This window comes from Nocardioides sp. NPDC087217 (genome assembly GCF_044744805.1).
Lineage (GTDB): Bacteria > Actinomycetota > Actinomycetes > Propionibacteriales > Nocardioidaceae > Nocardioides.
Genome location: NZ_JBIUZB010000001.1, coordinates 1,408,732 through 1,519,894, shown reverse-complemented (window position 1 = coordinate 1,519,894; position 111,163 = coordinate 1,408,732). Strand labels below are relative to the sequence as shown.

General features: G+C 70.2%; 100 protein-coding genes (1 of these 100 cut by a window edge). 36 read left to right on the top strand and 64 right to left on the bottom strand.

Features of this window, described 5'->3' with window-relative positions:
* Positions 1-120: 120 nt before the first annotated feature.
* Positions 121-1,398 carry a phosphopyruvate hydratase gene (eno, locus tag ACIO3S_RS07370; RefSeq protein WP_400461033.1) on the bottom strand — a complete coding sequence of 426 codons (1,278 nt, stop codon included), beginning with the start codon at positions 1,396-1,398 and terminating at the stop codon, positions 121-123.
* A 222-nt stretch (positions 1,399-1,620) separates the two neighbouring features.
* Here eno and ACIO3S_RS07365 point away from each other — a divergent pair, with 222 nt between their 5' ends.
* Complete coding sequence (locus tag ACIO3S_RS07365; protein WP_400461031.1) at positions 1,621-3,966, top strand: esterase-like activity of phytase family protein; 2,346 nt, start codon at positions 1,621-1,623, stop codon at positions 3,964-3,966.
* Between the two features lie 63 nt (positions 3,967-4,029).
* Here ACIO3S_RS07365 and ACIO3S_RS07360 read toward each other — a convergent pair whose 3' ends face one another.
* Positions 4,030-4,383, bottom strand: a complete 354-nt coding sequence (locus tag ACIO3S_RS07360; RefSeq protein ID WP_400461029.1) for a winged helix-turn-helix transcriptional regulator — start codon at positions 4,381-4,383, stop codon at positions 4,030-4,032.
* Positions 4,384-4,476: 93 nt separating this feature from the next.
* On the opposite strand from ACIO3S_RS07360, the gene ACIO3S_RS07355 reads away from it, so the two are divergent.
* Complete coding sequence (locus ACIO3S_RS07355; RefSeq protein WP_400461027.1) at positions 4,477-5,100, top strand: malonic semialdehyde reductase; 624 nt, start codon at positions 4,477-4,479, stop codon at positions 5,098-5,100.
* 100 nt (positions 5,101-5,200) lie between these two features.
* The gene (locus tag ACIO3S_RS07350) at positions 5,201-6,670 is read left to right on the top strand and encodes an MFS transporter (RefSeq protein WP_400461025.1); all 1,470 of its coding nucleotides are present in this window, start codon (positions 5,201-5,203) and stop codon (positions 6,668-6,670) included.
* A gap of 25 nt (positions 6,671-6,695) precedes the next feature.
* Here ACIO3S_RS07350 and ACIO3S_RS07345 read toward each other — a convergent pair whose 3' ends face one another.
* The 4 genes from ACIO3S_RS07345 to ACIO3S_RS07330 form a co-directional block, all read right to left on the bottom strand.
* On the bottom strand, positions 6,696-7,124 hold the full coding sequence (locus tag ACIO3S_RS07345; protein WP_378822105.1) for a MazG nucleotide pyrophosphohydrolase domain-containing protein: 429 nt from the start codon (positions 7,122-7,124) through the stop codon (positions 6,696-6,698).
* Complete coding sequence (locus tag ACIO3S_RS07340; RefSeq protein ID WP_400461023.1) at positions 7,121-7,702, bottom strand: NUDIX hydrolase family protein; 582 nt, start codon at positions 7,700-7,702, stop codon at positions 7,121-7,123. The genes ACIO3S_RS07345 and ACIO3S_RS07340 overlap by 4 nt, the downstream gene beginning before the upstream one ends.
* Before the next feature lie 60 nt (positions 7,703-7,762).
* Complete coding sequence (locus ACIO3S_RS07335; protein WP_160025031.1) at positions 7,763-8,158, bottom strand: nitroreductase/quinone reductase family protein; 396 nt, start codon at positions 8,156-8,158, stop codon at positions 7,763-7,765.
* An 82-nt stretch (positions 8,159-8,240) separates the two neighbouring features.
* A complete protein-coding gene (locus ACIO3S_RS07330) occupies positions 8,241-9,284 on the bottom strand; it encodes an alpha/beta fold hydrolase (protein ID WP_400461020.1) in 1,044 nt (347 codons plus the stop codon).
* A gap of 43 nt (positions 9,285-9,327) precedes the next feature.
* Between ACIO3S_RS07330 and ACIO3S_RS07325 the strand changes: the two genes are divergently transcribed.
* Entirely contained in the window at positions 9,328-9,705 is a 378-nt protein-coding gene (locus tag ACIO3S_RS07325) for a hypothetical protein (RefSeq protein WP_350842692.1), read from the top strand.
* 9 nt (positions 9,706-9,714) lie between these two features.
* Here ACIO3S_RS07325 and ACIO3S_RS07320 read toward each other — a convergent pair whose 3' ends face one another.
* From ACIO3S_RS07320 to mfd, 3 genes are all read right to left on the bottom strand, one after another.
* The gene (locus tag ACIO3S_RS07320) at positions 9,715-10,164 is read right to left on the bottom strand and encodes a hypothetical protein (RefSeq protein ID WP_400461018.1); all 450 of its coding nucleotides are present in this window, start codon (positions 10,162-10,164) and stop codon (positions 9,715-9,717) included.
* Positions 10,124-10,741 (bottom strand): MarR family transcriptional regulator, encoded by a 618-nt coding sequence (locus ACIO3S_RS07315; RefSeq protein ID WP_400461016.1) that lies wholly within the window; start codon positions 10,739-10,741, stop codon positions 10,124-10,126. Before ACIO3S_RS07315 ends, ACIO3S_RS07320 begins: the two co-directional genes overlap by 41 nt.
* A gap of 89 nt (positions 10,742-10,830) precedes the next feature.
* Positions 10,831-14,346: a transcription-repair coupling factor gene (gene mfd / locus ACIO3S_RS07310; protein ID WP_400461073.1), complete on the bottom strand. Its 3,516-nt coding sequence runs from the start codon at positions 14,344-14,346 to the stop codon at positions 10,831-10,833.
* A 187-nt stretch (positions 14,347-14,533) separates the two neighbouring features.
* Here mfd and ACIO3S_RS07305 point away from each other — a divergent pair, with 187 nt between their 5' ends.
* Positions 14,534-15,544 carry an aldo/keto reductase gene (locus ACIO3S_RS07305; protein WP_400461014.1) on the top strand — a complete coding sequence of 337 codons (1,011 nt, stop codon included), beginning with the start codon at positions 14,534-14,536 and terminating at the stop codon, positions 15,542-15,544.
* Here ACIO3S_RS07305 and ACIO3S_RS07300 read toward each other — a convergent pair.
* Positions 15,501-15,944 carry a MerR family transcriptional regulator gene (locus ACIO3S_RS07300; RefSeq protein WP_160025038.1) on the bottom strand — a complete coding sequence of 148 codons (444 nt, stop codon included), beginning with the start codon at positions 15,942-15,944 and terminating at the stop codon, positions 15,501-15,503. The two genes, ACIO3S_RS07305 and ACIO3S_RS07300, sit on opposite strands and share 44 nt — an antisense overlap.
* 43 nt (positions 15,945-15,987) lie before the next feature.
* On the bottom strand, positions 15,988-16,743 hold the full coding sequence (locus tag ACIO3S_RS07295) for an SDR family NAD(P)-dependent oxidoreductase (RefSeq protein ID WP_400461011.1): 756 nt from the start codon (positions 16,741-16,743) through the stop codon (positions 15,988-15,990).
* Between the two features lie 86 nt (positions 16,744-16,829).
* On the opposite strand from ACIO3S_RS07295, the gene ACIO3S_RS07290 reads away from it, so the two are divergent.
* Both ACIO3S_RS07290 and ACIO3S_RS07285 read left to right on the top strand, forming a co-directional pair.
* Positions 16,830-17,417: a TetR/AcrR family transcriptional regulator gene (locus tag ACIO3S_RS07290; protein ID WP_400461009.1), complete on the top strand. Its 588-nt coding sequence runs from the start codon at positions 16,830-16,832 to the stop codon at positions 17,415-17,417.
* A gap of 32 nt (positions 17,418-17,449) precedes the next feature.
* Complete coding sequence (locus ACIO3S_RS07285; protein ID WP_400461007.1) at positions 17,450-18,313, top strand: M15 family metallopeptidase; 864 nt, start codon at positions 17,450-17,452, stop codon at positions 18,311-18,313.
* 73 nt (positions 18,314-18,386) lie between these two features.
* Here ACIO3S_RS07285 and ACIO3S_RS07280 read toward each other — a convergent pair whose 3' ends face one another.
* A complete protein-coding gene (locus ACIO3S_RS07280; protein ID WP_400461005.1) occupies positions 18,387-19,169 on the bottom strand; it encodes a siderophore-interacting protein in 783 nt (260 codons plus the stop codon).
* 36 nt (positions 19,170-19,205) lie between these two features.
* The gene (locus ACIO3S_RS07275; RefSeq protein WP_160025042.1) at positions 19,206-19,916 is read right to left on the bottom strand and encodes a hypothetical protein; all 711 of its coding nucleotides are present in this window, start codon (positions 19,914-19,916) and stop codon (positions 19,206-19,208) included.
* 309 nt (positions 19,917-20,225) lie between these two features.
* On the opposite strand from ACIO3S_RS07275, the gene ACIO3S_RS07270 reads away from it, so the two are divergent.
* Genes ACIO3S_RS07270 through ACIO3S_RS07260 form a run of 3 tightly spaced genes read left to right on the top strand, consistent with a single transcriptional unit; the run spans position 20,226 to position 24,050 of the window.
* Positions 20,226-21,647, top strand: coding sequence for a polysaccharide biosynthesis tyrosine autokinase (locus ACIO3S_RS07270; protein ID WP_350842675.1), 1,422 nt, complete (start codon positions 20,226-20,228; stop codon positions 21,645-21,647).
* A gap of 2 nt (positions 21,648-21,649) precedes the next feature.
* A complete protein-coding gene (locus ACIO3S_RS07265) occupies positions 21,650-23,035 on the top strand; it encodes a hypothetical protein (protein WP_400461002.1) in 1,386 nt (461 codons plus the stop codon).
* Positions 23,028-24,050, top strand: coding sequence for an acyltransferase family protein (locus ACIO3S_RS07260; protein WP_400461000.1), 1,023 nt, complete (start codon positions 23,028-23,030; stop codon positions 24,048-24,050). The genes ACIO3S_RS07265 and ACIO3S_RS07260 overlap by 8 nt, the downstream gene beginning before the upstream one ends.
* 108 nt (positions 24,051-24,158) lie before the next feature.
* Here the strand turns inward: ACIO3S_RS07260 and ACIO3S_RS07255 are convergent, their stop codons facing one another.
* From ACIO3S_RS07255 to ACIO3S_RS07240, 4 genes are all read right to left on the bottom strand, one after another.
* A complete protein-coding gene (locus tag ACIO3S_RS07255) occupies positions 24,159-25,067 on the bottom strand; it encodes a glycosyltransferase family 2 protein (RefSeq protein WP_400460998.1) in 909 nt (302 codons plus the stop codon).
* A gap of 13 nt (positions 25,068-25,080) precedes the next feature.
* On the bottom strand, positions 25,081-26,721 hold the full coding sequence (locus ACIO3S_RS07250; RefSeq protein WP_400460996.1) for a hypothetical protein: 1,641 nt from the start codon (positions 26,719-26,721) through the stop codon (positions 25,081-25,083).
* Positions 26,722-26,732: 11 nt separating this feature from the next.
* Positions 26,733-27,353 (bottom strand): hypothetical protein, encoded by a 621-nt coding sequence (locus ACIO3S_RS07245; protein ID WP_400460991.1) that lies wholly within the window; start codon positions 27,351-27,353, stop codon positions 26,733-26,735.
* A 119-nt stretch (positions 27,354-27,472) separates the two neighbouring features.
* Positions 27,473-29,767 (bottom strand): hypothetical protein, encoded by a 2,295-nt coding sequence (locus ACIO3S_RS07240; RefSeq protein WP_400460987.1) that lies wholly within the window; start codon positions 29,765-29,767, stop codon positions 27,473-27,475.
* 179 nt (positions 29,768-29,946) lie between these two features.
* On the opposite strand from ACIO3S_RS07240, the gene ACIO3S_RS07235 reads away from it, so the two are divergent.
* Positions 29,947-31,098: a right-handed parallel beta-helix repeat-containing protein gene (locus ACIO3S_RS07235; protein ID WP_400460985.1), complete on the top strand. Its 1,152-nt coding sequence runs from the start codon at positions 29,947-29,949 to the stop codon at positions 31,096-31,098.
* Here the strand turns inward: ACIO3S_RS07235 and ACIO3S_RS07230 are convergent.
* A complete protein-coding gene (locus tag ACIO3S_RS07230; protein ID WP_400460983.1) occupies positions 31,085-32,566 on the bottom strand; it encodes a lipopolysaccharide biosynthesis protein in 1,482 nt (493 codons plus the stop codon). The genes ACIO3S_RS07235 and ACIO3S_RS07230 overlap by 14 nt on opposite strands.
* A complete protein-coding gene (locus ACIO3S_RS07225; protein ID WP_400460981.1) occupies positions 32,563-33,684 on the bottom strand; it encodes a glycosyltransferase family 4 protein in 1,122 nt (373 codons plus the stop codon). Before ACIO3S_RS07225 ends, ACIO3S_RS07230 begins: the two co-directional genes overlap by 4 nt.
* 171 nt (positions 33,685-33,855) lie before the next feature.
* Between ACIO3S_RS07225 and ACIO3S_RS07220 the strand changes: the two genes are divergently transcribed.
* Together ACIO3S_RS07220 and ACIO3S_RS07215 are read left to right on the top strand one after the other, a co-directional pair.
* A complete protein-coding gene (locus ACIO3S_RS07220) occupies positions 33,856-34,623 on the top strand; it encodes a CDP-alcohol phosphatidyltransferase family protein (protein WP_400460979.1) in 768 nt (255 codons plus the stop codon).
* Positions 34,620-36,518, top strand: coding sequence for a glycosyltransferase (locus ACIO3S_RS07215; protein WP_400460977.1), 1,899 nt, complete (start codon positions 34,620-34,622; stop codon positions 36,516-36,518). Before ACIO3S_RS07220 ends, ACIO3S_RS07215 begins: the two co-directional genes overlap by 4 nt.
* A 653-nt stretch (positions 36,519-37,171) precedes the next feature.
* Here ACIO3S_RS07215 and ACIO3S_RS07210 read toward each other — a convergent pair.
* Entirely contained in the window at positions 37,172-38,446 is a 1,275-nt protein-coding gene (locus ACIO3S_RS07210) for a DUF222 domain-containing protein (protein ID WP_400460975.1), read from the bottom strand.
* Between the two features lie 520 nt (positions 38,447-38,966).
* Between ACIO3S_RS07210 and ACIO3S_RS07205 the strand changes: the two genes are divergently transcribed.
* A complete protein-coding gene (locus tag ACIO3S_RS07205; RefSeq protein ID WP_400460973.1) occupies positions 38,967-40,157 on the top strand; it encodes an MFS transporter in 1,191 nt (396 codons plus the stop codon).
* On the opposite strand, the gene ACIO3S_RS07200 is transcribed toward ACIO3S_RS07205, so the two are convergent.
* Entirely contained in the window at positions 40,154-41,272 is a 1,119-nt protein-coding gene (locus tag ACIO3S_RS07200) for a DUF1972 domain-containing protein (protein WP_400460971.1), read from the bottom strand. The genes ACIO3S_RS07205 and ACIO3S_RS07200 overlap by 4 nt on opposite strands.
* A gap of 117 nt (positions 41,273-41,389) precedes the next feature.
* Positions 41,390-42,688: a glycosyltransferase family 4 protein gene (locus ACIO3S_RS07195; protein WP_400460969.1), complete on the bottom strand. Its 1,299-nt coding sequence runs from the start codon at positions 42,686-42,688 to the stop codon at positions 41,390-41,392.
* Between the two features lie 153 nt (positions 42,689-42,841).
* On the opposite strand from ACIO3S_RS07195, the gene ACIO3S_RS07190 reads away from it, so the two are divergent.
* On the top strand, positions 42,842-44,233 hold the full coding sequence (locus ACIO3S_RS07190) for an AMP-binding protein (RefSeq protein WP_400460966.1): 1,392 nt from the start codon (positions 42,842-42,844) through the stop codon (positions 44,231-44,233).
* A gap of 62 nt (positions 44,234-44,295) precedes the next feature.
* Here the strand turns inward: ACIO3S_RS07190 and ACIO3S_RS07185 are convergent, their stop codons facing one another.
* From ACIO3S_RS07185 to ACIO3S_RS07170, 4 genes are read right to left on the bottom strand one after another with little or no spacing between them, the layout of a single operon-like run.
* Complete coding sequence (locus ACIO3S_RS07185; protein WP_350719830.1) at positions 44,296-44,562, bottom strand: phosphopantetheine-binding protein; 267 nt, start codon at positions 44,560-44,562, stop codon at positions 44,296-44,298.
* Positions 44,563-44,595: 33 nt separating this feature from the next.
* Positions 44,596-45,798: a pyridoxal-dependent decarboxylase, exosortase A system-associated gene (locus ACIO3S_RS07180; protein WP_400460959.1), complete on the bottom strand. Its 1,203-nt coding sequence runs from the start codon at positions 45,796-45,798 to the stop codon at positions 44,596-44,598.
* A 1-nt stretch (position 45,799) separates the two neighbouring features.
* Entirely contained in the window at positions 45,800-46,651 is an 852-nt protein-coding gene (locus ACIO3S_RS07175; RefSeq protein ID WP_400460957.1) for a hypothetical protein, read from the bottom strand.
* Positions 46,648-47,586, bottom strand: coding sequence for a glycosyltransferase (locus ACIO3S_RS07170; protein WP_400460955.1), 939 nt, complete (start codon positions 47,584-47,586; stop codon positions 46,648-46,650). The genes ACIO3S_RS07175 and ACIO3S_RS07170 overlap by 4 nt, the downstream gene beginning before the upstream one ends.
* A 122-nt stretch (positions 47,587-47,708) precedes the next feature.
* Here ACIO3S_RS07170 and ACIO3S_RS07165 point away from each other — a divergent pair, with 122 nt between their 5' ends.
* From ACIO3S_RS07165 to ACIO3S_RS07155, 3 genes are all read left to right on the top strand, one after another.
* Positions 47,709-48,374, top strand: a complete 666-nt coding sequence (locus ACIO3S_RS07165) for a polysaccharide deacetylase family protein (protein ID WP_400460953.1) — start codon at positions 47,709-47,711, stop codon at positions 48,372-48,374.
* Between the two features lie 123 nt (positions 48,375-48,497).
* Positions 48,498-49,553 carry a hypothetical protein gene (locus tag ACIO3S_RS07160; protein ID WP_400460951.1) on the top strand — a complete coding sequence of 352 codons (1,056 nt, stop codon included), beginning with the start codon at positions 48,498-48,500 and terminating at the stop codon, positions 49,551-49,553.
* Positions 49,554-49,667: 114 nt separating this feature from the next.
* Positions 49,668-51,236 (top strand): DUF4082 domain-containing protein, encoded by a 1,569-nt coding sequence (locus tag ACIO3S_RS07155; protein ID WP_400460949.1) that lies wholly within the window; start codon positions 49,668-49,670, stop codon positions 51,234-51,236.
* A gap of 33 nt (positions 51,237-51,269) precedes the next feature.
* On the opposite strand, the gene ACIO3S_RS07150 is transcribed toward ACIO3S_RS07155, so the two are convergent.
* Both ACIO3S_RS07150 and ACIO3S_RS07145 read right to left on the bottom strand, forming a co-directional pair.
* Positions 51,270-52,583 carry an O-antigen ligase family protein gene (locus ACIO3S_RS07150; RefSeq protein WP_400460946.1) on the bottom strand — a complete coding sequence of 438 codons (1,314 nt, stop codon included), beginning with the start codon at positions 52,581-52,583 and terminating at the stop codon, positions 51,270-51,272.
* A 10-nt stretch (positions 52,584-52,593) separates the two neighbouring features.
* Complete coding sequence (locus tag ACIO3S_RS07145; protein ID WP_400460941.1) at positions 52,594-53,340, bottom strand: hypothetical protein; 747 nt, start codon at positions 53,338-53,340, stop codon at positions 52,594-52,596.
* 120 nt (positions 53,341-53,460) lie between these two features.
* On the opposite strand from ACIO3S_RS07145, the gene ACIO3S_RS07140 reads away from it, so the two are divergent.
* From ACIO3S_RS07140 to ACIO3S_RS07130, 3 genes are read left to right on the top strand one after another with little or no spacing between them, the layout of a single operon-like run.
* Positions 53,461-54,135 carry a hypothetical protein gene (locus ACIO3S_RS07140; RefSeq protein WP_400460937.1) on the top strand — a complete coding sequence of 225 codons (675 nt, stop codon included), beginning with the start codon at positions 53,461-53,463 and terminating at the stop codon, positions 54,133-54,135.
* Positions 54,128-55,597, top strand: coding sequence for an oligosaccharide flippase family protein (locus ACIO3S_RS07135; protein ID WP_400460935.1), 1,470 nt, complete (start codon positions 54,128-54,130; stop codon positions 55,595-55,597). The genes ACIO3S_RS07140 and ACIO3S_RS07135 overlap by 8 nt, the downstream gene beginning before the upstream one ends.
* Positions 55,590-57,152 (top strand): hypothetical protein, encoded by a 1,563-nt coding sequence (locus ACIO3S_RS07130; protein ID WP_400460933.1) that lies wholly within the window; start codon positions 55,590-55,592, stop codon positions 57,150-57,152. The genes ACIO3S_RS07135 and ACIO3S_RS07130 overlap by 8 nt, the downstream gene beginning before the upstream one ends.
* 115 nt (positions 57,153-57,267) lie before the next feature.
* On the opposite strand, the gene ACIO3S_RS07125 is transcribed toward ACIO3S_RS07130, so the two are convergent.
* The 11 genes from ACIO3S_RS07125 to ACIO3S_RS07075 form a co-directional block, all read right to left on the bottom strand.
* On the bottom strand, positions 57,268-58,329 hold the full coding sequence (locus ACIO3S_RS07125; RefSeq protein WP_400460931.1) for a hypothetical protein: 1,062 nt from the start codon (positions 58,327-58,329) through the stop codon (positions 57,268-57,270).
* 74 nt (positions 58,330-58,403) lie between these two features.
* On the bottom strand, positions 58,404-59,597 hold the full coding sequence (locus ACIO3S_RS07120) for a glycosyltransferase (protein ID WP_400460929.1): 1,194 nt from the start codon (positions 59,595-59,597) through the stop codon (positions 58,404-58,406).
* Positions 59,590-60,699 carry a DegT/DnrJ/EryC1/StrS family aminotransferase gene (locus tag ACIO3S_RS07115; RefSeq protein ID WP_400460927.1) on the bottom strand — a complete coding sequence of 370 codons (1,110 nt, stop codon included), beginning with the start codon at positions 60,697-60,699 and terminating at the stop codon, positions 59,590-59,592. Before ACIO3S_RS07115 ends, ACIO3S_RS07120 begins: the two co-directional genes overlap by 8 nt.
* Positions 60,696-61,349 (bottom strand): acetyltransferase, encoded by a 654-nt coding sequence (locus tag ACIO3S_RS07110; protein ID WP_400460925.1) that lies wholly within the window; start codon positions 61,347-61,349, stop codon positions 60,696-60,698. Before ACIO3S_RS07110 ends, ACIO3S_RS07115 begins: the two co-directional genes overlap by 4 nt.
* Positions 61,346-62,479 (bottom strand): DegT/DnrJ/EryC1/StrS family aminotransferase, encoded by a 1,134-nt coding sequence (locus tag ACIO3S_RS07105; RefSeq protein ID WP_400460923.1) that lies wholly within the window; start codon positions 62,477-62,479, stop codon positions 61,346-61,348. Before ACIO3S_RS07105 ends, ACIO3S_RS07110 begins: the two co-directional genes overlap by 4 nt.
* Positions 62,476-63,492: an NAD-dependent epimerase/dehydratase family protein gene (locus ACIO3S_RS07100; RefSeq protein ID WP_400460921.1), complete on the bottom strand. Its 1,017-nt coding sequence runs from the start codon at positions 63,490-63,492 to the stop codon at positions 62,476-62,478. Before ACIO3S_RS07100 ends, ACIO3S_RS07105 begins: the two co-directional genes overlap by 4 nt.
* Positions 63,489-64,559, bottom strand: a complete 1,071-nt coding sequence (locus ACIO3S_RS07095) for a Gfo/Idh/MocA family protein (protein ID WP_400460919.1) — start codon at positions 64,557-64,559, stop codon at positions 63,489-63,491. Before ACIO3S_RS07095 ends, ACIO3S_RS07100 begins: the two co-directional genes overlap by 4 nt.
* Positions 64,560-64,640: 81 nt before the next feature.
* Positions 64,641-69,395, bottom strand: coding sequence for a DUF4082 domain-containing protein (locus ACIO3S_RS07090; RefSeq protein ID WP_400460917.1), 4,755 nt, complete (start codon positions 69,393-69,395; stop codon positions 64,641-64,643).
* A gap of 19 nt (positions 69,396-69,414) precedes the next feature.
* Positions 69,415-70,257, bottom strand: coding sequence for a glycosyltransferase (locus ACIO3S_RS07085; protein ID WP_400460915.1), 843 nt, complete (start codon positions 70,255-70,257; stop codon positions 69,415-69,417).
* Positions 70,254-70,862, bottom strand: coding sequence for a serine O-acetyltransferase (locus tag ACIO3S_RS07080; RefSeq protein ID WP_400460913.1), 609 nt, complete (start codon positions 70,860-70,862; stop codon positions 70,254-70,256). The genes ACIO3S_RS07085 and ACIO3S_RS07080 overlap by 4 nt, the downstream gene beginning before the upstream one ends.
* 10 nt (positions 70,863-70,872) lie before the next feature.
* On the bottom strand, positions 70,873-71,148 hold the full coding sequence (locus tag ACIO3S_RS07075; protein WP_400460911.1) for an acyl carrier protein: 276 nt from the start codon (positions 71,146-71,148) through the stop codon (positions 70,873-70,875).
* Positions 71,149-71,330: 182 nt separating this feature from the next.
* Here ACIO3S_RS07075 and asnB point away from each other — a divergent pair, with 182 nt between their 5' ends.
* From asnB to ACIO3S_RS07055, 4 genes are read left to right on the top strand one after another with little or no spacing between them, the layout of a single operon-like run.
* Complete coding sequence (asnB, locus tag ACIO3S_RS07070) at positions 71,331-73,379, top strand: asparagine synthase (glutamine-hydrolyzing) (protein WP_400460909.1); 2,049 nt, start codon at positions 71,331-71,333, stop codon at positions 73,377-73,379.
* Positions 73,376-74,392 (top strand): NAD(+) synthase, encoded by a 1,017-nt coding sequence (nadE, locus tag ACIO3S_RS07065; RefSeq protein WP_400460908.1) that lies wholly within the window; start codon positions 73,376-73,378, stop codon positions 74,390-74,392. Before asnB ends, nadE begins: the two co-directional genes overlap by 4 nt.
* Positions 74,393-74,408: 16 nt before the next feature.
* A complete protein-coding gene (locus tag ACIO3S_RS07060; RefSeq protein ID WP_400460907.1) occupies positions 74,409-75,050 on the top strand; it encodes an SRPBCC family protein in 642 nt (213 codons plus the stop codon).
* A 4-nt stretch (positions 75,051-75,054) separates the two neighbouring features.
* A complete protein-coding gene (locus ACIO3S_RS07055) occupies positions 75,055-75,390 on the top strand; it encodes an ArsR/SmtB family transcription factor (RefSeq protein ID WP_400460906.1) in 336 nt (111 codons plus the stop codon).
* Between the two features lie 576 nt (positions 75,391-75,966).
* On the opposite strand, the gene ACIO3S_RS07050 is transcribed toward ACIO3S_RS07055, so the two are convergent.
* The 5 genes from ACIO3S_RS07050 to ACIO3S_RS07030 form a co-directional block, all read right to left on the bottom strand.
* Positions 75,967-77,241 (bottom strand): DUF222 domain-containing protein, encoded by a 1,275-nt coding sequence (locus tag ACIO3S_RS07050; RefSeq protein ID WP_400460904.1) that lies wholly within the window; start codon positions 77,239-77,241, stop codon positions 75,967-75,969.
* Positions 77,242-77,611: 370 nt separating this feature from the next.
* On the bottom strand, positions 77,612-78,013 hold the full coding sequence (locus tag ACIO3S_RS07045; protein WP_400460902.1) for a VOC family protein: 402 nt from the start codon (positions 78,011-78,013) through the stop codon (positions 77,612-77,614).
* A complete protein-coding gene (locus tag ACIO3S_RS07040; RefSeq protein WP_400460900.1) occupies positions 78,006-78,413 on the bottom strand; it encodes a holo-ACP synthase in 408 nt (135 codons plus the stop codon). Before ACIO3S_RS07040 ends, ACIO3S_RS07045 begins: the two co-directional genes overlap by 8 nt.
* Positions 78,414-78,441: 28 nt before the next feature.
* On the bottom strand, positions 78,442-79,206 hold the full coding sequence (locus ACIO3S_RS07035; protein WP_400460898.1) for an SGNH/GDSL hydrolase family protein: 765 nt from the start codon (positions 79,204-79,206) through the stop codon (positions 78,442-78,444).
* A 113-nt stretch (positions 79,207-79,319) separates the two neighbouring features.
* Complete coding sequence (locus ACIO3S_RS07030; RefSeq protein WP_400460896.1) at positions 79,320-80,891, bottom strand: class I adenylate-forming enzyme family protein; 1,572 nt, start codon at positions 80,889-80,891, stop codon at positions 79,320-79,322.
* Between the two features lie 164 nt (positions 80,892-81,055).
* Between ACIO3S_RS07030 and ACIO3S_RS07025 the strand changes: the two genes are divergently transcribed.
* The 4 genes from ACIO3S_RS07025 to ACIO3S_RS07010 are packed head-to-tail and all read left to right on the top strand — an operon-like array spanning position 81,056 to position 84,667.
* Complete coding sequence (locus tag ACIO3S_RS07025) at positions 81,056-81,712, top strand: hypothetical protein (RefSeq protein WP_400460894.1); 657 nt, start codon at positions 81,056-81,058, stop codon at positions 81,710-81,712.
* 4 nt (positions 81,713-81,716) lie between these two features.
* The gene (locus tag ACIO3S_RS07020) at positions 81,717-82,958 is read left to right on the top strand and encodes an MFS transporter (protein ID WP_400460892.1); all 1,242 of its coding nucleotides are present in this window, start codon (positions 81,717-81,719) and stop codon (positions 82,956-82,958) included.
* Positions 82,955-83,986 (top strand): hypothetical protein, encoded by a 1,032-nt coding sequence (locus ACIO3S_RS07015; protein ID WP_400460890.1) that lies wholly within the window; start codon positions 82,955-82,957, stop codon positions 83,984-83,986. Before ACIO3S_RS07020 ends, ACIO3S_RS07015 begins: the two co-directional genes overlap by 4 nt.
* A gap of 60 nt (positions 83,987-84,046) precedes the next feature.
* A complete protein-coding gene (locus ACIO3S_RS07010) occupies positions 84,047-84,667 on the top strand; it encodes a DapH/DapD/GlmU-related protein (RefSeq protein WP_400460888.1) in 621 nt (206 codons plus the stop codon).
* A gap of 19 nt (positions 84,668-84,686) precedes the next feature.
* Here ACIO3S_RS07010 and ACIO3S_RS07005 read toward each other — a convergent pair whose 3' ends face one another.
* Positions 84,687-85,361 (bottom strand): LuxR C-terminal-related transcriptional regulator, encoded by a 675-nt coding sequence (locus ACIO3S_RS07005; RefSeq protein WP_400460886.1) that lies wholly within the window; start codon positions 85,359-85,361, stop codon positions 84,687-84,689.
* Positions 85,348-86,118: a sensor histidine kinase gene (locus ACIO3S_RS07000; protein WP_400460884.1), complete on the bottom strand. Its 771-nt coding sequence runs from the start codon at positions 86,116-86,118 to the stop codon at positions 85,348-85,350. The genes ACIO3S_RS07005 and ACIO3S_RS07000 overlap by 14 nt, the downstream gene beginning before the upstream one ends.
* A gap of 252 nt (positions 86,119-86,370) precedes the next feature.
* Between ACIO3S_RS07000 and ACIO3S_RS06995 the strand changes: the two genes are divergently transcribed.
* Positions 86,371-87,459: an LCP family protein gene (locus tag ACIO3S_RS06995; RefSeq protein ID WP_400460882.1), complete on the top strand. Its 1,089-nt coding sequence runs from the start codon at positions 86,371-86,373 to the stop codon at positions 87,457-87,459.
* A 104-nt stretch (positions 87,460-87,563) separates the two neighbouring features.
* Here the strand turns inward: ACIO3S_RS06995 and ACIO3S_RS06990 are convergent, their stop codons facing one another.
* The 7 genes from ACIO3S_RS06990 to ACIO3S_RS06960 all read right to left on the bottom strand — a co-directional run bounded on the left by ACIO3S_RS06990 (position 87,564) and on the right by ACIO3S_RS06960 (position 95,803).
* Positions 87,564-88,913: an LLM class flavin-dependent oxidoreductase gene (locus ACIO3S_RS06990; RefSeq protein WP_400460880.1), complete on the bottom strand. Its 1,350-nt coding sequence runs from the start codon at positions 88,911-88,913 to the stop codon at positions 87,564-87,566.
* The gene (locus tag ACIO3S_RS06985; RefSeq protein WP_400460878.1) at positions 88,913-89,674 is read right to left on the bottom strand and encodes an ABC transporter ATP-binding protein; all 762 of its coding nucleotides are present in this window, start codon (positions 89,672-89,674) and stop codon (positions 88,913-88,915) included. Before ACIO3S_RS06985 ends, ACIO3S_RS06990 begins: the two co-directional genes overlap by 1 nt.
* Entirely contained in the window at positions 89,647-90,498 is an 852-nt protein-coding gene (locus ACIO3S_RS06980; protein WP_400460876.1) for an ABC transporter permease, read from the bottom strand. The genes ACIO3S_RS06985 and ACIO3S_RS06980 overlap by 28 nt, the downstream gene beginning before the upstream one ends.
* Complete coding sequence (locus ACIO3S_RS06975) at positions 90,498-91,559, bottom strand: ABC transporter substrate-binding protein (RefSeq protein ID WP_400460874.1); 1,062 nt, start codon at positions 91,557-91,559, stop codon at positions 90,498-90,500. Before ACIO3S_RS06975 ends, ACIO3S_RS06980 begins: the two co-directional genes overlap by 1 nt.
* A 204-nt stretch (positions 91,560-91,763) precedes the next feature.
* A complete protein-coding gene (locus ACIO3S_RS06970; RefSeq protein WP_400460872.1) occupies positions 91,764-92,912 on the bottom strand; it encodes a hypothetical protein in 1,149 nt (382 codons plus the stop codon).
* Positions 92,909-94,072: a phosphotransferase family protein gene (locus tag ACIO3S_RS06965; RefSeq protein ID WP_400460870.1), complete on the bottom strand. Its 1,164-nt coding sequence runs from the start codon at positions 94,070-94,072 to the stop codon at positions 92,909-92,911. The genes ACIO3S_RS06970 and ACIO3S_RS06965 overlap by 4 nt, the downstream gene beginning before the upstream one ends.
* A gap of 75 nt (positions 94,073-94,147) precedes the next feature.
* Entirely contained in the window at positions 94,148-95,803 is a 1,656-nt protein-coding gene (locus tag ACIO3S_RS06960; protein ID WP_400460868.1) for an enoyl-CoA hydratase-related protein, read from the bottom strand.
* A 236-nt stretch (positions 95,804-96,039) separates the two neighbouring features.
* Here ACIO3S_RS06960 and ACIO3S_RS06955 point away from each other — a divergent pair, with 236 nt between their 5' ends.
* A complete protein-coding gene (locus tag ACIO3S_RS06955; RefSeq protein WP_400460866.1) occupies positions 96,040-96,711 on the top strand; it encodes a GTP pyrophosphokinase family protein in 672 nt (223 codons plus the stop codon).
* A gap of 24 nt (positions 96,712-96,735) precedes the next feature.
* Here ACIO3S_RS06955 and ACIO3S_RS06950 read toward each other — a convergent pair whose 3' ends face one another.
* The 7 genes from ACIO3S_RS06950 to ACIO3S_RS06920 are packed head-to-tail and all read right to left on the bottom strand — an operon-like array spanning position 96,736 to position 104,507.
* The gene (locus tag ACIO3S_RS06950) at positions 96,736-99,051 is read right to left on the bottom strand and encodes a PQQ-dependent sugar dehydrogenase (protein WP_400460864.1); all 2,316 of its coding nucleotides are present in this window, start codon (positions 99,049-99,051) and stop codon (positions 96,736-96,738) included.
* Positions 99,052-99,076: 25 nt separating this feature from the next.
* Positions 99,077-99,766, bottom strand: a complete 690-nt coding sequence (locus tag ACIO3S_RS06945; RefSeq protein WP_400460862.1) for a hypothetical protein — start codon at positions 99,764-99,766, stop codon at positions 99,077-99,079.
* Between the two features lie 50 nt (positions 99,767-99,816).
* A complete protein-coding gene (locus ACIO3S_RS06940; RefSeq protein ID WP_400460860.1) occupies positions 99,817-100,575 on the bottom strand; it encodes an ABC transporter ATP-binding protein in 759 nt (252 codons plus the stop codon).
* Complete coding sequence (locus ACIO3S_RS06935) at positions 100,568-101,314, bottom strand: ABC transporter ATP-binding protein (RefSeq protein WP_400460858.1); 747 nt, start codon at positions 101,312-101,314, stop codon at positions 100,568-100,570. The genes ACIO3S_RS06940 and ACIO3S_RS06935 overlap by 8 nt, the downstream gene beginning before the upstream one ends.
* Entirely contained in the window at positions 101,311-102,330 is a 1,020-nt protein-coding gene (locus ACIO3S_RS06930; protein WP_160025103.1) for a branched-chain amino acid ABC transporter permease, read from the bottom strand. Before ACIO3S_RS06930 ends, ACIO3S_RS06935 begins: the two co-directional genes overlap by 4 nt.
* A gap of 40 nt (positions 102,331-102,370) precedes the next feature.
* On the bottom strand, positions 102,371-103,255 hold the full coding sequence (locus tag ACIO3S_RS06925) for a branched-chain amino acid ABC transporter permease (RefSeq protein WP_400460855.1): 885 nt from the start codon (positions 103,253-103,255) through the stop codon (positions 102,371-102,373).
* A 4-nt stretch (positions 103,256-103,259) separates the two neighbouring features.
* Positions 103,260-104,507, bottom strand: a complete 1,248-nt coding sequence (locus ACIO3S_RS06920; protein ID WP_400460853.1) for an amino acid ABC transporter substrate-binding protein — start codon at positions 104,505-104,507, stop codon at positions 103,260-103,262.
* Between the two features lie 104 nt (positions 104,508-104,611).
* Between ACIO3S_RS06920 and ACIO3S_RS06915 the strand changes: the two genes are divergently transcribed.
* Both ACIO3S_RS06915 and arfB read left to right on the top strand, forming a co-directional pair.
* Positions 104,612-105,643, top strand: coding sequence for a LacI family DNA-binding transcriptional regulator (locus tag ACIO3S_RS06915; protein ID WP_378826203.1), 1,032 nt, complete (start codon positions 104,612-104,614; stop codon positions 105,641-105,643).
* A gap of 23 nt (positions 105,644-105,666) precedes the next feature.
* The gene (arfB, locus tag ACIO3S_RS06910; RefSeq protein WP_400460851.1) at positions 105,667-106,092 is read left to right on the top strand and encodes an alternative ribosome rescue aminoacyl-tRNA hydrolase ArfB; all 426 of its coding nucleotides are present in this window, start codon (positions 105,667-105,669) and stop codon (positions 106,090-106,092) included.
* A gap of 190 nt (positions 106,093-106,282) precedes the next feature.
* Here the strand turns inward: arfB and ACIO3S_RS06905 are convergent, their stop codons facing one another.
* Both ACIO3S_RS06905 and ACIO3S_RS06900 read right to left on the bottom strand, forming a co-directional pair.
* The gene (locus ACIO3S_RS06905) at positions 106,283-106,792 is read right to left on the bottom strand and encodes a GNAT family N-acetyltransferase (RefSeq protein WP_400460849.1); all 510 of its coding nucleotides are present in this window, start codon (positions 106,790-106,792) and stop codon (positions 106,283-106,285) included.
* A complete protein-coding gene (locus tag ACIO3S_RS06900; protein ID WP_378826292.1) occupies positions 106,789-107,961 on the bottom strand; it encodes an acyl-CoA dehydrogenase family protein in 1,173 nt (390 codons plus the stop codon). The genes ACIO3S_RS06905 and ACIO3S_RS06900 overlap by 4 nt, the downstream gene beginning before the upstream one ends.
* An 85-nt stretch (positions 107,962-108,046) precedes the next feature.
* Between ACIO3S_RS06900 and ACIO3S_RS06895 the strand changes: the two genes are divergently transcribed.
* The gene (locus ACIO3S_RS06895; protein WP_160025109.1) at positions 108,047-108,499 is read left to right on the top strand and encodes a CoA-binding protein; all 453 of its coding nucleotides are present in this window, start codon (positions 108,047-108,049) and stop codon (positions 108,497-108,499) included.
* 2 nt (positions 108,500-108,501) lie between these two features.
* Here ACIO3S_RS06895 and ACIO3S_RS06890 read toward each other — a convergent pair whose 3' ends face one another.
* Positions 108,502-108,951: an Lrp/AsnC family transcriptional regulator gene (locus ACIO3S_RS06890; protein ID WP_160025110.1), complete on the bottom strand. Its 450-nt coding sequence runs from the start codon at positions 108,949-108,951 to the stop codon at positions 108,502-108,504.
* 111 nt (positions 108,952-109,062) lie between these two features.
* Between ACIO3S_RS06890 and ACIO3S_RS06885 the strand changes: the two genes are divergently transcribed.
* Positions 109,063-109,545, top strand: a complete 483-nt coding sequence (locus ACIO3S_RS06885; protein ID WP_400460846.1) for a DUF2000 domain-containing protein — start codon at positions 109,063-109,065, stop codon at positions 109,543-109,545.
* A 3-nt stretch (positions 109,546-109,548) separates the two neighbouring features.
* Here ACIO3S_RS06885 and purE read toward each other — a convergent pair whose 3' ends face one another.
* On the bottom strand, positions 109,549-110,043 hold the full coding sequence (purE, locus tag ACIO3S_RS06880) for a 5-(carboxyamino)imidazole ribonucleotide mutase (RefSeq protein ID WP_141805921.1): 495 nt from the start codon (positions 110,041-110,043) through the stop codon (positions 109,549-109,551).
* A 132-nt stretch (positions 110,044-110,175) separates the two neighbouring features.
* On the opposite strand from purE, the gene ACIO3S_RS06875 reads away from it, so the two are divergent.
* On the top strand, positions 110,176-111,163 hold the 5' end (the start) of the coding sequence (locus tag ACIO3S_RS06875) for a DEAD/DEAH box helicase (RefSeq protein WP_400460843.1). It continues 1,733 nt past the right edge of the window; the window shows 988 of its 2,721 coding nt (coding positions 1-988); the start codon lies at positions 110,176-110,178; its stop codon lies beyond the right edge, outside the window.

Sequence of the window (111,163 nt, the reverse complement as noted above, 5' to 3'; positions counted from 1 at the left end):
CCCCCCCCGCCCCCCCCCCGCCCCCCCCCCCACCCCCCCCCCCCCCCCCCCCCCGGGGGGGGGGGGGGGGGGGGGGCGGGGGCCCCCCCCCCCCCCCCCCGCCGCGGCGTACGGAACTACCTACGCCTGGTAGCGCGGGAAGGCGGATGCGCCGGCGTAGCGGGCGGCCTCGCCGAGCTCGTCCTCGATGCGGAGAAGCTGGTTGTACTTCGCGACGCGCTCGGAGCGGGCCGGGGCACCGGTCTTGATCTGGCCGGAGCCGACGGCGACGGCGAGGTCGGCGATGGTGGTGTCCTCGGTCTCGCCGGAGCGGTGGGACATCATCGTCTTGAAGCCGGCGCGGTGGGCCATGTCGACGGCGTCGAGGGTCTCGGTGAGCGTGCCGATCTGGTTGACCTTGACCAGCAGCGCGTTGCCCTGACCACCCTCGATGCCGCGGGCGAGGCGCTCGACGTTGGTGACGAACAGGTCGTCGCCGACGAGCTGGGTCTTGGAGCCGATGGCGTCGGTGATCGCCTTCCAGCCGTCCCAGTCCTCCTCGTCGAGGGGGTCCTCGATGGAGACGATCGGGTAGGCCGAGACGAGCTCCTCGTAGTAGGCGGTCATCTCCTCGGCGGTCTTCTTCGCGCCCTCGAAGAGGTACGCACCGTCCTGGTAGAACTCCGAGGCGGCCACGTCGAGCGCGAGGACGACGTCCTTGCCGAGCTCGTAGCCGGCCTTGCCGATCGCCTCGGCGATCAGGTCGAGGGCGGCACGGTTGGACTCGAGGTTGGGCGCGAAGCCACCCTCGTCACCGAGGCCCGTGGCCAGGCCCTTCTCCTTCAGCACGGACTTGAGCGCGTGGTAGACCTCGGCGCCGACGCGCAGCGCCTCGGCGAAGGTCGGCGCGCCGATCGGCGCAATCATGAACTCCTGGATGTCCACGTTGGAGTCCGCGTGGGAGCCACCGTTGAGGATGTTGAGCATCGGGACCGGGAGCACGTGGGCGTTGGGGCCACCGACGTAGCGGAACAGGGAGAGACCCGCCGAGTCGGCGGCGGCCTTGGCGACCGCGAGCGAGACGCCGAGGATCGCGTTGGCGCCGGCCTTGGCCTTGTTGGGGGTCGCGTCGGCCTCGATCATCGCCTGGTCGATGGCGCGCTGGTCGTCGGCGTCGAGGCCCTCGATCGCGGGTGCGAGGGTCTCCACGACGGCGGTCACGGCGTTCTGCACACCCTTGCCGCCGTAGCGCTCGCCACCGTCGCGCAGCTCGACGGCCTCGAAGGCTCCGGTCGAGGCACCACTGGGGACCTGGGCGCGGGCGAAGGTGCCGTCGTCGAGGACGACCTCAACTTCGACAGTCGGGTTGCCTCGCGAATCGAGGATCTCGCGGGCGCCTACGGCGTCGATCGATGCCACTGAACTACTCCTGGGTCTCAGGGACGGGGTGTCGTCCGTCAGCCTATTACTCGGCCGGATGGGCCTGGCGATTGGAACGTTAACCGGTCGGTAGGACCTCTCCGCCCCACGCCCACCTGGTGTTCACGTCGAGGTCGGCGCCTCGTCATCACGTCGATGCCTCCGGGTGCGGTGCCGCCCGGATCGTTCCTCCGGCAACAATTCCCCGAGAGGAACCCTCACATGCTTCTCCGCAAGAACCGCCTCGCACTCGCCGGGGTCGGCGTCCTGGCCATCGGGGGCCTGGGCGTCTCGCTGATGACCGTCCTCGGTGGCACCGCCACCGCCGATCCGGGCGGGCACCGCGAGTTCAGCCGGCTCGCGACCTATCCGGTCTTCCAGAACGTGCCCGCCGGCGTGGACCCGGCCGACCCGACCGTCGCCGAGATCTCGGCCGTCTCCGAGGACGGCAGGACACTGGCCTACACCGACGCGGCCGGTGGCCGGATCGGCTTCCTGGACATCACCGACCCCTCCTCGCCGAAGGGCATCGGCAGCCACGACGTCGCCGGCGCGAAGGGCGGCTCGCCGACCTCGGTCTCGATCGTGGGCGACCACGCCCTCGTCGTCGTGGACGAGTCGACCTACCCCGGCCTCGAGGACACCGAGTGGGAGGACGAGGAGCCTGCCATCGGCACCCGTGCCGGGCGGATCGACGTGATCTCGCTGTCCGCCCCGCACGAGGAGGTGGCCTCGTACGACCTGGGCGGTCAGCCCGACTCGATCGCGGTCAGCCCCGACGGGACGTACGCCGCGATCGCGATGGAGAACCAGCGCAACGAGGCCGCCACCCCTGCCGGCGGCGAGGAGGGTGACCTTCCCCAGACGCCGGCCGGATCGGTCAAGATCGTCGGCCTCGACGGCGGGCCGGCCGAGTGGCGGATCACCGACGTTGCTCTGCCCGCCTCGCTCTTGAAGGGGCTGGACACGCCGGAGGACGCCGAGCCGGAGTACGTCGACATCAACGCCGACAACCAGCTCGCGCTCACGCTGCAGGAGAACAACGGGGTCGCGATCATCGACCTTCCGTCCGCGACCGTCGAGACGGCATGGAGCGCCGGGAACGCGGTCGTCTCCGGCGTGGACGCGAGCAAGGACGGGTTGTTCAACCCGGTCGACACCATCGACGCGCCGCGCGAGCCCGACTCGATCCAGTGGGTCGGCAAGGGTCTGGTCGCCACCGCCAACGAGGGTGACTGGAAGGGTGGCACCCGCGGCTGGACCGTCTTCCGTGCCGCGACCGGCGAGGTGGTCTGGGACGCCGGATCCACCTTCGAGGACCTCGCCACGAAGTACGGCCTGCACAACAACGACCGCGCCGCCAAGAAGGGCGCGGAGCCCGAGGGGCTGGCCTTCGAGACCTTCGGTGGCGTCCCGTACGCCTTCGTCGGCTCCGAGCGCAGCAACTTCGTGGCCGTCTACGACATGCGTACACCTTCTTCTCCTCGCTTCACCCAGGTGCTGCCGGCGACGAACGGGCCCGAAGGGCTGCTGCCGATCCCGTCGCGCAACCTGCTGGCGATCTCCTCGGAGGAGGACTCGGCCGAGGATCTGGTGCGGGCATCGGTCTCGCTCTACGGCTTCGGTCGGAAGTCGTCGTCGTTCCCCACCGTCGAGTCGGCCTCCCGCAACGGCAAGCCGATCGGCTGGGGTGCGCTCGGGGCGCTCTCGAACGTGCCCGGCGAGCCCGGCAAGCTCTACGCCGCCAGCGACGCGGCCTACGCCACCGGCCGGATCTACACCCTGGACGTCCGCCGCTCACCTGCGGTGATCCGCGACGCGGTGGAGATCACCGACTCCGCTGGCGAGATCGCCGAGGGGCTCGACATCGAGGGCCTGGCCGCCCGTCGGGGCGGCGGCTTCTGGGTCGCCAACGAGGGTGCGACCGGTGCCGGGAACGCGCTGCTCCGCCTCGACCGCGACGGCCGGATCGCCGAGACGGTGCCGCTGCCCACCGAGATCGCCGAGAAGGTCGGCAAGTGGGGTCTCGAGGGCGTCACGGTGACCGGGAAGCGCCGCTCGGAGAAGGTGTACGTCGCGCTCCAGCGCCCGCTGTGGGCCGACTCGACCGCGAAGAAGCCCGGCGTGGACGGCGCGAGCACCGCCCGGATCGGTCGCTACACCCCGGCGACGGGCGAGTGGGAGTGGTTCGGCTACGGCCTGGGGTCGACGTCGGTGGCCGGTGACTGGCTCGGTCTGTCCGAGATCACCGCCGTCGACGAGGACACCCTCGCGGTCATCGAGCGTGACAAGCAGAACGGCACCACCGCCGCGATCAAGCGGGTCTACACCATCGACGTGTCCCGCCGGGGCGTCACCGGGCTCAGCCCCGTGACCCCGCTGCGCAAGCGCCTGGCGTACGACCTGCTGCCGGCGCTGCGGGCCACCAACGGATGGACCCAGGAGAAGCTCGAGGGCTTCACCATGGGCGCCGACGGTCGCGCCTACGCGGTCACCGACAACGACGGTCTCGCGGACGCCACCGGGGAAACGGTCCTCCTCGACCTCGGCCGAGGTCCCAAGCGCTGAGGATCAGCATCAGGCCGGCCCGTCACCGACTCGGTGGCGGGCCGGCCTGATTTCGCGGGCCGGTCAGTCCTCGGAGCAGCGCTCGGCCGGAAGATGCGTGCCCGCCCACTCGGTGAGCGCGCCGAGCGTCGGCGCGAGCGCGGCGCCGGATCCGGTGAGCGCGTAGCGGACCGCCACCGGCGGGCCCGGGTCGACCTCGCGGGCTATCAGGCCCAGGCCGGCCAGCTCGCTGAGCCGCTCGGAGAGCATCGAGTCGCTGATGCCCGCCACTGCTCGCTTGAGCTCCGCGAAGCCGAGCGGGCCCTGCGTCAGGCTGCCGAGGATCACGCCGTTCCAGCGCTTACCGAGGAAGTCGAAGGCCCGCACGAGCGCTGCATTGCATACCTGCGGATCGTGGGCGGGCTTCGTCGCGGGCATGCATCCAAGCGTACAGGAGTTGCCTGATTCCTGAGGAACTACTATTTTCGAAGCAACCGGAATATCCCTAGCAACCACGGAGTTCAGAGCGACATGACCGAGACCACTGCACTCGAGACCACTTCCCTCGAGAAGCTGGACAACCGCGGCCGCGAGATCGTCTTCACCGGTGCGCGCACGTCCAACACCTTCGCCGACACCCCTGTCACCGACGACGAGCTCGCCGACATCTGGGAGCTCACCCGCTGGACTCCGACGATGGCCAACACCCAGCCGCTGCGGATCGTGTTCGTGCGCACGGCCGAGGGCAAGGAGCGCCTGCTCCCGCACATCGCCGAGGGCAACGTCGAGAAGACCAAGGCCGCCCCGGCGACCGCGATCGTCGCCTACGACAACAACTGGCACGAGGAGATCCCGAACGTCTTCCCGATCCGCCCGGAGATGAAGGACTACTTCGACGCCGACGAGGCCGCCCGCCACGGCGCCGGCGGCTGGTCCGCCGGCCTGCAGGCCGGTGCCTTCATCCTCGCCGTCCGCGCCGCCGGTCTCGCCGCCGGCCCGATCGCGGGCTACGACACCGCGGGCGTCGACAAGGAGTTCTTCCCCGAGGGCGACTGGACCACCAAGATGATCGTCAACATCGGCCACCCGGGCGAGAACCCGTGGTTCGACCGGCTCCCCCGCGTGGAGACCGAGGCCGCGGTGAAGTGGGCCTGACCCGCTGAGCTGTTCGTTCGAGGCGCTCGTCTGCCGTCACGGCAGGCGAGCGCCTAATGTTTTCGCCGGAATACAGTTAGCCAAGCTAAACTTTGTCTCGATGTCCGCGACCCACACCAGCCCCCGCCTCACCTTCGCCATCGTCGCCATCGGCGTCTGCTCCTACTCCCTGCTGCAGTCGGTCTCCGTGCCGACGATGCCGCTGATCCAGACCGAGCTGGAGACCGACCAGGCCACAGCGTCCTGGATCCTGACCGCGTTCCTGCTCTCGGCCTCGGTCGCGACCCCGATCATCGGCCGGATGGGCGACTCCTTCGGCAAGCGCCGGATGTACGTGTGGAGCCTGGCCGCCCTCACCGCCGGCGCCATTCTCGCCGCCGCGGCCCCCAGCATCGAGGTCATGATCGGCGCGCGCGTACTGCAGGGGCTGGGTGGTGGCACCCTGCCGCTGGCCTTCGCGATCCTGCGTGACGAACTGCCCAAGGAGCGCGTCGCCGGCGCGATCGCGGTGACCTCGTCGCTGCTCTCGATGGGCTTCGCAGCCGGGATCGTGCTGGCAGGTCCGGTCGCCGAGACGCTCGGCTTCCGGGCGCTGTTCCTGCTGCCCGCTCTGGTCGCGGCCGGGGCCTCGATCGCCGCGCGGTGGCTGGTGCCCGAGTCCCCGGTGCTCACCCGCGAGCCGATCCCGCTGCTTCCCGCCGTACTCCTCGCCGGCTGGCTGGTCGCGCTCCTCCTCGGCGTCAGCAAAGCACCGTCGTGGGGCTGGACGTCACCCGCCACCATCGGTCTGCTCGGTGCCGCCGGGGTGCTCCTGGCCACCTGGATCCGGGTCGAGTGGACCGTACGACAGCCGTTGGTCGACCTGCGCCTGATGGGCCGCCGCGGCGTCTGGACCGCCAACCTGGTCGCGCTGCTGATCGGCATCGCGATGTACGCCTCCTTCGGCTTCATCCCACAGCTGACCCAGACCCCGCCGTCGGCCGGCTACGGGTTCGGCGCATCGGTCACCGTCGCCGGCTACCTGATGCTTCCGACGGCCATCACCTCGTTCCTGTGCGGTCTGATCAGCGCCCGGCTCGCCGAGCTCATCGGGATGCGCCGCATCCTGGTCATCGGCGGGCTGCTCACCGCGGTCTCCCTGGCCATGGTCGCCTTCGTCCACGACGAGCCGTGGCAGATGTGCGTCGCCGCGGGCCTCTCCGGCTTCGGCACCGGCCTGGTCTTCGCCAACCTCGCCAACGCCGTCGTGGCCGCGGTGCCACCGGAGCACACCGGCGTGGCCACCGGGATGAACGCCAACATCCGCACCGTCGGCGGCACCATCGGGACCGCGGTCATGACCTCCGTGGTCACCGCCCACACCCTGCCGTCGGGCTACCCGACCGAGCAGGGATACATCAACGGCTTCGGGTTCCTCACCGTCGTCGCTCTGGGCGCGGCCCTCGCGGCCACGCTCATCCCCCTGGCTCCGCGAAAGGTCACCCCCGCCGGCCGAGAAGTCACGTACGCGAACCGAGGCGTCGCTCCCGTCGGCCGAGACGGCAGCGAGGTGCCGTGTCGGCCGACGTAACTGACGTCTCGGCCGACGTAGGTGCCTATTCGGCGGGGTGGGCGCGTTCGGCGGCCTTGGCGGCCGACCAGAGCTTCTCGACCTCTTCGAGGGTGTAGCGGCGGCCAGAGGCGGCCTCGGGGCCGAAGACGTGCGGGTTGCGGCGCTTCATCTTGGCGGTGAGGCCGGCGATGACGTCGTCCATGGTGAACTCGCCGGCCTCCTCCGCGATGGCCGCGTGGAAGTAGACCTGGAGCAGGAGGTCGCCGAGCTCCTCCTTGAGGTGCTCGGGGTCGGCCTCGTCGATGGCCTCGAGGACCTCGTCGGACTCCTCGCGCAGATACTGCGCGAGCGACGCGTGGGTCTGCGACGACTTCCACACGCACCGCTCGCGCATCAGCCGCATCAGGTCGAGGAACTCGACGAGTCCCTCCCCCGATGCGTACGTCCTGCCCTCGTCGTCTGCTGGGCTCAATCCAGCGCCCCGAACGCGCTCAGGCACTGTCGCAGCAGTGCCCCGCGGCCGCCCTCCATGTCGCCGACGACGGCGTCGGAGGCGGCCTCGGTCGGGGTCATCCAGGACAGCTCCAGAGCGTCCTGGCGCGGCTCGCACTCGCCGGTCACGGGGATGACGTAGACCAGCGACACCGCGTGCTGGCGCGGGTCCTGGTAGCGCTCGCCGGGCCACGGGAAGTATTCGGCGACCGTCACCGGCACCGTGGTTAGCGGCAGGGTCGGGAACGCGACCGGGCCGAGGTCCTTCTCCAGGTTGCGCATCAGCGCGTCGCGGATCCGCTCACCGTGCAGCACCCGGCCGGAGACGAGCGACCGGGTGATCGTCCCGGTCGTGGGCGAGCCGCGCAGCAGCAGCCCGACCTCGGTGACCCGGCCGTCCGGGTCCACGCGCACCGGGACCGCCTCCACGTAGAGGATGGGCACGCGCCCGCGGGTCTCGCCCAGCTCCTCCTCGGAGAGCCACCCGGGCTCGGTGTCCCACTCGTTGCCGAAGGGCTCCTCAGGGAAGGACTGCTCGCCGAAAGCCTCCATCGTCATGCGTCGATCCTGCCAGACACAGGCGTACGTCACGGAGCAACGGCGCCGCAGTGTGGACTCTCACCGACGCAGGGCCAGGAAGCTGTCGGCCTTGAACGCCTTCTCGACCATCCACCAGGAGAAGCCGTCGTAGTAGGGACGCGCCTCGTCGCGGTCGAGGATCCTCGGCTGGGTGGCGGCGTGGTCGCGGCCCTTCCAGGTGATCGTGCACTCGCCGGCGGCCAGCACGTTGCGGACCCAGTTGGTGCCGGCACCCCACGGGAGCGTGATCACGAACTCGTCCTCGGTGTGCAACAGCGCGACCGGGAGGCTCAGGTCACGTCCGGTCTTGCGGCCCCGGTGGTGCACCACGGCCCAGAGCGGGAACAGGCGGCGCCCGGCCAGGGTCCGCATCATCGGGGCGGTCGCCTTCGCCATCCGCCAGGAGTCGTTGCTGGGAGTGATCGTCGTCGTCATGCTCCCCACTCTGCCCAGGATCCGGGGCCGCCGCTTCCCGGACAGTGGGCAGCCGGACTGACGGGTTCCCGTCAGTCCGCCCTCAGGCCGCGCCGTTGCGGATCGCCCAGGCGGTGGCCTCGGCGCGGCTGCGTACGCCGAGCTTGCGGTAGAGGTTGGCGGCATGCCGCTCGACGGTGTGCTCGGCGATGCCGAGGGCCCGGGCGATCGAGGCGTTCGTACGTCCCGTGGCGATCAGCCGCAGCACGTCCTGCTCGCGCGTGGTCAGTGCCGTGGTGGCCTGGCCCGGGGCGGGCGCGGACCCGCGGTGCACCTCACCGGTCAGGAACCAGCGGCTCACCGTGGCGAGATCGCGGGCTCCGCCCTCGACGAACAGCGTCGGGGTGCTGCCCTCGAGCTCGACCAGCGTCCCGTGGCGTACGCCGTCGGCCAGCCGCCGCGACACCTCGACCGGGATCTGGCTGGCTGCCTGCCGGTGCAGCACGAGCGTCGGCGCCACCACCTGGTCGAGGAGGTCGCTGACGTCCAACCGGGCGGCCTCCGCGAACCAGTCACGGGCGACCGCAGGCGTCGCGGCGGTGCGGAACGCCTCGGCGACCCGGCCGGCGTTCTCACCCGACCCCCATCCCAGCCAGGCGGTCGCGGCCGCGTCGGCGAAGAGGTCCCAGTCCTGCTCGACCAGCGACAGCAGCGCCTGCGTCTGCGCCGGGCTCATCGCCTCGCGCATCCGCGCCGCGCCTCCGAACAGGAGCATCCGGTCGACGCGCTGCGGGTTGGTCGCCGCGTACGCCACCGCGGCCGCGACCGCGTGGTAGTAACCGAGCAGGTTGACCCGGTCGGCACCGACAGCCTCGATGACCGCCTCCAGGTCGCGCAGGTGTGCGTCGAGGCCCAGGCCGCCGGCCCGGCGGTCCGAGGAGCCGGTGCCGCGGCCGTCATAGAGCACCAGCGTCAGGTCCTGGCTCAGCCGCTCGTAGGCCATCCGCAGCGCGGGCACCCGCCACTGCGCCCGGATGTTGCTGAGCGAGGGCATCCAGATCGTCACCGGCCCGCTCCCGACGGCCTGGTAGGCGATCGAGATGTCGTCGCTGGTCTGCGCGTAGCGCACCTCTGGCTCGCCGGTCACAGACTCATTCTTGCGCCTGGGTGGTACCAGTAGCGTCGTTGTCATGAACCGAGTCCTCCTCATCGGGCTGGCGCCCGAGGCTGTCGACCTCTCCGACGCACCGATCGACCTGGCCACGTTGAAGGAGCGGATCGCCGTCGGCAACGCCGAAGTCGCCGATGCCGGCTACGACGCGCTCTCCTGCGAGATCGGCACCAGCGTCGACGACGCCGTCGCGCAGGTCCGCGAAGCACTCCAGAAGCAGCCCTGGGACATCGTCATGATCGGCGGCGGCGTCCGGGCCGTCCCGGCCCACACCGAGCTCTTCGAGGCGATCGTCAACCTGGTCCACGAGCTCGCGCCCGGGGCCCGCTTCGCCTTCAACGCCGGCCCCGACACGACCCTGGCGGCGCTGCGCCGGGCAGCGGGCGACCGGAGCTGACGGGCCGGCTCAGGCCAGCCGCGCGACGGCGGCGTCGTACAACGTCTGCGCTGCCTCCGCGGCCGCGTCGGCGGCGGCGTGCGTGACTGGCTTGCCGAGATAGTTGTTGGCGTTGCGGTCCAGCCGCATCACGTCGTAGTGGGCGGCCGCGTCGCGCGGCGGCGGGGCGTCGAAGATGGCGGCGAGGAACCTGCCGACCTTCACATGGCCACCGGCGCCGTACGTCGTCTTGTAGCCGTAGCCGGCGAGGACCGCCTCGCCGACGTCGTGGGCGGCCTTGTAGGCGAGGTTGTAGCGGTTCTCGGTCCGGGTGACGTTGGGTACGTCGGCGAGGGCCGACTCCGCGCCGGAGAGGAAGGCGCGGGCCTTCTTCTCGTCGGGTCTCACGGCGCGCAGGGCGCCGGAGCGTACGAGCGCGTCAACCGCCTTCTGCTGCGCCGGGGTCAGCGGCAGGGGCATCCGGTCCTCCTCCATAGATCTCGATCACCGGGCTGGCCCGGACCTCCTCGAGGAACCCGGTCTGCTCCTCGGCCTCCTCCGGGCTCATGATCGTCGGGTTCACGATGCGCCCGACACTGTCGGAGACCTCCCGGCAGACCCGGTAGACCGCCCGTGCGTCGGGGCTGCCGATCACCATCAGGTCGATGTCGTTCGGCGGCGGCCCCGGCTCGCCCTTCGCCCGCGCCGCGAACGACCCGAAGAGGAAGGAACGCTCGATCCCGTCGATGTCCTCGAGGGCCTCCCGGAGCAGCACGACCGGGCCGGTGACCGTCAGCAGGATCTCTCGCGTCGGCGCCAGCAGCGGACTCTGTTCGTTTCCCCTGATGAGCCGCGTTCTTCCGACGCGGCGGTCGACGAGCAGACCCGCATCCAGCAGCCGCGCGACCTCGCGATGGACCGTCGGATAGGGCAGCCCGGCCCGCTCGGCGAGGTCGGTCATGCTCAGCTCCTCTGCCGGGAGCAGCAGCTCCGAGAGCAGCAGCGCCTGCGCCTCCGACCGGAACAGAGGCGCGAGCACCGGAGCCTGACTTCTCACGAAATGGATAATAACCTCCATTTTGTGGATATGGAACCCCACAACCGCGCCGAGTCGGCTCGTCATGACGAGCCGACTCGGCGGATGGGTCAGGTGAGCGGGTCGATGATCGCGTCGATGACGACCCGGGCCCAGTCGAGGAGATCCGGGCCGTCGAGGGGCTTGGCGGGGAAGCCGGAGGAGACCGGGCGCGGGACCATGATGGTGTCCAGCTGCGGCTTGACCAGCGACTTCGGGTACATCCGGTTCAGCCGGACGACGCGGGAGTCGGGCAGCGAGACCGGGTGGAAGCGTACGTTCTTGCCGGCCAGGGTGACCTCGGAGACGCCGGCCTGGCGGGCGCGGGCGCGGAAGCGGGCGACCTGGAGCAGCGAGGAGACCTCCGCGGGCGGCTTGCCGTAGCGGTCGAGGAGCTCGGCGGCGACCGACTCGACATCCTCGTCGGAGCGGACCTCGGCGAGGCGCTTGTAGATCTCCAGCCGCAACCGCTCGGAGGGGATGTAGTCGTGGGGCAGGTGGGCGTCGACGGGGAGCTCGATGCGTACCTCGTTGAGCTCTTCGGCAGCCCCGTCCGGACCGGCTTTGAACTCGGCGACGGCCTCGCCGACGAGGCGGACGTAGAGGTCGAAGCCGACATCGGCGATGTGGCCGGACTGCTCGCCGCCGAGCAGGTTGCCGGCGCCGCGGATCTCGAGGTCCTTCATCGCGATCGCCATGCCGCCACCGAGGTCAGAGTGCTGGGCCAGGGTCGCGAGCCGCTCGTGGGCGGTCTCGGTCAGCGGCTTCTCCCCGGGGTAGAGGAAGTAGGCGTACGCACGCTCGCGGGAGCGGCCGACGCGGCCACGGAGCTGATGGAGCTGGCTCAGGCCCAGCGTGTCGGCGCGCTCGATGATCATCGTGTTGGCGTTGGAGACGTCGAGGCCGGACTCCACCAGCGTGGTGCACACGAGCACGTCGAACTCCTTCTCCCAGAAGTCGACCATCACCTGCTCGAGCTGCTTCTCGTTCATCTGGCCGTGGGCGACCGCGACCCGCGCCTCAGGTACGAGCTCGCGAATCCGCGCAGCCGCCTTCTCGATCGAGTTGACCCGGTTGTGGATGTAGAAGACCTGTCCCTCGCGGAGCAGCTCACGCCGCACCGCGGCGACGATCTGGCGGTCCTCGTAGGCCCCGACGTACGTCAGGACCGGGTGTCGCTCCTCGGGCGGCGTGGTGATCGTGGACATCTCCCGGATGCCGGTGATCGACATCTCCAGGGTTCGCGGGATGGGCGTGGCCGACATGGACAGGAAGTCGACCGAGGTCCGCAGGCGCTTCATCGCCTCCTTGTGCTCGACGCCGAAGCGCTGCTCCTCGTCGACGACGATCATGCCGAGGTCCTTGAACCGGATGTCCTTGTTGAACAGGCGGTGGGTGCCGACCACGATGTCGATGGTGCCGTCGGCGAGGCCGGCCATGACCTCCGCGGCCTCCTTGTCGGTCTGGAACCGGGACAGGCCGCGTACGTTGACCGGGAACCCGGACATCCGCTCCATGAAGGTCGACAGGTGCTGGGAGACCAGCAGCGTCGTCGGCACCAGCACCGCGACCTGCTTGCCGTCCTGCACCGCCTTGAACGCGGCCCGCACCGCGATCTCGGTCTTGCCGTAGCCGACGTCACCGCAGACCAGCCGGTCCATCGGCACCGGCCGCATCATGTCCTGCTTGACCTCGTCGATGACGGCGAGCTGGTCGGCGGTCTCCTGGAACGGGAAGGCGTCCTCGAGCTCGCGCTGCCAGGGGTTGTCGGGGCCGAACTGGAAGCCCTTGGTCGCCTGCCGCGCGGCGTAGAGCTTGATCAGCTCGGCGGCGATCTCGCGGACCGCCTTGCGGGCGCGGGCCTTGCGCTTCTGCCAGTCGGCACCGCCGAGCCGGTCGAGGCTGGGCTGCTCGCCGCCGACGTACCTGGTGACCTGGTCGAGGGCGTCTGCCGGGACGTAGAGCCGGTCGGCCGGCCCGCCGCGCTTGGAGGCGCCGTACTCCAGGACGAGGTATTCGCGGGTCGCGCCCTGCACCTCGCGCTGCTTCATCTCGATGAACTGCCCCACGCCGTGCTGCTCGTGGACGACGTAGTCGCCGGGCTTCAGTTCGAGCGGGTCGATCTGCTTCTTGCGCCGCGCCGGCATCTTCACCATGTCGCGCGTCGACGACTTCTGCCCCGAGATGTCCTCACCGGTGAGCACGACGAGCTGGTTGGTCTCGTCGAGGAAGCCGTGGTTGAGCCGGGCGTGGATGACGGTGACGGTCTTGTGGACGGGCTTGGCGCTCTCTTCGTCGCCCTCTGCCAGACGGGCCGGGACGTCGCGCTCCCCCAGAGCCTCGACCGTACGCTGTGCCGTGCCGTGCGCGGGCTGGACCACGACCACGCGGTAGGAGTCGTCGCGCCAGCGCTCGATGTCGGTCAGCGCGGCAGCGGTGTCGCCGCGGTAGGCCTTCGCGGGCTGCCAGTCGATCTTGCGCGCGGGGACGCCGACGACGTCGGGGTCCGCAAGGTCGGCTTCCGCGTCGTCGAGGCCGAACGGGCTGACCGACCACCACGGCTTGCCCAGAGCGATGGCGTGGGCGCGTACGTCGGCGAGGTCGCGGTAGGAGGCCGCGGAGAGATCGATCGGGGCGACTCCCCCGCTGGCCGCGGCGGCCCAGGAGGCGCCGAGGAACTCATCGGCGGTGGCGACCAGGTCGTGGGCGCGGCTGCGGATCCGCTCGGGGTCGAGCAGCAGGACGTGGCTGTCCTCCGGGATCAGGTCGAGCAGCAGCTCCATGTCGTCGACGAGCGCGGGTGCCAGCGACTCCATGCCGTCGACCGCGATCCCGGCGGCGATCTTGTCGGTGAGCTCGATCAGGGTGGGGTGGGCCTCACCCAGCTTTCGCGCCCGGTCCCGGACCTCCGGGGTGAGCAGGAGCTCGCGGCACGGCGGGGCCCACAGCCGCTCGGTCTCGCCGCCGTGCTCGGCAGGGATGGCGCGCTGGTCGGCGACGGCGAAGTGGCGGATCGAGTCGACCTCGTCGCCCCAGAACTCCACGCGTACGGGGTGCTCCTCGGTCGGCGGGAAGACGTCCACGATGCCGCCTCGGACGGCGAACTCGCCGCGCTTCTCGACCAGGTCGACGCGGGAGTAGGCCGCATCGGCGAGCTTCTGGACGGCGTCGTCGAGGCTCGCCTCCTGACCCTTGATCAGCTCCACGGGCTCCAGGTCGCCGAGGCCCTTGACCTGCGGCTGGAGCACGCTGCGGACCGGCGCGACGACGACCTTCAACGGGCCGTGGGCACCGTCGGCATCGGGGTGGCGCAGCCGGCGGAGCACGGCGAGCCGACGCCCGACCGTGTCGCTGCGCGGGGAGAGCCGCTCGTGCGGCAGGGTCTCCCAGCTCGGGTAGTAGGCCACCGAGTCGGGCGGGAGCAGGTCGGTCAGATCGTTGACCAGGTCCTCGGCCTCGCGAGAGGTCGCGGTGACCGCGAGGACGGTGCGCTCCTGGCGTACGAGACCGGTGACCACGAACGGGCGCAGCGCCTCCGGCCCGGTGACGTCGAGCGCCAGCATCCGGCCGCCCTTGGCCTCCGCCATCACCTCACTCAGGGCAGCATCGCGCAGGACGAGATCGGCGAGCGGGGCGAGGATCACGGGTGACTCCAAAATGGCAGGCAAGCACGAGAGCCCCCGGCCGGGAAGACAGGGGGTGCTGGACCCAGTCTAGAAGACGTGCGTAAAGACGTTTGACTTCGAGCGCACGCGAGGCCGGAGCGTGGATCGCATGAGATACACGACCATCGGAACAGGCGCCGGGTCACGGCGCGTCAGCAAGCTCGCGCTCGGCGTGATGCGGTTCGGGACGGACACGGACGTCGAGACGTCGTACGCGATCCTCGACCGCTTCGTCGAGGCCGGCGGCACGTTCGTCGACACCTCCAACAACTACGCCTACTGGGCCAACGGCACCCAGGGCGGCGAGAGCGAGACGGTGCTCGGTCAGTGGCGCCGGGACCGCGGGGTCGGCGAGGAGCTCGTCATCTCCACCAAGGTCGGCGCACGCCCGACGGACGTCGTCGAGCGCGTCGAGAACGGCTGGGAGAACCAGCGGACCCGGGTGTGGGAGGGCCTGGCTCCGGAGAACGTACGCGAGCAGGCCGACCGCTCCCGCGAACGCCTCGGTGTCGAGCGGCTCGACCTCTACTACGCGCACGTACCGGACACGAACGGCGTGCCGCTGGAGGAGTACGCCGCGGGCTTCGCCGCCCTCGTGAAGGACGGCGTCATCGGCCAGTTCGGGCTGAGCAACCACTGGTCCTGGCAGGTCGAGCGGGCGCGGGCGGTCAACCCGGAGGAAGCCCGGCCGAGCGTGCTGCAGTATCACCACACCTATCTGCGGATGCGCACCGACATCCCCGACCCGCGGCTCTCGGTCGACGGCGAGATCGGGGTGGCCGACGCGTCACTGCTCGCGCTGCTCCGGGCAACTCCGGGGCTGACGCTGGTGGCCTACACGCCGCTGCTCGCCGGGGCCTACACGAACCCCGCGAAGCCGCTCGATCCCGCCTACGACCATCCCGGGACCACCGCGCGGCTCGCGGTGCTCGACGAGGTCGCGGCGGAGACCGGCGCGACCCGCAACCAGGTCGTGCTGGCGTGGATGCTCGGCGACGCGCTCCCGGTGATCCCGCTGGTCGGTGCCTCCTCGGTGGCCCAGCTCGAGGAGAGCCTGGCGGCGGTGGACCTGGAGCTCAGCGAGGAGCAGAGGGCTCGGCTCGACGCTGCTGGGCGATGAGCTCGGCATCGGGGTCGGTCTCACCAACCGCCGCGGCGTAGTAGGAGACCTTGAACTCGATCGCGTCGAGATGGGCCGCCGTCTCCTCCAGCTGCGCGCGCACCCGGTCGCGGTGCGCGCGCAGCAGGGCGAGGCGGGCCTCCTCGTTGCCGGAGCCGTCGCGGACCATCTCGGCGTAGCGCCGGATCTCCCGGATCGGCATCCCCGTCGAGCGCAACCTGGTGATCAGGGTGATCCAGCCGAGGTCGCCCTCGGTGTAGGCGCGGTGGCCCGACCCGTTGCGGCCGACGCCGAGCATCAGCCCGTCACGCTCGTAGTAGCGCAGCGTGTGCGCGGTCAGACCGGTCCGCGCGGCCACCTCGGCGATGCTGAGCCCGTTGCTGTCCGCCTGCGTCGTCATGGACCCCAGTGTCCTGGTTCGAGTGCCCTCGAAGTCAAGCCGCTCAGAGCGCCGATCCGCCCGTCACGTCGAGCGTCTCGCCGGTGACCCATCGCGCCTGGGGCGAGGCGAGGAAGCCGACCGCGTCGGCGACGTCCTCCGGCGTGCCTATCCGGCCGAAGACCGAGAGCGCGTCGGCCTGTGCCCGCGGCCCGGGCAGGTTGATCCAGTCGGCGTTGATGTCGGTCTCGATCACGCCGGGGAGGACCGCGTTGACCGTCACCCCACGGGCGGCGAGCGGGGCGGCCAGGGATCGGGTGAGATTGTTGATGCCGGCCTTGGCGGCGGCGTACGTCAGATGGGTCGGCGCCGCCACCCGGGTGTAGCCGGTCGACACGTTGATCACCCGGCCGCCATCGCGCAGGTGCGGAGCGACCGCCTGGGTCAGGAACATCGGCGCGATCAGGTTGACCTCGAGGACGCGGCGCGCGGTGGCCGGGTCGAGCTCGTGGAGCTCCTGGTTGCCGTTGATGCCGGCGTTGTTGACCAGGATGTCGAGCCCGCCATCCTCCTCGAGCGCGGCCGCGGTCCATGCCTCCGCGATCTCTGCCGCGGCCTTCGCACCGTCCTCGCCGAGGTCCGCCTCGATCAGGACCGCCCGGGCGCTGGCCGACTCGACGAGCCGCGCGGTCTCCTCGGCGGCCGCGCGGTTCGAGCCGTAGTGGACGCCGATCAGACCGACGCCGTCGGCGGCCAGACGTACGGCGATGGCGCGGCCGATCCCGCGGGATGCTCCGGTGACGAGGGCGTTGCGGGTCATCTCGGACTCATTTCTGTAGTAGTCGCTAAATTCTGTAGTAGTCGCTAAATAATGATCTGAGAGTTAATGTAGGGATCACTATGGAAATGCGCAAGCCCTCCCGCGGACGACCGCGCACCTTCGACGAGGACGCGGTGCTCGACGCCGTGATGCGAGCGTTCTGGGAGCACGGGTACGAAGGCACGAGCGTCGCGACGCTCGAGGCCGCGACCGGGCTGAAGGCCCCCAGCCTCTATGGGGCGTTCGGCTCCAAGGAGGTGCTCTACCGGGCCGCCCTCGAGCGCTACGCCCGTGAGCACGGCAACGTGCTCCGGCCCGACGGACCGGCTCGGGAGGCCATCTCGGAGTTCCTCTACGAGGCGGCCGACCGGTTCAGCGAGAGCGGCCTGCCGCCGGGCTGCATGGTCTCGACGGCCGCGCTGGCGCTGGGCACCGCCCAGCGCGGCGTCGCCACCCGCCCGGCGAAGATGCGCTCGGAGACGATGGCGGGGATCGAGCAGCGACTGCGGACCGCGGTCACCGAGGGTGAACTGCCGGCCGGTACCGATGCCGCCGCTCTGGCGCGGCTCTTCGGCGCGGTGATCCAGGGAATGTCGGTCCAGGCGATCGACGGCGCCACCCGGCAGGAGCTGCGCGGGCTCGCCACGGCCGCGATGGCTGCGTGGCCGCGATGACGTCTTGCGGGTCGCTGAGAGCCAGGACCTACGTGGCCGGGGCGGCTGCCCTCCTGCTCGCGATCAGCGCCTGCGGCGGAGCGCCCGAGGCCGAGCCGTCCCCGACGACCAGCGCCTCGGCTCCCTCGACCTCGGCGGAGCCGTCGCCCAGCGACGTACCTTCGTCCTCCTCTCCGGCTGTCGCGAAGCCGGGGACGGTGCCGCCGCCATGGCTCGGCACCCGGGTGCTGAAGGAGGACGCGGAGGGCTACGGGATCGCCGGGCCGACGCCGAAGGAGCTGCGCAACCGGGCATGGACGCTGCCGGACATCATGCCGATGCTGCCCGGTGACGGCTTCGCGGCCGAGGTCGACATCGCGCCGGACGACGTGATCGCGCGCTCGACCTGGGTGCCGGGGTGCCCGGTCTCGCGGCGGGAGCTGGCCTGGGTGCGGATGACGTTCTGGGGCTTCGACGGCGCCCGCCACACCGGCGAGATTCTGATCAACGCCCGGGTCGCCGAGGACGTCGTCGGGGTCTTCCGGCGGCTCTACGAGGCGAGGTTCCCGATCGAGCAGATGGACATCACCACGAAGGCGGCCCTGGACGCGCCGCCGACCGGCGACGGCAACGGCACCGGCGGCTTCGTCTGCCGTCCCTCGGTCGGCCAGACCTCGTTCTCCCAGCACGCCTACGGCCTGGCGATCGACCTGAACACCTTCCAGAACCCGTACGTCAAGGGCGACCGCGTCATCCCCGAGCTCGCCCGCTGGTATCTGGACCGGTCCAGGCGGGCGCCCGGGATGATCCACGACGGTGACGTCGTGGTCCAGGCCTTCGCCGACATCGGCTGGGAGTGGGGCGGCGACTGGAGGTCGCTGAAGGACTACCAGCACTTCAGCGAGAACGGCACCTGAAGTGCCGCCGAGTCGGCGCGTTATGACGCGCCGACTCGGCGAGGATTCTGGTCAGTTCGCGCCGACTCGGCGATCAGGCGGACTCGGCCTCGGCGAGCTCGCGCTTCCATTCGCGGAAAGTCTCCTCGGTGCGGCCACGACGCCAGTAGCCCGAGATGGAGACGTCGGCCTTCGGTACGCCGCGCTCCTTGAGGAGATAGGGGCGGATGCCGTGCATGGTGACCGCGGCCTCGCCGTGGACGAAGGCGTGGACGCGGCCGTCGAGCCACTTCAGGTCGCGAATGGCGGTGACGAGGAGCTGCTCGTGGCCCTCGGCGTCCTCGGCGGCGTGGTGGGTGTGGCCGCCGGTGACCAGCCAGGTCACCTCGACGCCGTCGGGGTGGTCCAGGGGCTGCTCGTGGCCCGGCGCCGGGATGTCGATGACGGCGTAGCCGCGAGCATCGGAGGGCAGTGCGGCCAGCGCGGCGCGGATGGCAGGCAGAGCGGTCTCGTCGCCGGCGATCAGGTGCCAGTCGGCCTCGGGGTCGGGCGAGTAGGCGCCGCCCGGGCCGCGCGCCGCGAGGGTGTCGCCGGGCTTGGCCGCGGCGGCCCAGGGACCGGCGTACCCCTCGGTGCCGTGGACGACGAAGTCGATGTCGAGGGTGCCGTCCTCGACCGAGGGGTTGAGGGCGGTGTAGGTGCGGACCACCTCGCCGTCCACCTGCGGGAAGACGAGCTTCACGTAGCGGTCGGTGAAGACGCTCGAGGAGAAGGCGCTCAGGTCGTCGGAGCGGAAGCTCACCCGGATCATCGTCGGACTGAGCCGCTGGGTGGCGGTCACGACGAGGGCGGTCTCAGGCTTCGCGGGACGGTTCATATAGGCAACCCTAACTTGGCGGCAAACCGCCGGCCGTCAACCCGCCGACCGGGTGGAGTGCGCCGAGCGCGGCTGGGTCGTCTCGACCGGAGCCGCGGGCGAGGGGATCGTGGGAGCCGCCGCGGGACGCTGGGGCTTGGCGACCAGGGAAAGGCTCGGTTCGAGCACCCGCAGCAGCGACTCGACGTGGCCGCGGGCCTCGGTCACCAGCCGCCGGGCCTCGCGCGGGGTCCGCTTCCGCAGGTCGAGCAGGTCGTCGTCGGTCGGCCGCCGGACCCGTCGCCGGGCCTTCTGCAGCGGCGCGAGCTGGACGAGCGTACGCAGCCGGGTGGCCGCGTCCGCCTCCGAGCCAGCGGGGCCACCCAGGGCCGTACGTCCCAGCAGGTCGCCGAGGGCGGCGATCTCGACGAGGGTGAACGTGCGCTTGACCGCCGAGGGCACCAGCTTGGCGACCTCGCTGCGGTGGGAGCGTTCTGCGGTGATGATCAGGTCGGCGCTCTCGATGTCGTCGACGTCGAGCGGGTAGGCCTGGTGCCTGGTCAGCCGGACTCCGGCGAGAGCGACCTCGGAGGCGATCATCGGGTCCATGTCGTAGCCCTCGAGCGCCTCGCTGCCGGCCGAGATCACCGTGATGCCGTGGCGGGCGAGCCCACCGATCTGGCCGACGCCCTCGCGGAGCATCGCCTCGATCGCCGGCGATCGTCGTACGTTCCCGCTGCAGACGACCAGGATCGTCGCGGTGTCCATACCCTGCCTACCTTCGAAACAGTTGCCTGCCGGTTCTCGAGCGCGGACCTCACATCCACGCAGCCAACCCCCCGAACGTGACGGACAGACATTACGCAGTCGGCGTACGCCTCCAGAAACCGACGGCGAATCAATCCCCCATTTGGGTGAACGGGCCGGACACTCGGCCCTGTCATCCCCCAAACAGGGTGAGGATGTGCGATGGCCCCGTGGCGCCGCCCTGACGGCGCGACCCATTGCCTCGGGCTCCGCTTCGGCGGGTGAGTCCCGGACAAGCAGCCTGGCACAGACATCGGATGGAGTGACCTGTTGGACCTGCGCGACTATGTCGCTGCTCTGCGCAAGCGGTGGTACATCGTCGCGGTACTCGCGATCATCGGCGCCGGCGCGGCCTTCGCGCAGGCACACGCGAGCCCGCCGCAGTACCGCGCACAGAGCACCGTCTTCGTCTCGATCGCGCGCGGCGCGACGACCCAGGAGCTGGTCCAGGGCTCGACGTTCACCCAGGACATCGTCCAGTCCTACGCCAAGTTGGCGACGATGCCGGTGGTGCTCGACCAGGTCATCTACGAGCTCGACCTCGACACGACCCCCAAGGCGCTGGCCGAGGAGATCACCGCCGAGAACCCGCTCGACACGGTGATCATCGAGATCGACGCGGTGGCCACCACCAGCACCGGCGCTTCCGACCTCGCCAACTCGGTCGCCGACGAGCTCACCACCACGATCACCAACCTCTCCCCCAGCTCCAACAAGAAGTCCGCGGTCGAGGTGACGGTGGTCGCCCGCGCCGACCCACCGCAGGAGGCGTTCGCGCCGCGTACGCGGCTGGCCGCTCTGGTCGGATTCGCCGGCGGCTTCGGCCTCGGCGTCGCGATCGCCGTGGTCCGTGCCCTCCTGGATACCCGGGTCAGGACCGCCGCCGAGATCGAGCAGCTCACCGACGTGGGGCTCCTGGGCGCGATCCCCCGGCGCCGCGGCCAACGGCGCTCGCGCGGCGCGGTGACCGCCATCGACCCGCACAACGTCGCCGCCGAGGCCTATCGGAGGCTGCAGACCAACCTGCAGTTCCTCGACGCCTCCTCGCCGGTCCGCTCGATGGTGGTGACCTCCTCGATCGGCGGCGAGGGCAAGTCGACAACCTCGATCAACCTGGCCCTGGCGATCGCGGAGCAGGGCCAGCGCGTGCTGCTGGTCGACGCCGACATGCGCCGCCCCGCGGTGGCCGACTACTGCGGCCTGGAGGGCGCGGCCGGGCTGACGACCGTGCTGATCGGGAAGGCCGACCTCGACGACGTCGTCCAGGTCTGGGGCGACGCCAATCTGCACGTCCTCACCATGGGTGAGATCCCGCCCAACCCCGCGCAGCTGATCGGCTCGCCGCGGATGGCCGACCTGCTGGAGGAGGCGCGCGCCGGCTACGACGTGGTCATCCTCGACTCCCCACCGCTGCTTCCGGTGGCCGACGGCGCGATCCTGTCCCGGCTGACCGACGGTGCCCTGGTGGTCGCCAACTGCCGTACGATCCACCGGCCGCAGGTGCTGGAGGCGATCGACAGCCTCGAGGCCGTCGATGCCCGCTGTCTCGGCATCGTCGCCAACCAGGTCCGGGACACCGCCGCGCACACCTACTACGGCCAGCCGGAGCAGGGCTGGTTCGCCCGCCTCCTCTCCGGTTTCGTACGCCCCCGGGAACCGCGCCAGCAGGGCTACCCGGCCGCCGGGAGCTGAGCATGGCCGTCGCGACGGCGGTCCGGGTCCGCGCCGGGCGCACCGGGCGTACCCCGCGCGTCGAGCGCACCGGCTGGGAGGTGCTGACCGCTCTCTTGGCGGGGGCGGCCGCGTTCCTCGCCGGCACGGACTTCGATCTCGTCCGTGGCCTGACCGTGGGCGGACTGATGGGTGCGGCCCTGGCACCGGTCTGGATCCGGGAGGCGGGCCGCTACCGCGGCGCGGCCCTGGGCGGCGTACTCCTTCTCGCCTGCCTCTTCTCCGCGCTGGCGCTCGCCACCTGGCGCTCGGCGACCCACCCGCCGACCGAGGCGGGCGTGCTGTTCGAGCTGGTGCCGGTCGTCTCGGCCGCGATGTGCGTCGGAGCTCTGCTGTGGGCGCAGCAGGTGCTGTCGCCGGGGGTCGTGGTGTGCCTCTACGCGATCGGCTCGTTCATGACCTCGACGATGGGGTCGCGCTTCGCCGACGAACCGTGGCGGTTCGGGTTCGCGACGCCGTCGACGATGCTGCTGCTCGGTGCCTGCATGCTCATCCGGCGGCGTCCTCGCAAGAGGCTCCTCGCGGACATGACCGTCCTCGGGATCATCACCGCGGTCACCGCGCTGTCCGGAGCCAGGTCGATGAGCGCGTTCCTGATCATGACCGCCGTGCTGCTGCTGTGGCAGCACCGGCCGAGAACGGCCAAGCGGACCACCTCGGCCCTGCTCTCGCTGGTGCTGGTGGGGGCGCTGGGGTTCGGGCTCTACCGAGCGCTGGAGGGCGCCGCACTCGACGGCTACCTCGGCCAGTCGGCCCAGGAGCGCACCGAGGAGCAGACCCAGGCCGCCGGGTCGCTCATCCTCGGCGGCCGGCCCGAGATCGGGGCCACGGTCGCACTGATGCTCCACGAGCCGCTCGGTTACGGCGCCGGCGTCATGGCCACGCCGACCGACATGCAGGCCGCGAAGCAGGGCATGTCGCGTCTGGGGTACGACCCGGACAACGGCTACGTCGAGCACTACATGTTCGGCACCCGGATCGAGGTGCACTCGCTGATCGGCGACCTGTGGATCTGGTTCGGGCTCGCCGGGCTGGTGCTGTCGGGGTGGCTGCTGTGGCTCGCCACCATCTATCTGGGCCGCAGCATGGCCAACCGCACTGGCACCGCGCTCGGCATCTTCCTCGCCCTGCAGCTCGGCTGGAACCTCTTCTTCGGCCCGATCATGAGCTCGCTGGCGCCACTCGCGCTCGCGCTCGGGGTGTTCCTGCTCCAGCGCAAGGAGGCCGCCGCCGATGGGGTGCCTCCGGTGCCGCCGGTGCCGAAGCCGGCGATGCGCAAGCCGCGCAGGGCTCGTCGTGACCAGCGGGCTCGCCGCCGTTACCTCGCAGGAGGGCCGCAGCGTGCGTGAAGGCTGGATCGACTCCGCACGCGGCCTGGCGATCGTCCTCGTGGTGCTCTTCCATGCCGTGATCAATCTCGACCTGGTCGGCCTCGCCGGCCCCTGGTCGCGGCTGGCCTACACCCTCGACACCTTCCGGATGCCGCTGTTCTTCTTCCTCGCCGGGCTTCTCGCTCCCGCGCTGCTCGCCCGCCCGTTGCGGACCGTGCTGCGCACCCGATGTCTGAACCTGATCTACCTCTACGTCCTGTGGTGCCTGCTCCTCGGCACCTTCCGCGCGCTCCTGCCTCATCCCCCGCCCGACGCCTTCGCGTCCCTCGCCCGGATCCTGGTCGAGCCCAACGTCTACCTCTGGTTCCTCTACACGCTCTGCCTGTTCACGCTGGTCGGCTGGCTGACGCGATGGCTGCCCGCATGGCTGGTCGTCGGGACCGCGTTGATCTGCTCCGCGGTCTTCGCCGCCGGGCTCGTCTCCACCGGCGACCTCCCCTGGGACAAGACGTTCCGCTACTGGTTCTTCTTCGTGCTGGCCTCCCGGACGGCGCCTACGGTGCGCTCGGTCGTGCCGCGGATGCGGCCGGTCCACGTGGTCGGGGCGGCGGTGGCGTACGTGGTGGTGCTGGGGTTCTTCCTCTACGTCTCCGACGACCGGATCCTCTTCGTACGTCCGATGCTCGGGCTCCTCGCGGTCGCCGCGGGCTGCGGGCTCGGAGTGATGATCGCGCAGATCCCCGCGCTCGGATTCGTACGCCATCTCGGCACCCGCACGCTGCCGATCTACGTCGTCCACGCCTTCCCGATCACCGCCGCCGCAGCCCTGCTCACCGGCCGCGACATCGACTGGCCACCGGGCACCGGCCTGGTGGCGGTGCCGCTGCTGACCCTCGCCGCGATCCTGCTCGCGCTGGCTCTCGACCGGCTGATCACGGGTCGCATCCGGGGCATCTTCGACGCCCCCTTCACCCGCCGACCCGGCGCATCTGCCCCGCCCAACAACGTCGACTCGGCGCATCTGTCCCGCTAGACAAGGCCGAGTCGGCGCAAACGTCCCAACCCCCGATGCGCAGCAAGGGCGGCGCGGGACAGACGCGCCGACTCGACGGGTCTCAGCGGGACAGATGCGCCGAGTGGGTCAGCGGGCGTACTCAGCTACGTAGGAGCCCCAGGCGCCGCGGAGCATGCCCACGCCCCGGAGAAGAGTGCGGGTGCCGCGGGCGTGGTGGGTCAGCGAGCCGGTGAGGCGGCCGAGGACGACGCGGGAGGATCCGCCCAGGACGCGGACGAGGCCGCGGGCGGTGGCGCGCAGCCGTGCGATCGGACGGCGCCCGGGAGGCGCGAGATAGACCTGCACGCGGGAGTCGGAGTTGCCGATGCGGGACGCGCGGGCGCTCACCCATTCCCGGGTCGCCCGGTCAGCAGGCACCAGGTCGCGGACGGGAGCCTCGTCGCACCACACGATCCGTCCACCGGCAGCTGACAGGGTGCGGGTGAAGACGGTGTCGGAGCCTCCGGACAGACCGAAGCCGAGGTCGAAGCGGAGGGAGCCGACCTGAGCTGTGTCGAGGAGGAGATTGTTGGTCGCTGCGGTGGTGACCACGGTGCCGGTGGCATGCCGCAGACGTACGAAGAAGCCACCCGCGGTGATCCAGGGATCAGGCTCTGCCGCGAAGGTGGAGAGCACCGGCCCGACGACGGCCGCGGCGCCCGTCTCCTCCCAGCACGCGAGCAGGGTCGCCAGCCATTTCTCCGACGGCTGCTCGTCATCGTCGATGAAGACGACAATAGCCTCCGGACCGGCCTCATCCAGCGCCCGGTTGCGGGCGGCGGCGATGCCGGGGGTCGGCTCGTGCACATACCGCACACGTACGTCACCCCCGGCCGCCTCCGCGACAGCCGAGGAAGCGCTGGGCTGCTCGTCGTTGTCGACCACGAGCAGCCGGGCGCCAGGAACCAGATCGAGCTGGGCCCGGAGCATGCCGATGGCCTCGGCCAGCCCCTCGGGCCGCCGATAGGTGAGCATGCAGACCCAGACCGGCCTCATCACTTCACTGACTTCACTTGATCGTGACCGTCACCCAGTCGGAGCGGGAGATGTTGCCGAGCGGGTCCACTGCCTCGATCTTGTACTTCTGCGCCGAGCCACTGGCACGGCCGGTGTCGGTGAAGGTCATCGCGGTGTGCTTCCAGAACGGGGCGGAGACCTTCACGGTCTTGATCGGCGTGGACTCGATCGACCCGCGGTAGAGCTTGTAGGTGACGGTCGCGTTGTCCTTGTCGGGGTTGCCCGGCCACTTCAGCGTGGCCTTGCCCGCCGACGGCGAGGAGCCGGTCAGGGCCCACTTCGCGCCCTTCAGCGTCGGGCCGACCTTGTTGGGCGCGATGTCCTTGACGGCGAACCGCACCAGGCCCTGCTGGGCGACGCCGTTGACCTTGAGGAACTCACCGCCGTACAGCACGTAGCTGGCGTTGGCGGTCACGGTCCAGGTCGACTGCTTGGCGCTGGTGTAGGTGCCGTTGGTCCACTTGGGGTACCACTCCAGGAACTCCGGACGCGGGGTGCCGGGGTGGTCGGGGTAGCCGTACTTGTCGTCGGCGATGTTGGTGCCGCGTACGTCCTGGGTGGTGGCGGTGGCGTGGTACCAGGCCCGCGGCTTGGTCTCCGGGAAGCCACCGGAGGTGTCGCAGCCGTGCTTGTGGCTGGCCTGGTAGACGGCAGTGGAAGTCGGCCAGACGGCGTAGGTGTCGCCATGGCAGTCCTCGAGCCAGGTCAGCTTGCCGGTGGCCCAGTCGGCCTTGAAGGAGCCCTCGGAGTTGCCGCCGCTGCCGTAGTCGTAGCCGGTGCCGTAGAAGCTGGTGCCGTCGGACTCCAGCGAGAGGATCGCCGCCTCGGTGCCGCCGTTGCGGATCTCGGAGTTGACCGGCAGTGCCAGCGACTTGCCCGAGGAGACCTCGATCCGGGCCAGACCGTAGCCCGGGTTGGAGGAGCCGTTGACGCTGGTGAACGCCCCGCCGATCACGATCTTGGTGCCGTCGGAGGAGGCGACGATGTCGTTGACGTTGCCGCCGGCGAGCTTCGGGTTCATCGGCAGCAGGCCGGTGCCGGTGTCGCCGGGCTTGACGGCGGCCACCTTCGTCCGTGCCGTGTTGTCGGCGGAGGTGAACACGCCACCGTAGAAGACCGCGCTGGACGTGACCGCGACCGCGTTGGTGGTCGAGTTGAAGATCGGCCGGAAGCTGGTGACCTTCCCGGTCGCGAGGTCGATCGCCGCGCCCCGGTAGCGGTTGACGCCGTCGACCTGGGTGAAGCCGCCGGCGACGTAGAGCAGCTTCTTGTCGGGCGAGAGCGCCATGTCCTTGACCTGGCCGTTGAACTTCGGCGCGAAGGTGGTGATCAGCGCACCCGAAGAGAGCCGGTAGGCGAGCATGTGGGACCGCGGTGACTCATTGGTGCCGGCCGCGGCGCCCGCCGGACGCGCCGAGGTGAAGTTGCCGCCGACGTAGACGATGTCGCCGACGATCACCTGCTTCCAGGCGACGCCGTTGATCTGCACGGTGGGAAGTACGTCGGCAGCGACGGTCTTCGGCAGGTCGGGATCGGTCGGCGCGGTGTCCGCGGATGCGGAGGTCGTCGCCAGGGTCAGGCTCGTTGCCACGAGCGCCAGCACAGCCAGGATCGGCTTCATCACATCTCTCATCGGGGGGAGGGTTATCGCTGGGGACGGCCCTTGAAGACCACCACGTCGGCGCCGTTGCCCAGATCGAGCTCGACGCGTACGGGGCGGGCTTCCTCGGGGATCTGGAAGACGTAGACGCCCTTGGCGGACTCGCCGTCGGCGACCGAGGCCGGGAACGGCACCTCGCCGTCGGAGGCGACGCTGACCGCCGGGGTGCGCTCAGGCCCGTAGTAGGCGTTGACCACACCGAGCGCGAGGTCGAGCTTCTTCCCGGTCTCGTTCTTCACCTTCACGGTGATCGCGAGGGCCGGGCCGCCGACCTCGCCGGGCAGGCTCGCCGTGGCCTGGACCGAGTCGATCCTGGCCAGCCGCGCCGTCACGCCCGGGGCCGAGGTCGCCTCGGCCTTCAGGCCGACCGCGCGGTTGTCGCCCGACGGCTTTCCCGGCTCCGACTCCTCCGACTCCTCTGACTCGGAGGACTTCTCCGACGGGGTCGCCGTCGAGGAGGGCGCCGCGGCCACCGTCGAGTCCGACCCGGGGTCGGCCGAGCCGGACGGGTGACGCACGATGAGCACGACCGCGACGCTCACCAGGACGAGGGCAGCGACGGCTGCCGCGACGTACATCCTCGAGCGCGGGACTTGACTGAGCATGGGGGATCTTCCGCGGGCGGGTCGGACAAAAGCATCGATTCAAAGACATTGGATTAAAGCCCAAGCCGGACGCCCATGGGGGGATCCGGACGCCTACTCCCCAAGATCGGGTATGCCTCCTACGGCTCGATCACCTTCAGGTCGTCATAACCGATCAGGACCGGCGCCGTGCCGATCGTCGAGGCACCGAAGCTGCGCAGCATGACCCCACCGGCGACCTGGTTCGCGAGGGTCGAATCGGAGAGCTCGTACGTCCAGCCCGACGGCTCCGCGGAGCCCGCCGGCCACACCTTGGTGCGCACGGTCGCCGGGGCGGTGCCGGTGACCTGGAGGCGGACCTTCAGCCGGTCGCCGGGCGCGACGCTCAGGCCCGGGACGACGTTGGCGCCGACGACCGGGGTGCCGCTGCGTACGAGATGGATGCCGACGGTGCCATCCGGGTTGAACCGGAGCCGCGAGGCGTAGTGGTTGGTGCCGGAGACGCGGGCGCCGAGGATCGACCAGACGTAGCCCGCGTCGGGCAGCCGGGACGCTCCGACGCTGACGGTGGCGTCGACGTCGGTCGCCGAGACCTCCTCGAGCCGGGACTCGGTCGTCCCACCCGGGGTGACCGAGTGCCAGCCGCGGCCCTCGGAGACCGAGAAGTTGCCGGCGGTGCCGGTGCGCGCCCAGGTGCCGCCGGTCTCGGCCGTGCCCCAGCCGCTCGCCTCGGCACGTCCGAAGGTGTCCGCGGCGACGACGCCCTCGGCCGGAGGTGCCGGCTCGCCGGCGACGTCGACGGTGACCCACTCGGTGGGCGACTGGTTGCCGAAGGCGTCCTCGGCGACGACACGGTAGCTCTGGGTGGTGCCCGGCGGCGCCGCGGTGTCGAGGAAGCTCTGCGTGGTCTGCTTCCAGAACGCCGCGGTGACAGCCTTGGTGTGGATCGGGGCGACATCGGTCGAGCCGCGGTAGACCTTGTAGGTCACAGTCGCGTTGTCCATGTCGGCGTTGCCGGGCCAGGTCAGCTTGACCTGGCCGTCGGCCGGCGAGGTCGCGGTGAGCCCGAACTCCGCGCCGGACATGGCCGGACCGACGTCGTTGGGGGCGATCGTGTTGACCGCGAATCGCGCCAGACCCTGCTGGGCGATCCCGTTGATCTTGAGGAACTCGCCGCCGTAGACGACGTAGTCGGCGTTGGCCGTCACCGTCCAGGGCGCCTGGTTGGCACCGGTGAAGGTGCCGGGGGTCCACTTCGGGTACCACTCCAGGAACTCCGGACGCGGGGTGCCGGGGTGGTCGGGGTAGCCGTAGATGTCGCGGGTGTTGGTGCCGCGTACGTCCTGGGTGACCGCCGTCGAGTGCTGGAAGCTGCGCGGGCTGGTCTCCGGGAAGCCGCCGGAGTTGCCGCAATAGTGCTTGTGGCTGGCCTGGTAGACCACGTCGGCGGTCGGCCAGATCGAGTAGGTGTCGCCATGGCAGTCCTCGAGCCAGGTCAGGCGGCCCGTGGCCCAGTCGGCCTTGAAGGTGCCCTCGGAGTTGCCGCCGCTGCCGTAGTGGTAGCCGCTGCCGTAGAAGCTGGTGCCGTCGCTCTCCAGGGCGAGGACCGCGGAGTTGCTGCCGGCGTCGCGGAACTCGGAGTTGACCGGCAGCGCCATCGAGGCACCGGTCGCGACCTTGATCCGGGCCAGGCCGTAGCCCGGGTTGGAGGATCCGTTGACTCGGGTGAAGTTGCCACCGATCACGATGTCGGCGCCGTCGGGCGAGACCACGACGTCCTGCACGGAACCGTTGGAGACCGTCGGGTTCATCGGCAGCAGCTGGGTGCCGGTGTCGCCGGGCCTTACCGCTGCCAGCTTCGTACGCGCGGTGTTGTCGGCCGAGGTGAACACGCCGCCGTAGAAGACCGCGTCGGCGGTCGCCGCGACCGCGTTGGTGGTCGAGTTGAAGATCGGGCGGAAGCTGGTCAGCGCGCCGGTGGCCAGGTTGATCGCCGCGCCGCGGTAGCGGTTGACCCCGTTGACCTGGGTGAAGCTGCCGGCGACATAGAGCAGCGTCTTGTCGGGCGAGAGCGCCATGTCCTTGACCTGGCCGTTGAAGCTCGGCGCGAAGCCGGGGATCAGCTCGCCGGTCGAGAGCCGGTAGGCCAGCATGTTGGACCGCGGCGTCTCATCCGTCCCCGCCGCTGCGCCCGCCGGGCGAGCCGAGGTGAAGTTGCCGCCGACGTAGACGATGTCGCCGACGATCACCTGCTTCCAGGCGACCCCGTCGATCTGCACCGTCGGGAGTACGTCGGCCGAGACCGTCTCCGGCAGCTCCGGGTCGACCGGCGCTGTGTCCGCCGTCGCCCCTCCCGACATGACCAGGCTGCTCACCCCGAGAACAGCTGCGACCGCCCCGGCCGCCAGCAGACGCCACTCGTGAATCCGCGTCATCATCCATCCCTGCACAAGGCGGCCACCTCGGCCGCGACACGGCAGTGTCGCGGACACACACGGTCATCCGCCCGTCAATCGCACTTCCGATCCCCTGAATCGGGTATGTGTGGGGACGCAAGCACCCAACGCTCGCAAACTGCGTGGTTCAGGGGGCAGACTCCCACACCGTCAGTTGGATGCAGAGTCCACAGGAAGGCGTACGTCTCTTGGCTGTCCCGTCCCGGGTCCTCCTCCTCGGTATCTCCACGGTCGCCACCGTGGTCGCGCTGGGCTCGACCTACGCGCTGACCTCCGGCCCCGCCGAGGAGCCCACGCCGCGTGCGGAGAGGAACTACGGCGATCTGCCGCCCGACGACTTCGGCGGACCGGTGACGCTGACGCCGTCCCCCTCGCCGTCGGTCTCTCCCTCTGCGTCCTCGACGCAGACGGCCAAGCCCTCGGACGGCGCGGACCCGAAGAAGCGGCCCACGGACTCGGGGAAGCCGAACCGCTCCGGCGACCGGCCGGGCGAGCAGGGACCGCGCGAGGGCGAGCCGCTGAGCTCACCGCCGGCGGGTGACGCTCCGGGGTCCGGGGACACCGGCGTACCTCCGAAGAAGAAGCTGCGCGTCCACCGCGGCGACCTGATCATCAGGACCCCCGGGAAGGTGGTCGACGGCCTCGAGGTGCACGGCCGGGTCAGCGTCGAGGCGCCGAACGTGACGATCCGCAACACCAAGGTGATCGTGCCGACGGGCTCGGAGACCGCCGGGATCTCCAACAACAACGGCGGGGCCGGGATGCTGGTCAGCAACGTCGAGGTGCTCGCCGAGAACGCCGCGCCGGGCGTCAACGGCGTGGTCGGCCGCGACTTCACCCTGGAGGACTCGGAGATCCACCACGTCACCGACCAGGTCCACATCACCGGCAGCAACGTGACGGTGCGCGACAACTGGTTCCACGACAACTACCACTTCGAGCGCGACCCCTACCAGGGCGGCGGTGCCTCCCACGACGACTCGATCCAGATCATCGGCGGCAGCAACATCACGATCGCGGACAACCGCTTCACCGGCGCCTACAACGCCGGGGTGCAGATCACCCAGAGCATCGGCGACGTCAACGGGGTCACGATCCGCGACAACCTCCTCGGCGGAGGCGGCTGCACCGTCAACATCGCCGAGAAGGGCCGGGGCCCGATCCGTGGCACGGTGATCCGCGACAACCGGTTCCTCAGCGACCAGCGCATCGACGGCTGCGCGATCATCCACCCGTCCTCGACGAAGATCACCCACTCCGGCAACGTCTGGGACGACTCCGGCCGTCCGGTGGCCCTCAGCCGCGGCTGACCTTCCGGGCCAGCGCGCCCCTCACGGTCACCACGAGCGACATCACGTCGCGGCGGATCGGCGGGACGAGCAGAAGCAGTGCGTACGCCGCGGCCCCGGCCACCACACAGACCGGCACCGTCACCGCGGGGTGCTGCCCGTGGAGGGCTTCGGCGGTGACGTACGCAGCGGCGGCGACCGACCCGGCGACGGTCAGGATACGGGCGGCACCGAGGTAGAGCGGGCCGACGCGGAGGCGGGTGCGGCGGGAGATCCACCACAGCGACAGCGGCCACTCCAGGAGATGGGCGGTCGCGTAGCCGACCGCGACGCCGGTGATCCCGTACTGCACCCCGACGAGCACGCAGACGACCTTCAGAACGGAGGCCACCAGCGTGTAGTGGCGCAGCTCGGTGGTCAGCCCGTGGGCGAGATAGACCCAGTAGCCGACGTAGGCCAGCGTCTGGAACAGGCCGGCACAGGCAAGCAGGGCGAACACACCGGCGACGTCCCAGCCGGGTCCGAGGAAGAGGGCGCAGACCGGTGCGGCGGCGCCCGCGACCAGGCCGAGCCCGGCGCCGAGGCTGTAGCCGAGCGCGACCTGGCCGCGCTGCACGAACCGCTGGGTCAGCGCCGGGTTGTCGCGGATCCGGCTCAGCACCGGCAGCGCCACGGTGGTGGTGGGGCCGCGCAGCTGGACCAGCGGGTTCATCAGCAGCTGCCAGGCGCGGTTGTAGGAGCCGAGCTGGTCGGCACCCAGGCGGGTGCCGATGAGCACGGAGTCGATGTTGCTGGCGGCGTAGTTGATCAGCTGGGTTCCGGCCAGTGACCAGCCGAAACGCAGGAACCCGCCCATCTCCACGCCGCGCCGCGGGCGCCCGGGCAGCCAGCCGGCGAACGCCGCGACGGCGACCAGGGCGACCGCGCCCTGGACGAGCTGCTGGATGACGAGGGCCCAGTAGCCGGCGCCGTTGGCTGCTGCGTACGCCGCGATCCCGAGAGCCAGCAGCGGCGCCAGGGTGGTGGCCACGGCGAGCCTTGCGAAGAGCATCCGGCGGGTGAGGTCGGCGCGGTACTGCGCGCCCATGCCGTTGAGGACGAAGATCCCCGACATCGCGGCGGTCAGGGCTGTCAGGGCCGGCTCGTCGTAGAGGGCGGCGACGAGCGGTGCGGCCGCGATGACGACGAGCGCGAGGCCGACGCCGAGGGCGGTGTTGAGCCACCACAGGTTCGACTGCTGCGCCCGGGTGAGCACCTTGGCCTGGATCGCGGCGGTCGAGAGCCCGAGGTCGCGGAAGATCTCGGCGACCGCGACGACCGCCAGCACCATCGCGACCAGGCCGTAGTCCCGAGGGCTGAGCAGCCGCGACAGCACCGCGACGGAGGCGACCTGGACCAGGATGCGTACGCCCTGGCCGCCGAGCACGACCAGACCGCCGCGCGTCGCGCTTCTGCCGAGTCCGGAGTGGGGGTTGTCGGTCACCGTCACCCGAGGACCTCGGCCGCGATCTCCTCGCGGTAGCGCTCGGCGCCGAAGCGCTCCTCGGCGTCCTTGCGGCCGGCGGCGGCGAGCTCGGCGGCGAGAGCGGGATCGGTGGCGAGCCGCTGGATCGCGTCGGCGAGGTCGTTCGCGTCATCGGGGGTCACGAGGAGGCCGGTCTCGCCGTCGGTCACGATCTCGGCCAGGCCCTGCACCCGGCTCGCGATCAACGGGCGCTCGGCGAGCAGCGCCTCGACCGCGACGTTGCCGAAGGGCTCGACGCGCGAGGGCACCAGCACCACGTCGGCCCGCTCGAGCTCGCCCGCGGGCTCGGCCACATAGCCCAGGAAGTCGACGCTGCCGGCCAGGTCGCCTACGGCGGCGCGCTCGCGGAGCTCCTGCTCGAACCACTCGTAGCCCGCGAACACCGACCCGCAGACCCGCAACCGGGCATCGATCCCCCGCCGGCGTACCTCGGCGAGCGCTTCGAGCGCCACGTCGGTCCCCTTGCGCGGCGAGAGCCGCCCGACCAGCACCAGCCGCAGCGTCTCGTTCGGCCTCCGGCTGCGTGCCGCCGCCACGGACTCCGGCCCCGGGACGCCGTTGTAGACGACGGTCGTACGCCGCTCCAGCACCTTCACCGTGTGCGTGAGGACGTCGCGCGATGCCCGCGAGTTGGCCACCACCCGGGTGGCCAGCAGGAGCGGAGCGGTCAGGGCGAGGCGTACGGGCTTCGGCTGGTCGTCCTCGGCCTCGTGCACGTGGCAGACGACGGGGACGCGGGCCGCGCGCGCGACGACGATCCACCACGGGATCGTCACGGTGTTGACCAGCAGCCGGCTCGGCCGGACCCGCCGCCACAGCAGCGCCGCACGGACCCAGAAGACCATCAGCGCCGCGGCAAGCCGGACCAGTCCGACGGGGCTGAGGTAGGCCTTGCGCAGCACCGGGAAGGCCATCACCTCGACGCTCGCGCCGGCGCCCTCGAGCAGCGGGAGGAGCGGTCCATGTTCGGGTACGACGACGGTGATCCGCTGTCCCGCCTGGTGCAGCCCACGCACCGTCTCGACCAGCTGAAGATCGGAACCGTAGACGTCCGGCGACGGGTGGGCGACCAACAAACGCATGATGGGCAACGGTATGTCACCAGGACGGCCCGGGCCGAAGGTCCTGACAAAGTCCTACCCAGATCTGGGGAGTGGACGCGCTTCGTGCCCTACGACGATCGAGGGTCACCTAAGGTCCGCATGTCCAACCCCTCCCCCACGTGTGCACGTATGAGCGAAGCAGGATCGAGCATGGCCGCGACCGGCGCCGAACGCGCCTCAGCCGGGTTCCGTGCACATCTGGAGGCGCTGGCTCAGGCACAGAAGCCCTCACTCAACACCGCGGCCTACTCGCGGCTGGTCAATCGGCCCGCCGGCCGGGTCGTCGCCGCGGCCGCCCACACCGTCGGGGCGAGCCCCAACCAGGTGACGGCGGTGAGCGCGACGCTCTCGGCGGCCGGCCTGGCGGTGCTCGCGATGGTCGAGCCGCGCTGGTGGACCGGGATCCTGGTCGCGGTGCTGCTGGCCGCGGGCTATGTGCTCGACTCCTCCGACGGGCAGCTCGCCCGGCTGCGTGGCGGCGGGTCGCGCTCGGGCGAATGGCTCGACCACACCATCGACTGCTTCAAGACCGCCAGCCTGCATCTGGCGGTGCTGGTGTCCTGGTATCGCTTCGGTCCGGTCACCGACGGCTGGCTGCTGGTGCCGCTGGGCTTCGAGGTGGTTGCCGTGGTCACGTACTTCGGGTTGATCCTGATGCCGACGCTGCGCCCGGCCCCTGTGAGCGGGCCTCCCGGATCGCCCGCATCGGTCCACGAGAACCCGCTGCGCAAGTGGGCGCTGCTGCCGATGGACTACGGCGCGCAGTGCTGGATGTTCGTGCTGCTCGGTTTCGGGGCGGTCTTCACCTGGGTCTACGCCCTCGTCTTCGTCTGCAACGCCGCCGCGCTGGCCATCGCGCTGCGCAAGTGGTGGCGTGAGCTGCGCGTGCTCGACGGCTCGGTGGAGGTCTCGTCGTGAGCGAGCTCTCCCGGCTCGCCGTGGTGGTGGTCAGCTACGGCGATCCCGCCCTGCTGGAGCGGCACACGACCCAGGTCGCCGCCGCGCTCGGGCCGGCCAGGATCGTCGTCGTCGACAACCACTCGACCGACGCCCATCGCGACGCGGTCCGGCAGCTCTGCGACCGCGGGGGCTGGACCGGCGTCTTCCCCGGCACCAACACCGGCTTCGGCGCCGGCTGCAACCTGGGCGCCGCGGCTGCGCTGGCCGATGGGGCCGAGGTGCTGCTCTTCCTCAACCCGGATGCCACGATCGACGCCGAGTCGGCCGTACGCCTCATGGCCGCTGTCGAGGCCGAACCGCTGCTGCTCGCCGGGCCGACGGTGCTCGGCCCGGACGGTGAGGTCGCCTCCGCGGGTCTCGATCTCGACCTGGACACGGGCGCGATGCGCCCCTGGCGACGCCGCACCGAGCACCCGGAGGCGGACACTCTGCCCTGGGTCACCGGGGCCTGCATCGCGGTCACACGTGAGCTGTGGGAGCGGCTGTCCGGCTTCGACGAGCGCTACTTCCTCTACTGGGAGGACGTCGACCTGTGCGCCCGGGTCCAGGCGCTCGGCGGCCGGGTCGCGGTCATCGACGGGGCCACGGCGATCCACTCCGGCGGCGGCACCCAGCGCCTGGAGGGTTCCCGCGCCAAGTCGCCGGCCTACTACTACTTCAACATCCGCAACCGCGCCCTCTTCGCGCGGACCTGGCTCAGCCAGGAGCGGCAGCAGGCCTGGCGTCGCGGGGCCTTCGGGGCTGCGTACGAGATCCTGATGCGAGGTGGCCGCCGACAGCTCCTGCACCCGGTACGACCGGTCTCCGCGGTCCTGCGCGGGCTGCGCGACGGGCGCCGCGACCGCCCGGTACGGGTCCTGGAGTCGGCCCGAGAGCTGCGCGCGACGACCAACCCCTACATCGTCCAGCTCATCGAGACCCTGGATCGGCGCGACGACACCGAGGTCGTGCTGTTCGGCTTCGCCCGGGCCATCGTGGGCCGCTACGACGTCTTCCACGTGCACTGGCCCGAGCTGCTGCTGACGTCGGCACGTACGCCGCTGCGCCGGCTGGCCCGCCGCCTCCTCACCACCGCGTTCATCACCCGTCTCCGGCTGACCCGGACTCCGGTCGTACGCACCTGGCACAACCTCGTCCGACCCAACGGCCTGAGCCGCTGGGACCACCGGCTCCTCGACGCCCTCGAGCGCCGCACCAGGCACGTCATCCGGCTCACCGACCAGACCGCTCCCCCGCTCGACGTACCGACCTCGACGATCGTCCACGCCCACTACCGCGACTGGTTCGAGCCCGTGATCGAGGCGCTCGAACCCATCGAGCCGGTCGACAGTCGGGTGCTCTACTTCGGCCTGATCAAGCCCTACAAGGGCGTCGAACAGCTCCTGGAGGCGATCGCCGACAGCCCCGAGGCAGAGCTCGACGTACGCCTCGTCGGCTCCCCCTCCGACCCCGCTCTCGCCGACCGCGTCCGTGCTGCCGCAGCCGCCGACGCCCGGATCAGCGCCGACCTGAGCTACGCCGACGACCCCACCCTGGCCGCCGAGATCGCCGCCGCCACGTTGGTGGTACTGCCCTACAAGGCCATGCACAACTCCGGCGCCCTCCTGCTCGCACTCTCCCTCGACACCCCGGTCCTGGCCCCCGACAACGAGGTCAACCGTCGCCTGGCCGAGGAGGTCGGCGAAGGCTGGCTCCACCTCTTCGAAGGCACCCTCACCATCGAGGACCTGGAGCGTGCGTTGAAGGCCGTCACCGCCAATCCGCCCGCCGGGCGTCCCGATCTATCGGCGCGCGAATGGCCGGAGTCGGCCGCACTCCACGCCGCCGCGTTTCGGGTTTCGTTGTATCCGTAGATCGTCGCGACGCTCGATTCTTGGGTGGCGACGAGACGGGTTGTACGTCGTCGGGGTGCAGGTCGTCGACCGTTGCTGGGTGGTTGGTGTTTGCCGCCGACCCTTTCGAGGAGGGTGTTCTCGCCGAATCCCGGAGTCAAGGACGGCCTTCGGCCGCCGGCTTCGCCGGTCGCCTCCGGCGATCCTTGACACCGGGATCCGTCGAGAATTTTGGCTGGCTATCGGGTCGGCGGCAGGGTCTGGCGCAGCGGATTCAGTTGGGTGCGGGCTTGGGGGCTGTGGCTGGCCGTGCGCCGGTGGATCGTGCCTCGTGGGTGCCTACGGCAGTGGGCGTGACCTTGTGAACCGTTCACAAGGTCACCGTCGCTCTGGCCGGGTCGGGGTCGGTCAAGGCAGGTCATCAGTTCCCCACTGATCCGAAGAGTTCCCCACGGGCGCAGAGGATCCCCACCCTCCGGAGCGTGGGGAACCTCCACTGCAGTGGGGAAGTGTCCCCGCCAGTAGGTAGGTGGCGAGTACGGAGTCAAGGGCTCTGGCCGGAATGCTCGGTGGGTACCGGGACGGGCGGGTTTCAGCAAGAGCTGAAACCGGTCGCCGGCTGGGGTCCTCGCCTCGCGGCCGGGACCCGGTGAAGTGATGCCCCGCCCAGCCAGCTAGGGGCGACGGGTGAATCGGATGGTCCCGTCGGGTAGCCGCTCATGGGTATAGCCGGGTGCGTGGGCGAGGCGGTGATGGTGGGGACAGAGCAGCGCACCGGCCTTCAGATCTGTCTTCCCACCGGCGGCCCACGGGTCTAGATGGTGCGCGTCGCACCACTCCGGTGGCATGTCACACCCCTCGGCCTGGCAACACTTCTGCTGCAACCGCAACGCTTTGCGCTGGATGGGCTGGAAGAACCTGCTGCCCCTACCAGCATCGAGAACCTCACTGTCGCCACCCAACACCCAGGGGATGATCGTGGCGTTGCACGCCATCCTCCGTGCCTCCGCCGCGGAGATGGTGGCCCCGTCGGTCTCGTCATAGCCCAGGGTGGCGATGCCGAGGTCCTTACGGAGCTCCTCCAGGCTGATCACAACGTTGACCACGGTGGCGTCGCCACCGTGACGAGGCAGCGCGGCTGGGTCGATGGTCTCCAGGAGCCGGGCGAAGCCTTGTCCCATGAGTCGTTCCCACGGCGGCAACGGAGCACCTTTGGCGACGAGCTGTTGTTTGCGGGGCTGTGCCCAGGCCTCGACCAGCCGTTTGAACCTCATCCCGATCGATGTCGGCAGGACGCCGTCGAAGCCGACGGTGCCGTCGTGGTTGTCCCACACCCGCAACGCGGTCTTCTGCTGAGCCCGTTCTTCTTCAGCGAGGAGGGCTTTGGCTTCGGCGTCCTCGAACCGGGCCGGGTCGATCTCACACAGGATCCGTCGTCCGACGATGCGGAGCTCGTTCGCGGTCAACCGAGAGGCGTAGTCAACGAGAAGCTTCTCCGCCAGGACCAGGTCCTCGGCACTCGCGACCGGGTCAGCCTCGATCTTGTCCAACGCCTGGGTGATCACCCGGGCCTTGTCCTGGGACACCACACCCTCGGCCAGGCCGTCAGCCACGAGGCCGTACTTCGTGACTGCCGCAGCGAGTTTCACCTGGGAGCGAGCCACAGCTTTGTCGACGAGGAGTTCGGTCCGCATCCATCCGGAGGCGTCCTTGGCGCCGGTCTCCTCGGCGATGTCGCCAGCAGATGCGAGCACCCGGAGTCTGACGGCGGCCAGCTTGGCCTGGAGCTTCTCCAGCCGCTCCAGGGAGTCCTTCTTCTGCCCGGTGCGCCAATAGGCCGGATCCCGGGTCAGCAGTCGATCGAGGGAGGATTCGATGGCGCTCAGTTCTACGTCGATCGCGTCACCGGGGTTGGTGTCCCAGTGGTTTGTGTCGCGTTCGAGACTCATCGCCATCCCTCCCTTCAAAGAGGTGTTGTGATGGGTCTGATTCTACGCTTTCAACGCCTGGCTGGCTATCTATTTTCCCTGGTCAACTACTGTTTTCGCGGTGAGCGAACGGCCTCGTTTCTGTGGATGATAAGTGGCCCGAAGGGCCACCCTCACACCCCATCAACCTCACCCGTCCCAAGGAAGATCCCGCTGCGCCACACCCGGGCCGCCGCCCCGATAGCCAGCCAAATCTTTCTCGCCGGGCCCCGGTGTCAAGGACCGCGAAGCGGCCGGCGAAGCCGGCGGCCGAAGGCCGTCCTTGACTCCGGGGCCCGGCGAGAAGACCCTCGAAAACGGGTCGGCGGCCCCGACCACCTCCGAGCGAAACGTCCCGGCAGGGAGAGCTCTCGGCACCCCAAACCAGCAAAGCCACCGTGTTGGTCTCGACACGCCTCCGCCTAGCGGCTCCGGCGGCTCGACCATCGGAGCGGGGAGGTCTCGACCAGCGGGGACACAAGTCCTTTACTAACCTGAACACGTGCCCCCAGACCCCACACGCCCACCATTTTGGATCTCGGTCGCCTCGTTCGTGAGCAGCTTCGACCGGTTCGTGGTGAGCCCGATCCTGGTCCTGGTCGCGGCGACGTTCGAGGTCTCCGTGGGGCAGGCGGTGGCGATCGCGAGCGGCTACTACCTGGCGTACGGCCTCAGCCAGCCGTTGTGGGGCGCCCTCTCGGACCGGTTCGGACGGGTGCGTCTGATGCAGGGGGCGCTGGTCGGGGCGGGGATCGCGGGACTCGTCTCAGCGGCGGCCCCGAACCTGATCACTCTCGTCGTCGTGCGAGTCGTCGCGGGAGCGTTCTTCGGGGCGATCGTGCCGACCTCACTGACGTACGTCGGGGACACCGTCTCCGCGACCCACCGGCAGCGGGCGCTCTCGGACCTGATGGCCGCGATGGCGGTCGGGACCGCGCTGGCCGCAGCGGCCGCGGGGATCACCGGCCAGCTGGCCGGGTGGCGGGTCGTGTTCGCGGTGCCGGCGGTCGTGGCGCTGATCAGCGCCTGGGGTCTGCGCTCGCTCGCCGAGCCGCCGCGCGCGACGAACCAAGGAGTGGGGGCGTCGTTCCGGGCGGCGCTGAGCAACCGCTGGGTGATGGTGGTCGGGCTGCTCGTCTTCGTCGAGGGTGGCTTGGTCCTGGGCGTACTCACCCTCCTCGCCCCTGCGCTGCAGGCTCAAGGTGTCGACGCAGCGCGAGCCGGCCTGGCGGCGGCTGCGTACGGCATCGCGGTCCTGCTCTCCTCGCAGGTCCTCAAGGCTCTCACCCGACGGCTCCCACGCTGGGCGCTGATGGCGATCGGAGGCGTCGCCCTGACCGCCGGGTACGCCGCCGCGACCGTGACGGTCTCGGTGCCCACCATCGTCGGCATCGTCGTGATGCTCGGGATCACTTGGGCCTTCCTGCACACCTCGCTGCAGACCTGGGCCACCTCGATCGTCCCCGAGGCGCGCGGCACCGTCGTCGCCTGCTTCGCCGCCTCGCTCTTCATCGGCAGCTCCATCGCCGCCGTCATCGCCGGGCCGGCCGCGGACCACAACCAGTGGCACACCCTCTTCACAGCCTGTGCCGTCAGCGCCGCGGTCCTCACCGTCGCTTGCGTCCTCGCGTACCGCGCCTACACCGCCCGCGAGACGGCACCGAGAGGCGCGGACATCGCCACCGACGTCTAGGAGCGCAGGTGGGCGCGGATGAGCTGCTCGTACTGGTCGGTGATCCGGCTCCAGGTGAACTCGGCGGAGTGACGGGCACGGGCGTGGCCGGACAGCGACGCCGCCAGCTCGGGCTCGGACAGCAGCCGCTCCAGCGCCGCCACGATGCTGGCCTCGTCGGAGAAGTAGAGAGCAGCCTCGCCGGCGACCCAGCGGTTGTAGCGGTTGTCGTGGGCGATCACGGCGTTGCCGCAGCCGAGTGCCTCGACCAGGGAGGGGTTGGTGCCGCCGACCTGATGACCGTGGACGTACGCGACGGAGTGGAAGCGCAGTGCTGAGACGATGTCGGTGTCGTAGATCGCGCCGAGGAAGACAACCTCGTCGCTGGCCGCCTCGAGGACGGCGCGCTGGTAGGAATCCGCCGGATCATAGGTCCCCAGGACGACCAGCTTCCGACCCCAGCGGCGGCTGGAGAAGGCCCGGACGACCTCGAGGATGCTGTTCTCCGGCACCGGCCGGGCGACCAGCGTCAGATACGAAGCCGGCTCCAGCCCGTGGTCGAGCACCGCCCACTCGGGAGCGTCGACGACGCTGGGGGCGCCGTAGGCGATCGTGGTGATCTTCTCCGCCGGCACCCGGGTCGCCAGGTGGCGCGCGATCTCGGGGTGGTCGGCGATGAGGTGGTCACCCAGCCAGCAGGCGGCCCGCTCCTGGGTCCACAGGAACGCCTTCTCGGGGCCCGACCAGCGGGCCCGCTTCCACTCGATGCCGTCCATGTTGATGATGTTGGGCACGCGGCGGGAGCGCAGCACCGCGTTGAGCGCGCCGGTGTTGTAGCCGAACGTCACGCACAAACTGCCGTCCACCTCGGCCTCCCGGGCTGCGTGCCGCACCGCGCCGACGTCGAACTCGATCGTCCCGCGCGGACCGTCGTGCCGGGCCGGCACGTGGACGCGCTCGATGCCCTTCCACGAGTCGATCCGAAGATCCGCGTGCGGCTCGTCGTCCTGGCAGTAGACGACGACTCGCCAGCCGCGGTCGACCAGGTCCAGGCCGATGTTCTCCACCGCGGTCTCGAAGCCGCCGTGGGCAGCGGGCACACCACGGGTGCCGAGCATCCGTACAGTGGGGGTCACGTGGGGTTGACTCCTAGTTTCTAGGAGCCGATGGCCCCTATTTTCAACACAAGGAGCCATCCAAGGGGATCCGCAGGGACAGCGGACCCGAAGTCGGGGTCATATACCCCAAATCGGTTACGTCACCGCAGGTCCGCGAGTGAGCACGAACTGGCGAAGCGCGTCCGGGTCGTCCAGATCGACGTACTCGAACCCCTCGACCGCCTTCGGCGCCTCGCCGATCGCGCACATGGAGTCGTAGACCTGCACGTACGCCGCCGACTGCGGGCCCCAGTCGAGCACCTTCGCCGCGCGCTCCCGCGCCCGCAGGGCCAGCTCGACCCGCAGCTCGGGATCGTCCAGCAGCGACTCGACCGCGTCGGTGAACGCGGCCACGTCCCCGGAGGGAACGAAGAGCGCGGCGTCCTCGGCGGAGACCCGCGTCTCGACCAGGTCGAAGGAGACCGACGGCAGGGCGTACGCCATGTACTCCATCGTCTTGTTCATCGTCGAGACATCGTTGAGCGGCGTCTTCAGGTCAGGGCACAGGCCGATGGCGGCGGCGCTGAGGTGCCGAGCGATCAGCGCCGCGCCGGCCCGGCCGGTGAAGGTGACGACATCGTCGAGGCCTAGCTCGGTGCAGCGCCGCTTGAGGTCCTCGAGGCAGTCGCCGAAGCCCATCAGCACCGCGTCGACATCGCTGCGGCCGCGCCGGTGGACGAGTTCCTCCATCACCTCCAGCACCGTGTCGACGCCGTCCTGGGGACCCATGATCCCGAGGTAGACCAGGGTGTGGCGGTCGGCGTGGAGCGCCGGGTCATGGGGCCGCACCGGACGCATCACCGAGGTGTCCGGTCCGCTGCGGACCACGGTCACGTCCTCGGGAGCCATCCCGCCGCGGGTGATCGCGACCTTCCGGTAGGACTCGTTGGTCGAGATGACCTGGTCGGCGGTGGCGTACGTCTGCTTCTCGAGCCAGCGCAGCGCAGCCAGCTGGGCGCGACCGGACAGGGACGTCGGGGTGCCGAACCGGGAGAGGAAAAGCTCGGGGTTGAGATCGTGCTGGTCGAAGACGAACCGGACGCCGCGGCGCTTCCAGATGCGAGCCAGCAGCCAGTAGGTGTCGGGCGGGTTGCACGCCTGCATGATCGCGAACGGACGGTCCCGCCAGACCTTGTTGGCCAGCAGCGCGGTGCGGATCCAGCAGTAGACGAACTCGAGCAGATAGCCGAGCACACCGCGGGCCTGCGGCGCGGGCCGGTACTTGTAGATGCGTACGCCGCCGAGCTGCTGGCGCCCGGGATCGCCGGGGCCCTTCGGGCAGATCACGCTGACCTCGTAACCGCGCGCGACCAGCGCCTGGCACTCCAGCCAGACACGTCGGTCCAACGGCACGGGGAGGTTCTGGACAATGATCAGCACGTGCGTCTTTGCCACGCCATGTCTCTGCTGGGCTGCGTTGACCATGTGAGAAGCGTTGAGCGTGCCGAGACCGGCTTGTCGGGCATGTGCGGGCATATCCCCGAATCCGGGGATCGTGAGTGGCGACGCCGGTGCCGGAGCGGCCAGCGGCTCCTAGCCTCGCATCCTGTGAACCCGCTGGCCGAGCGAATCCGATCCGTACGCACCCGACCCCGGTCGCAGGCCGTGATCGCGGACCGGCGCACGTCGGTGGGTGCGGACGGGCTGGTCGGCGCGGCCGAGGAGCTGCGGCTCGCCCTCGTCGCGGCCGCCGGTGTCCCGCGGCCGCTGGTCGCGGTGTCGCTGCCGCTGTCCACCGACGCCGTCGTCGCGCTCGTGGCCGCGATCCTCGGCGATCTCTCGGTCTGCTTCGTGGACCCGTCGGCCGCCGAGGAGCACCGCCGGTCCCTCCTCCAGGCGCTGCATCCCGACGTGGTGCTCGACCGGTCGGGGATCCGGGCCGTCGCGTCGTCATCGTCCTCGTCTCGGGAGGCACTGGAGGCCGGGTACGTCGCGATGTCCTCCGGCTCCACGGGCGGTGGCCCCAAGGGCGTGCTGTCGTCCTGGGCCGGCATCGACGCCTTCGTCCCGCACGGCGCGGCCGTGCTCGACCTCGACGCCTCCTCGGTGTGGGCCGAGGTCTCGCATCTCTCCTACGACCTGGCGATGACCAACCTGCTTGTCGCCCTGGCCGCCGGCTCCTCCCTCCACCTCTCCGGTTCGCTGGGCGACCGGCTCCGGCCGCTCGGCTTCTGCGCCCGCGTCGAGGCGACGCACCTGCGGCTGGCTCCCCGGTTCATCGACCTCGCGGCCGCCGAGCGGATCGACGGAGCCCCGCGGACCCTGCGGGTCTGGGGCTCCGGCGGCGACCGGCTCTCCGCCGCCGACGCCCAGCGCGTCTTCGACCTCGGCGTCGCGACCGTCGTCAACACGTACGGCACCAGCGAGACGATCGGGTTCGCCAGCGCCGCCCGGTTCGATGCCGGCGACGAGCTGTCGACGGTCCATGGCGCGGTCGGGATCGGGCGCGGGGCGGTCGGGGCGTGGCGTACGTCATTGCTTCCCAACGAGGCCGCCGACATGCTGGCCATCGAGTCGCCGCACCTGCCCGGCGGCTATCTCTTCGGCAACCCGAACGGGGAGTTCCCGCGCTGGGAGGGCCGGGAGCGGGTGCTCACCGGCGACGTCGGCGCCCGGCGCGGCGAGGAGCTCTTCTGCCTGGGCCGCGCGGGGCGTCGGGTGAAGCGCAGCGCGAGCTTCGTCGACCTGGACGCGCTCGACGCCGAGGTGAAGCAGGCCTTCGGCCTGGCCACCTTCACCGCCGCCACCCCCGAGGGCGGCCTGGTCAGCCTCGTCGAGGGCCCCGGTGCTGATCTCGGCGATCTCCGCCGGCGGCTCCCGACGGTCCTGCGTCCCGACTCGGTCCCGGACGTACTCGTCCCCGTCGCCCAGCTCCCCCGCCTCGGGAACGGCAAGATCGACCAGGCCGCCGCTCAGCTCCTCGCTGCCACCGCTGGTTGAGCCACGCTGGTCGAGCCGCGAGCGCCAGCGAGCGTGTCGAGACCAGCGGGGCCGACCGGCGGTCAACCGATCTGCGCGCGCACGTACTCCGCCAAGGACCCGACGGACTCGAAGACCTCGGCGTTGATGTCGTCCTCGTCCATCTCGAACCCGAAACGTTCCTCCAGGACGGTGATCAGCTCGACGAGCGCGAGCGAGTCGAGCTCGGGCAGGGAGCCGAAGAGCAGGGTGTCCGCGCTCAGCGTGCCGGCGCTGTGATCGGTGCCGATCACCTCGGTGATCGCCTCGCCGACCCCGTCGAGGGTCGCTTCGGTGGTGTCGATGGTCATGGGGACTCCTTCGGGTTCAACGGGTTCAGGGACTCAGACGAGCACTTCGAGCGGCGCCGGGTGGCTCAGGAAGGCGGTGGGGCTGGCGGTGAGGCCGTACGCCCCGGCCTGGTGGACTAGGACGAGGTCGCCGACCTCGGCGCGCGGCAGGCTCACCTTGTCGCCGAGCAGGTCCAGGGGCGTGCAGAGGCAGCCGACGACCTGCACGGTCTCCTCCACCGCCTCGGCATCACCGGCAGCCGGGGCGACCGAGATCGGGTAGTTGCGGCGGATGACCTGGCCGAAGTTGCCGGAGGCGGCGAGCTGGTGGTGCATGCCGCCGTCGACGATCAGGAAGGTCTTGCCGCGGGAGATCTTGCGGTCGACGACCCTGGTCACATAGACCCCGGCCTCACCGACCAGATAGCGGCCGAGCTCGATGACGACCTGCGCGGACGGCAGCGAAGGACGTACCCGGGTGGCCAGCAGCTCCTCGAGGCGTGACCCGACCAGCGGGAGGTCGAGGGGCTGGTCCTGGGTGTAGTACGGGATGCCGAAGCCGCCGCCGATGTTGAGATAGGTCATCGCCTCCGGAAGGTCACCGGACAGCCGCAGGACGAGGTCGACGGTGCGCTCCTGAGCCTCGGCGAGGATCTCGGCGTGCAGGTTCTGGGAGCCGGAGAAGACGTGGAAGCCGGCCACCTCGACGTCGCGGTCGTGCAGCGTCTTGAGCAGCAGCGGCACCGTCTCGGCGTCGACTCCGAACTGCTGGGCGCCGCCGCCCATCCGCATCCCGGAGCCCTTGACCTCGAAGTCCGGGTTGACCCGCACCGCGACCCGCGGCCGGATCCCGAGCCGTTCGGCGGCCTCGACCAGGCGGTCGGCCTCGAGCGGCGACTCGATCTCGACGAGCACCCCGGCCGCGACGGCCTGGGTCAGCTCCGCGACCGACTTCCCCGGTCCCGCGAAGCTCACCTCACCCGGCGCCATCCCGGTGTCGAGCGCCACCCGCATCTCCGCCCCCGAGGCGACGTCGAGCGCGTCGACGGCCCGGGCCAGATGCTGCACCACCGCGGGCATCGGGTTGGCCTTGACCGCATAGCTCAGGCGCACATCCCCGGGCAGCGCCTCGCGCAACGAGGCGACCCGGGCATCGATCGCGGCCCGGTCGTAGGCGAAGAACGGCGTCGAGCCGACCCTCTCCGCCAGCAGCCGCACGGGTACGCCCCCGACGGCTAGGCCCCCAACGTTCGGCATCTCACCACTCCAGACATGTCAGCTCGCTGTACAGGTAGTCGACCCGCGCCGGGTCGAGGGCGTCGCTGCGCAGCATCTTCGGCCGCGACCGCGAGAGCCGGTAGGAACCCTTCGGCGCCCCACCCGCGACCCGGTGCTCGACCAGGGTCGCGGCGGCGCCGTGCTGGGACAGCAGGTGCGAGGCCAGCCGCGGCGCGTGCCACCGGAGCAGCTCCGGGTTGCTCGCGTAGAGGACCGAGGCGAAGGCGCGTACGCCCTTGCGGGTGTCCTTGCGGGCCACGACGTAGCAGTGCTCGGAGCCCGTGCTCAGCACCACGTGCCGGGCCGCCGCCGCGGCTCGATGGTCGGCATAGAGGTCCCGCTCCGCGCCCTGCAGCACCGAGTCCAGTACGTCGGGACGACTGCTCACCCGCACCCCGCGCCCCGGCAGGCCCACTGCGGGGACCAGCGAGGTGGTCGTGTCCAGGTCGGTGAACTTGAGCTTCCGGTTGAGCGCGATCACGTTGCCCGAGGGCGAGAAGTCGGTGAACTCGTAGCCCGGTTGCTTGAGCAGCGTGGTCAGCAGCCGCAGCCCTTGGTGGCGGTGGCTGTCGAGGACGCACCAGGCGCCCAGGTTGCAGACCTGGAGCGTCTCCGCGCCGACCCTCCGCTCGGAGTAATAGGCGAGGTAGGCCCCGACCACCCGCTCCCCCTCGGCGAGGAAGAACCCGTGGTTGGGCTGGGGTACGTCCCAGGGCACCCGCAGCGCCTGGGTCCACTCCAGCTCCTGCACCCGCGGGTTCAGCTGCTCGTGCAGGAACGCCGAGACAGCCGGAAGGTCGTCGGCGGTGATCGGGGCGAGCACGGCCTTCATGCGCTCGCCACCCACTCCGGCCCACGCGGGGCGCTCATCCGGCGGGGGCTGACCAGGGTGCGTACGGCACGTCGCGACGTCTGCTTCCCCAGCAGCGCCCGGCTGCACTCGCGGGCCAGCACCATCAGCCAGTACGCAGCCCCTTGGACCCGCCCGCGGCGGACCGTGAAGAGCCGCACCCGGTTGGCGACCAGGAGTGCCCACAGCCCCGGCGAGGTGGTGGACTCGCCGCCGAGGTGCACGGCGCGCGCGGCGGGCACGAACCGCACCCGGAAGCCCCGATCGCGGGCGCGCAGGTGGAACTCGGTCTCCTCGGAGTAGAGGAAGTAGGACTCGTCCCAGGGACCGCACGCGCGCCAGCACTCGGCGCTGATCAGCTGCGTCGACCCCTCGGCCCAGTCGGTGTCCTGACCGCGCTCGTACTCCGCCGGGTCGGCCACGATCTCCCCCGCCCACCGGACCCGGCCGGCTCGGTTGGCGCCCACCACGGCGTCGGCAAAGGCCCGCACCAGGCTCGGGGCGCCACGCATCGACTCGATCAGCCGGCCCTCGGCATCGACCAGCCTGGGCACGGCGACGCCGACCCCGGGCACGAGCTCGCGCGCGAGCGCCGCGACACAGTCCGGCTCGAGACGTACGTCCGGGTTGAGCACCAGCACTGCGTCGACGTCCGGATCCGCGGCGAAGGCGGCCGCGACGCCCGCATTGATCCCAGCCGCGTAGCCGCCGTTGCGGCCGGTCTCGACGACGGTCGCGTCCGGCGCGAGGTGGCGCGCGGTCGCCACCGTGTCGTCGGCGGAGGCGTTGTCGGCGACCACCAGCCGCCACCCGAGCCCGGCGAGCCCACCCGGCAGGGAGCCGACGAGATCGGCCAGCAGGTGAGCGCTGTTGTAGGTCACCACCACGACGGCGATGGTGCGGATCGGGAGCGACACGTCATGAGTCTCAACGGGGTGCACCCCCGCTGGGCCCGCCTCCCGACCGCAGATCCCCCGTATGAGGTAGGCCTTCGCGCAGGTGGTCCGGACGCGACCTCCGGATCCTTAACGTGGAGAGCATGCCCGCCCACGTGACCAACATCTGCTTCCACGGCATCGGCGAGCCCGAGCGCGAGCTGGAGCCGGGCGAGGACCGCTACTGGATCAGCCAGGACGCCTACGAGGACATCCTCGATGCCGTCGCCGGCCGCCCCGAGGTGCGGATCAGCTTCGACGACGGCAACCACTCCGACGTCGCGATCGGGCTGCCGGGCCTGCAGGCCCGCGGCCTGACCGCGACCTTCTTCGTACTCGCGGGACGGCTGGGGAAGCCGGGAAGCGTCGACCGCCTCGACGTCCGTCTCCTCCGGGTGGCGGGCATGCGGATCGGCACCCACGGCATGGACCACGTCAGCTGGCGCGGCCTCGACGCCGCAGGAGTACGCCGCGAGCTGATCCAGGCCCGCGAGCAGATCACCATGGCGGCCGGGGAGACGGTGGACGAGGCGGCGCTCCCACTCGGCCGCTACGACCGCGCCACGCTGCGTCACCTGCGCCGGCTGAGCTACCAGCAGGTCTACACCAGCGACCGCGCCCAGGCGGTGGCCGGAGCCTGGCTACAGCCGAGGTTCAGCATCACCGCGGACGACGACGGGGCCAGCGTACGCAGCCACATCCTGACCGGGCAGGGCATCGCCAGAAGGGTGGAACGCCAGGCCGCGGGCCTGGTCAAGAGGCTGCGCTGAACCCCTGCGCCGCCCGAGAGAAGTAACCAGTTTGAAGGATGCCCCCGACCACGAGGTCGGGCAGTGTCGACGCGACAGTGCCGACAAAACCATCGCCATCGAGACGCGAACGGGTGCGAACACATGCCAACCAAGCCAGGCCGGCGCCGGCGGATCGCGATCATCGGTGGGCTGGCTCTGCTGCTGGTCGCCATGACCTGGTTCCTGTGGCCCGACTCGGACCAGGTGAGCAACGTCGGCTCCGACTCGCTGCCGACGGTCCAGCCACCCGCGAGCGTGTCTCCCTCCCCCTCGGCCGACCCGAGCCCGTTGGTCTCCTCGACGCCGCCTACACCGACTCCCGCGCCGTCGGCGACCCCGGAGCGTACGCAGTCCTCGAACACCGCCGCACCCCCTGCCAAGGGCTTCCCCACCCGTGAGTCAGCAGGCCTGCCCGCCGGCTGGAAGCCGAAGCGCACCGCGACCGGAGACTTCTGGATCCGGCATCGCGGGGCGGTCGTGGAGGACCTGCGGATCACCAACGGCGTCATCTACGTCACCGCGCCCGGCGTCACCCTGCGCCGCGTCGAGGCGATCGCCTCGGTCGTGGTCAACGACTACAACGACCAGTGCAACACCGGGCTGCTGATCGAGGACTCCGACTTCATCCGGAGCAGCGCCCCCACGACCGAGGAAGCCTGGCCGGCGGTCTCCGCGGGCGGCTACACGGTGCGCAACGTCGTCATCGACGGCGTACCCGAGGGGCTGCGCGCCTCCAACAAGGAGCGCTGCGGCGGCATCGGCATCCAGGACTCCTTCATCCGGGTCACCTCCCCGGACGTGTGCAGCGACTGGCACGGCGACGGCCTGCAGGGCTACGGCGGCGGCAAGGTCAAGGTACGCCGTACGGTGATGATCCTGGACGTGAAGAACGAGTGCCACGGCACCGCCCCGTTCTTCAACCCCGAAGGTCAGGGCAACGAATCGGTCGACATCGACGGCCTGGTCGTGGCGGGCGGCGGCTACCCGTTCCGCAACGGCATGCCCGGCCCGGTCAACAACCTCTACGTGGTCGACCAGAGTTGGGTCTACAGCCCGCTCGACGTGGACTGCTCGGTGGTCACCGAGTGGAGCGCGGCCGTGGTCACCATGGACTCAGCGGGCCAGCCCGTCCCGATCCGCGACCTACCCTGCGAGTGACTTCCGGGCTGGAAAATCCGCCATTTATACCAAGTTTTGAGGTGCCGGGACCGTAAGGACCGTGCCTAGGGTCGATGCCGTTGCCCAGGTATCCCCCCACGAACAGGTGCATTTATGCCCTCCCACCGCACGCCCAGCAGGTCTACCCGGTGGCGGCGTACCGCCTTCGCCAGCGTCCTCGTCACCCTCATCGCAGGCAGCGCCCTCTGGGCGTTCGGAACGGCGACCGCGCACCCGGAGACGGTCAGCCTTCTCCGCGACGACGCGGTCCCCGCGGTCCTGACGGATCCCGACTCCCGGCCGGTCGAGCTCGGGCTGCGGTTCCGGACCTCGGAGCCGGTCGAGGCGATCGCGGTCCAGGTGTACCTGGGCCCGGACAACCACGGCCCGCACCTGGCGACCCTGTGGTCGGGACGGGGCCGCCCGCTCGCCCGCGTCCAGCTCGGCGGCACGGCCGGGGACGGCCTGAGGATCGCCTCGTTAGACCAGCCGGTACGTCTCAAGCCGGGCCGCTCCTACGTCGTCTCGTACACCGCGCCCGGTGGTCACTACTCGACCGACGAACACTTCTTCGACCGCCCGATCAGTAACGGTCCGCTCTCGGCCGGCGAGAACGCGGGTGTCTACAACTACCGTCCGGGCGAGTTCCCCCGCTCGACGTACCGGGCCACCAACTACCAGGTCGACGTCGTCGTGCGGCCGGCCGGCTCCGGCGAGGAGCCGACGACCTCACCGACGCCGTCCGCGAGTGCGCCACCCTCCAGCGCGCCTCCGTCCCAGAGTCCCAGCCCCTCGGCGAGCGTCAGCCCGAGCGCGCCGGCGAGCTCCTCGACGGCTCCGTCGACCTCGCCGAGTTCCCCGGCCGGAACTCCGACGACGTCCACCCCCACGACCACCTCCGCTCCTCCCGCCGGTGGCTTCCCGACCCGCGCATCCGCCGGTCTGCCGGACGGCTGGCAGCCGAAGCGGTCGGTGACCGGGACGTACACGATCAACACACCGGGCGCCGTCGTCGAGGACCTGCGTGTCACGAACGGGACGATCGCCGTCAACGCCAGGAACGTGACCCTGCGCCGGGTGCAGGCGGTCGGCTCGGTGATCGCCAACTTCACCAGCGGCACGTGTGCGACCGGTCTCGTCATCGAGGACTCCGAGATCGTCCGTGGCACGGCCCCGACGACGGACGACGCCTGGCCCGCCGTCACCTCGGGCGGCTACACGGCCCGCAACGTACTCATCGACGGGGTCCCCGAGGGCTTCCGGGCCCAAGGCAGGTCAGCGTGCGGCGGCGTCGCCATCCACGACTCCTACGTACGTGTCGTCTCTCCCGACGTCTGCACCGACTGGCACGGCGACGGCATCCAGGGGTACGGCGGCGGGGCGCTCACCGTCCGGAAGACGGTCATCGACTTCGTCGACACCAACGGCTGTGGCGGCACCGCCCCGTTCTTCTACCCCGACCAGGACAACACCTCCGTCGACATCGACGGCCTGATCGTGAGCGGCGGCGGCTACCCGTTCCGGCTCGGCACGCCCGGCACGGTGAGGAACCTGTACGTGGTCGACCGGAGCTGGGTCTTCGGGCCGCTCGACGTCAGGTGCAACCTGGTCACCCAGTGGCAGGCCGCGACCGCGACGCTGAACTCCGCCGGCCAGCCCGTCGTGGTGCGCAACCTGCCCTGAACGACCTGACCAGGACGACCTGACCGGGACGGGTCACCCGGATCGTACGGACTGCGCCAGCTCTTCGCCGGCCTCGGTGCGATCCGGTGCCCGCGTGAACTCCAGACGCGTGACCGCGCTCGCCAGCCCGAGCACGAGGAAGATCGTGCCCATCGTCATCGGGAAGGCGAACGCGTCGAAGAAGGCCAGCCCGGCGAAGCCGGCGGCGGAGGCGCCGATGAGCGCGACGACGAGGTCACGCGTCTTCGGGTCCTCGCAGGCGCGATAGACCCTGGCGAGCTGGATGAACGTCGCGACGACGAACGCCACGAAGAGAAGCAGGCCGATGATCCCGATGCTCACCATCATCTGGAGGTACTGGTTGTCGAAGATGCGGTACTTCGGCAGGAACGTCCCCAGCCCGCGCCCGAAGAACGGGTTGCGGTCGACGAAGAACCAGGCCACCCCGTAGCTGTCGGTGCGCGAGGTGACGCTCGGGTCCTCCTCGGCGCCGACGAACATGCCTGTCACCGAGTTGATGATCCGGGGCGCCACCAGGAACACCAGTCCAAGCCCGCCGACCGCAAGCCCCAGCACCATCGCGCGCTGCTTGCGCGACCAGCCGATCATGCAGACCGCGACCGCGATGGCGGCGCCGAGGTAGGCCGACCGGCTCGAGGAGGCGGCGATGATCATGCAGATCAGCACCACCGGGGTCCAGCGGACGAGAGGGTTGAGGTTGCGGTGCTGGAAGCCGACGTGGAGCGCGATCGGCACCAGCATCCCCATCAGGGTGCCGTACTCGATCGGGCTCAGGGCGGTCCCGGCGGGACGTACAAGGCCGTTGCGCATCGCCAGCTCGACCGTCGTCATCGGGGTCAGGACGGGGATCGAGATCCGGTCGACGAAGATCTGCCGGGCGAAGAACTGGGCCAGGCCGAGGACCGCGAGGAAGGTGCCGCCCACGACCAGCCGCCACACCAGTACATGGACCCGGGCCATGCTCGGGATGGCGTCGCCGGCGAGCAGCAGCGTGCCCACCCAGGAGACCATCGCGAGGATCGCGACGTCGGCCGGGCTCACCTCGTCGCGGCTGATCGGACGCGACATCGCGATGACATAGGTGACCCCGATGCTGAACAGGAACAGCGCCAGGACCACCCGCATCGGCTGCGGGGGCCGGTCCACCGGCAGCGGCCGGCCGATGCTCAGCAGTACCCAGATCGCGAAGCTGCCCAGGCCCATCAGCATCGAGACCGAGCCGGCGCTGCCCAGCGGCCGGAAGACCAGCCAGGACGGGATCACGAAGACGGCGAACGTGTAGAGGCTCAGCCACGTCACCGCATCGACACCACGGCGTACGGCCATCGTTCCTGCCTCAGCCGTGGAGGCGCTGGACGACGTGGTCGTCGCCGCGGTCGTCCCGGTTGTCCTGGTCGTACCGGTCGTACTGGTCGTCCTGGTCGGGCTCGTCGTCGTAGGCGGCGTCCTGCGCAGCCAGTGACGCGGCCCTCTCCTCGCGGGCCAGGCGGCGGCGCAGCACGATCCCGTCGATCGCATAGACCAGCACCGCGGTCATCGCGAGACCGAGCACGACGGCCATGATCCGCGCCCGTAGCGGCCCGCTGCCGTCGATGGCGGCGGTCTCGTCCAGCGCGAGCGGACGGGAGCGCAGCCGGGCGTTGCCCTTCGCGTTGACCTCGTCCTGCAGCCTGCCGAGGGTGTCGGGGATCGAGTCGGCGACGAAGTTCAACGCCTCGATGGCGTTGGCCTCACTGTCCGCGCTGACGTCGATCGCGATCACCGGACCGCGCGTCGACTCCTCCATCGAGACCGTGACCGCGGCACCCGGGGTGACCTCCGCGATCGCCTCCTGGGCAGGCGCGCTGGTGTAGTAGGCGACCACGACCCGGGCCGGTAGGTCGAGCCCACCGAGCCCCAGGAACGGGTTGCCGCCGGGGCCGACCGCGTTCTTGGAGGGGAGCATCAGGACCAGGCCACGGGCGGTGTAGGTCGGCGCCACGAAGGCCGATGCGCTCCAGCCGAGCACTCCGGTCAGCAGGATGCCGACCACCGCGAGATACCAACGTCGCCGGATCGCACCGACGAACTCCGACAACACCATGCGGCCGAACGTACCCATCCAGGATCGGTGCGAGCCGACCTCGCCGACGTCCTACCCGATTTGGGCGATGACCCCGCTGACCTGGGCTGACCCGGCCTCGGCGGACCTAGCGTTCCGACCATGGCGCTGTGGGACCTGCTGCGGGCGATGGTCCGACGATGGCCGATCGTGGTGGTCGGCGCGATCCTCACCCTCGCCGCCGCGAACTACGCGAGCCAGGACCGCAGCGTGTACTGGACGCGTACGGACCTGGTCTTCCTGGCTCCGAAGAACGCGCAGTATCCCAACGCGCTGCGGGCGACCTCCGAGGACCTGGTGATCACCGCCGGCGTGGTCGGCAAGCTCGTCGTCGGCACCCGGCAGATTCCGAAGTTCACCGCCACCGACGCGGGGCTGATCGGGATGGGCGTACGCGACGGCTGGACCGTCCGGCTGCCCGACACCGGCGGCCAGTGGGCGCCCAACTACACCGACCAGTGGTTGATCATCGAGGTCGTCGGCTCCGACCCGGAGACCGTGCGCACCAGGAAGGAACAGCTGGTCGAGGCGATGACGGCCGCGCTCGACCGGGTGCAGGACGAGTACCAGGTGGCCAAGGCGTTCCGGATGACCACCAAGGAAGCGCCCGGCTCGACCGTCGTCTACCCCGTCGGCGGGAGCTCGAAGCGGGCGTTCGCCGTCTCCGGGATGCTCGGCGCCGCGGCGACCCTCTACCTGGTCGTACGCATCGACCCGATCCTGCTGCGGCGCAAGGCGCGCCGCGCCGAGACGCCGCCGGAGACCGACCTTGGCTGAGACACGCCCCCACACCGCCCTCGCCTGGAGCATCGCCAACACGGCGGTGACCAAGCTCGGCACGATGGTCGTCGGCATCCTCGTGGCGCGGCTGCTCGGGCCGGAGAGCTACGGGACGTACGCCGTCGCCTTCCTCGCCCTGATGGCGGTGCTGAGCTTCAACGAGCTCGGCGTGAGCCTCGCGGTGGTGCGCTGGAAGGACGACCCGCGCGAGATCGCGCCGACGGTGACCACGATCTCGGTCGCGGCCAGCCTGCTCATCGCCGCGGGGATGGTGATCGGGGCCGGCCCGTATGCGCGGGCGATGGGCGAGCCGGACGCGGCGGTGCTGGTTGCTCTCTTCGCGGTCCCGGTGGTGCTCAGCGGGATCAGCGCCACGCCCGCGGCGCTGCTGCAGCGCAACCTGATGCAGGGCAAGCGGATGCTCATCGACCAGATGGCGACGCTCGTGGCGGTGCCGGTCATGCTCGGGCTGGCGCTGGCCGGCGCCGGTCCGTACTCCCTGGTCATCGGTCATCTTCTCGGCGTATCCGTCACCACGGTGATGTTCCTGCGGATGTCGCCGCTGCCGTGGCGTCTGGGGCTCTCCCGACCCCATGCGGTCACGCTGCTTCGCTTCGGCGCCCCGCTGGCGGTGACCAGCATCCTGGTCTTCGCGGTGGGGTTCGCCGACCAGATCGTCATCGGCGGCATGCTGGGTGCGACCGCGCTCGGGTTCTACGTGGTCGCCTTCAACCTCTCCAGCTGGCCGGTCACGATGCTGTCGAAGCCGTTGCGGCAGGTCACACCGGTGATCTTCGCTCGGCTGCAGCACGATCCCGTTGGCATGAGGCGGGCCTTCTCGCGGCTCTCCGCGCTGGTGCTGACGGTGACGCTCCCGGGCTGCTCGGCGCTGGCCGCGCTGGCACCGGAGGTGATCGGGCTCGTCTACGGCAACGTCTGGCAGGCGGCCGCGGCACCGCTCCTGTGGCTCGGCGCGCTCGCCGTGCTGCGGATCTCCTTCGAGCTCGCCTACGACTTCCTGGTCATCGCCGGCTCGACGCGCAGCCTGATGACGATCCAGATCGTCTGGCTGATCGCCCTGGTGCCGGCGTTGCTGGCGGGGGCGGCGTGGGACGGCGTCGGCGGGGTCGGCCTGGCCACGTTCGCGGTCGGCCTCGTCGTCATCCTGCCGCTGCATCTCTTCTATCTCGCGCGGGCAGGGGTCGGGCTCGGTGGCCTCGCCGCCGGAGCCGCCCTGCCGGCTCTCGGCGCGCTCGCCGTCTGGGCCGCGGCCGTCGGGATGCGGGTCGCGCAGCCGTCGGTCTGGGTGACCTGTGCGGTCACCGGCCTGGTGCTCGCCGCCGTGTGGGCGGTGCTGTTACGACGCCGACGCGAGGACGTCCGCTGGTTCCGCTCCGGAGCCGGCTCCCCCACCCCAAGTGAGCCCCCCACGACACTGAACGAGGACGTCCATGTCTGACCGTCTCGACGACAACCACGACACCCTGGAGGAGATGTACGCCGCCGCGGCAGCAGCCGCGCGACGACGTCCGCAGCGCGCGGCCGCCCTGGCCCAGGCCGCGGCCGAGTTCGCCTGGGGCAACCACACCGGCTGGTTCGCGTACGAGCCCCTCGAGCTGCTGCTCACCGAGCTGGGCCGCTCGCTCCCGTCCGTGGCCGTGCCGACCCGGCCGCGGCGCACGCTGCACGTGGTCACGCAGATGTACCAGAGCGGCGGGCACACCCAGATCATCGCCGGCTGGACCGACCAGCTCGCCGACCGGTCCCACGAGATCGTCGCCACCCGGCAGATGACCTCGCCGGTGCCGGCCAAGATCGCCTCCCGGCTCGGGGACCGGGTCGGCCTGACCATGCTCGACACCACACCCGGGAGCCTGCTCCACCGCGCCGCCCGGCTGCGTGCGCTCGCCTCGACCGCCGACCTGGTCGTCTCCCATTGCCACCCCTTCGACGTGGTCCCCGCGCTCGCCTTCGCCGACCGCCGAGACCTGCCGCCCGTCGTCTACATCGACAACACCGACCACGTCTTCTGGGTCGGGGTGCGGGCCTATGACCGGGTCGTCCACCTGCGGCGCAGCGGCCAGGACCTCGCGCAGCACCGTCGCGGCCTGCCGATGGAGCGGTCGATCGTGCGAAACCGGCCGCTGTCCGTCCGCGGCCGGACCAAGCGTCGCGAGACCGCGAAGCCGCAATGGAACGTACGCGCCTCCGACGTCCTGGTCGTCACCGCGGCCGACTCGAGCAAGTTCCAGGGCGGCGACACCTACCTGGCGGCCGTCGAGGCCGCCGTGGCCGCCGAACCCCGCCTGCAGTGGCGGGTCGCCGGCCCCAACCCGGAGTCGGAGCCGTGGGCCGGGATGGCGCGGCGTACGTCCGGGCGGATCCAGGCCGTCGGCATGCTCCCCGACGTGGCCCCGCTCCACCATGCCGCCGACGTCTACCTCGACTCGTTCCCGTTCGCCGGGCTCACCTCGCTGCTCGAGTCCGGCGGCCTCGGCAACCCCGTCGTCACCTTCCGCGGGCATCGGCCCGAGTGTGCGGTCTGGGGTTCGGACTCTCCCGGGATCGACCACCTGATGCTCCGCCCGAAGAGCGCCGACCATCTGCGCGACACCCTCCTCGACCTGGTCCGCCGGCCGCGTGAACGGGTCTCGCGCGGCAGCGCGACCGCCCAGGCGATCCTCGAGTGCCACACCGGCCCCGGCTGGGTCGCGGACGCCGAGTCGCTCTACCTGACACCGCAGCGACTCGGCGATGACCTGCTCGCCCCCGTCCGCGGCCGCGGCCACCTCGACCTGCTCACCGTCTCCGTCCAGGCGACCAACCCGTTCAGCCGTACCGGCGCCGACATCACCGCCGGCCTCCTCGGTGCGATGCCACTCACCGACCGCATCTCCATGTGGCGCCAGACCCGCCGCGGCGGCGCCGGCCGCGTCCGCGACCTCGCCCCCGAGTGGGCCGCTGCTGCGGTTCGGGCGCGGCTGCGCCGCCGGCCGGCAGGGATACCCGGTTAACCGGGTATCCCTGCACTTCTCTGGCAATGCAACACCGGAGAAGTGCAGGGATTGCCTAAGCGCTGTGACACGTGTGACTGCGGAGGCTGCCCCGCCGCTCAGTGCGGCGGAGACCTCAGGCGCTCCTCCGCACCTGGGCGGTGATGGCGGACTCCAGGAAAGCGCGGATCCGAGCCGCCAGGCGTACGGGATCCTGCAGATCGGCCCACGAGATCCGCATGCAGCGCCACCCCGTCGCCTCGGCGATCCGCTCTTGGCGGCGCTTCTCCCGGAGAACCACGTCCGTCGCAGTCTCCCCGATCCGATAAGGCCGCTCGTACTTGACCTTGCCGTCGATCTCGAACCAAACGCCGAACTCCGGAAGCGCGAAGTCGAGTCGCCGAGTCTTCCCCTCGGAGTCCGTCACCTCGTACTGCGGGATCGGCATCGGCAGGCTCTGCAGCCACGCGACTCCGACGAACAATGACTCGGCGAGCGACTCGATGCGTGGGTCCGCAAGTCGTAGCACGACCTCGGTTGACAGCGAGTTCGGCCAATGTTCCATCGAGAGCTCATAGCGTGCCTTGACGCGCTCGAGGGTCGTGATCTTCCGATGCAGGAGATCGTTGACGACGCCGAGAGCCGCGACCATGGGAGCCACGGTGGTCACCTCCACGGCCGTTCGCTCCGGCGAGGTCAGCAGAAGGCCGTTCTCCGTCACGACATCCGCTTCGAGCAGTTTCCCGCTGTGTTGACGTACGCCGGCTTCGCGCCGGCCGGTGCGATGGTCCGAACGACTCAGATGCACCTCTTCGAGATCCAGACCCCAAAGCGGTCCATCACGGAAGGGAACGGCCGAGACGTGTGACAGGACCACATCGGTCTTCGACTGCCGGTACGCCGCACGGCAGCGGACCGCGTACCGATCCTGCTCCGAAAGCCCCTCCCAGAGACTCCCATCCACGTAGGCGCCGCGCCGTGGCCTCGCGAGCGCACCCGTACGTAATGCCTGCGCCAGAGATCTGTCGCTGTGCCCGATGTCGAGCAGCTCCTTGCGGAGGGCGATCGGAGTGAGCCGAGAATCGTCGAATGAGAGTGTCATGCTCTGCATCCTGCCGACGGCCACCGACATTTTCAGTCGCGCATGTTTCCGCGCATTGCCCTGCACACGGCTGAAGTGGGCGGACTTCTCTGGCATTTCCTGCACTTCTCTGGCATTGCAATGCCTGAGAAGTGCAGGGATACCCGGTTAACCGGGTATCCCTACACCCCTTACCCCACGAAGAACGCCCGGTTGCGCGGCCGGCTCCACAGCGGCGCGAGAGCGGCCGGGTCGGCGCCGAGGAGGAGCCAGAGGCCGGTGTCGCGGGCGAGGCCGACGACGTAGGGGCCGGTCGCGGTGGCGGCGAGGGGGGCGATCTCCTCGGGCCGCAGGCCGGATACGAGGAGCAGCTCGGAGGGGGCGGTCGCGGCGACGGCGGCGACGACGCCGGGCCAGCGGAGGGTGGCGGCGGAGAAGGCGATGCCGTTGCGCTCGAGACCCTCGGCCTCGCCGACGGTGCCGTCGCGGGTGGGGTCGACGACGCGGATCGAGGAGCTGCCGGCGAGCCGGGCGACGTCGTCGACGAGCAGCCGGATGTCGGCGAGCACCACCTGACGCCCACGAGCGTCGCCCCGATCCTGCGGGACCCCGCGCAGCGAGCGCCTCACCCGGCGGGCCCGGACGGACTCGCCCCAGAACGTTCGCGCGCCCCGAGCGCGCCGGACGGTCCAGGAGGTGGTCCCGGCGCCGTGCTCACCGGCCACGATCCCGCACGTGGTGCGGATGGGCACGAGGCCGGCGTAGGTGTGGCCGACGCTGCGATGCGCGACGTCGAGGCGGGCGAGGTTGGTGGTCATGCTGTTGTGGGTCAGCGGGATGTCGACGGCGGCGGCGCGGCGTCCGGAGGCGCGCATGCGGAGGCAGTACTCCACGGCGTACGCGTGCCAGGCCAGGTCGGGCGACTCGGAGAGCGGCTCGCGCAGAACCTGTGAGCGGGTGACCATGAAGAGCACCTCGTCGAGGGAGTCGACGTCGACCGGGACCGAGGTGGAGCGGCCGAGCGGGACGACCCGGTCGCGCACGGCACCGACGACCTCGCCGCGGTGGTCCACCCCGACCGCCCCCAGCACCCCGAGAGAGGGGTCTGCGAGGAGTGTCGCGGCGGCGACCTCCAGCGCGGTCAGCGAGTGCAGGTAGACGTCCTGGTGGACGAAGACGACGACCTCGTTGCGTGCCATCCGGGCGCCGTGGTTGAGCGCCGCGCCGGCGCTCGCGAACGCACCCGAGACGTTGTCGACGGGGATCACCTCGGTCTGCCGCGATGCTCCCGGACCGGCCTTGATCGAGGCCGCCAGGCACGACTCCAGCACCGCCGGGTCGTTGTAGACACAGACGATCGAGACCGGTGTGCGCACCTCACCCATGCCTCACCGCCGCGGTGAGCACGTCGGCGACGTACTCCTGCTGCTCCGGGCTCAGGTGCGGGAACATCGGCAGCGACAGGATCTCGCCCGCCGCCCTCTCCGCGACCGGGAAGGAGCCCTCGCCGAACCCCAGCGAGGCGTACGCCGCAGTCAGATGCACTGGGAACGGATAGTGGATCCCGGTGCCGATCCCGGCCTCCAGCAGCGCAGCCAGCACCCGATCGCGGTCACCGACCCGGACGACGTAGAGATGCCAGACGTCGAGGTTGCCCGGCGCCGACTCGGGCACCCGGAGCCCAGGAACGCCGGAGAGAAGACGGTGGTAGCGGTCGGCGGCCTGCCGGCGCAGCTCGTTCCACTTCTCCAGACGGGCCAGCTTCGCGGCGAGCACGACGGCCTGGATCGTGTCGAGGCGGGAGTTCATCCCGACGACCTCGTGGACGTACTTGGTCTCCGAGCCGTGCGCCGCGAGCAGCCGGACCATCCGTGCGATCTCCGGGTCGGAGGTCGTCACCGCACCGGCGTCGCCGGCCGCGCCGAGGTTCTTGCCGGGGTAGAAGCTGGTCGCCGCGACGGTGGCGAGCGAGCCGCTCGCTCGACCGTGCCGTCGCGCGCCCTGCGCCTGCGCGGCATCCTCGATCACCGGGATCCCGGCGGCCGCCGCGAGCGGGAGCAACTGCTCCACGAACGCGGTCTGCCCGAACAGGTGCACCGGCACGATCGCCTGCGTCCGCGACGTGAGCGCCCGCTCCACCGCGACGGGGTCGATCAACAAGTGCGACTCGTCGACGTCGACGGGCACCGGTACGGCCCCGATCCGGCTGGCCGCCTCGGCGGTCGCGATGAAGGTGTTGGCGGGCACGATCACCTCGCCACCGGGCCGCACCCCGACCGCTCGCATCGCGAGCTCGAGCGCGTCGGTCCCGTTGCCGACGCCGACGCAATGGCCGGCTCCGACGTAGGCCGCATACTCCTTCTCGAAGGCGGTCACCTCCGGTCCTCCCACGAATGCAGTTCGCGAGAAGACGTGGTCCAGCCCGAGGCGTACCTCGTCCTCTATCTCCGACTGCTGCGACCCGAGGTCGACGAACGGCACCTTCACCAGATCAGCTCCTGACGTGAATTGAGACGGCGGGCGGGCACTCCGGCCCAGGTCTCCCCGGCGGGCAGGTCGTGGAGCAGGACCGCTCCCATGCCGAGGACGGAGTCGGCTCCGACGGTGGTGCGCTGACGCACGGAGGAGCTCATCCCGAGGTAGGCGGCCTCACCGATCACGACCTCGCCACCGAGGGTCACCCCGGCGCAGATGGTCGCGTAGTCGCCGACGATGTCGTCATGGGTGAGGACCGCGTTGGGCATCGCGACGACATGGCGCCCGACGCGTACGCCGGCGGTCAGCACGACCCCGGCGAGCAGCACGGTCCCGGCACCGACCTCGCAGCCGGCCGGCACCGACGCGGTGGGATGGACGATGGTCGCGTAGCGCTCCGGCGCCACCCCGTAGCCGATCAGCCGGTTGTAGAGGCGTCGGCGCGTCGACCCGGCCCCGGCGCAGATGACCAGGTCGTCACCGCAGTCGGTGGCGACCTCGATCGGCCCGATGACCTTGGCCCCGCCGGTTCCGTCGACCGAGCCGATCATCTGGCCCCAGCGCTCGCGGTCGTCGTCGACGGCGACGATCTCGTCGTACTCCGCCGCCGCCGCGACCTCCCCGGCGAGCCCGCTGGCCGCGACGAGAACCAGCGTGGTCATCGACGCCCTCCCCCCTGCCGGAGTACGTCGATGACCCGCGCCTGCTCCGAGTCCGAGATCTGGTGGAAAAGCGGCAGGATGAGCGTGTTGTCGGTGAGGTGCTCGGTGGCCGGGAGACTGACGGACGACGAGGCGTACGCCGGCTGCCGGTGCGACGCCATGATCCCGCGTCGAGCCGAGATCCCGGCCTCGGCGAGGGCGCTCAGCAGCCCCTCCCGGTCCAGTCCGTAGGGGTACCCCACCTCGATCCAGAACGACTGGAAGTTTGAGGTGCCCCAGGCCGGGTCGGCGACGGCGCGCAGCCCGCCGATCTCGGCGACCGACTTCGCGTAGACGGCGGCCAGCTCGCGGCGCCGGGCGACGACCTCGGGCAGCCGGTCGAGCTGCACCAGGCCGACAGCGGCCTGCAGGTCGGTCATCCGGAAGTTGAAGCCGACCTCGTCGTAGGACTCCGGCGGGGAGACCAGGCTGGCGTGCCGGTCGGCGGCGGAGACGCTCATCGCGTGCTCGCGCAGCTTGCGCGCCCGCTCGGCCAGGTCAGCGCGCGAGGTGGTGAGCATCCCGCCCTCGCCGGTGGTGAGGATCTTGCGCGGGTGGAAGGACCAGGCAGCGATCTCAGCGCCGGCGCCCACGGGACGACCGCGGTAGGTCGACCCGGCACCGCAGGCGGCGTCCTCGATGACCATGATGCCGAGCGGGTCACAGACCTTCCGGATCGAGTCCAGGTCGACCGGCACCCCGCCCTGGTCGACCACGATCACCGCGGTGGTCCGCGGCGTGATGGCCTCCTGGACCGTCGCCGCGGTGAGGTTCCCGGTGACCGGCGAGACGTCGGCGAAGACCGGCCGGGCACCGACGTACACCGCCGCGTTGGCGGTCGCGATGAACGAGAAGGACGGGACGACGACGTCGTCCCCGGGGCTCACCCCCGCCACGACCAGCGCCAGGTGGAGCGCCGTGGTGCAGCTCGAGGTGGCGACCGCGTGAGCAGCCTGCTGCGAGGAGGCGAAGCGGCGCTCGAACTCGGCCACGCGCGGCCCCTGGGCGACCCAGCCGGAGCGGAGCACCTCGGCGACCGCCTCGACCTCCTCCTCGCCCAGCCAGGGCTGCATGACGTTGACGCGGCTCACGACGTACCTCCGCTGAGCTCACGGCCGGCCGCGATCTCGGAGCGCAGCGGCGCCCACCACTCGACGAGCTGGCGCAGCCCCTCCTCCAGCCCGATCGTCGGGGACCAGCCCAGGTCCTCGCGGGCCGCGGAGATGGAGGCGAGCCGCCGGGTGACCCCGTTGACCGCTCGCTCCGGACCGTGCTCGACGCCGAGCGGCGAGTCCATCGCCCGCAGCAGCGCCTCGGCGAGCTCCAGCAGCGAGGTCTCGGTGCCGGAGGCGATGTTGTAGACGCCCTCCTTCACGTCCGAGGCCGCCGCCAGGATGTTGGCGCGGGCGATGTCGGGGACGCAGACGAAGTCCATCGTCTGGCGCCCGTCGCCGAAGATCAGCGGCGGCTTGCCGTCGGCGATCCGCTCCATCCACCGCACCAGCACCTCGGTGTAGGCGCCGTGGACGTCCATCCGGGGTCCGTAGACGTTGAAGTAGCGCAGCCCGACGTAGTCGAGCCCGTGCATCGCCCGGAAGGACCGCACCAGCCCCTCGTTGTAGGACTTCGCGGCCCCGTAGAGGGTGTCGTTGTTGTTGTGGTGGTGCCCCTCCGGCGTCGGGAACTCCTCGGCGAGCCCGAAGACCGAGGCCGAGGAGGCGTAGATCAGCTTGTCCACCCGTGCCTGCACGGCGGCCTCGACCACGTTGAAGGTGCCGTCGACGAGCACCTCGTTGGCCAGCCGGGGCTCCTCGGCACACAGCGTGATCCGGATGGCGGCCTGGTGGAAGACGAGGTCCTTGCCGGCGGTGAGGTCGCCGACCAGGTCCCGGTCACGGATGTCGCCCTCCACGAGCCGCACCCGACCGGTGGCGAGGGCGTCGTCGAGGTTGGCCTTGCGGCCCCGGATCAGGCTGTCGAGCACGTCGACGTGCTCGACCCCCGCGTCGAGGAGCTGGTCCACGATGGTGGAGGCGATCGTGCCCGCACCTCCGGTGACCAGGACGTTCGCACCGTTCAGTTTCGTGAGGTCGGGAGAGGTCATCGGATCAGCTCCAGGGTCGGGGTCTCGGCGGCCACCTCGACGAGGGCGCCACGGGCTCGGAGGCTGGTCTGGGCCGCCTCCAGGACGGAGAGGACACGGAGCCCGGCGGCCCCGTCGGTGCGCGGCGTACGGCCTTGCCGGATCGCCTCGGCGAACTCGCCGACCATCCGGGAGAGCGCCTCGTACTCAGGCAACGCAGGCGCCCAGGTGTCGCCCAGCCGGTAGGAGATCGTCGCGGCGGCGCGGTCGGCGATGTCCACGCTCTGCTGGACCAGGTCGACGCCGCGGTCGAAGACGCTGAGCCGCTGTTGCGGGTTGAGGTCGTCCCAGACCAACGTACGCCGGCTCCCGCCGATCACCATCTGCCTGATCTTGGTGGGGCTGAGCCAGTTGACGTGGACGTGGGCCATCGCCCCGCCCTCCAGCGGCAGCGTCAGGTAGCCGACGCAGGACTTGCCGGCCCTGAGCGGGTCGGCGCCGTGCGCCGCGACCCCGGTGGGGCGCAGCCCGCCGGGCAGGATGAAGTCGAGGATGGAGAGGTCGTGCGGAGCCAGGTCCCAGAAGACGTCGACGTCGGGCTGCACCAGCCCGAGGTTGATCCGCACCGAGTCGACGAACAGGATCTCGCCGAGCGATCCGTCCTCGATCAGCTCGCGGATCTTCTGCACGACCGGCGTGTAGCAGTAGGTGTGGTCGGCCATCAGCACGAGATCGTTGGCGCGCGCGGCCTCGACCATGCTCCGCCCGGACTCCACGTCGTCGGCCAGCGGCTTCTCGACGAGCACGTGCTTCCCGGCCCGCAGCGCCCGCTCGACCAGCTGCCGATGCGTGCCCGCGGGCGTCGCGATCGCGACCGCGTCCACGTCCTCGCGCGCGAGGACCTCGTCGAGGTCGGTCGTGGCCAGCACATCCGTGCCGCCGCCGATCACCTCCTGGGCCCGCGCGAGGTCCAGGTCGACCACCGCGACCAGCGACCAGTCCCGTGCGTTCCGGAAGTTGCGGACCAGGTTGGGCCCCCAGTAACCGGCCCCGACCACTGCCACGCCGAGCGGATCCCCATCAGTCATGACGACCATGAAATCGGCGCGGGCGAGGCTCCGAAGAGCCTCGCCCCACCTATCCCCGCAATTAGGGACCGCTCAGCCGGCCTACGGGGACGCCGGGCGGAACCTCACGTCCACGAAGTAGTTCGTGGAGTTCCAGGATCGGTTCGGGAGCCCCCCTCCGGACCCGTACCGATACCTGCCGTTGGCTCCGCCCGGGGCCGTCAGTGGGCCGACCGTCCGCGACTGGGTGAGCGCCGCGGGCGTCGAGGCGTAGCGCCCGTTCGGCGCGTAGTAGGACACGACGTACGTCGCCCCCGGCGTGAGCGCGACCGGTGTCGGCAACGTGGCCGTCTGCCATCCGGTCGCGGTCTCGTTGGTGAAGGTCACCTGGGCGATCCGGGTGCCTGCCGAGTTCCACAGCGAGCCGGTGTGGGTGCCGATGTTACCGGAGCCCTTGTAGAACCGGATCGCCGTCACGGTGCCGGCCACCGACGTCGAGAACGCGGTCCCGACCTCGATCGGCATGATGTCTAACGTGGACGTGTTCTGCGGCGTCACCCCGGTGAACAGGGACACCTCGGTCACCGCGGCTGGGATAGTCGTGAACGACCACGTCTGCGTGGGCAGGTTCGCCCCGTCGGTCGAGACCACCCCCGAGACCGTCACCGACACCGTCGCCCCGGACGGCAGCGCCGCCGACGGGGTGAAGCGCAGCGTACGTCCGTCGCTGCTCAGCGCGGCCGAACCCGCCACCGAGGACCCGTTGGCCGTGACCGACATGTTCCAGCCGCTCGCGATCCCTGTCGAGAACGTGATCGACGGGTTCACCGAGGTCGCCACCTCGGTCGTGCCCGGTTCCGGAGTTCGCTCGGTGACCGAGATGGTCGGGCCCGCCCGCTCGAAGACGACGTCGGCGAAGTAGTTCGTCGACCCGAACGAGTACTGCGGGAACCCGCCCGCGGCACCGTAGAGATAGCGACCGTTGTTGCCCGCCGGAGCGGTCAGGTCACCCGAGGAGTAGGCGGTCGCGAAGAACTGCGACGTCGTCGCATAGTGCCCCTGCGGAGCCAGGTAGGAGACGATGTACGACACCCCTGCCTGCACCTCGACCGGACTGGACAAGGTGGCCTGCTGCCAGCCGGACGCGGTCTCCCCGGTGAAGGTCACCTGGGCGAGCCGCTGACCGGCCATGTTCCACAGCGACCCGACGTGCGTGCCGCCGTTGCCGGCTCCCTTGTAGAACCGGATCGCCGTCACCCGCCCGTCTCGGGTGGGACTGAACACCGTCCCGACCTCGACCGGAGAGCTGTCGTCCTGGGCCTCGACCGCGGGCACCACGTCACCGAAGAGCGTCTGGCTCGATGGTGTCTCCGCCGATCTGGTCCGGAACGTCCAGGTCTGCGTGGGCAGACTCGCCCCCTCGGTCGAGGTGACCCCGCTGATCGTGACCGTCACGTCCGCGGATGCGGGCAGCGAGGAGGTCGGGTCGAAGGTGAGCGTCGTCCCGGAGTTGCTCAGCGTCGTCGTCCCCGGGATGGACTGGCCGCCCGAGGTCGCCGACATCGTGTAGCCGGAGCTGATCGCCGAGGAGAACGACGCCACCACGTTGCTCGAGCGCGGCACCTCGACCGCCCCGGGAACCGGGCTGCGCGAGGTCATCGTCAGCGTCGGCGCACCCTTCTCGAAGACGACGTCGACCATGTAGCTCGAGGGCGAGGTCGCCGCCGGGAAGCCGGTGCCATAGGCGTACGCCCCTGCCGTCGAGGTCACCCGCAACGGCGGCTTCGACAGGTCGGCCGACGCGAAGGCGTTCGGGGTGGCCGAGTAGTAGCCGTTGGTGCGGTAGGAGGCGATGTAGTCGGTGTTCGCCTGGACCTGCACCGGCTCGGTGAACGTCAGGGTCTGCCAGCCACTGGTCGTCTCGCCGGTGAAGGTGCCCTGGGCGAGCACTGCCCCGTTGGCCGACCACAGGGTGCCGGTGTGCGGGGCGGCGTTGTTGACGCCCTTGTAGAACTTGACCCCGGTGACGGTGCCGGCGACATCGGCGCGGAACCTGACGCCCAGCGTCAGCTGCGCGTTCTCCGGGTCCTGGAGGACCGTCGGTGTGGCGTCCTCGTCATAGATCGAGCACGGGCAGACTCCTGCCGCGGCGGGCGGTTTGGCCGTACGGAACGACCACGTCTTCCCGGTCGAGATCGCCGTCCCACCGCTGTCCTGCCCCGAGAGCGTGGCGGTGTAGGTGACGAACCCGGCGAGGTTGGCCGACGGGGTGAAGGTCACCGTCCTGGTCGTCGAGTCATAGGCCGTCGACCCGGCCACCACGTTGCCGAGGGAGTCGGTCAGTCGCAGCCCGACGCTCGAGGCGACCACCGGCTTGGTGAACCGGGCGCTCACCGTCGTGTTGCGCGGGACCGAGGAGGAGTCGGCCAGCGGCCACTGGTTGGTGGCGGTCAGCGGCGAGTTGTCCGTGGTCGTGAACAGCACGTCCACGAAGTAGTTGGGGTTCTGGTACGAGTTCGCCGGGAACTGCCCGGCACCCGCATAGACCCCCGCTGGAGCGGCCCCGTAGCCACCCTCGACCTCGAACGGGTACGCCTCGAACCCCTGCGCAGCGAACGCCCAGGGCGCCACGGCGTAGTGTCCGGCCGGAGCCGTGTAGGAGACGGTGTACCTCGCCCCCGCGGCGACCGCGACCGGCTGGCTGAACGTCGCCGACTGCCAGCCGCCGCTGGACTCGTTGGTGAAGGTGACCTGGGCCAGCCGCTCGCCGCTGCTGCTCCACAGGGAGCCCACGTGGGTGCCGGTGTTGCCGGCGCCCTTGAAGAAGCGGACGCCCGCGACGTACCCGTCGGCCTGAGGGGTGAAGCGCAGGCCGAGCTCAGCGGCGCCGCCGTCGTTGGCCGACGGTGTCGCCGGGCTGGTCACGGCGTTCCAGGTCGTCGGCACCTCCCGCTGGCCGAGGATGCTGCACGGGCAGGTCACGTTGAAGCTGCGGTTGACGGCGGTGCCGATGTTGGCGCTGTCGTCGACGGCGCGGACCCGCACCGGGGTGCTGCCGACCCCGGGCTGGACGTACGTCACCGACCAGGCGGTCGTCCCCGTGGCCGGGTGCCACGAGGTGCCGTCATCGAGGGAGTACTCGACTCCGGCGACCACGCCGCCGCCCGTGTCGGTCGCGGTGCCGGTGAGCGTCACCTTGGTGCCGTTGGGCTGCGTCGAGCCGGCAGCCGGCGACGTGATGGCGACCGACGGACCGGTCGTGTCGGTGGTCTTGGTCGCCGCGACCAGGCCGCTCATCAGCGTCGTCGGCTGGGCGTCCATGTCGGCCAGCAGGTTCACCTGCGCCTGCTGCATCCGGCGGTCGGCGGTCTCGTCGTGGTACGGGTTGTCGTGCTCGGAGTCGAGGCCCCAGGTCCACTGCACCGATCCCGCGCCGAAGACGAGCGCGCCGCTGGCGGCCCGGTAGAGCGTGAGTGCGTGGGTCGTGGTGCCGTCGCCCGTGGTCCGGCCGAAGTCGGTCATGTACTGGTTGTCGATGAACCCGGTGGTCTCCGACATCCGGATCAGGCCGGGTGGTCGGAACCCGTTGTCCTGGTCCTCGTCGGACTCATAGCCGACCGTGTGTGGCGCCAGCTCGGTCTGGTCGGCGGTCATCGAGGACAGCCCGGTGTTGCGCCACAGCCGCAGCCCGCCCTGGGACTTCTTCACCGTCACCGGCAGGTCGGTCAGGTTGGACATGAAGATGGTGCCGGTCAGTGAGTTCTCCGGCTTCCCGCCACCAAGCGACTTTGGCGTGTAGCGCGGGTCGCGCCAGGTGCCGGTCGACTCCGGGGCCGGGTCGAGCTTGGCCTGCGCCCAGGACTCCTTATAAGTAACCAGGGTCCGGTAGGGCGTGTTGGTGCCGTCTTTCGAGGCCTCGTAGCGGGTCCGCCAGTAGACCTCGTTGCCGCTGAGGAACTGCAGGTTCACACCCGCGTCGCGGGCGGCCTCGACGTTGGCCCGCTGCTGCCCGCTCCAGTACTCGTCGTGCCCGACGCTGAGGAAGGTCTCGTGATTGGTGAGCAGCCCGCCGTGACGGTCGGTGTCGATGCCGGAGATGTAGCTGACGTCGTAGCCGTTGCGCTCGAGGAACCGCACCAGCGGGTACTCGTTGGCGAAGAAGAAGTCGTGGGACGTCCCGCCGGAGCGGGTCGAGAACGGTCGGTTGTAGCTGAGCTTGTAGGCCCTGCCGTTCCCGCCGCCGGTGTAGAAGCTGGACCCGCCGTAGTTGTTGTAGGCCTGCCAGGTGGTGTCCGAGGTCTGGAAGACGACGTCGGAGTGGCTGTCGTCGTCGCGGACGATGAAGGTGATGTGGCTCGACTCGTTGGTGTCGGCGCGGTCCAGCTTGGCGACATAGACGCCCGAGACCGCGGTCGCCGGCACGTTCCAGGAGGCCGAGACCGCCCAGTTGCCGCAGTCGGTGATCTCGGTGGCGGTGTCGCGATAGCAGTTCGGCTGGTTCTGCGGCAGGCTCGCCGACGGAGTCACCGAGGTGATCCGGCGGGCACCGTCACCGCCGTAGTAGCCCATCCGATAGATCGTGACCGTGTACGCCGAGGCATCGGTGTCGACCTTGAAGTCGATCCGGTTGCCCACGTCGACACTGATGTCGGTCGCGAACCCTTGGATCGAGCTGTCACCGGCGCCGGTGATGCCCCATTCGCTCGCGGGACTTCCTGGTTTGCTGTTCTCGCAGGCGATCGCATTGCCCTCCGGGCCGCACGGATCGGCACTCGCGCTGGACGCAGTGACGAGCGATATGACAGGGGTGACAAGAACAACTCCGAGCAACGCGGCCAGTCCCGTTCGCAGCTTCACAGTCGTGCTCCTTCTCGGATCAGGCTCGCGAGCTCTCGTCGCGTAACCAAGTGGTGTAGTCGCCGGTCCGGACCGCTCTGCGGGAGAGCATCCGGGCGACGAGGGTGACTGTCATGAAGACCGGAACCCGAAGTCCGATCGCAGGCTGACGCAGCCCGAGCTTGAGGAGATCCGAGAACGAGGTGGATCCGTGCCGCGCACCATGGGCGTCGGCTTGAGCGTTGCCGGTCGCGACGCGGATCCTGCGTCTGACCAGGTCTTTCACCGTACGCGGCGGCCGGACGATCACGGTCGCGTCGGTGACCACACGGCGCTCGGCGGGCGCGAACAGCTCCGAGGCGACCAGGTCGTCGTTCATCAGGCTCGCCCCCGGACCGTTGGCGCCGGCGACCCGGGCCTGGCCCTCGGCGGTGAGGCAGAAGGCCCCGCGGCCGAACAGACCGCTGCGTACGGCGGGAAGCGCCTGCCACACGCGGTAGTAGGCACGGACCGGCCAGGAGGAGTGCTCGGTCGGGATGCTCCGCCCGGGCGCGACGGCCAGCACCCCGTCCTCGTCGAGCGCGTCGACCAGCCGGAGCAGGTCGGCACCGGTGAGGCGTACGTCGGCATCGAGGTGAAGCCGCGGATAGGTCGTGGTCGAGGCGTTGCCGACCTCGACCGCGCGCGCCTTGGATGCCTCGGCGATCTCCAGGACGCGTACGCCCGGGACCTTCCGGGCCACCGCGGCGGTGTCGTCGGTGCAGCCGTTGCACACGACCACCACCTCGACGGCCCCCTCGGGGATGCCGTCGAGCAGGGCCGTCAGATTCTCCGACAGCCCCTTGGCCTCGTTGTGCGCCGGCACCACGACGCTCGCGATCATGACGGTCGCACCCCGCCGGGAACGACGAAGTTGATCATGTTGCTGTTGTCGTAGTCCTTGGCGATGACCCTGCCGGGGTTGCCGCAGACGAGGCTGTGGGGCGGGACGTCCTTCGACAGCACCGTGCCGGCGGAGATCGTGCAGCCGTCGCCGACCGTGATCGCGCCGGTGATCACCGCGCCGGGACCGATCCAGACGTCGTCACCGATCGTGGGCAGACCCTGGTCGCCGTCGGCGATGCGCTGGCCGATGGTGACGTTCTGGTGCAGGACGCAGTTGCTGCCGACCACGGCCGGGCCGACGATGATCCCCGAGCGGTGCATGAGCAGCAGCCCGGGCCCGATGTCGGCGCGCCGGAAGATGTCGGCGTGGTGGACGCGGATGTTGCGCCGGTTCCAGAACCAGTAGACCCCCAGCGCGAGCACGCCGAGCAGGCGGTTGCGGGTGCGCAGCCGGGTCGCCCAGCGTCCGAAGCGGTAGCAGGCGACGCAGTGCAGCTCGTAGTCGAAGAGCCAGAACCGCAGCCTGGACAGCCAGGACGTACGCGGACCGTCGAGGACGATCGCGTACATCTTGGCCAGGTCGACCTCGAAGTCGCCTGTCACCCGGGCACCGTCAACTAGCAAGGCTCTCTCGTTCCTGGGCCGCTGTCTTCCGGGCGACGTACGCCACCAGGTTGGCGACGCCGTCGAGGTTCTCGGGCACGGTCTCGGCCTCGTCCACGGAGATCTCGAACTCCGCCTCGAGGAACTCGATGAGCTCCAGGATCCCGGTCGAATCGATCACGCCCGACTCGACCAGCGACTCCGACGGCCCGGGCAACCGGGTCTCATCACCCAGCAGCAGGCTGTCCAGGATGAAGCCTTCGATCGTGCGCTGTACGTCCGCCATCACATCTCCCTGTTTGTGAACGGTCTACGAATGCCCCTCCGTTCTGTCAGCCGAAGCGGGTCGGGAGCAGAAATCGGGCCCGGAGATGCCGACATTGGGTGATAAACGGGGTGATCCCGATGCCCTGGCATACCTGCGCGAGCAAACCTTCGGGCACCGTCCGAGATCGATCGAGGAGCGCCATGTGCGGGATCTGTGGGGTGCTGAGCAGCACCGAGGCGCCTGACCCTGCCCTCGTGCGGGACATGCTGGGCGCTCTTGCCCACCGTGGCCCCGACGGCAGCGGCTACTACCGCGACGAGCGGGTCGCGCTCGGCCACACCCGGCTGGCGATCGTGGACACGGTCGGCGGCACCCAGCCGATGACCGGCCGCTCGTGCCGAGTAATCGGTGAGAGCGAGCAGGTCTGGGTCACCTTCAACGGCGAGATCTTCAACCACGTCGAGCTCGCCGCCCAGCTACGGGCCCGCGGCCACGTCTTCGACACCCGCTCGGACACCGAGGTCATCGTGCACGCCTGGGAGGAGTGGGGGCCGGGCTGCTTCGATCGGTTCAACGGCCAGTGGGCGCTGGCGATCTGGGACCGCCGGACGGAAACGCTCGTCCTCTCCCGGGACCGCTTCGGTGTCCGGCCGCTCTTCTACACGCGCGCCGCCGGCCAGCTGCTCTTCGCCTCCGAGGTCAAGGCCCTGTACGCCTCCCCCGACGTCCCGCGCGAGCTGGACCCGGCCGGGCTGGACCAGGTGCTGACGCTGTGGTCGGCGGTCGCCCCGCGCACCGTCTTCCGGGACATCGTGCAGGTGCCGCCGGGCTCGTACCTGACCATAAGAAATGGGCACAGCCGGGACGGCGTCGAGGTCGAGCGCCGCTACTGGGCGCCCTCGTTCCCACCGGCGGGAGCCGAGGAGCTCACCGACTTGGAGGCCAACGCCGAGGCGCTGCGTACGACGCTGATGGCGGCCACCCGGCTGCGGTTCGAGCGCAGCGACGTGCCCGTGGCCGCGTACCTGTCCGGCGGGATCGACTCCGCGGTCACGGCCGGGGCGATCGCCGCCAGCAGGATCGACCACAGCACGTCGGCACCGCTGCACACGTTCTCGCTGCGGTTCGCCGAGGCCGAGTTCGACGAGGGCGGCTTCCAGGCGCTGATGGCCGAGCGCCTCGGCACCGTCCACCACGACGTCGTGGTCAGCGAGCGCGACATCGCCGACGTCTTCCCCCAGGTCGTACGCCACGCCGAGTCGCCGCTCCTGCGGACCGCCCCGGCACCGATGTTCCTGCTCTCCCGGCTGGTACGGGAGGCCGGCTTCAAGGTGGTCGTCACCGGCGAGGGCGCCGACGAGGTGCTCGGTGGCTACGACATCTTCCGCGAGGCCAAGATCCGGGACCTGTGGCTGCGGGACCCGGCGGCCGCCGAGGCCGCGGTCGAGCAGCTCTACCCGTGGATGCACCGCTCCCCCAACCAGGCGCCGGCGTTCGCCCGCAGCTTCTTCTCGCGCAACCTCTCGGCCGACGATCTGGCGATGTCGCACCGGCCGCGATGGGACTCCACGGCGGTGCTGGCCTCGATGCTGCGCCCCGAGATGAGGCAGGTCGGTGGCAGTGCGGCCGGCGTCGTCGACGCGATGCCCGCCGCGGCCGCCTCGTGGGACCCGGTCGCGCGCGCCCAGTGGCTGGAGATGACGACCCTGCTCCCCGGCTACATCCTGGCCTCCCAGGGCGACCGGATGCTGATGGGCAACTCGGTCGAGGGCCGGTTCCCGTTCCTCGACCCGCACGTCGCCGAGCTAGCCGGCCGGGTCCCGGCCGAGCACAAGATCCACGGCATGGACGAGAAGCACCTGCTCAAGCGGGCCTTCGCCGACCTGGTGCCCGAGCAGATCCTGCGCCGCCCCAAGCAGCCCTACCGGGCGCCCGACGCGGCCGCGTTCTTCGCCGGCGGCACCCCGGACTGGGTCTTCGACGTCACCTCCGGCTCCGCGCTGGAGGCCGCCGGGGTCTTCCGGCCGGAGCTCGTCCAGCGGCTGCTGGAGAAGGCCCGGCGGACGGACGGCCGGGGCCTGGGCAACACCGACAACATGCGCCTGGTCGCCGTCCTGTCCACCCAGCTGCTGCACAGCGAGCTGCTCACCGCACCGACCACATCGGCCGCACCGCCGGCCCCGCTCACCGTCTTCGACACCACTCTCGGGACCACCAGCCTCGAGCCCACCGGAAGGACCTCAGCATGACCACGACCAGCCCAAGAACGACAGCCGCAGCGTACGGACTGGAGACGCTCAGCTTCGACGAGGAGGCGGAGGCGAACCGGATCGGCGAGACGATCCGCCGCTATCTGGTGACCAACAAGCGCAAGGGCATCGTGCTCGGTGTCTCCGGCGGGATCGACTCCAGCGTGGTCGCCGCGCTGGCGGTCAAGGCGCTGGGCCCGGATCGGGTCTTCGCGCTGCACATGCCCGAGCAGGAGTCCTCTGACGACACGATCGGGTTCAGCACGAAGCTGACCGACGCCCTGGGGATCGACTCGGTCCTCGAGGACATCTCCCCGGTCCTGGTCGGCCTCGGCGCCTACCAGCGGCGGGACGACGCGATCCGGCGGGTCGTGCCGGCGTACGGGCCGGGGTGGAAGTCGAAGATCGTGCTGCCCAGCGTGGTCGACTCCGACGCGTTCCGGCTCTTCTCGGTCGTCGTCGAGGACCCGTCCGGCGCGCAGAGCACGCACCGTCTGACCACCGAGGCCTACCTGGAGATCGTCGCCGCGACGAACTTCAAGCAGCGTGCCCGCAAGGCGCTGGAGTACTTCCACGCCGACCGGCTCAACTACGCCGTCGCCGGCACCCCGAACCGGCTCGAGTACGACCAGGGCTTCTTCGTGAAGCTCGGTGACGGTGCCGCCGACGTGAAGCCGATCGCGCATCTCTACAAGTCGCAGGTCTACGCGATGGCCGCCCACCTCGGCGTGCCCGAGGAGATCCAGGCCCGCCCCTCGACCACCGACACCTACTCGTTGGAGCAGTCGCAGGAGGAGTTCTACTTCTCGCTGCCCTACCAGCGGATGGACCTGTGCCTCTACGGGCTCAACCACGACGTCCCGACCGCCGAGGTCGCCGAGGCCACCGGCCTCACCGTCGAGCAGGTCGAGCGCGTCTACCGCGACATCGAGCAGAAGCGCCGCACCACGGCCTACTTCCACGCGGCACCCGTGCTCGTCGAGGAGGTCCCGTTGAATATCAAGACATCTTGATATAACGTCGGCAGGCATGAGCACACCACCCTTCATCCCTGCCGACCACCTCGGCGCCGTGAACCGCGCCCTGACCACCACGACCCGCGGCGGCGAGGAGCTGCGCGTGCTCGTCGTCGAGCGCAGTTACGATGCCGAGCCCGACGAGGTCTGGGACGCGCTGACCACCAAGGAGCGCATCCCCCGCTGGCTGATGCCGGTCACCGGCGACTTCGAGGTCGGCGGCCGCTACCAGCTCGAGGGCAACGCCGGCGGCGAGATCCTCGCCTGCGACCGACCGAAGCTGCTCTCGATCACCTGGGCATACGGCGACATGATGTCCTGGGTCGACGCGACCCTGACCGCCTCCGGCGGCCGTACGCTGCTCCGCCTCGAGCACTCCGCCCCCGTCCCGCCGGAGCAGTGGAAGGAGTTCGGTCCCAGTGCCGTCGGCATCGGCTGGGAGCAGATGCTGCTCGGCCTGGCCCTCCACCTCTCCGCCCCCGAGGCCGAGAAGATGGATCCGATGTCCCCCGACGCACTGCCCGCGATGATCGAGCACACCCAGGGCTCCGCCGCCGCCTGGGTCGAGGCCGACATCGCCTTCGGCACCTCCCCCGACCAGGCCCGCGCTGCCGGTGAGCGCTGCGTCGCCGCCTACACCGCGATGCCGGACTAGCCACTTGCACGCCTTCGACGTCCTCGGCGACCCCGTACGCCGCCGCATCCTCGAGCTCCTCGCCGACGACGACCTCACCTCCGGCGAGATCGTCGAGACCATCTCGGCGGAGTTCGGCATCCGCCAGCCCGCCGTCTCCATGCAGCTCAAGGTCCTGCGCGAGCACGGCTTCGCCAACGTACGCCCCGTCGGCACCCGCCGCATCTACTCCATCGACACCGGCCCCATGGCCGAGGTCGACGCCTGGCTCACCCCCTTCCGCCGCTTCTGGACCCAGCACCTCGACGCTCTCGACACCGAGATTCGAAGGGGGCGTCGGAAGGGTTCTACGGAGGACTGAAGCCGCATGAGGCACCGGCCGCCGACCCGTTACGGAGGGTGTTCTCGCCGAACCCCGGAGTCAAGGACGGCCTTCGGCCGCCGGCTTCGCCGGCCGCTTCGCGGTCCTTGACACCGGGCTCCGCCGAGAATTTTGGCTGGCTATCGGGTCGGCGGCAGGGTCTGGCGCAGCGGATTCAGTTGAGTGCCGGCTTGGGGGCTGTGGCTGGTCGTGCGCCGGGGGATCGTGTCTCGTGGGGTGACTACGGCAGTGGGCGTGACCTCGTCAACCGTTCACAAGGTTGCCGTCGGCTCTGCCCGGGTCGGGTTCGGTCAAGGCAGGTCATCAGTTCCCCACTGATCCGGAGAGATCCCCACGGGCATGGAGGTTCCCCATGCTCCGGAACGTGGGGAACCTCCACTGGAGTGGGGAAGTGTCCTCGCCGGTGGGGAGCGGCGGGCGTGGAGTCGAGAAACGTGGCCGGAACGCTCACTTGCGCACCGGGACAGGCGCCTTCAGCAAGAGCTGACACCGGTCGACGGTTGGGGTTCTCGCCTCGCGGCCGGGACCCGGTGAAGTGGTTCCTCGCCCAGTCGGTTAGGGGCGGCGGGTGAACCTGATGGTGCCGTCGGGTAGTCGCTCATGGACGTAGGCCGCGTTGTGGGCCAGGCGGTGATGATGCGGGCAGAGCAGCGCCCCGTCCTTGAGATCGGTCTTTCCGCCGGCGGCCCAGGGGTCGAGGTGATGGGCGTCGCACCACTCCGGTGGCATGTCACAACCCTCGGCCTGGCAACACTTCTGCTGCAACCGCAGCGCCTTGCGCTGGATCGGCTGGAAGAACCGGCTGCCCCGGCCAGCGTCGAGGACCTCACTGTCGCCACCCAACACCCAGGGGATGATGGTCGCGTTGCACGCCATCCGCCTGGCCTCCGCCGCGCTGATGGTGGTGCCGTTGGTCTCGTCATAACCCAGGGTCGCGATCCCGAGGTCCTTGCGGAGCTCCTCGAGGCTGATGACCACGTTGATGGTGGTCGCGTCGCCACCGTGACGGGGCAGGGAGGCTGGGTCGATGGTCTCGAGGAGCCGGGCGAAGCCTTGGCCCATCAGCCGTTCCCACGGCGGCAACGGAGCACCCTTGCCGATCAACTGTTGTTTGCGGGGCTGGGCGTAGGCCTCGACCAGCCGCTTGAACCGCATCCCGATCGAGGTCGGCAGGACGCCGTCGAAGCCGACGGTGCCGTCGTGGTTGTCCCAGACCCGTAGCGCGGTCCTCTGCTGGGCACGTTCCTCCTCAGCCAACAATGCTTTGGCTTCGGCGTCCTCAAACCGGGCCGGGTCGATCTCGCGCAGGATCCGTCGTCCGACGATCCGGAGCTCGTTGGCGGTCAGGCGACCGGCGTAGTCGACCAGCAGCTTCTCGGCCAACACCAGGTCCTCGGCGCTGGCGACCGGGTCGGCCTCGATCTTGTCAAGGGCTTGGGTGATCACCCGGGCCTTGTCCTGGGACACCACACCCTCAGCGAGGCCGGCAGCGACGAGGTCGTACTTGGCCACCGCCGCCGCGAGTTTCACCTGGGAGCGAGCCACGGCCTTGTCAACGAGGAGGTCGGTGCGCATCCACCCGGAGGCGTCTTTCGCACCGGTCTCCTCAGCAATATCACCGGCCGCAGCAAGGACTCGCAGCTTCAATGCCGCTTGTTGGGCCTGGAGCTTCTCCAACCGTGCCAGCAGGTCCTTCTTCTGCTCCGTGCGCCAGTAGGCGGGATCGGTCGCGAGGAGGTCGTGGAGGGCGGTCTCGATGGCCTGCAGGGCAGCGTCGATCGCATCGCCGGGGTTGGTGCCCCAGTGGTCGATGTCGCGGCCGAGACTCATCGCCGTTCCTCTCTCAGAGGTGTGCTGTGATGGATCCGATTCTAGGCCTTCACGCGCTCTGGAGCCAATAATTTTCCCAGGTCAAACCCTGTTTTCGCGGTGAGCGAACGACCTCGTTCTTGTGGATGGTAAGTGGCCCGAAGGGCCACCCTTCCGCCCCATCAACCTCACCCGTCCCAAGCAAGATTCCGCTGCGCCACACCCGGGCCGCCGCCCCGATAGCCAGCCAAAATCTTTCTCGACGGGCCCCGGTGTCAAGGACCGCGCAGCGGCCGGCGAAGCCGGCGGCCGCAGGCCGTCCTTGACTCCGGGGTTCGTCGAGAAGACCCTCGAAAACGGGTCGGCGGCCCACCCCAACCCCGAAAGAACCTCAGCGGATCCGAGCCCGACGCCGATCAGTAGTGATGAGCTCGACATTGATCCCAGCAGCCCGGACGAATGCGATGAGCTCGTCGTCGAACATCTCCCCAGGCTGAGGCGGACTGAGCGTACGAGCCCCAGCGACCCCGAGTTCGACCAGAGTCGATTCGAGATCAGGTGCCATGAAGGCCAGGTGATGGAGACCGTACGCATGCGGCCCAGGAGTCACCGGAGTGATGAGCTTGATGGCGATCGAGTCAGGCTTCTCCAGGAATACCCCACGGACCCCGTGACGGGTGTTGACGACCGGATCCGTGACGCGGCGGTAGCCGAAGAGCCGCTCGAAGGCCTCGGCGGTGCGGAGCAGATCGCGGACCTGAATGCCGATGTGGTCGAGTCGGAGGTCAGGCATCGTCACCTCGCATCGGGGTGCCTTCAGCGACGGCGGTGGCAATGGCCATCCGAGGCCCGGGGACGGTGGCGACGCGGACCGTGGTGACCCCGGCGAGAGCCGCGAGATCGGCCGCGGGGCCGTCGAGAGAGACCGAGAGCGACCCAGGAGCATCCTCGAGCACGATGATCCCGCGCCACGGCAGCGGCCCGGACCATTCGCCGGGACCGAGGGCCTTCCAGACGGCCTCCTTGGCGGCGTACCGCATCGCGAAGGCCGTGGCGGGGGTCGTGGCGGCCATGCACTGGGCGATCTCGGCGTCGGTGAACCAGCGCACCGCGAATCCGGAACCACGCATCGCCAGGAGCCGAGCGAAGCGCCTGATGTCGGCGACGTCGATCCCGACCCCCTGCAGGCTCATCGCACGCTCATCGCCCTGTGTCAGCACCTCAGGCGACCGGACTGTGGGTCGCCACCATCTTGAGCAGCTCGGCGGCGACGGCCTCCGAGCCGGTCTCGTTGAGATGACCGCGGTCGAAGGTCAGGTTCTTGTTGAGCACGTAGTAGGTGGTGCCGTCCTGGCTGCGCTCCCCGGTGCCGTCGGCCTCGGCGGCGGCGATGTCGACGAGGCGGCCGGTGGCGCCGTACTTCTCCCGGATCATCGCGTTGTAGCGCTCCCGGGCGATGTTGTCGGCCGGCCCCATCTCGTCGTCGCGGCCCAGGGCCGCCTTGACCTTGGACTTCCAGTTGCGGTCGGCGGTGAGCGGCACGGTCGTGTAGAGGAAACGTACGTCGGGATGGGCTGCCTCGACCTCGTCCATCGTCGACACATAGGCGTCGAAGACGGCCTGCACATCGGTGGAGGCGGTGATGTCGACGTAGCAGAGCTTCATCAGCGCCACGTCGACGTCCTTCCCGGCAGGGCTGTCCACCAGCTTCGTGAACGCGGCGAACTTGCTGAGCGGATCCTCGTTCACCCCGATGTAGGCATGCCGCATCGTCGCAGCCTCCGCATCAGTCAGGCTGGCACCGGAGATCTCGGGGCCAGTCACATCGGCCATGGCCGGCGCCGGCATCGAGGCATCTGCGTACACCTTCGAGACCCCGTCGAGGATGTTCATCCCGACGGAGTTGTGCCCGAAGAGCACCGTGGTCTCCCCCACGACCTGCAGCTCGGACTCGCTGGGCTCCGCGATCGCGACCTGCTCGTTCATCCCTGGACTCCTCAGCAACCATGCCCCAGCCAGTGCGACCGTGACCACCATCACTCCTGCCAACACTCCGGCCAGCAGCTTCACCGAACCGGACACCCTTCTCCTCGCCATCCTCAACCCACCTTGACCCCTTCGAAACCGGCATCATCCGCATCATCGACGTCGTCGTCCTGTCCCTCGGCCGGCTCCTGGGCCAGCCGTAGACACATCGCGCGGACGTCGCGCTTGATGACCTTTCCGTTCGCGTTCAGCGGCAGCGCGTCGACGAAGCGGACGACCTCGGGCACCATGTGCTTCGAGAGTCGCTCGCGACAGTGCGCGATCACGTCGGCGCCGCGCAGCAGCGATCCGCGCCGCCGCACCACCACCAGCTCGACCCGCTCGCCGGCGGCGTCGTCCGGGAGCCCGACCGCGGCCGCCGCCACCACGTCCGGCAGATAGAGAGCCGCGGACTCGACGTCCTGGCTCGCGATCCGGTGCCCCCACGACTTGATGAAGTCCTCGACCCGGTCGACCACGTAGATGTAGCCGTCCTCGTCGACCTTCGCCAGATCTCCCGTACGCAGCATCCCGCCGGGCATCTTGCGGGCCGTCGCCTCGGGGTCGTCGAGATAGCCGGGCGAGATGTTCGCGCCGCTGGCCCAGATCTCGCCGACCTCGCCGGGGGCGACGTGCACCCCGTCGCGGTCGAGCACGCGCAGGTCCACGCCCGGGATGCCTCGGCCGATCGATCCCGGCCGCAGGGAGACCTGCTCCGGCGGGAGGTAGGAGAGCCGCGCGGTGGCCTCGGTCGCGCCGTACATCACGAAGACCCGCGCCTGCGGCTGGGCCCGCGCCATCTGCTCCACCAGAGCGGGGGCCAGTCGGCCGCCGGCCTGCTGGATCGTCCGCAGCGACGGCAGCGCCGTGCTCCCGAAGGTGCTGTTGCGCAGCAGCATCCCGAAGGTCGACGGCACACCGGCGAAGCCGGTGCAGCGTGCGGACGCCATCCGGTCCACCACCGCCTGCGGGAAGACGAACGTCGGCTGGATGATCATCGCGGCACCGGCGCGCAGATGGGTGTGCAGGAGCGAGAGCCCGAAGACGTAGGTGAACGGCAGCACGACCAGCATCCGGTCCTCGGACGTGATGCCGAGGTAGCCGAGGATCGAGGTCGTGTTCGCCTGGATGTTGCGGTGGGTGATCCGCACCGCGCGGGGGTCACCGGTGGTGCCGGAGGTGAACATGTAGAGCGCGTCCTGGTCCGGGTCGACCTCGACCGCGTCGGACAGCTCGACCGGCGTCGATCGCTGCTTCGGGACCAGCCGCTCCTTCCGCTCCACCACGACCGGGAGGCTCCGGGGCAGGCTCAGCCTCAGCGCCTCGGCCTGAGCGCGGCCCACCAGCAGCGCGTCGGCGCCGACCCAGCGCGCCCGGGCCACCACCTCCTCGGTCGGCAGCGTGACGGCCAGCGGCACCACGATCAGCCCCATCCGGAGAGCCGCGAGATAGGCCGAGGTCCAGAACAGCCCGTTGGGCGCCATGATCCCGACCGGCGTGCCCGGATTCAGACCGAGCACGGAGAGCCGTCCCATGAGCACGGACACGCTGGCTCGCAGCTCTTCGAAGGTGTACTCGCGACCCGCTTCGGCGAGCGCGATCGAATCCTCGGGCGCGTGCTCGAGAAGAAAGTCGGCTGTGTTCAACGTGGCCCGTCCCCCGGGATGCTTGGGCCGGGACCGTTCCCGGCTACGGCAACGTCGCATGCCTCACCTCGACCGGCGGTGGGCCACTCGGCAGGCTGCCTGAAATTGAGTACGCGACCCACCCATCGGTCCCGACTCGACTCCGCTACGCGTCGACTGGTCCCGTGAACCTCAAGCGCCTCCTCATGTTCGTGCTGCTCGGCGTGCTCGTCGGCGTCGCGATCTTCTGGATGCCGGGGCGCTTCGCCGACTCCTCGTCCGGCAACGACGGTGGAGGCTCGACCTCGGCGTCCCCGTCCGGCTCGCCGGGAGCCGAAGCCAGCTCGGATGCGAGCGCCGGATCGGGGTCCGGCCGGAAGTCGGATCCCGAGCCCGCGACCGAGGCGCTGCCGGAGGCGGCCTCGACGCCGAGCGAGTCGGGCCTGCCCGGACTCACCGAGAAGCCGCGTACGAAGACGGCGGCGCTGATCTCGGAGCCGCTGCCCAAGCAGGCGGTCCGCAAGGGCACGCTCGTGGCCGGCTACCCGGCAGCGCTCGAACCCCCGTCGCGCACCACGGTCGACGTCTCCAGCGTCTCGCCCACCAAGGACGCGCTCCAGGTTGCACTGACCGCGAGCTGCCGGAAACCCTGCGACGTACTGCGGCACTTCCGGACCCGCCTCGCGCAGCACGGCTTCAAGGAGGTCACGACCACATCGGTCGAGAACACTCCCGCGATGTCGATGCACCGAGGCGACGAGACGGTGAGCGTCACGGTCACCCACACCGGCCGCCGCAACGTCGACTTCACCCTCTACTCCGTCCTCCACACGAAGACCTGAGCCGGTGTACCTGTCTCTCAGCGACCGTCCCACCTCGAGTGCCGAGCCGCGGCAGACCGGCGGGCGGGTCTCCCGGACGGTCGTCACCCTCGGCATCGTCAGCCTGCTGACCGACATCTCCTCGGAGTCGGTCTCGGCGATCCTGCCGCTCTACCTGACCGCGGTGGTCGGGCTCTCTCCGGTGGCCTACGGGCTCATCGACGGGCTCTACCAGGGCGTCTCCTCGCTGGTGCGGATCGCGGCCGGGTGGGCGGCCGACCGCACCGACCGGCCGCAGCCTGTGGCGCTGGCCGGCTACGCGATGAGCGCGGTCGCGCGGCTCGGCCTGATCTTCGCCGGTGGCTTCGGGACGATCTCGGCGGCGATCTCGCTGGACCGGGTCGGCAAGGGCGTACGCACGGCTCCGCGCGACGCGATGATCGCCGCCTCCAGCGACCCGGCGCACCTCGGCCGCAGCTTCGGCGCCCACCGGGCGCTGGACACGATCGGGGCGACGCTGGGGCCGCTGCTGGCGTTCGTGATCCTGTGGCGGATCGCCGACGGCTACGACACCGTGCTGGTCGTCTCGCTCGGCTTCGCGGTGCTCGGGGTGGCGACGATGGCTTGCTTCGTGCCGTTCCGCACCGGCGCCGTCCGCCGGACCGCTCCTCGTCGCAGCGAGCCGCGCCCCAAGGTGCGTTGGCGCACCGTGCTCACGCCCGGTCTCGCGCGGGTGACCGGGGTGTCCGCCGTACTCGCCCTGCTCACCATCGGTGACGGGTTCGTCTACCTGGCGCTGCTGGAGACCGGCGGCTTCGCGGCGCAGTGGTTCCCGGTCCTCTACGTCGGGACCAACCTCGCCTACCTCGCCCTGGCCGTCCCGCTGGGCCGGCTCGCGGACCGGGTCGGGCGGGTCCGGGTCCTCGTGCTCGGCCACCTTCCGCTCGCAGCGGCCTACCTGTGCGCCGCGACCGGGTCCGGCGCGCTCTGGACGACGTGCGCCGCGGTGCTCCTCCTCGGCGTCTTCTACGCCGCGACCGACGGCACCCTGGCCGCCGTCGCCGGGCAGCTGGTCCCCGAGACCGTACGCGCCAGCGGTATCGCCACCGCCCAGACCGCCGTCGCGCTGGCTCGCCTCGTCGCGGCGACCGGCTTCGGCCTGCTCTGGTACGCCGTCGGCCCCCGGGTCGCGATGCTCGCGGTCTGCGTGGTGCTGCTCGCCGCGATCCCGGCCGGGCTCGCGGTGATGCGCAGGGCGGTGCGATGACGACGTTCTGGGTCAAGCAGCGCACGGCGATCTTCGGTGCGATCGTCGTGCTCGTCACGGCCGGTGTGACGGCGTACGCCCTCTCCGCGATCGCGGAGAACGACCGGCGTACGTCCCGGGCGACCGACGCGACGACGACCTCCCTGACGCAGATCGAGAAGGGGCCCAGGATCCTCTTCCGGCACACCGGACGCGACGCCGACTACGGCCACGTCGGCGCCGTGGCGCTGGCCGACCCCGGCGGCGCCCGAGCGCTCACCGACCTGAGCTGCGACCGGGTCTACGCGCAGGTGCGCTCGGTCTCGTGCCTGACGACCGAGCGGGGCGTGGTGAGCCGCTACCGCGCGACCGACCTGGCGACCTCGGACCCGGGGAAGGCCTGGCGAGAGGTCGACGGGACCGACCTGCCGGGGCTGCCCAGCCGCACCCGGATCTCGCCGGACGGGCAGCTGGTCTCCTCGACGGTGTTCGTCAACGGCGACTCCTACATGGTCAGCGGCTTCTCGACGCGCACCCTGATCCGCCGGATCGGTGGGGCGAGCTACGGAGATCTGGAGAAGTTCAGGCTGGTCGTCGACGGCCGCAAGGTCTCCCCGGTCGACCGCAACATCTGGGGCATCACCTTCGCCGACGACGACCGCACCTTCTACGCCACGGTCGCCACGGGCGGGCGGACCTACCTCGCCCGCGGCGACCTCACCGAACGCTCGCTGACGACCATCGCCGACCACGTCGAGTGCCCGTCCCTCTCCCCCGACGGCACCCGGATCGCGTTCAAGGAGGCCGACAAGGACGGCACCCGGTGGACTCCCGCGGTCCTCGACCTCGCCACCGGCCGGCGCACCGTGCTCGCCGGTGAGACCCACAGCATCGACGACCAGATCGAGTGGCTCGACGACGACACCGTCCTCTACGGCCTGGAGCGCGAGGGCGAGCCCGTCAGCGACGTCTGGGCGCTCGACACCACGGCCTCCGCGACCCCGCGCGTGCTCGTCCCGGAGGCGGCCTCGCCCGCGGTTCTACGCTGAATCGGGTACTCCATCCCGGGTCTGTCCCACCCGCCGTCCGAGTCCCGGTTTGCTAGGGGGATGACCCTCGAGAAGACCGGCTCCGAGACTCGGATCGAGCCCAGTGCGGATGTCGACGCCCGCGCCACGATCGGCGCCGGGACCCTCGTGTGGCACCTGGCCCAGGTCCGCGAGCACGCCCGGGTCGGCAGCGAGTGCATCATCGGCCGCGGGGCGTACGTCGGTCCCGGCGTCGTGGTGGGAGACCGCTGCAAGATCCAGAACCATGCGCTGGTCTACGAGCCGGCGGTGCTCGAGGACGGCGCGTTCGTCGGGCCGGCGGTGGTGTTCACCAACGACTACCTCCCCCGCGCCGTCAACCCGGACGGCACCCTCAAGGACGGCGAGGACTGGGAAGCCGTCGGCGTGACCGTACGCACCGGCGCCAGCATCGGCGCCCGGGCCGTCTGTATTGCGCCGGTCACCATCGGCGCCTGGGCGATGGTCGCGGCAGGCGCCGTGGTCACCCGCGACGTACCCGACCACGCGCTGGTCGTCGGGGTCCCGGCGCAGCGGATGGGCTGGGTCGGGCACGCGGGGGCGCCGCTGGTCGCCCAGGGAGATGCCTGGCGCTGCCCGAAGACGGGCACGCTCTACGTCCTGCGCGGGACGAGCGAGGACGACGGCCTGGTCGCGGTCTGACGAGCCGATCGACCCAGGGTCAGGCGGCCCGCCACTCGGCCTTGTGGGCGATGCTGACCGCCGCGATCTGCGAGGAGACGCCGAGCTTGGCGAGGATCGACTTCACCTGGGTGCGCACCGTCGCCTCGGACACGACGCGGAGCTTGGCGATGTCGCCGACCGTGAAGCCCTCCATCAGGTGCTCGAGCACCTGCGACTCCCGCGGGGAGAGCTGGGCGAGCCTGCGACGGATCTCGATGATGCCCTGCTCCTGCCCCGCCCACGCCCGGATCAGGCGCTCGCGGTCGTCGACGTCGAGCACGCTGTGACCGTAGTTGAGCCTGCGTACGGTGCCCAGGATCTCGCCGAGCGGCACCGTCTTGGACAGGACCGTGCGAGCCCCGACGTGGAGGGCGTGCCCCCAGCGGGTCTCGTCGGTCGAGCCCGTCACCACGACGACGTCGGCCCCCGCCCGGGCGAGCGGCGCGATGAGGCGTACGCCCGAACCGTGCTGGCCCAGGTCGAGGTCGAGCAGGACGATCCGCGGCTGGGACCTCATGATCAGCGAGGTGAGCTTGGCCTCCGAGGGCGGCTCCTCGGGCAGGTCGACGCGGTGGGCGTCGTAGCCCTCGAAGGTGAGGGCCAGCTCGAGAGACTCGGCGAACAGGGTGTGGTCCTCGACGATGACCACCTTCACCCTCTTACGCGGCGACACCACGGCGACCTCCCCGGGTCGGGGTGTCGTGCTGGTCGGCCCCGTCGCCTGCCCTGCCATCGGCACAGCCGAGCATCGGGATGCCGAGGACGAAGGTGGTGCGCTCGCTCGCCTCGACCAGCTCGAGGTAGCCGCCCTGGCGTTCCATCAGGTCTCGCGCGGCGTGCAGGCCGATGCCTTGGCCCGTCGACCCTGGTCGGCTGACTCCCCACGCGAAGATCCGACGGCGCAGCTCGGGCGCGACCCCCGGCCCGTCGTCGGTGACCGCGATCTCCACCGAGGTGCTCGTCGGCTCGGCGGCACGTACCTCGATCCGGACCGATCCGCTCCCGTGGGCGGCAGCGTTGTCGAGGAGCACGTTGAGCGCCTCGGTCAGCTGGTCGGAGTCGCCTAGCGCCAGCATCCTGCTGGGGCGCCACACCACGTCGGTGCCCTTGGCCTCGTGGGCGAGCACCATCGTGGCCACCACGGAGTCGACGTCGATCACCTCGGCCCGCATCTCACCGGCCCGCATCTCACCGGCCCGCATCTCATCGGCCCCCGGCTCCGGGATCTCCGCCCTCGCGGCATCCTGCTGCCGGCGGACCATCCGCTCGAGCCGCTCCAGCTCGCTCTGCACCATCGCCGTCATCGCTGCCCGCCGGTCGTCACCGATCGCGCCGGGCGAGTTGAGCAGCGTGGTCGCCGCCCGGATCCCGGCCAGCGCGGAGGCAGCCTCGTGCAGCCGGGCACGTTCATCCCGACCGACTCTTGACATCGACACAGCTCTCCCCTGGTCATCCTCGTCGTGCCGCGCCCTCCCAAGACGCAGCCAGGCGGCATGAAACACGCGTGGACCCGAAGGTCCGACATGAACAGCGCCGTACGGCAAAGGGACTTTACTCACTCAGCCCGGGGGACGGATCGCCTACCTATTTTTGGTTACCGGCCGTTACCGACTGGTGCCTCAAATTGAGGAATGGCGAGCATCTGGACCCCATATGGAGGGAGTCCCGGGTCCCATACTCAGGTGGCCATCCTCGATCATCCGCCCGTGCCGCCGCAGCCGGAGCCTGCGGACGAGCCCCCCGCGCGCGGATGGCGTCGGGCTCGCAAGCCGTTGATCGGGCTGCTCGTGTGCCTTCTCCTGCTCTGCGCCGCGGCCCTGACCGGGATCCTGTGGCTCCAGGCGAAGGTGGAGGGAAACATCCAGCGGCTGCCCGACACGTTCACCGGCCTCACCGACCGGCCCGCCAAGCCCACCTCCGGGTCGGCCGCCGACGCGATGAACATCCTGGTCCTCGGCACCGACACCCGATCCGACGCACCCACCACCGGAGCCGAGGCGCCCGGCTGGGAGCCGGGCCAGGCACGCTCCGACACCATGCTGCTCGTCCACATCGACGGCGACCGCGACTCCGCCTCGGTGATCTCGATCCCGCGCGACTCCTGGGTCGACATCCCCGGCCACGGCAAGGGCAAGGTCAACTGGGCCTACTCCTTCGGTGGCCCCAACCTCACGGTCGAGACCGTCGAGAAGATGACCGACGTACGCATCGACCACCTCACCGTCATCGACTGGGACGGCTTCAAGGCCCTCACCGATGCGATCGGTGGCGTCGACATCGACATCCCGAAGACCGTCTACGACTCCGCCCGCGACGTCCGCTGGGAGGCCGGCCGCCACCACCTGGACGGCGAGCAGGCGCTCCTCTACGTACGCCAGCGCTACGGTCTCCAGGATGGTGACCTCGACCGCGTAGCCCGCCAGCAGGCCTTCCTGCGCACGCTCCTCAAGCAGACCCTCGAGCAGGAGCTGCGCAAGAACCCCGACCAGGTCCTCGACCTCCTCGCCCTCTTCTCGAAGCACGCCTCCGTCGACGACGACTGGTCCACCACCCAGATGGCCAAGCTCGCCGCCTCCCTCCGCAACCTGCGCACCGACGACATCAGCTATCTGACCGTCCCCACCGACGGCACCGGCATGGTCGGCGACCAGTCAGTCGTACGCCTCGACCCCTCCCGCGACCGCGACCTGTGGCGCGCTGTCCGTGAGGATCGGATGGGCGATTGGGCTGAGGACAACCAGGACCTGCTCACCCCCGACGTCGTCCGCTGACCCGCCGAGTCGGCTCATCCTGACCGCAGAACAGGCCGAGTCGGCGCGTTATGACGAGCCGACTCGGCATGAAGGTCGGTCAGGACGAGCCGAGTCGGCGGGGTTCAGGAGGCGGCCTCGACCTCCGTCACACCCGGGACGAGGCGGTTGGCGGGGCACGGTAGGCCGTAGTGATCCCGGAGGGTTGCCCCGGTGTATTCGGTGCGGAACAGGCCTCGCTCCTGGAGGATCGGCACGACCTTCGCGGTGAACGCCTCGATGCCCGAGGGCAGCACGGCAGGCATGATGTTGAACCCGTCAGCAGCACCGTTCTCGAAATAGTGCTGGATCGTGTCAGCAACCTGGACAGGGGTCCCGGTGAAGGTGCGGTGACCACGCCCACCACCCAGTTTCCCGATCAGCTCACGGACCGTCAGTCGATCACGACGAGCCCAGTCGACGACAAGGGTGTAGCGGCTCTTGGCACCCTCGATGGAGTCCTCCGAAGGCAGATCGTCGGGCAGCTCCGCATCCAGGTCCAGCCGCGAGGGATCGACCCGGAGCAGCTGAGCGAGCTGGGCGAGGGCGTACTCCGGAGCGATCAGCCGGTCGAGCTCGGCCTCGAGCTCACGCGCCTCGGCTTCGGTCTCGCCGAGGATCGGGACGATGCCGGGGAGGACCAGTACGTGGTCGGGGTTGCGGCCGGCCGCCACGACCCGGCGCTTGATGTCGGCATAGAACGCCTGGCTCTCGGCCAAGGTCGGCTGAGCGGTGAAGATCGCCTCGGCCCAGCGGGCCGCGAACTCCTTGCCGTCGTCGGAGGAGCCGGCCTGGACGAGCAGCGGGTGGCCCTGCGGCGGACGGGCCAGGTTGAGCGGGCCCTCCACCGAGAAGTGAGGCCCCACATGAGAGATCGGCCGAATCCGGTCACCGAGCGCATGCACCCCGGCGTCCTTGTCCGCCACGATCGCGTCGTCGGCCCAGCTGTCCCAGAGCTTGGTCGCCACCTCCAGGAACTCAGAGGCCCGCTCGTAGCGGGTCTTGTGCAGCGGCTGCCCCTCCAGACCGAAGTTGCGCGCTGCGGCGTCCCCTGCGGTCGTGACGATGTTCCACCCGGCCCGACCGCCGGAGATGTGGTCCACCGAGGCGAGCCGACGGGCGAGATTGAACGGCTCGTTGTACGACGTCGAGGCGGTGGCGATCAGGCCGATGTGCTGCGTGGAGACCGCGAGCGCGGACAGCAGCACGGTCGGCTCGATCCGCCCCGACGGCCGACGGCCCGGCTCACCGAACATGGCCGGGGAGTCGGCGAGGAACAGCGAGTCGAACTTGGCCTCCTCCGCCACCCGCGCCAGATGCTGATGCGCCGAGAGCGAGAGGTTGGCGTGCGGGTCCGAGGCAGGCAGCCGCCAGGACGCCTCGTGGTGACCGGTGTCGAGCAGGAACAGGTTGAAGTGGAGCTGTCGGGCACCCATCAGGCCACCTCCTCCTCAGCCGACTCGACCACACCGAGCTCGGCCAGCAGCTGGGCCCGCAGCGACGCGAACCGCGGGTCGCCCGGGCTCCGCTTGGCGCCCAGGTCGATCCGGAGGTCGGAGCCGACGACGCCGTCGACCAGCACGATCACCCGGTCGGCGAGCGCGATCGCCTCGTCGACGTCGTGGGTGACCAGCAGGATCGCGGGGTTGTGAGCGGCGTACAGCTTCTTGAGGAGCTTGTGCATCTTGATCCGGGTCAGCGCGTCCAAGGCGCCGAACGGCTCGTCGGCGAGCAGCAGCTGTGGGTCGCGGACCAGCGACCGCGCCAGCGCCGCTCGCTGCTGCTCACCACCGGAGAGCTCGTGCGGCCAGGCCTTGTCGCGGCCCTCGAGGCCGACCTCGGAGAGCGCCTCGAGACCACGGGCTCGGGCGTCGGCACCAGGCAGACCCAGGACCACGTTGTCCAGCACCCGCCGCCACGGCAGCAGCCTGGAGTCCTGGAAGACGACCGAGACCCGCTCGGGCACCTCCACGACACCCGAGCCCGAGACGGCGCGGTCGAGGCCGGCCAGCGCCCGAAGCAGAGTGGACTTACCCGAACCCGAGCGCCCGATCAGCGCTACGAACTCGCCGCGGGCGATGGTGAGGTCGAGCCCGTTGAGCACCCCGCCCGCCTCGGAGAAGCTGCGGCGCAGCCCCTCGACGCGTACGGCGGATCCTTCGGGTGCCGTCAGTGACTCTCCAGCGTGCGTCGCCATGCCAGTGCCTTCCTCTCGGTGAAGCGGACGATGCCGTCGGCGACCAGGCCCAGCAGGGCGTAGACGACCAGGCCGACGACGATGATCTCGGTCTGGCCGTAGCTGGACGCGAGGGTGATCATGTGGCCGATACCGCTGGTCGCGTTGACCTGCTCGACGACCACGAGCGACAGCAGCGCGTTGAGCACCGCGAACCGCAGCCCGAGCAGGAAGCCCGGCGTCGCGCCTGGCAGCACGACATGCCGGACGAACGCGCCGCGCCCCAGGCTGACGGTCTCGGCGAGCTCCGCGTAGCGGCTGTCGATGCCACGCAGCCCGTTGTGGGTGTGGATGTAGATCGGGATGAGTACGCCGAGCGCGATCGTGATCACCTTCATCGGCTCCCCGATCCCCAGCCACAGGATCAGCAGCGGCATCAGCGCCAGGCTCGGGATGGCCCGCTTGACCTGCACCGGACCGTCGATCACCGCCTCCCCGACCCGGCTGAGCCCGGAGACCAGCGCCAGCGCCAGCCCGACGCCGACCCCGATCACCAGCCCGAGCGCGGCCCGGTAGGCCGAGGTCGCGAGCGCCTCAGGAAGCCGCCCGTCGGCGATCAGCCGCTGAGCGGTCTCGACGACCACCCACGGCTCGGACAACGTACGCGGATCGAGCACGCCCGTCGCCGAGGCGAGGCACCACAGCCCCAGGAGCAGGATCGGCCCGATCCACAGCGTGCCGGGGACCCGCGGCCCCGGGCCGAGCCGTCGGCGTACGACCCTCTTGTCGGTGATCTTCTCGGAGACGACGCCGACGATCGGCGCCTCGACTGCCGTGGTCGCCATCACCGACCGCCCTTCACGGCCTCTGCGATGACCTTCTCGTAGCGGCGGTCATAGAGCTCGGCGACGTTCAGCTTCGGATGGTTCTGCTCCTCCGAGAGGATGTCCGCGGTCTCCTGCTGGCGCTCGATGAAGTCGTCCCAGTTCTCCGGGATGACGTTCTGCCCGGAGGTCTCGAAGACCTTCTTGCCGTCCTCGAAGGTCAGCCCCTCGTGGTCGACGTAGTAGGCCTGGATCCACTCGTCCGGGTGCTCGTCGACCCACTTCTCGGCCTTGACCCACAGCCCGAGGAAGTCCTTGAACGCGGCCGCCTTGCCGGCGTCCTCGAAGGTCTTCTCCGGCCCGTAGATGAGGGTCGAGTCGTCGCGGATGCCGGTGCGGATCGAGGTGGCACCGTCGCGACCGTACTTGGCCAGATAGGAGGTCAGCTGCGGCCCGCCGAGCGGGGCGACGTCGACCTGGTTGGAGGCCAGCGCGTTGGAGAAGGTGTCGTCGACGCTCTGGATCTCGACCAGCTCGACATCCTTCTGGGTGAGCCCGGCAGCCCTGAGCGTCTTGAGGACCAGCGCGCCCTGGGCCTGGCCGGGCGAGTAGGCGATCTTCTTCCCTTTCAGGTCCTCGACCGTCTCGACCTTCGACTTCGGCGCGATGCCGAGCTCGTAGATCGGATTGTCGAGCGGGTCCGGGTTCTCGGTGACCGCGACGATCGTGACCGGGGTGTCGGTCCAGGTCGCGAAGAGCGGCGGGATCTCGGCGACGTAGCTCGCATCCAGCGCGTCGGCGCGGAACGCCTCGATGCTCTTCGGGCCCCCGGAGATGTTGGCCCACTCGATCTCGTAGCCCTCGACCTCGTCGATCAGGCCGGACGTCTTCAGCGCGACCTCGATCGGCGGGAGCCCGAGGCGCAGGACGGTCCCCTCCGGGACCTGGTCGGGGAGCGCCGCGTCGGCGGCGAGCTTGGAAGCACTGGACGCATCGGCGCCGCCGCACGCCGTCAGCCCCAGGAGCAGGGTCGAGAGAACGGCGGCGATGGCGGTCAGGCGCGGTGGGGTGGGGCGGATCATGGCTCTCCTCTGGTTGGTCCGTCCAAACCAGAGTAAGTCACTAGAGTTTAGCCATAAATGGCTGTTCGGATCCTGAGACCGCCGAGACGTCAGGTACGCAGGCCGAGACGTCACTTACGTCGGCCGAGATGGCGCGCGAGTGCCATCTCGGCCGACCGGAGCGACGTCTCGGCCGACGGGGGGGCGACGTCTCGGCGGGGTGGGTCAGACGCGGTCGAACCAGTCGGTGAACCCGGAAGGATCGTGACGACCGAGGATCCCGTGCTCGAAGAGCCCCCAGCCCTCGACCCCATCGGCACCCGGACCGTGCGCGACCGCGCGCCCGACGTGGTCGATCACCCCGAACGGCACCCGGCCGGCGACGTCGGGCGACTTCATGTCGTAGGTCAACCGCTCGGTGAACCCCGCGCCCTTCCAGACCCCGTGGGACCAGTCGGAGTCGCCGCCGTAGCCGCCACCGACATGGATCGGCACCCCCAGCAGCGAGGAGACCTCGAGCACCAGCGGCTTCCCCGCCGGAGTCGTGCACGTGATCGTCGCGCCCTCCGGGAGCCGCGTCCCGTCCTGGTAACGGATCCGGACGTGCGGCCAGCCGAGCTGCTCGACCCGCCCGTCGGCGAAGGTGCGGGTGCAGTCGTTGAGGGTGCGATGACCGTCCGGCGTCTCCTGGATGATCAGCACGACGGCGAAGTCGTCGAACCGCAGTGGCAGATAGAGCCACCACATCCCGTCGAACGCCGGCTCCGCGGGCCTGCCCGGCGGCAGCGCCTCGCCGGAGGGACGGATCCCCCAGGAGCGGTCGCGGGTGCCGATCCAGCGATCGCGGTCGACGGCGATCGACTCGCCGTCGACCTCGATCACCCCCTCCCAGGTCCCGACCTGCGCGAACCGCTGCGCGTCGAGCACTGTCCCCGCACCCTGGCGCATCACGTGCGGCTGCTCCTGGACCACCTCGAACGAGCCCTCCCACCGCAGGTCCAGGGCGATCCCGTGGGTCTCCTCCATCACCAGCCGGAGCTTCCGCAGCGGCTCCGAGACCTCGATCCGGTACGCCCCGACCCGCTGCTCCAGCCGGTCGCCACCCCGCGGGTCGGCGCCGTCGCCCAGGTGCACGGCGGTCTGCTCGTCGCCACGGCGGAGCAGGACGTACGCATCCTTGGTGCCGAGGTTGGGATAGAACCCCATCCCGGAGATGAGGAAGAGGTCGCCGGTGCGGTCGTGGGCGTTGAGGTAGCAGCGGTCGTAGAAGTTGCGGTCGCTGCTCCCCGCCCAGGCCACCGGGCGCGGAAGCTGGTGGATCGGATATTCATCGAGCGGGCCGACGCCGACATACTCCCCATGAGACCCGCTCATGCCCCGACCACGTCCAGCATCGCCGCGAACATCGCCCGGTGGTAGAGCACCGACTCCGGGTCCTCGGGCGCCTCGATCTCACCGAAGTGGATCTGGCGCGCCGCGATCCGCAGGTAGATGATCCCCCACATGACCGCCGCGTGGACCTCGTGCCAGGTCAGGTCGCCGAGCTCGACACCGCTCGCCGCGGCATAGGTCGTCCGGACCTCGTCGGCAGTGAGGAAGCCGGGCATCCCCGGCAGCTCCAGCATCGAGGCCAGGTCCTCGAAGATGCGGTGGGCGAAGATCATCCAGGTCACGTCCATCTCGCGGGGCCCGAGACTGACCATCTCCCAGTCGAGGACCGCCACCGGCGCGAAGTCGCGGTAGATGATGTTGCCGATCCGCGCGTCGCCCCAGGACAGGACGGGCTCGCCGCCATCTTCGGAGAGGCCAGTGTCGGGAAGGTGTGCCTCGAGCCAGGCCAGACCTCGCTCGACCAGCGGCGAGCGGCCGCCCCCTTCCTCGGCGGTGGAGGCGAAGGCGTACCAGGCCCGGGTCTTGGCGAGGTTGCGGGCGATCAGCGTCTCGCCGGAATGACCGGCCGCGGCGGGATCGAGGAAGGCGAACCGCGAGGCGGCGTCGGGGATCGAGTGGAGTCCGGCGAGCACCTCGACCGAACGCCTCTGCAGCGCCGCGCGGTCCGAGGGCGAGGCGTCGAAGAGCCAGCTGTCGCCGAAGTTGTAGGGCATCACGTCGGGCGGGACGACCCCCTCGACCCGCTCCATCAGGAAGAACGGCGTGCCGAGGACCGCGCCGCTCATCTCAGCGAGGCCGACCTCAGGGACCGGCACCGGAGACAGCGAGCCGGCCAGCCGCATCGCGTCATACTGCGCCTGCAGGTCATAGGTCGCGAAGACCGGGATGTCCTCGGGGCGGGGCGCCACCCGCAGGACGTACGCCTTCGTCTGCCTCTCTCCGTCGACGGTCGAGGTGACGTCGAGCAGGACGGTCTCGCTGGAGAGCCCGTTGGCATCGATGCCCCCGATGATGGCGACCTCGGGATGAGCCCCGGGCGGTAGCGCCGTGGCCAGCCACTGCTCCAGCCTCGCTCCGATCGCCGCAGGGTCGCGGCCCGATCGCTGGAAGGTCATCTCGGGCGGCGGGGGCGCCTGGGTCACGTGCTCCTCCTGGTGGCGTGTGAGTCAGGTCACACACCACCAGGTTGGTGGAACACGTTCTAGTTTGTCAACCGGTCAGAACCGGATCTTCGACGGCGTCTCGGTGGGCGCGGCCTTGGTGACGAACGCCTTCCGCTTCGCGGCGAACCCGAAGCGGTCGTCGAAGATGTCGCGAGCCATCTCGGCCAGCTCGATGCTCTGGTAGTAGGACATCGGCATCGCAGAGGCGCGGCGTGCCTCGCGGGCCGCCAGGGCCGGGACGTACGCCCCAGCCTCGGCGACGCTCTGCGCCAGGTTGCGCAGCCAGCCGTCGAACTCCGCCGCGTCACGCGGACCGAGATCGCTGACCATGTCGATCCGCGCGGCCTCGGCCGCAGAGATCGGCAGCTTCGCGCCGAGCAGCTCGTCGGCCTTCTCCGCGCCGACCCGGCTCGGCAGGCCCCAGGTGTGCAGCTCCGAGCCGAAGATGCCCATGTCGTAGTAGGGGTTCAGCACCACACCGGCGCGCGCGACCGTGATGTCGGCGCAGAGGCCGGCCATCACCCCGCCGGCTCCGGCATTGGCGGTGAACGCGGCGATGGTCAGCTGCTCGGCCTCGGCGATCGCCAGGCAGAGCTCATCGATGGCGCGGATGTTGTCCCAGGCCTCGGCCGCCGGGTCCGGCGCCGCCTCGATCACGCCGAGGTGGATGCCGTTGGAGAAGGCGTGCTCGGTGCCGCGTACGACCAGGACCCTGGTGTCCTCGATGAGCGCCTTGCGCACGGCATCGGTCATCCGGCGGCACTGCTGGGTATACATCGCGCCGCTGTAGGAGCGGAGGGTGAGATAGCCGACGTCCCCGTCGCGCTCGTAGGTCGTCTCGGCCAGCGCATCCGGCATCCGCCGGTAGGGCGCGTGCCCGGCGTCGAGCACCCAGGCGGCTGGGAGCTTGGGGCCGCGCTTCTTCTCGAGCGTGGCGGCGTAGCCGACCCACAGGGTGCCCTCGCCGGTGGCGATCGCGACCGCGTCGGTGTCGACCCCGACCACGGTGCCCGGCTCCACGTCGCCATGGTCCTCAGGCGTCGTGGCGGCGTCGAAGAGGCAGTACGCCTTCCCATCGACGGTCGCCGGCGCACCCGGGGCACCATCGGCCGCCGCGATCCGCCGAGCGATCTCGGTGGCCGGCGCGGACCAGTCGATCTCGAAGGCCGTGCGGCGCAGCAGCGGCAGCTCACCGGTGCCCTCGACCTCAGCAGCCCACTCCTCGGCAGGCTTCGGAGCCTCCCCCGCGGCGACCATCCGGAGGACCTCCGTGACGCAGTCCATCGCGGCATCGGCGACCGGGCCGTTGTAGAGCGCGCTCTTCGCGATCGGGACCTCGGGCATCGCGAAGGTCTCGGTCGCCCAGACCGGGCCGGCGTCCATCTCCTCGACGGCCGACAGCGCCGTGACGCCCCAACGCGAACGCCCATCGAGGGTGGCGTGGTCGAGCGAGGACGGGCCCCGGTCACCGACCGGGCCCGGGTGGATCACCACCGTTCGATAACGACCCCAGACCGCCTCCGGCACCCGGTGCTTGAGGAACGGGCACAGGATCAGCTCGGGGTCGATCGCCTCGACGGCCGCAACCAGGGACGAGTCGTCATGAACAGGTGCCAGCACGACGCCGACGTCGTGGCCACCCTCTTTCAGATCGCACCAGACCCGCTGGGTCAGGCCGTTGAACGCGGAGACGAGCAGCAGAATGCGCATGTGGGGGAAGTGTCCTTACTCGTAGGCAACCCGAATAGACCTGTATCCCCCGAGGGGTATTCATCCCCCGAGGGGTGTCACTGTATCGGGCGCCCTCGACCAGGTGCACCTCGGTGTCCAGGAGAGGGTCGGAAGACCTGGTGAGCACCGGGCCGCTCGCCCCGGTCTCATGCCGGGCACCGGGCCGTCGCCTTGCCGAAGCCTGCAAAGATAGGTCTCGTTCACGAGGGGGGACAATGACAACAGTCGACGACAACCCGATCAACGGGTTGGTCGATCTCGTCGAGGCGAGCAGCGACGAGATGGCGCGCGATCTGGCCAGGTTCCGGATGCGCTACAAGTTCGCGATCGACGAGGTCTCGACCAAGATCGCGATCTTGCGCGAGGAGTTCGAGCACACCCACGATCACAGCCCGATCGAGCACGTACGCACCCGGCTCAAGACGCCCGACAGCCTCCTCGCCAAGGCCCGCAAGATCGGCTGCCCGCTCACCCTCGAGGCACTCGAGGAGCAGATCCGCGACATCGCCGGGATCCGGGTGGTGTGTCCGTTCGTCTCCGACGTCTACTGGATCATGGAGATGCTGGGCAGCCAGTCCGATGTCGACGTGGTCGAGGTCGAGGACTACATCGCCGACCCGAAGGCCAACGGCTACCGCAGCCTCCACCTGATCATCAAGGTGCCGGTCTACCTCTCCGACCGGGCGGTGGACGTGCCGGTCGAGCTGCAGATCCGCACGATCGCGATGGACTTCTGGGCCAGCGTCGAGCACTCGATCTACTACAAGTACGACGGCACCGTCCCCACGACCCTGCGCGACGAGCTCGGCGCCGCCGCCCGCACCGCGGCCGACCTCGACGCCACCATGGCCCGGCTACGCAGCGAGGTCCACGGCCCGGTTCGCTGAACCGAGCCGTGGACCCTCACCGGCTCAGCGGCCGTTGACGAACCGCTGATACTGGGCTCGCGCCTCGTCGGGCGTGATCGCCCGGTCGAGGAACATCAGCGAGTCCATCCGGCAGTTGCACGGGTTCCGCTCGACGGTGTCCTGAGGGAAGGATCCGCCGACCTTGTAGCCGCGCGGCAACGTGTCGGAGGTGCCGGTGCCGTCGACCTGCCACGGGTCACCGGCGGTCGTGTAGAACCCTTCGACGGCCTTGCCGTTGCGGTAGAGCGCCATCTTGCCCGTGGTGTAGTCGAACGTCGCCGCCAGGTGCACCCACTGACCTCGTGGCAGCAGGGTCTGCCAGTCCGCCGAGGCGGCGAAGGTCTGGGAGGCCCCCTCGTCGAGCCGGCGTCCCAGCGCGACCAGGCGCAGGGTGCCGTTGACGTTGATGAGCTCGAGCAGGGCACGTACGCCATGGCCGTCGGAGTTGCCCGAGAGCACCCCGGCCAGCCCGATCGCGTTGAACCGGTCGGTCGGATCGGCGGTCACCGAGTTGAGTGCCGGCCCGTCCATGTCGACCTTGAACCAGCCGGCCACGGTGATCTGCTCGGCTCCCGCGAAAGGCGCCAGGGACGCGACCCCGTTCTCGTTGAACGTTCCCGCCTTCCAGTCGTCGTTGCCGTTGACCTCCGGGTCGACCTGCTGGGTCTGCAGGGCGTTGTTGCTGGTCCGGTACGCCGAGTCCGTCACCTGCATTGCGTTGCCACCGTTGACCTGGTTGAGCAGGGTCCGCGAGAAGCCCTGGTCCTCCTCACGCGCTCCCGGCGCGAAGGGGTGCTCGAAGTCGTAGTAGCTGACCAGGTCCTCACGCAGCGACGGCACGACCTCGCTCGGCCACGGCCGCTGCACGGTGTTCACCACCTTCCAGATCTTCCCGTTGGCCTTGGCCAGCAGGTAGAGGTTGCGGCGGGAGTCGGTGCCGAAGCGCAGGTCGACGCGCGGATGGTCGACGAAGTCCTGCATCGAGAGCCGCTTGCCGGAGGTGTCGAAGAGCTGCATCTGGTGCAGGGTCGCCTCACGGCTGCTCCCCCGCCGCATCTGCCGGGAGTCGGTCCAGTAGACCTCGCCGTTGACCAGGTCGCCGAAGACGTACTTGCCCTTCAGGTCGTCGAACCGGCCGCGATAGACGACACCGCCGCTGACGGCGTGGCCGCTGTCGGAGGTGCAGGAGTAGTTGGCCGGCGGGTCGTGGTCGAAGGAGGCCACCGGAAGGGTGAAGCCGGACATGTCGTAGTCGTCGGGGACGGTGTAGAGGGCACACTCGTCGGTGTTGTCGTAGAGGAGCCGGCCCTCGATCTCGCTCCAGCCGAGGTTGTCCCCGGCCTTCACGTCGTAGACGCCCTCGATCGCGTGCTGGCCGATGTGGCCGAGCAGGAAGGTGCCCTTCTCGACGTCCCACGAGAACCGGTGCGGGTCGCGCATGCCGTACGCCCAGATCTCGCCGATCGCGCCCTCCCGGTCGACGAACGGGTTGCTGTCCGGGACCCCGTACGCCCCGTTGCGGCCGTCGCGGGCGAGCGGGTCGATCCGCAGGATCTTGCCGAACGGGTTGCCGAGGTTCTGCGGGTCGTCGCTCCGGACGCCGTTGCCGCCGTCGCCCGAGGCGATGTAGAGCAGCCCGTAGTCCTCGTCGCCGGGCCTGGCGGTCGGGTTGAAGTCGATCTGCTGGATGGCGTGGATCTGACCGGCGAAGTCGATCCGCATCACCTCACGGCTGGTGCCCTCGAAGGTGTCGGCCGCGGGGTCGGTGGCGTCCCACTCGGTGACGACGCTGACCGTGCGCCCGGAGCCGGGGTTGGTCTGCGACGGGAAGGTGGGCGTCTTGGCGAAGGCGCCGAAGCGCTCGGTGTGGGTGGTGTAGAAGAGCCCGTTCGTCTCGAACTCCGGGTGGAACGTGATGAACCCGGCGCCACTGCCGAGACCGGCACCGGACCAGAAGTCGACGAAGTGATCACGAAGGTTCAGGTACACGTGCTGCTGCCCGCCCTCGAGCAGATACATCGGCCCGTTGAGGTCGGGGACGTACATCCGGCCCGAGCCGTCAGGGACCTCGCCGATGAAGTTGATGCGGTTGTGGCGGACCAGGCGCTGGTCGGTGGGGGCGGGGTAGGGCTCGGTCTTGGGAAGCTGAGTGACCTCCTGGAGCACGAGACCGAGGCTGCTGCGCAGGGGCTGTTCGGGGATGGGGTCGGGGACGGGCTCGCTGCCGGGGATGGCGGCGTTGGCAGAGAGCGTGGGGGTGAGTAGCGCGGCGAGCATGGCGCCCACCGCGAGACCGCCCCATAGACGTGAGGTTCCCATGGGTGTGTTCTCTCCTTACCGAGGTTCAGCGATGACGGAGCCCCGCGACGGTGACGTCACGGATGCGCCCGAAGTTGTCGAAGGAACCGAAGCCGAACCGGCCTCCGGTGAAGGTGGTGTCGGTGGCGGTCATCCGGGGCTCGTCGGCGCCGTCGAGGTAGACCGCGGTCGCGCCCGTGCGGGCGTTGTAGTCGAGACGTACGTCGTGCCACTCGGCGTCGGTGATCGACGGCGCTGCGCCGACGGTGCCGTTCCACTGGTGGTCGATGCGCAGCCGGTCGGCGTCGTTGACCACGAAGATGCCGTTGTGGGGGTAGATGGTGTTGTCGGTCGAGAGGTGGGCGTAGTAGAAGCGCGTCGGGGACTGGTAGTTCCAGACCAGGATCACGTCGCGGTTGGTGACCGTGACGGCCTCGTCGATGCGGACCTCGGCGCGGTAGGTCAGCGAGCCGAGCTCGGGCCCCTTGGTCACCACGGCGTACTCGAAGGGGCGTCGTGGGCCGGGCTGTGCCGTCCCAGGCTCGGTCAGGATCACCTGGCCGTCCTCGAACGCCCATTTCTCCTCGGTCACCGGATCCCAGTCAGCGAGGCTCGCCCTGGGCTTGACCACGGTCAGACCGGGTCCTTCGGTCGTATGGGCCTGGGCTCCGGCGAGCGGAGCGGCCAGGGCCACTGCGAGGGCGACCACACCGGCGCGTACGCCTCGCCCCACCATTCGGTTCAGCGTCGATCTCCTGTTCCATCTCATGGTTGCTTTCCCTTCCCCTAATCGGAACCGTCGGTGGTCCCTGCTGAGGTTGTTGCGGCTCCCCCGAGATAGAGCTCGGCCATGCGCGGATCGGCGAGCAGGTCGGCTGCGGCGCCTGCGATGTGCACCTTCCCCAGATCGAGTACGCACCCCAGGTCCGCCGACTCCAGGGCCCGCCGGGCGTTCTGCTCGACGAGCAGGACCGCCAGACCGGCGTCTCGCATGCGTACGACCTGCTCGAACACGGTGGCCGTGGTCTTCGGGTCCAGGCCCATGCTGGGTTCGTCGAGCAGCACCACCTTCGGGCTCACCATCAGCGAGCGGGCGAACTCGACCTGCTTCTGCTGACCGCCCGAGAGCGCGCCGGCGAGTGCGTTCCACCGCTCGGCGACGACCGGGAAGAGGGTCTTCACGAAGTCGGTCCGCTCCTGGATCGCGGCCGCGTCACGCACCGTGTAGGCGCCCAGGCCGACGTTCTCGGCCACGGTCATCTCCTTGAAGACGGAGTGACCCTGGAGGACGTGGGCCATGCCCGCGCGAAGCATCTGCTGCGGCCCGTTGCGGGTGACGTCGACGCCGTCGACGGTGATGGTCCCCGAGCGTGGCGTCAGCATGCCGCTGGCGACCTTGAGCACCGTGGACTTGCCGGCTCCGTTCGGACCGACCAGACAGACGATCTGACCTGCGGGAACGGTGACGGTGAGGCCTCGCAGCACCAGCGCCGCACGGCCGTAGCCGGCCTCGATGTCGCGCAGCTCGAGAAGAGGTTCAGACACCAAGGTAGGCCTCCAGGACTCGTGGGTCGTTCTGCACGTCCGCCGGCGCACCGGAGGCGATCGGGCGGCCGCGGTCGAAGACCACGACGTGGTCGGAGAGGCTCATCACCAGCTCCATGTTGTGCTCGACGATGACGAAGGTGCGGCCCTCGGCGTTGAGCTCGCGCACCAGCGTGGCGATCCGGCCGATCAGCGCCGGGTTCACACCGCCGGCGGGCTCGTCGAGCATGATCGTCTCGGGCTCGGCCATCAGCACTCCGGCGAGCTCGAGCAGCTTCTGCTGCCCGTAGGAGATGTCGCGGGCCTCGCTGCGCTCGAGGTGCTCGATGCCGACCCGGGCCAGCAGCTCCCGCGCCCGGGCGATGTCGTCGGGGTTGTGGGCCCCGCGCAGCCGGTGGACCAGCCCGGTCGAGCGGACCCCGGCGAGCACGTTGTCGAGCACCGTCATCCGCGGGAAGATCCGGCACAGCTGGAAGCTGCGCCCGAGCCCGGCCCGCGCGATCCGGTGAGGTGCGTGGCCGGTCACGTCGCGACCCTGGTAGGTCACCGTGCCCGAGTCGGGCCGGATCATCCCGGTCACACAGTTGAAGAAGGTGGTCTTGCCCGAGCCGTTCGGGCCGATCAGGGCGTTGATCTTGCCCTCCTGGAAGCTGACCGTGGCGTCGTCCACGGCGCGTACGCCGCCGAACGCCTTGGTCAGTCCGTCGGTCTCCAGAAAGTGCTTGATCAGTTCGGTCATCGTTTCGCCTCCTCGAGCGCCTTGCGCTCCTCGGCCAGCTGGGCTGCGTCCACCTCGCGGATCGAGGTGCCGCCGGGGCGGAATCGGTCGAACTGCGCGGTCAGCCAGGGGATGACCCCGTCGGGCATGAAGAGCACGACCAGCGCGAGCAGCAGCCCGAGCGCGACCAGGTGCAGCTGGGTATCGCCGTACTGGTTCTTGAAGAACTCGACCGCATAGCCCACGATCACCGCGCCGACGACCGGACCGAGCAGGCTGCGTACGCCGCCCAGGAGCGACATCAGCACCAGGTAGGAACCGGTCAGGATGGAGAACTGGAAGATCGGGTCGAGCGAGCCGAACCAGAGGGCGTACATCCCGCCCGCCATCGCGGTCATGAACGCCGAGACGACGAAGACGACCAGCTTGTAGGCGAACGTCGGCACGCCCAGCGCCTGGGCCTTGTCCTCGTCCTCCCGGATCGCCTTGAGCCCGGTGCCGAGCCGCGACCGGTCGATCACCCACCACAGCACCAGGGCGACCAGGGTCAGCGCCACGAACAGGTAGAAGAACCGCTCGTGCTGCTCGGGCCGGAGTACGTCGGTGCCGAACGGCCGCGGCACCCGCAGCCCGTTGGACCCGCCGGTCACGTCTGACCAGCTCTGCGCGACCAGCAGCAGGATGAGCACCAGGGCGATCGAGACGATCACGAACGAGGCGCCGCGGACCCGCAGCGACGCGATCCCGATCGGCACCGCCGCCAGGCCCACGAGTACGGCCGCGACGACCATCGAGACCCACGGGTTCACCCCGGCCTCGGTGATCAGCAGCGCGGTGCCGTAGCCGCCCAGCCCGGAGTAGGCGGCGTGTCCCAGCGAGATGTAGCCGGTCAGCCCGCCGACGAAGTTCCACGCCACCGCGAGCGCGGCGTAGCTGGCGATCACCACGCCCACCGACAGGATGAACGGGTCCGGGGCGAGCGCCGGGAAGGCGAGCACGAGGCCCAGTGCGACGGCGGCCGCGACGAGCTTCGTCACCAGGACGGAGCGGCCCGAGGACGTACGGCTTTCTCGGTGTCTAGAAGCGCTGAGCAAGACGACCTCCGAAGAATCCCTGGGGGCGGAACATGAGGGTGGCGAAGAGGGCGAGGTAGAAGACCGTCTGCGCCCACGTGGTGCCCATCGGGATCTGCAGCAGGCTCTGGGTCACGCCGAGGACCATCGCCGCGACCGCGGCACCGGGGATGCTGCCGAGGCCGCCGATCACGATGATCGCCATCAGCGGTCCGATCCAGTGCCAGTGCAGCGAGGGATAGATGGTGGCGTCGAGCGCGAGCGCGGTGCCACCGACCGCCGCGGTCGCCAGGCCGAGCCCGAATCCGAAGCCGGCGATCCGGTCGGTGTCGATGCCGAGCAGCTGGGCGGCCTCACGGTGCTGGATCGTGGCCCGCAGCGCCTGGCCGAAGCGGGTCTTCTTGAGCAGCAGGTAGAGCGCCAGGAGCGAGACCGCGGCCAGCCCGAAGGCGACCAGCTTGACCACCGCGATCCGCGCTCCCCACAGCTCGAGGCTCGCGCTGGAGTAGCCGAGCTGTATCCGCCGCTGGGTGCCGGAGAAGAGGTAGCCGAGGCCACCCTCGATGATCAGGGCGATCGCGAAGGTCAGCAGCACCGACATCATCGTCAGCGTCGCCGGCCGCAGCCGGGAGAGCAGCGCCCGCTGCATCCCATAGCCGGCCGCGAAGAAGAGCGGCACGGTGATGATCAGCGAGAGCAGCGGGTCGAGCCCGGTCTGCGTGGTGAAGAACCAGGCCAGGTACGCAGCCAGGATCAGGAACGCGGAGTGGGCGATCATCACGACCCGCATGACGCCGAAGTAGAGCGTCAGGCCGGCGGCGAGCAGGGCATAGAGGCCTCCGAGCAGCAGCCCCAGGATCAGGCTCTGCAGGAGAAGCGACATCGACATGCGCTCACCACGCCGGCTTCGGGTAGATGAACTCGGCCTCGGCCTGGTCCTCGGGCAGGACGATCTTGATCTCGCCGTCCACCCACTGCTGGATCATGTGGGCGCTCTGCGGGCGACCCTTGTCGTCCCAGCTCAGCGGCCCGACGACGGTCTCGACCTCGTTCTCGTGCAGCCAGTCGATCAGCTTGGACTGGCAGTCGGGGTCGGGCTCGGCACACTCGACCGCCTCGACCGCGGCCGCGACGACCTGGCCCGTGGTCCAGGCGTTGGCCTCGTCCTCACCGGGCGCCTCGCCGTGCTTCTCCTCGTAGAACTTCACGAACTCCTGGTTCTCGGGGTAGTCCGCCTTCGTGGTGTAGCCGGTCGGCGCGATGATGCCCTGCGTCTTGTCGCCGATCGCCTCGGCGAACTCGGTCTCGGTCGGTGCCGTCGAGAACGCGGCCAGCTTGGGCTGATAGTTGAGCTGCTGCAGCGCGACGATCAGGTTCACACCGTCCTGGTACTGGCTGCCGCCCACGACCATGTCGGCCTTGCTGTCGGCGATCTTGGCCGCGATGCTGCTGAAGTCGGTGGTGTTGGGCGGGTAGACCTCGTCCACGACGGTCTTGACGCCGCCCTCCTCCAAAGCCTCCTTGAGGCCGTAGGCGGTGCCCTGGGCGAACGGGTCGTCCATCGAGGCGTACGCCGCGGTCTTGGGTCGCTCGGCCTCCGGCATCGCCAGGATGTGCTCGGCGAGGAGCTTGTAGTGGTCGTCGGCGACCGCGGGCGCGGCGTAGAAGAGGTTCTCGAAGCCCTCCTCGAAGACCTCGGGCGCCGCGCCGGCCGGCTCGACGAAGAGGTAGCCGTAGTCCTGGGCGACCTGGGCGGCCGGGATCACCAGGCGGGTGGAGAACGGACCGACGACCAGGTCGACCTGCTCCTGGTTGATCAGCTTCTCGTAGTCGGCGGCGACACGCTCGGCGCTGGACTGGTCGTCGAGCATCTCCAGTCGTACGTCGCGGCCGAGCAGGCCGCCGTTGGCGTTGACGTATTCGGCCCAGGCCTCGTATCCGCGCTGGATGCCCTTGCCGGGCTCGCTGAAGTCGCCGGTCAGGGGCAGCGAGATGCCGATCACGATCTCGTCGTCGCCGCCTCCTTCCTCGGCGGCGCCACAGGCGGCGAGGGTGGAGGCGAGAGTCACGGCCGCCGCGGCGGCCAGGGTTGCTCTTGCTCTGGACCGCTTGCTCGCGGTGGGGGTCTTCGTGAAGCGCATCTGCGGGTCTCCTCTACGAAAGCGCTTACGTAAGCGTTTACGATGACGTTACCGACTCTCGCTTAGTGTGGCAAGAGTCACATTCCTGACGACAAGGGGCATCGATGGTCCGAACCAACCGCTCCCCCCGCCTGATCGACGTCGCCCATGCATCCGGCGTCTCGATCGCAACCGCCTCCCGCGCGCTCTCCGGAACCCCCGGTGTCAGCGACTCGGTGGCCGAGAAGGTCCGCCAGGCGGCACGCGAGCTCGGCTATGTCGCCAATCTCCATGCCCGCTCGCTCGCCAGCGGATCGACCGCGACCATCGGGCTCGTCGTACACGAGATCGGCGACCCCTACTTCTCCGAGATCGCCAGCGGCGTGCTCAGCCTCGCCGCCGAACACGGGCGCACCGTCCAGATCTGCCACACCGGCCGCGACCCCGAGGCCGAGGTCGAGCAGGTACGCAGCCTGGTGGCCAACCGCGTCGGCGCGATCCTGATCGCGGGGTCGGGCTTCGTGGACGCCTCGGTCGAGGCGCCGATGCGGTTCGAGGTGCAGCGCTATGCAGAGGCGGGCGGTCGGGTCGCCGTCGTCGGTCGGCATCACCTCGGGGTCGACAGCGTGCTGCCCGACAACCGTCCCGGCGGTCGCGCCGTCGCCGAGCACATCCTCGGCCTGGGCCACCGGCGCATCGTGGTCGTCTCGGGCACCCTGGAGCTGACCACCGTCGCCGACCGGCTCGAGGGGGTGCGCGACGCGCTCGAGGCGGCGGGGCTCGACGCCGGCGATGTACCCGTCCTCGAGGGGCCGTTCACCCGCGAGGGCGGACGCGAGTGCATCCGCCGGATGCTCGCCGACCACCCGCGTACGACGGCTGTCATCGCCCTCAACGACGACATGGCCATCGGGTGTCTCTCCCAGCTGCGCAGCTCCGGGGTCTCGGTGCCGGGCCAGGTCTCGGTCAGTGGGTTCGACGACGTCGCCGTCGCCCAGGACCTCTCCCCCGGACTCACCACCGTGCGCCTGCCGATGGCCGAGATGGGCGCCCGGGCGCTGACGCTGGCGCTGAAGGAGCCCGGCTCACGCGCCCGGCGGCAGCGGGTCCCCGCCGAGCTCGTGGTGCGCGACTCGACCGGGCCGGCCGCTCGGTAGCCCCGCGGACTAGGGTTCTTCGAGTGAAGGATCTTCGGGTACCACCGGGCCCTGGGCTGCCCGAGGGTCTCGTCATCCCCGACACCGAGCTGGTCGAACGCTTCTCCCGCTCCCCCGGTCCCGGCGGGCAGTCGGTCAACACCACCGACTCCCGCGTCGAGCTCTCCTGGGACCCCGCCGCGTCATCCGCCCTCGACGAGCGCCAGCTCGCCCGCCTCCTCGCCCGCTCCTCGGGGCCGCTCGTCGTCGTCTCCCACGAGCAGCGCTCCCAGCACCGCAACCGGGTAGCAGCCCGCGAGCGCCTCGCCGACCGCATCCGCGAGCTCCTCGCCCCGCCACCTCCCACCCGCCGCCCCACCAAGCCCACCCGCGGCTCCAAGGAGCGCCGCCTCGACGCCAAGCGCCAGCGCGGCCAGACCAAGCAGCTCCGCGGCCGTGTCCAAGACTGACCGCCGAGGCGTCACCCCCGCCGGTCGAGGCGTCACGTACGTCGGCCGAGGCGTCACGTACGTCGGCCGAGGCGTCAGCCCCGTCGACCGAGAGTTATGTACGTCGGCCGAGATGCCACCAAGAGGACATCTCGATTCGCCGGAGTGACGTCTCGCCCGACCGGGGTGACGTCTCGCCGACGTACGCCCGTCAGGTGGGGTCGGTGGCCAGCCGGGCGTGGGTCTCGGTGTCGTAGCGGACGCCGTCGTAGAGCAGCTTCTGGCGTTCTCGGCCCTCGACGAGGAAGCCGGCGGCGGTGGCGACACGGCACGACCCGGGGTTGTCGAGGCGGTGGCCGGTCTCGAGGCGGAAGAGGTCGAGCTCGTCGAAGCAGTGCCTGGCCAGCAGCTTCAGGCCGGTGCTGCCGACACCTCGCCCACGGTGCTTCTCGAGGGTCCAGTAGGAGATCCAGCCGATGCTGTGGACCCGCATGTGGGTGGTGACCCGCATCTGCCCGAGGAGGTCGGCGCCGTCGACGACGGCAAAGGTGTAGGCCCGGTCCGCGACCGCGTCCTCAGCCCATCCGGCGATCAGCCGCTCGGCATCCTCGACCGTGACCACGTCCGCCGGCCGCTCGGTCTCCATCCCGGCGCCTGCGTACGCAGCGAGCAGAACCTCCGCGTCCGACTCCTCCCACTCGCGGAGCCGAAGTCCGGTCACAGGGTCGACTGGATGCCGGCGAGGAGCTGGCGGGCCATGACGATGCGCTGGACCTGGTTGGTGCCCTCGTAGATCTGGGTGATCTTGGCGTCGCGCATCATCCGCTCGACCGGGTAGTCGCGGGTGAACCCGTAGCCACCCAGCAGCTGGACGGCGTCGGTGGTGACCTGCATCGCGACATCGGACGCGAACGCCTTGGCCGCGGCACCGAAGAAGGTCAGGTCCTTGTCGCCCCGTTCGGAACGACCCGCGGCCGCGTAGGTGAGCTGGCGGGCAGCCTCGATCTTCATGCCCATGTCGGCGACCATGAACTCCACACCCTGGAACTCCGCGATCGCCTTGCCGAACTGCTTGCGCTCCTTGATGTAGCCCAACGCATAGTCCAGCGCACCCTGAGCCACACCGACGGCCTGCGCGGCGATGGTGATCCGGGTGTGGTCGAGGGTCTGCATGGCGTAGGTGAAGCCCTTGCCCTCCTCGCCGATGAGACGGTCCGCGGGGATGCGCACGTTGTCGAAGTAGACCTCGCGCGTCGGAGAGCCCTTGATGCCGAGCTTCTTCTCCGGGGCACCGAAGGAAACCCCCTCATCCGACTTCTCCACCACGAAGGCGGAGATCCCCTTGGAGCGCTTCTCCGGGTCGGTCACCGCGAGCACGGTGTAGTACTCCGAGACGCCGGCGTTGGTGATCCAGCGCTTGACTCCGTTGAGCACCCAGAAGTCGCCGTCGCGTACGGCCCGGGTCTTCTGGTTGGCCGCGTCCGAGCCCGCGTCGGGCTCCGAGAGACAGTACGAGAAGTTGCCCTCACCAGCGGCGAGCTTGCCGAGGTACTTCTTCTTCAGCTCCTCCGAGCCACCGATCTGCACCGGCAGCGAGCCGAGCTTGTTCACGGCGGGAATCAGAGAGGCCGAGACGTCCGCACGAGCGATCTCCTCGATCACCAGGACCGTCGCGAGCGCGTCGGCACCCACACCGCCATACGCCTCCGGCACATGCGGCGCGAAGAACTCGGTCTCGACCAACGCGTCGTGCGCCTCCTGCGGGTAGCGAGCCTCCTCGTCGACCGCAGCCGCGGCCGGAGCGATCTTCGCGTCACAGATCTCGCGGATGGCCTTGCGGATCTCCTGGTGCTCCTCGGAGAGGGCGAACAACGGGTACTCGGCACTCATGTCCCGGAGTCTATGCCTGTTTGCTACTCGCCAGTAAGTCGGTGGGCCACGGAATCCACCGACCCTCGTTGTTGTTGTGCGCTACATGACCGTTGCGTGGCTCGACCAGGACACCATCGACAAGCTCCTCGACGACTCCGAGACCTGGGCGGTGGTCGGCCTCTCAGGCGATCCGTGGCGTACTGCCTACTCGATCGCCCAGGAGCTCCAGCAGCACGGCAAGCGGATCATCCCGATCCACCCCGGCGCAGCCGCCGAGGGCAAGGAGGTGCTCGGCGAGAAGGTCTATGCGACCCTGGCCGACGCCGCTGCAGCCGTCGGGAAGATCGATGTCGTCGACGTCTTCCGCCGCTCCGAGGCCGCCGGCCAGTTCGCCGACGAGGCCGTGGCGATCGGCGCCGGCGGCGTGTGGTTCCAGATGGGCGTGGTCGATGAGTCCGCCTTCGAGCGCACCACCGCGGCCGGAGTGCCGATGGTCATGGACACCTGCCCGAGCAAGATCTGGTTCGAGCGCGCCAGGGCCGGCGCGCGGGCGTAAGGCTAGGGCTCGAACGTCATCGTCCGCAGGTGCTCGTAGATCACCGAGGTCTCCACATCGGCGATCTCGGCCCGCGAGGTGAGCCGGTCGATGACGAACGCGTAGAGCGCGTCGTTGTCGGCGACCGCGACATGGACGATGAAGTCCATCCGGCCGGAGGTGACGAAGACACCGACGGCCTCCGGGAGCGCGCCGACCCAGTCGCGGAAGGACTCGATGTTGGCGCGCGAGGGCGGTCGGATCCGCACGGCGACGAGCGCCTGCACGCCCCGGTCGATCTGGCGTAGATCGAGGTCGAGGTACGCCCCGCGGATGAGCCCGCGGCGCTGCATCGCCCGCGCGCGGTCGTGCACGGTGGTCGCCGAGACGCCGACTTCTGCGGCGATGTCCCGGAGGCTCCGCCGTGCATCCATCGTCCAGGCGGCCAGAATCTGACGGTCGACTTCATCCATGCACGCCAGACTAGCCAATCTTCCTGACAATGACCGGCCTGATTGCGCTCACTCCTGACATTCTCAAGACTTGTCCTCGAATCAGTTGGCGAATGACAAGGAGTCAGAGCGATGAGCACAGGTGTCGAGGAAGCCAGGATCGGGTTCGCACCCGACGAGATCGACCAGTCCGCCAGCACGCGGGACGTGCCCTTCAAGTGGGTGGTCGTCGTCGACCAGGCCCTTCCCGCCGGCCGCGCGGTGAACGCGGCCGTCTGCGTCGCGGGGGCGACCACGCAGCGTACGGTCGGCCTCCTAGGCGAGGACGCGGTCGACGCCGACGACTCGACGCACCCGGGCCTGCCCTGGATCGGCTGTACGGTGCTGGGCGCGCCGGCCCAGCGGCTGACCGATCTGCGTCGTCAGGCGGTCGCCCAGCCAGGGGTCGCGGTGATCGACATGCCGACCCAGGCGCAGCACACGAGGGTGTACGACGACTACCTGTTCGCCGTCGGGAACAATCGCGGCGCTGATCTGTCCTACTGCGCGGTCAGCCTCTTCGGCCCTCGCCGGATCATCGACAAGCTGGTCAAGGGGCTTTCGCTCCTGCCCTGAGCCTCAGGAGGTGGCGTTGCGGACGACCTCGCCCTTGGCGGCCGCCAGTTCGGCGAGCGACTTCTCGTACGCCACCAGCTTCTGCTGCAGCTCAGGGTCGGCGACGCCGAGGATGCGGGCGGCGAGGATGCCGGCGTTCTTGGCGTTGCCGATGGCGACCGTGGCCACCGGGATGCCACCCGGCATCTGAACGATCGACATCAGCGAGTCGAGGCCGTCGAGGTACTTCAGCGGCACCGGGACGCCGATGACGGGCAGCGGAGTGACCGAGGCGAGCATGCCCGGAAGCGCGGCGGCACCGCCGGCGCCGGCGATGATCACCGAGAGGCCGCGACCGGCCGCCTCACGGCCGTAGTCGAGCATCTCCTGCGGCATCCGGTGGGCCGACTTCACATCGGCCTCCCACTCGATCCCGAACTCGTCCAGCAGCTCGGCCGCTGCCTTCATCGTCGGCCAGTCGGAGTCGGACCCCATCACGATCCCCACGCGCGCACTCATGGGGACAGGCTATGCGCCGACCGGGCTGCCTCGTGTCACCGGGCCGACCTCTGTCCGTCATCTACCTGTCGGTGCCGCCCGCTAAGGTCATCCGACGCCGTCCTGTACGCCCCCACGACCCCACAAAGGCAGATGGATCCAGCTACGAGCACCGACGTCGTCGTCACCGCGCGCCCGAACCCGACCGCGGTCGAGCGGTTCACCGGGCTGACCAAGGCGGAGCGCAAGGCGCTGCCGTCCCGGGTGCGGCAGGTCGCGTCCTGGTCCCGGCAGGCGGCGTCGGCGACCCGCGCTCGGGCCGAGATCGAGCAGGAGGCGGCCGAGGCGGTCGACCACTACCGGGCGAGCGCGGCCGAGCTGAAGCGCGCGGCGCAGGTGGCCTGGCGCAGCATCGCCCTGGACCGGAGCGACGGGCCGCGCCTGGCCGCGATCGCGCGATGTCACGCGCTCGAGCCGGTCGAGGAGACCACCCAGGAGCTCGTCGACTCGCTCGTCGCCGCCGCGGACGACGTGGCGAAGGCCAAGAAGGCTTCCGGTGCGCGTCGCCTGCTGGTGCGCGGGAGCCGCCGCGAGGAGGCCGAGCTGGCCGGCAGACAGGTGCTCGAGCTGCACCAGCGCGCGAGCGAGATCCATGCGCCCGAGCGGCTCGACCAGCTGACCAGGCTCCCGGCCCGGCGCCGGGTACGGATCCGGGAGGCGCTGCTGCCGAGCGTCGGTCTCCTCGAGGCGCTCTCCGACCTGGGCTCGGAGGCGGTGCTGGCTCCGCGCAAGGGCGTCCTCGTGCTGCGCAACGAGGGCGAGGCGCTCAACGAGGCCAGGCGCTCCGAGGAGCCCGCGCGCCGAGCCGCGACCGACGCGGCCAACGCGGTCAGGAGCGCGGACACCGACACGGCGGTCAGGTCGCTGCCGGTCGACGAGCTCGCCGATCTCGTACGCGTCGAAGCCCTCCTCGAGGCCGGGATCAATACCGTCCACGAGGTCATCCATCCCGCCTCTGATCTGCGACAGCTCCCCGGCGTCGGTCCGGCCACCGCGATGCGGATGCAGGAGGCGGCGCAGGCGCTGTGGCAGCGCACCTACGACGAGATGCCGCTCGCGATCGACCACGAGCGTCGCACCC

Bases quoted from the DNA above. Each gene is read 5' to 3' on its own strand.
- ACIO3S_RS06975 (WP_400460874.1), bottom strand. From the start codon at position 91,559: ATGATCCGCCCCACCCCACCGCGCCTGACCGCCATCGCCGCCGTTCTC.
- ACIO3S_RS06895 (WP_160025109.1), top strand. From the start codon at position 108,047: ATGACCGTTGCGTGGCTCGACCAGGACACCATCGACAAGCTCCTCGAC.
- ACIO3S_RS07340 (WP_400461023.1), bottom strand. From the start codon at position 7,702: ATGACGATGGAGGCTTTCGGCGAGCAGTCCTTCCCTGAGGAGCCCTTC.
- ACIO3S_RS07295 (WP_400461011.1), bottom strand. From the start codon at position 16,743: ATGACCCGCAACGCCCTCGTCACCGGAGCATCCCGCGGGATCGGCCGC.
- ACIO3S_RS07280 (WP_400461005.1), bottom strand. From the start codon at position 19,169: ATGAACCGTCCCGCGAAGCCTGAGACCGCCCTCGTCGTGACCGCCACC.
- ACIO3S_RS07245 (WP_400460991.1), bottom strand. From the start codon at position 27,353: ATGCTCAGTCAAGTCCCGCGCTCGAGGATGTACGTCGCGGCAGCCGTC.
- ACIO3S_RS06955 (WP_400460866.1), top strand. From the start codon at position 96,040: ATGACAACAGTCGACGACAACCCGATCAACGGGTTGGTCGATCTCGTC.
- ACIO3S_RS07355 (WP_400461027.1), top strand. From the start codon at position 4,477: ATGACCGAGACCACTGCACTCGAGACCACTTCCCTCGAGAAGCTGGAC.
- ACIO3S_RS07015 (WP_400460890.1), top strand. From the start codon at position 82,955: ATGACGACGTTCTGGGTCAAGCAGCGCACGGCGATCTTCGGTGCGATC.
- ACIO3S_RS06900 (WP_378826292.1), bottom strand. From the start codon at position 107,961: ATGAGTGCCGAGTACCCGTTGTTCGCCCTCTCCGAGGAGCACCAGGAG.
- purE (WP_141805921.1), bottom strand. From the start codon at position 110,043: ATGAGTGCGCGCGTGGGGATCGTGATGGGGTCCGACTCCGACTGGCCG.
- ACIO3S_RS06925 (WP_400460855.1), bottom strand. From the start codon at position 103,255: ATGTCGATGTCGCTTCTCCTGCAGAGCCTGATCCTGGGGCTGCTGCTC.
- ACIO3S_RS07180 (WP_400460959.1), bottom strand. From the start codon at position 45,798: ATGCCGAACGTTGGGGGCCTAGCCGTCGGGGGCGTACCCGTGCGGCTG.
- ACIO3S_RS07350 (WP_400461025.1), top strand. From the start codon at position 5,201: ATGTCCGCGACCCACACCAGCCCCCGCCTCACCTTCGCCATCGTCGCC.
- ACIO3S_RS07360 (WP_400461029.1), bottom strand. From the start codon at position 4,383: ATGCCCGCGACGAAGCCCGCCCACGATCCGCAGGTATGCAATGCAGCG.
- ACIO3S_RS07110 (WP_400460925.1), bottom strand. From the start codon at position 61,349: ATGACCACGCTGGTTCTCGTCGCGGCCAGCGGGCTCGCCGGGGAGGTC.
- ACIO3S_RS07300 (WP_160025038.1), bottom strand. From the start codon at position 15,944: ATGACGACGCAGGCGGACAGCAACGGGCTCAGCATCGCCGAGGTGGCC.
- ACIO3S_RS07140 (WP_400460937.1), top strand. From the start codon at position 53,461: ATGGCGCTGTGGGACCTGCTGCGGGCGATGGTCCGACGATGGCCGATC.
- ACIO3S_RS07165 (WP_400460953.1), top strand. From the start codon at position 47,709: ATGCCCGCCCACGTGACCAACATCTGCTTCCACGGCATCGGCGAGCCC.
- ACIO3S_RS07220 (WP_400460979.1), top strand. From the start codon at position 33,856: ATGGCCGCGACCGGCGCCGAACGCGCCTCAGCCGGGTTCCGTGCACAT.
- ACIO3S_RS07075 (WP_400460911.1), bottom strand. From the start codon at position 71,148: ATGGCGGACGTACAGCGCACGATCGAAGGCTTCATCCTGGACAGCCTG.
- ACIO3S_RS06920 (WP_400460853.1), bottom strand. From the start codon at position 104,507: ATGCGCTTCACGAAGACCCCCACCGCGAGCAAGCGGTCCAGAGCAAGA.
- ACIO3S_RS07225 (WP_400460981.1), bottom strand. From the start codon at position 33,684: ATGCGTTTGTTGGTCGCCCACCCGTCGCCGGACGTCTACGGTTCCGAT.
- nadE (WP_400460908.1), top strand. From the start codon at position 73,376: ATGACCACGACCAGCCCAAGAACGACAGCCGCAGCGTACGGACTGGAG.
- ACIO3S_RS07325 (WP_350842692.1), top strand. From the start codon at position 9,328: ATGAACCGAGTCCTCCTCATCGGGCTGGCGCCCGAGGCTGTCGACCTC.
- ACIO3S_RS07365 (WP_400461031.1), top strand. From the start codon at position 1,621: ATGCTTCTCCGCAAGAACCGCCTCGCACTCGCCGGGGTCGGCGTCCTG.
- ACIO3S_RS07185 (WP_350719830.1), bottom strand. From the start codon at position 44,562: ATGACCATCGACACCACCGAAGCGACCCTCGACGGGGTCGGCGAGGCG.
- ACIO3S_RS07045 (WP_400460902.1), bottom strand. From the start codon at position 78,013: ATGCCTGACCTCCGACTCGACCACATCGGCATTCAGGTCCGCGATCTG.
- ACIO3S_RS07175 (WP_400460957.1), bottom strand. From the start codon at position 46,651: ATGAAGGCCGTGCTCGCCCCGATCACCGCCGACGACCTTCCGGCTGTC.
- ACIO3S_RS07240 (WP_400460987.1), bottom strand. From the start codon at position 29,767: ATGACGCGGATTCACGAGTGGCGTCTGCTGGCGGCCGGGGCGGTCGCA.
- ACIO3S_RS07275 (WP_160025042.1), bottom strand. From the start codon at position 19,916: ATGGACACCGCGACGATCCTGGTCGTCTGCAGCGGGAACGTACGACGA.
- ACIO3S_RS07120 (WP_400460929.1), bottom strand. From the start codon at position 59,597: ATGGGTGAGGTGCGCACACCGGTCTCGATCGTCTGTGTCTACAACGAC.
- ACIO3S_RS07255 (WP_400460998.1), bottom strand. From the start codon at position 25,067: ATGAGGCCGGTCTGGGTCTGCATGCTCACCTATCGGCGGCCCGAGGGG.
- asnB (WP_400460909.1), top strand. From the start codon at position 71,331: ATGTGCGGGATCTGTGGGGTGCTGAGCAGCACCGAGGCGCCTGACCCT.
- ACIO3S_RS07125 (WP_400460931.1), bottom strand. From the start codon at position 58,329: ATGCCAGAGAAGTCCGCCCACTTCAGCCGTGTGCAGGGCAATGCGCGG.
- ACIO3S_RS06885 (WP_400460846.1), top strand. From the start codon at position 109,063: ATGAGCACAGGTGTCGAGGAAGCCAGGATCGGGTTCGCACCCGACGAG.
- ACIO3S_RS07335 (WP_160025031.1), bottom strand. From the start codon at position 8,158: ATGACGACGACGATCACTCCCAGCAACGACTCCTGGCGGATGGCGAAG.
- ACIO3S_RS06950 (WP_400460864.1), bottom strand. From the start codon at position 99,051: ATGGGAACCTCACGTCTATGGGGCGGTCTCGCGGTGGGCGCCATGCTC.
- ACIO3S_RS07305 (WP_400461014.1), top strand. From the start codon at position 14,534: ATGAGATACACGACCATCGGAACAGGCGCCGGGTCACGGCGCGTCAGC.
- ACIO3S_RS07320 (WP_400461018.1), bottom strand. From the start codon at position 10,164: ATGCCCCTGCCGCTGACCCCGGCGCAGCAGAAGGCGGTTGACGCGCTC.
- ACIO3S_RS07150 (WP_400460946.1), bottom strand. From the start codon at position 52,583: ATGGCCGTACGCCGTGGTGTCGATGCGGTGACGTGGCTGAGCCTCTAC.
- ACIO3S_RS07085 (WP_400460915.1), bottom strand. From the start codon at position 70,257: ATGATCGCGAGCGTCGTGGTGCCGGCGCACAACGAGGCCAAGGGGCTG.
- ACIO3S_RS07290 (WP_400461009.1), top strand. From the start codon at position 16,830: ATGCGCAAGCCCTCCCGCGGACGACCGCGCACCTTCGACGAGGACGCG.
- ACIO3S_RS07155 (WP_400460949.1), top strand. From the start codon at position 49,668: ATGCCCTCCCACCGCACGCCCAGCAGGTCTACCCGGTGGCGGCGTACC.
- ACIO3S_RS07210 (WP_400460975.1), bottom strand. From the start codon at position 38,446: ATGAGTCTCGAACGCGACACAAACCACTGGGACACCAACCCCGGTGAC.
- ACIO3S_RS06945 (WP_400460862.1), bottom strand. From the start codon at position 99,766: ATGGTGGGGCGAGGCGTACGCGCCGGTGTGGTCGCCCTCGCAGTGGCC.
- ACIO3S_RS06915 (WP_378826203.1), top strand. From the start codon at position 104,612: ATGGTCCGAACCAACCGCTCCCCCCGCCTGATCGACGTCGCCCATGCA.
- ACIO3S_RS07040 (WP_400460900.1), bottom strand. From the start codon at position 78,413: ATGAGCCTGCAGGGGGTCGGGATCGACGTCGCCGACATCAGGCGCTTC.
- ACIO3S_RS06990 (WP_400460880.1), bottom strand. From the start codon at position 88,913: ATGGGTGCCCGACAGCTCCACTTCAACCTGTTCCTGCTCGACACCGGT.
- ACIO3S_RS07250 (WP_400460996.1), bottom strand. From the start codon at position 26,721: ATGAGAGATGTGATGAAGCCGATCCTGGCTGTGCTGGCGCTCGTGGCA.
- ACIO3S_RS07060 (WP_400460907.1), top strand. From the start codon at position 74,409: ATGAGCACACCACCCTTCATCCCTGCCGACCACCTCGGCGCCGTGAAC.
- ACIO3S_RS07010 (WP_400460888.1), top strand. From the start codon at position 84,047: ATGACCCTCGAGAAGACCGGCTCCGAGACTCGGATCGAGCCCAGTGCG.
- ACIO3S_RS06985 (WP_400460878.1), bottom strand. From the start codon at position 89,674: ATGGCGACGCACGCTGGAGAGTCACTGACGGCACCCGAAGGATCCGCC.
- ACIO3S_RS07145 (WP_400460941.1), bottom strand. From the start codon at position 53,340: ATGGTGTTGTCGGAGTTCGTCGGTGCGATCCGGCGACGTTGGTATCTC.
- ACIO3S_RS07095 (WP_400460919.1), bottom strand. From the start codon at position 64,559: ATGACTGATGGGGATCCGCTCGGCGTGGCAGTGGTCGGGGCCGGTTAC.
- ACIO3S_RS07235 (WP_400460985.1), top strand. From the start codon at position 29,947: ATGCAGAGTCCACAGGAAGGCGTACGTCTCTTGGCTGTCCCGTCCCGG.
- ACIO3S_RS07000 (WP_400460884.1), bottom strand. From the start codon at position 86,118: ATGTCAAGAGTCGGTCGGGATGAACGTGCCCGGCTGCACGAGGCTGCC.
- ACIO3S_RS07130 (WP_400460933.1), top strand. From the start codon at position 55,590: ATGTCTGACCGTCTCGACGACAACCACGACACCCTGGAGGAGATGTAC.
- ACIO3S_RS06980 (WP_400460876.1), bottom strand. From the start codon at position 90,498: ATGGCGACCACGGCAGTCGAGGCGCCGATCGTCGGCGTCGTCTCCGAG.
- ACIO3S_RS07035 (WP_400460898.1), bottom strand. From the start codon at position 79,206: ATGAACGAGCAGGTCGCGATCGCGGAGCCCAGCGAGTCCGAGCTGCAG.
- ACIO3S_RS07160 (WP_400460951.1), top strand. From the start codon at position 48,498: ATGCCAACCAAGCCAGGCCGGCGCCGGCGGATCGCGATCATCGGTGGG.
- ACIO3S_RS07050 (WP_400460904.1), bottom strand. From the start codon at position 77,241: ATGAGTCTCGGCCGCGACATCGACCACTGGGGCACCAACCCCGGCGAT.
- ACIO3S_RS07265 (WP_400461002.1), top strand. From the start codon at position 21,650: ATGGCCGTCGCGACGGCGGTCCGGGTCCGCGCCGGGCGCACCGGGCGT.
- ACIO3S_RS06890 (WP_160025110.1), bottom strand. From the start codon at position 108,951: ATGGATGAAGTCGACCGTCAGATTCTGGCCGCCTGGACGATGGATGCA.
- ACIO3S_RS06960 (WP_400460868.1), bottom strand. From the start codon at position 95,803: ATGCGCATTCTGCTGCTCGTCTCCGCGTTCAACGGCCTGACCCAGCGG.
- mfd (WP_400461073.1), bottom strand. From the start codon at position 14,346: ATGGCGGAGGCCAAGGGCGGCCGGATGCTGGCGCTCGACGTCACCGGG.
- ACIO3S_RS06935 (WP_400460858.1), bottom strand. From the start codon at position 101,314: ATGACCGAACTGATCAAGCACTTTCTGGAGACCGACGGACTGACCAAG.
- ACIO3S_RS06970 (WP_400460872.1), bottom strand. From the start codon at position 92,912: ATGAGCGGGTCTCATGGGGAGTATGTCGGCGTCGGCCCGCTCGATGAA.
- ACIO3S_RS07100 (WP_400460921.1), bottom strand. From the start codon at position 63,492: ATGACCTCTCCCGACCTCACGAAACTGAACGGTGCGAACGTCCTGGTC.